Raw genomic sequence first — 110,994 nt, 5'->3', positions numbered from 1 at the left:
CCGCAGGTGGTTCGAAGGGCTGGATCCCACTCGAATCCCGCCTCAGAACGCCCGCAGGCAGTCGCTCAACGACCGGAAATCCGCTCCCATGCTCGGCTTCCAGGTTCCCCCCGGCGCTTCGCCGGCGCGGGATGCCGCGCGCAGGTCGCTCGGCGTCACGCCGAACTCCCGGCGGAAGGTGCGGCTGAACGTCGACGGCTCGTAGAAGCCGCAGGCTTCCGCCAGCAGCGAGATCGGCCGTTCCTCCGCGGGGTTGGACAGCGCGGCATGGACCGCGCGCAGCCGGTGGCGCTGGATGTAGCGGATCACGCCACCCTCGCCTTCCAGCAGCCGGTAGAGCTGGGACCGCGACATGCCCACTTCGCGGCACAGGGCGGCAGGGGTCAGGGTGGCGGAATGCAGGCGCCGGCGGATCACCTGGCGGACACGCTCCAGCCGGGTCAGGTCGATCTGGCCGCCGGTATCGGACAGGCGCTCAGCGGTGGGGGCGACGCAGGCAGCGACCATGGCCTGGATGGCGGTGCCAAGCTTGTTGCGCTCGGGCGCCGCGAGGCCGGGCAGGGCGTCACCCAGCATGCGGAGGTAGTCGGCGAGGAGTTGGCCGAGCGGGCCATCGACCATCTCGCCCCGCACCCGGTCGAGTTCCGGGGCGAGCGCGCCGAAACGGTCGCGCGGCAGATAGAGGTGCAGGCGGTCGTCGGCCTCGCGCTCACTCTCGATCGGGTCCGCGAGGGAGACGACGAAGCTGCGACCGGCGGGCACCAGCACGCCGCCCTCGGACAGGGTCAGGCGCGTCTCGCGGCGGCCGACGACGATCACCCAATGGTCGGTGGGGTCGCGGCGGATGCGCCGGGTGTCACGCACCGAATGCAGCTTGGGTGCCCGCACGTGCCCGAAGATGGCGCCGCCGGCCGCCCAGGTGGTGCTCTCCGCCTCGAAGCCCCTGGTCGGCCCGTCACCGCTCGGGCACAGGTCGAAAACCGGCCTGAAATAGGTGCGCCACGCCTCATACTGCTCCGCCTCGGGCAGCGACAGGGTGGAGAAGACGAGCGGTGAAATCGGCATCCGCGATGCGTTCCTGCTTCGCGGCCGCACCCCGTCGCTGGCGCTCGCTCGCTGGGATCGGCCCGGGGGCGCCTGAGCATGCTGCGTTCGCTTGCGCGCGCGCCGCCCGCTCCAGCCTTCTGTTTGAGAGCATTCTCGCACGTCCGGATGAATCCACCGGAACGTGAACGCGCTCTAGATCACCGGGTTCGGCGGCGTGTCAAGGGCGGAATGACCGGCTCATCCCTGCCGGCGCCGACGGGCGCGCCGAAAGGCGAAGATCAGGTGCGCCGCGTAGCCGCCTACTGCCACGCCCACCACGACCCAGGCGAGTGGTTCAACCCAGCCCTCGACCTTGTCGTAGTGTTCCTCGAGAAAGTAGCCGGCGAGGGCGAGGAAGGTCAGCCAGACCGCCGAACCGAGGGCAGTCCAGAGGTAGAAGACACCACGGCGGATCCCGACCATGCCGGCCGGCACGGAAATCAGCGTCCGCACGCCGGGGAACATGCGCCCGATGCAGATGGCGAAAGGCCCCCAGCGGCGCAACAGGCCCGTGGCGCGGTCGAGGTCTTCCTCCTCCACCGCGAACCACTTGCCGTAACGGGCGACCAGGGGGCGGAAGCGTTCGACCCCGAGCCAGCGGCCGAGCTCGTACCAGACGATATTGCCGACGACCGTTCCGGCCACGGCGAAGACGATGAGCCAGGGAAGCGACATCTGGCCGCGCGCGGCGGCGAAGCCGGAGGCCGCCATGATGAGCTCGGACGGAATGGGCGGGAACAGGTTCTCCAGCACCATCAGGGCGAAAACGCCCCACAGGCCGCCCGCGGCGACCATCTCCGTGACCCACTGGAACATCTATTCGACCTTGAAGAGGGACATGGCGACCTGGCGGCCGCGGACGTAGTTCAGGCCGCTGACGATGCCGAGTTCCCGCACCGCGAGCCCGCGATCCGTCGCGGCGCGCCGGAAGGCGGCTTCCTGCCGGTCGTTCACGGCGACAATGCGGCCGGGCGCGCCGGCGAGGAACTCCGCCGCCGCCGCGCCATCGCGCAGCAGGCGAATATCGCCCCCCATGGCGAATTGCAGGGATGGCTCGTGGTGGCCGACCACGCCGAAATCCCGCGCCGGCAGGCCGGGGGCCATGGCGGCGACCTGCGCGGCGAGGCGCGGCGAGAGCCACACCGCCTGCAGCCGGGGGATCACGCCTTCCAGCACCGAGGCAAAGAGCGGCACCACCAAGATGGAGGCGGCAAGCGCCGCCCGCCCCCATTGCGCGCGGCGGCCCATGCGGACCAGCGCCCAGGTCATGAAGACGCCTGCCGCGAGGCCAGTGATCGCGAAGGGCTCGACCCGCCCTTCCACATGCAGCACCGCATAGCCCGCCACCAGCGGCAGGCCGATTGCCACGCCGCCGAGGGCGAGCCCCGCCAGCCAGTCCAACCACCGCGGCGGCGCCTGCCGCAGCGGGTCCATCGCCCAGCGCGCGCCGAGCAGCATCAGCGCGGGGAAGGCCGGCAGGGTGTAGTGCGGCAGCTTGGTCGCCACCGCCTCGAACAGCAGCCAGGTGGGCACGGCCCAGGCGAGCAGGAAGCGCACCGGCGCCTGCATCCGGTCGGCCCAGGAGCCCGGCAGCGCGCGCAGCACGATCCAGGCCGAGGGAAAGGCGGTGATGCCGAAGATCGCGGCGTACATGCCGGGCGGGCCCCAATGAGCTTCCTCACCCGAGCCGACCTTGTCGAGCATGTCGCCGCCGATCGCCTCGGCGAAGAAGCGGCCCTCGGTGGCGATGCCGATGGCGACGAACCACGGGGCGGCGAACAGCACCATCAGCGGAATGCCCCAGCCGACCTGCAACGCCCGCAGCCAGGGGGCCGAGAGGCGCCACCAGGGCGCGCCGGTGGGGCGGTCCATGACCGCCAGCGTCAACCCCGCCAGCAAGGGGATCATGGGCGCTATCGGGCCCTTGAGCAGCACGCCAATGCCGAGCACCGCCCAGAATGCCGCCGCCTGGCCCGTGGTGAAGGCCTGCGGCGTCAGATAGGCGCGGCCCATCAGCCCCATGGCGATGGTGATGGTCGCCAGCAGCGCCGCATCGGTCTTGGCGATATGGGTTTCGACCAGCAGCACCATGCAGGGCGCGAGCATCGCCGCCGCGACGAAGGCGGCGCGCCGCCCGACGAGCGTCCGGCCGAGCAAGCAGGTTGCCAGCACCGCAATGAGCGCCCCGATCAACGATGGCAGGCGATAGGCCCAGATCCGGTCCCGCGCCGGGACGCCCACGGCTTCCAGCGCATGGACCGTCGCCGCCTGCGCCCAGTGGATGCCGGCGGGCTTCTTGTTGCGCTCGACCTCCCCCAGCCGGATGCGGACATAGTCGCCGGAGTCGACCATCTGGCGGCTGGCCTGGGCGAAGCGGGATTCGTCCCGGTCCCCCGCGGGGATGGTGAAGAAGCCCGGCAGCCAGAGCAGCAGGCACAGCAGCACGAGCCACGGCACCGGCCGTCGCGTCTCGGTTAGCCGGTCGAGGAAGGCAGCGGCGCGCATCGCGCGCGGCGTCTAGCATGCAAACGGGCGCGGTGCCATGAAGCCTCGGCATCCCCGGACCCCGCGAGAACCTTGGCACCGATTTCTGGACTTCCCACCCGCAAAGCCGCGCGCGACCTGCTCGATGCGACGCTGGAACATCGCCGGCCGCTCGAGGAAGCGCTTGAACAATTGCCGAAGCGGCTCGACCCGCGGGATCGGGCGGCGGCGCACCGCATCGCGGCGGCGGTACTGCGGCGGCTGGGCAGCATCGACGAGGTGCTGAGTCCCTTCCTGCGGCGCGACCCGCCGCCCCCGGCGCGCCATGCGCTGCGGATCGGCGCGGCGGAGCTGCTGCTGTTGGACACGCCGCCGCATGCCGCCGTGGCCACCGCGGTCGCCCTGGCGCCCAAGGCCTTCGCGGGCCTGGTGAATGCGGTGCTGCGCAAGGTCGCGGCCGAAGGGCCGGCGGCGCTTGAGGGCCTGGATGCCCCCCGGCTGGATACGCCCGCTTGGCTGTGGTCGGCCTGGCACGCGGCCTATGGCCCCGCGGTGCGGGCGATTGCGGAGGCGCATCGCGGTCCCGCGCCGCTCGACCTGACGCCTGCACCCGGCGCGACACCGCCGGAAGGTGCGGAGGTCCTGCCAACCGGGTCCTGGCGCTTCGCCGCCGGCACACGGGTGACGGATCTGCCCGGCTTCGCCGAGGGGCAGTTCTGGGTGCAGGACGCGGCCGCCGCGCTACCGGCGCTGTTGCTGAAGCCGCAGGTGGGGGAACGCGTCGCGGACCTTTGCGCGGCGCCCGGCGGGAAGACAGCGCAGCTCGCCGCCGCCGGGGCAGAAGTGACAGCGGTGGAACGCGATGCCGGGCGCGTGGCGCGGCTGGCCGAGAACCTCGCGCGGCTGCGGCTGCCGGCGACCATCGTGCAGGCAGATGCGGCAGCCTGGGCGGCGCCGGAACCCTTCGACGCCATCCTGTTGGATGCACCTTGCACGGCGACCGGCACGATCCGCCGGCATCCCGACGTCGCGCACGGGAAGCGCCCGCGCGACGTTCCGGCGGCGGCGGAAGCTCAGTCGCGGCTGCTCGGCGCGGCGGCAGCGATGCTGAAGCCAGGGGGGCGGATCGTCTTCGCGACCTGTTCCCTGCAGCCGGAGGAAGGGGAGGCGCATCTGGCGCGCGCGGCGACGCTCGGCCTGGCGCACGATCCGTTCGGGACGGAGGAACTGGCGGGGCTGACGGAGGCGATCACGCCATCAGGATGCCTGCGGACGCGGCCGGATTTCTGGGGGACGCGAGGCGGGATGGACGGATTCTTCGCCGCACGGTTCCGGCGGGTAGGATAGCGAGGGGCTTTGCCCCTTCGGCACGGGTGCCCATTTACATTGCCTCGGCAATGCGAAAGGGGCCCGCAAAGGCCGAAGGGCGTTTGCAAACCTTGACCTGGCGCGGTGCCCGCAGGGTCGGAGCATGGTCGTCGCAGGCCCTGCGCACGAAAGGGCTTTCGGACCAGAAGAATGAGCTTCGCGCCCGGCGCCAAATCATGGCGGTCCAGGCCATCCATGGCCTGGCGGGGTGAGGCTCGGAGAGGGGCAGGGCCCCTCTCCGATCCAACCTTCGCGCAAGGCCCCTCCAACTCCGGCAGCGGCGTGAGCCCGCCTGTCAGAGAATGAACCGCGACAGATCCGCGCTGCCCGCCAGCGGCGCCACCTTGCCGAGCACCATGGCGCTGTCCACCCGCACGGTCTCGCCCCCGCGGTCGGAAGCGGTGAAGGACACCTCCTCCAGCAGCCGCTCCAGCACCGTCGCCAATCGCCGCGCACCGATGTTCTCGACGCTCGCATTGATCTCCGCCGCGAGGTCCGCCAGCGCATCCACCGCATCGTCGGCGAAGTCGAGCGACACGCCTTCGGTGCCGAGCAGCGCGGTGTACTGCTTCAGCAAGGAATGCTCGGGCTCACGCAGGATGCGCCGGAAATCGTCGCGGGTCAGCGCGGCGAGTTCCACACGGATCGGCAGGCGGCCCTGCAATTCCGGCAGCAGGTCGGACGGCTTCGCAAGGTGGAAAGCGCCGGAGGCGATGAACAGGATGTGGTCCGTCTTTACCGGCCCATGCTTCGTTGTGACGGTGGTGCCTTCGATGAGAGGCAGCAGGTCGCGCTGCACGCCCTCACGCGAGACATCACCGCCGCGGAAACCGCCCTCGCCGGTGCGGGCGCAGACCTTGTCGATCTCGTCGAGGAAGACGATGCCGCTGTTCTCGGCGTTGTGGACGGCGTCGCGTACCAGCGCGTCCTGGTCCAGCAGCTTGTCCGCCTCCTCCCGCGTCAGGGCGGTGCGGGCCTCGGCCACCGTCATCTTGCGCGGCTTCTGGCGGTTGCCGAACATCTTGCCGAGCATTTCCTGCATGTTCTGGAACTGCACGCCCTGCTGGCCCGGCAGGTCCACCATGCCGATCGGCATGCCGCCGCCGGCATCGGCAAGCTGCACCTCCACCTCGCGATCCTCGATCTCGCCGGCGCGCAGCATGCGGCGGAACTTCATCTTGGTCTCGCCCGAGGCAGCCTCGCCCACCAGGGCAGCGATCAGCCGCTCCTCGGCGTTCAGTTCGGCCTTGGCCTGCACAGTCCGGCGGGCCTGTTCGCGACCCATGGTGATCGCGGCTTCGACCAGGTCGCGCACGATCGATTCGACGTCGCGGCCGACATAGCCGACCTCGGTGAACTTCGTCGCCTCGACCTTCAGGAACGGCGCATTGGCAAGCTTGGCGAGCCGCCGAGCGATCTCGGTCTTGCCGACGCCGGTCGGGCCGATCATCAGGATGTTCTTCGGCACCACTTCCTCGCGCAGCCCTTCCGGAAGCTGCTGGCGCCGCCAGCGGTTGCGCAGCGCGATGGCAACGGCGCGCTTCGCGTCCTGCTGGCCGACGATGTGGCGGTCGAGTTCGCTGACGATCTCGCGCGGGCTGAGGTTGACGGCTTCAGACATGGTTTTGGCCCTCGGACGGCAGGCGGGCAGCACTCGCCGGCTTCGCGCTAGGCGCGTAGGCGCCGGCGGCTGCGGATGGGTTGGGCGCGGTCGCGCCTTGGGCTTCCGGATCGCGGCGGGCCGCGATGCGCAAGGCGCGCTTCTGGATCAGCATCACGCTTGCGGGTCCAGGCTCTCGAGAACGATGTTGCCGTTCGTGTACACGCAGATGTCGGCGGCGATCTTCATCGCGCGGCGGCAGACCTCCTCCGCATCGATGCCTTCCACCGGCAGCAGCGCGCGCGCGGCCGACAACGCGTAGTTGCCGCCCGACCCGATACCGATGATGGCATCTTCCGGTTCAAGCACGTCGCCCTGGCCGGTCAGCAGCAGGGAACGTTTGCCATCGGCGACGGCGAGAAGGGCTTCGAGCCGGCGGAGATAACGGTCGGTCCGCCAATCCTTCGCCAGTTCGACGCAGGCGCGTTCAAGCTGGTCCGGGAAGCGTTCGAGCTTCGCTTCCAGGCGTTCCAGAAGGGTGAAGGCATCGGCCGTCGCGCCCGCGAAGCCGGCGAGGACACGGCCATTGGCGATGCGGCGCACCTTGCGCGCATTGCCCTTGACGACAGTCTGGCCGAGCGAGACCTGCCCGTCACCGGCCATGGCGACGCGGCCATCCTTGCGCACGCACAGGATGGTGGTGCCGTGCCACCCGAGAGGATCGTTTTGTGAGGAGCTCATGATGCGCCGAAGATGGGCGCGGGGCGGGCCGGACTCAACCGGGGGTGCGCGTCGCGTTGGAGGCGGCCTGCACCGCGAGCCTACGCTCGCCGCCGCCGCAGCATGCCGAGCACCTCCCGCAGGTTGAACGCACGCAACGCCACCCCGGCTCCCACATACGCCGCGGCGCCAGCCACGATCAGCAGCACGGCCTGCAGCACGCGGCCGCCGGACGTTTCCGTGCCCGGCAGCAGCGCTGCAATGCCGACCACCACGGCCCCCATCACCACGCTTGCCGCCACAATGCGCGGCAGGACGCGCCGTGCTCGGCGATCGGCGACGAAGTGCCCCCGCCGCGCCAGGACAAATGCCAGCAGCCCGGCATTCACCCAGGCCGCGCAGGCGGTGGCGAGCGCGATGCCCACATGCGCCAGCCAGTTCATGAACAGCAGGTTCAGCGCGAGATTCAACGCGACGGCCGTGACGCCGATCTTCACCGGCGCGGAGGTATCGCCACGCGCGAAGAAGCCGGGGGCGAAAACCTTCACCAGCACGAAGGCCGGCAGGCCGAACGCGTAGGCGACCAGGGCCGCCGCACTCGCCGCCGCGGCCTCGGCGCCGAAGGCCCCGCGCTGGAACAGGGCGGCGACGATCGGATCCGCGGCGGCGGCCAGCCCCACGGCGGAGGGCAGGGTCAGCAGCAGCGCGAGTTCCGTGCCGCGGTTCATCGAACGGTGCGCCGCCAGAGTATGACCGGCGCGGAGCTGGCGCGACAGCAACGGCAGCATCGCCGTGCCGAGTGCGGCGCCCACGACGCCAAGCGGAAGCTGCGCCACGCGGTCCGCATAATAGAGGAAGGACACGGCACCGGACGGCAGCAGGGAGGCGATGATAACATCGACAGCAAGGTTGATCTGCGTGACGCCGGCACCCAGCAGCCCCGGCCCCATCCGCCGCAGAACGTTTCGCACCGGCGGCGTCAGCGCCGGCGGGCGCAGCAGGTTCAGCATCATGCCGGCCTGCCGGGCCGCCACCCACACCATGGCGAGTTGGACGACGCCTGAAGCGAGAACACCCCACGCGAGTGCATGGCCGGGCGTCGCGACGTAAGGCGTCAGGCCGACGAGCGCAGCCATCAGCAGCAGGTTGAAGAATACCGGTGCGGCCGCGGCCGCGGCGAAGCGGTCGAGCCCGTTCAGCACGCCCGAGACCAGCGCCGTCAGGCAGATCAGCGGCAGGTAGCCCATGGTGATGCGGGTGAGCTCGACGGCCAGTTCGAACTTCGCCGGATCGGCCTGGAAGCCCGGAGCCAGTACCACCAGCAGCTGCGGCATGAAGATCAGCCCCAGCACCGTCAGCAGCCCGAGCCAGATGCCGAGCAGCGCGCCCATGCGCTCCGCCAGGTCCTGCGCTGCCTCACGGCTCTCCTTCACCAGGGATCCGGCGAAGGCGGGAATGAAGGCGGCGTTGAAGGCGCCCTCGCCGAACAGGCGGCGGAAAAGGTTGGGCAGCTTCAGGGCGACGAAGAAGGCGTCGGCCACCGGCCCCGCCCCGAGCCGCGCCGCGATCAGCATGTCGCGCGCAAAGCCGAGGACCCGGCTCGCCATGGTCCAGCCGCCGACGGTAAGGACGGATCGCAGCATGACGAAGCTGTGCCTGCGGCGCCGGCGGGGCGCAAGGCGGCGAAACCATCCGGCAACCCGCCGGGACCACGGTCGTTGGGGTTACGAGGGTGCCGCGGTGGGCGGGGCCTCGTGCCGGACCGCTTCCATCACGGGAGCTGTCCTGCTTTGTCTGCATCCGTGGGATGCTGGCGCACTGCCGGGGGTTGGCGCAAAATCGCGCGTTGACCGCAGTGCTGGGGAGATTGGCTGCGAATGTCGGGGATTGCGCGCCGCGCCGTCATGGCAGGGGCCCTCGCCCTGTCCGCAACCGTGGCCAGGGCCCGCGCCGCCTGGGCGCCGGCCGGACCGGTTACGTTGATTGTGCCGTTCGCCGCGGGCGGCACCAATGACGATGTCGTGCGCGTGCTCGCCCTGGGCATGTCGGCCCGGCTCGGGCAGGCGGTGACCATCCATAACAAGCCCAGCGCCGCGGGGGTGCGCGCCATCGCGGGGTTGGCGAGCGCGCGGCCGGATGGCCGGCTGCTGGCGCAGTTGCCGGTGCAGGTGATCCGCTCGGCGCTGCTCGGCAATCTCGGCTTCGATGCCTCACGCGACACGACGCCCATCATCGGCGTGGCCGGGAGCGCCTATGGCAGCATCGCCAAGACCGGACGCTTCCCCAATGGCTGGCGAAGCTTCATTCAGGAGGCCCGGGAGAAGCCAGGAACATTATCCTACGGCTCCTCTGGCATGAACTCGACGGCGCATCTCACCATGGCGCGGCTGTTGCTGCGCGAGCAGGTCGACGTCGCGCATGTGCCGTTCCGCGGCGCCATGCACGGCGCTCGCGCTTTGGCCGACGGCGATATCGACGTGCTGGCCGGGCCCGTGCGCATCGGGGAGGCCGTCACCGCCGGAGAGGCGGTATGGCTGAACGTATGGAGCGCGCAGCGCCTCCGCCGCTGGCCTGAGGTGCCGACCCTGCGCGACCTCGGCTATCGGCTCGTGGTGACAACGCCCTTCGGCATCGTCGGCCCGCCGGGCCTGCCGGACGAGATTACCACGGCGATCCGCGAGGCGATCCTCGCGACCATGCACACCGAGAACTTCCGCAGCCTGCTCGAACGGCTGGACATGACCGAGGATTATCGCGACGGCGCGGCCTTTGGCGCCTTCCTGGCGGAATCGACAAGGATGGAGGAGATGCTGATCGGCCGGCTCGGGTTGCAGCCTTGATGCCGCCGGACGTGCTGTCGCTCGAACGGGCGACGCTGACCGCCGTTCCCGCGCCGCGCAACGGCTTCGACGGGCCCTTCGTATTGCGCGCGTTCGTCGGCGGCACGGGGCGCGCCAATGCGGCTTCCTCGCTGGATCCGGCTCCCGATGCGGCGCTCCCGGAGCGGGTTGCGCGGATCGAGGCGCGCTATGCCGCGCTCGGCTTGCCGGTGCGCTTCCGGTCGACACCGCTCGATCCGCCCGGGCTCGTCGAGCTGCTGGCGTCACGGGGCTATGTCGCGAAAGATGAAACGGCGGTGCTCGTCGCGCCGATCGGCACCATCGCCGTGCCGGACGCGGCGGCCGAATCGCGTTCCGCGCCGGATGCCGACTGGATGGCGGTCACTGCGACCGCTGAGCACCAGGGGCCTCGGCGCCGCGAGGAGAAGCAGGGAACGGCACCGTTGCTAACCGTGCCGGGTGCCTGGATCACGCTGCGCGAGAATGGTGCGGCGATGGCTGTCGCTTCCGTCGTCGCGGCGGGACCGCTGGCCGGCTACTTCGACCTGGCGGTGCGGCCTGAGTTTCGACGACGGGGGCTTGCGGCGCGAGCCGTTCGCGCAGCGGCCGACTGGGCGCGCGGGCAGGGCGCCGAGTGGCTGTTCTGCCAGGTGGCGGCGGCCAACATTGCATCGCTTGCGCTGAATGCAGGGCTCGGGATGCGCGAAGCCTATCGCTACACCTACTGGGTGCGGCCGCAGGATGGGACGGCACCGCTGAAATTCGGCTGAGAGCCTTGCGCCGGCAGGCCCGACGCGGCTTCCTGCGTCCATGCGACTTCTTTCTGGTCATGCTCGTCTCGCCGGCGTCCTCGGCTGGCCTGTCTCCCACTCGCGCTCGCCGCGGCTCCATGGCTATTGGCTGGAGTCGCTCGGCATCGATGGCGCCTACTTGCCGTTGCCGGTGCAACCCGGCGGCTTCGCCGCGGCGGTGAAGGCGCTGGCCTCGCTCGGCTTCCGCGGTGCCAACGTCACCATCCCGCACAAGGAGGCGGCCTTCGCGGTCTGCGATGCGGTGGATGCCTCGGCCCGCCGCGCCGGCGCGGTCAACACGCTGGTGTTCCGGGACGGACGGATTGAGGGATCGAATACCGACGGCTACGGCTTCATCGAGAACGTCCGCGACCATGTCCCGGAATGGGCGCCTTCGTCGGGGGCCGCTGTCCTTCTCGGCGCCGGCGGCGCGGCGCGGGCCATCGCGGCGGCCTTGCTCGATGCCGGTTGCCCGCGGGTGACGCTGGTGAACCGGTCGCGGGAGAGGGCGGAGGCCCTGGCGCGCGACCTCGGCGGTCCGGTTGATGTGGCGGATGCTCCACCGCTCCGCGAGGCCGCGCTGCTGGTCAATACGACATCACTCGGCATGCAGGGGCACCCGTCGCTCGATATCGACCTCGCGCCGCTGCCCCCATCGGCCGTGGTGGCGGACATCGTGTATGTGCCGCTGGAGACGCCGCTGCTGGCGGCCGCGCGGGCGCGGGGGCTGCGCACGGCAGAAGGGCTTGGCATGCTGCTGCACCAGGCACGGCCGGGCTTCGAGGCCTGGTTCGGCGGCGCCCCCCGCGTGGACGCCGCTCTGCGGGAATTGGTCGCCGCGGACATCCCGCCGCGATGATCATCATCGGCCTGACCGGAAGTATCGGGATGGGCAAGTCGACCGCCACCAACAGTTTCCGGCGGCTGAGCATCCCCGTGTTCGACGCCGATGCCGCGGTGCATCGGCTGCAGGCGCGCCGCGGCAGGGCGGTCGGACCGATCCGCGCGGCCTTTCCCGGCAGCGTCGTCGATGGCCGCGTGGACCGGGAGGCTCTGCGTCGCGCAGTACTGGGCGACCCCGGCGCACTGAAACGGCTCGAGGGCATCGTCCACCCGCTGGTGCGGGACGAGGAGCGCCGCTTCCTGGCGCGCGCGCGCCGGGAGGGGCGGCGGCTGGTGGTGCTGGACGTGCCACTGCTGCTGGAAACCGGCGGGGAGGCGCGCGTCGACCGCGTCGTCGTTGTTTCCGCGCCCGCGGCCGTGCAACGGACCCGCGTTCTGCGCCGGCGGGGCATGACGGAGGAACGCCTGACCTCGATCCGGGCGCGACAGATGCCGGACGCGGAGAAGCGGCGCCGGGCCCACCACGTCATCCCGACAGGCTTGAGCCGCCGCTTCGCCCAGGCACGCATCAAGCGCCTCGTCCGGCAACTCACGCCATAGGCGCGGTACGCGGTGCGCCTATACTGCGCGCATGCGCCAGATTGTGTTGGATACAGAAACCACCGGCCTTGAGCCCGGGCAGGGCGACCGCGTCATCGAGGTCGCCGCCGTGGAACTCGTGAACCTGCTGCCGACCGGGCTGGTCTTCCACAAGCTGGTCGATCCGGAACGCGACATCCCGGCCGAAGCGACGCGCGTCCACGGCTTCACCAGCGCCGATTTGGCCGGCAAGCCGCGCTTCGCCGAGATTGCCGCGGAAATGCTCGAGTTCCTGGGCGATGCGCCGATCATCGCCCATAACGCGCCCTTCGATTTCGGCTTCCTGGACGCGGAGCTGCACCGCTGCGGCCATCCGCGCCTCGACCGCGGTCGGATGGTCGACAGCCTGATGCTCGCAAAGGATCGGTATCCGGGAATGCCGAACAGCCTGGATGCGCTCTGCCGTCGGCTCAGCGTCGATAATTCCATGCGGTCATCGCACAACGCGATCCTCGACTGCCGGCTGCTCGCGCAGGTCTATCTGGAACTGATGGGCGGCAAGCAGCCGGGCTTGGAACTGGCATCGGCCGGCCTGAGCGGCGGACCCATTCTGGCGGTGGTCGAGAGCGTCGAATGGGTGTCGCAGCCGATCATCGTACCGGTGGACCGGATGGCGGCGCACACGGCCTTCGTCACGGCGAAGGTGAAGGATGCGCTGTGGCTGAAGGCGCCCTTCGGGGACGGCATATGATCCGCATCGCGGTCGGGGTTCTGCTTGGCTTCGTGCTGGGTTGGGTCGCGACCAGCGCGGCGGCGCTCGCCTATGGGGAGGTCGCGCGGGTCAGTCAGGCGGAGGGCGCCTATGCGATGGGCGCCGTCTTCCTGATGGGGCCGGCGGGCGGTGTGATCGGGGCGGTGATCGGCGGCCTGATCGGCGCGCGGTCGAGGCGCTGAGCGAACCTCAGGGCAGCAGGACGGTGCTGCCGGTGGTCTGCCGCGCTTCCAGCGCGCGATGCGCATCGGCGGCGTCCTTCAGCGCGAAGGTCTGGTTCACCCGGATCTGGACGGCACCGGAACCCACCACCTCAAAGAGGTCGTTGGCGCGGGCGATCAGGTCGTCCCGCTTCGCGGTGTAGGTCGCAAGCGTCGGGCGCGTCAGGTAGAGCGAGCCCTTGGCGGCCAGGATACCGAGATCGGGAACTGCCACCGGGCCTGAGGCATTGCCGTAGGAGACTAGCATGCCGAAGGGTGCGAGGCAGTCGAGCGAGGTGTTGAAGCTGTCGCGCCCGACGCTGTCGAACACCACTGGCAGCATCGCGCCGCCCGTAATGTCCTTCACGCGCGCGGGCACGTCATCCTTTGTCAGCAGGACATGGGCGGCGCCGTGCGCGCGGGCGAGCGCGGCCTTTTCCTCGGTGCTGACCACGCCGATGACGGTGGCCCCGAGGTGCTTCAGCCACTGGCACATGATGAGCCCGACGCCGCCCGCGGCCGCGTGCACCAGCACGGTCTGGCCGGACTGCACCGGGTAGCATTTCTTAATGAGGAACGCGGCCGTCATGCCCTGGAGCATCATGGCCGCGGCCTGCTCGAAGCCGATGCCCTCGGGCATCTTCACGAGGCGGTCGGCCTTGATGCAGCGCGCTTCGGCGTAGGCACCGATCGGCGCGGTGGCGTAGGCGACCCGGTCGCCGACGGCGACCTCCGTCACGCCGTCGCCCACCGCCTCCACGATGCCGGAGCCCTCCATGCCGATGATCGCGGGCAGCGACGGCGCCTTGTATAGGCCGGTGCGGAAGTAGACGTCGATGAAGTTCAGGCCGACCGCTTTGTGACGGACCAGCGCTTCACCGGGCTTCGGCGCGGGGAGGGGGATGTCCTCCCAGATCATCTTCTCCGGCCCGCCGGTCTCGTGGATGCGGATGGCGTGGGTCATGATCAACGGCTCCGTCGCTGGGCCGGCGTCGCGGCCGTGAAGAGAGTGTCGCCCCCGGCGGCGTTGCGCTCGAGGTCGAGAAGGTAGCGCTTGGTAGCCGCTCCCTCGCCGCCCGAATAGCCGCCGAGGGAACCGTCCGCTGCCACGACGCGGTGGCAGGGAATGAGGATCGGGATCGGGTTGGCGCCATTGGCCTGACCGATCGCGCGCGGGGCGCGGCAGCCAACCTGTCGCGCAATATCGACGTAGGAACGGGTCTGCCCCGGCGGGATGGCGCATAGCGCAGCCCACACCTTTTGCCGGAAAGGCGTCCCGTGGGGAGCAAGCGGCAGGTCGAAGGCGGTCCGGCTACCGTCGAAGTAATCCTGGAGCTGGTCGCGGGCCCGGAGCAGGAGCGGCGTCGGTTCCTGATCGCGCCCGCGGCCCCAATCCAGGGCGACGATGGCGCCATCCTCCTCGGACAGCGTGAGGTCACCGAGCGGGGTGTGCAGGGAGAGCTGCGGCATGGTTCTGCGACAGACACCCTACGCTTAGGCGCGTCAAGCGTGGGGCGAGGGCCGTTGGAGAGGCGGGCGGAGGCGGGTAGATGCTTGCGCCGTCGATGCCCGGGAAAGGTGCCTCGCGAGTGTTCCACGTGAAACATCCGTCGGCGTGACGTGAGCGCCACCGATACGATCTTCGCCCTGGCGAGCGGTGCCGGCCGAGGTGCCGTTGCCATCCTGCGCGTGTCCGGCTCTTCGAGCGGGGCGATCCTCGCGGCCATGGCGGGCCGATTGCCCGCGCCGCGGGTGGCCGGCCTGCGGCGACTACGTGACCCTGGCACCCGCGAGACCCTGGATCAGGCGCTGGTCCTGTGGTTCCCAGGGCCGCGATCGTATACTGGCGAGGACAGCGTCGAGCTTCACCTGCATGGCGGCCCGGCGGTGATCGCTGCGGTAGCCGGGGCTTTGACGGCCCTGGGTGCGCGGCCGGCCGAAGCCGGTGAGTTCACCCGCCGCGCCTTTCTGAATGGTCGAATGGACCTGACAGCGGCGGAAGGTGTCGCCGATCTGATCGCCGCGGAAACGGAGGCCCAGCGTCGGCAGGCGTTGCGGCAGGCCAATGGTGCCCTGGCGGCACTGTATGGCGGCTGGGCTGCGCGGCTGACACGGTTGCTTGCCCATCAGGAAGCAGCCATCGAGTTCGCGGAGGACGATCTGCCGACCGATCTGTGCGACCGGGCGAGGACCGGGGCGGCAGGGCTCCGCGGTGAGATCGAGGCGCATCTGGCAGATGGTGGACGCGGCGAAAGGCTGCGGGAGGGGTTGCTCGTGGCGATCCTGGGCGCCCCGAATGCCGGCAAGTCGTCATTGCTGAACGCCCTCGTGGGAAGGGAGGTGGCCATCGTCTCGGCCCGCGCGGGAACGACGCGTGATGTCGTGGAGGTGCGGCTCGCCCTCGCCGGCGTCCCGATAACGCTCGCGGATACCGCCGGGCTGCGAGAGGCCGGCGACGAAATCGAGCAGGAGGGCATCCGCCGCGCACGCAGCCGGGCGGAGGAGGCCGACCTGGTGCTGACGGTCTTCGCTGCGGACGCCACGCCCGACGCTGAGACCCTGCGATGGGTCGGTCCCGATGCGATGGTGCTGGCCAACAAGGCGGATCTGGTCCCGGCGCCGGCGATGATCGGTGGCGTCGAGGCGCTGGCAGTGTCGGCACTGACTGGCGCCGGACTGGATGCGCTACGTGCTCGCCTGACCGAGAGTGCCGCGCGGCTTGCTGGCGCCTCCGATGCTGCCCTGTTGACGAGACCGCGGCACCGCGCCGCGCTGACCGAGGTCGTCGCCTGGCTTGGCGATGCAGAGACCGCTGTCATGCCTGAACTGGCGTCCGAGGCGTTCCGTGCCGCCCTGCGGGCCCTCGGCCGTCTGACTGGCAGGGTGGGCGTGGAGGACATTCTGGACGTCGTCTTCGCCGACTTCTGCATCGGGAAGTGATCGCCGCGGACTGGCACAGTGAAAGAAAGGGGGAGGTTCTCTCCCCCGACCTTCCTGCCATGGCGTATACGCCCCCCATGGATAAGAACTTCGATGTCATCGTCGTCGGCGGCGGGCATGCCGGCTGCGAGGCAGCGGCTTCTGCGGCCCGCTGCGGTGCGCGCACGCTGCTGCTGACCCACCGGCTCGAAACGCTCGGCGAGATGTCCTGCAACCCTGCCATTGGCGGGGTGGGGAAGGGGCATCTCGTCCGGGAGGTGGACGCGCTCGACGGGCTGATGGCGCGCGCAGCGGATGCTGCGGCTATCCATGTGAAAATGCTCAACCGGTCAAAAGGGCCGGCGGTGCGCGGCCCCCGGGCGCAGGCCGACCGGAAGCTGTACCGGCGCGCGGTGCGCGAGTTGCTGGCAGGCCAGCCCGGCCTCACGATCATCGCCACGGCGGCGGAAGGGATTGAGATTGCGGCGGATGGCGGCATCGCCGCGGTCCTCACGGGCGACGGGGGGCGGTTCGGCTGCGGTGCGCTGGTCGTGACCACCGGAACCTTCCTGCGCGGTGAGATCCGTATCGGCGAACAGCGCATTCCGGCGGGGCGGGCTGGCGATGAACCGGCCGTCGGCTTGGCGCTGGCCTTTGAGAGGCTAGGGCTGCCGCTGGCGCGACTGAAGACCGGGACACCACCGCGGCTGGACGGGCGGACCATCGATTGGCAGGCGCTTGAAGCCCAGCCCGGCGATGATCCGCCGGAGCCGCTGTCCTGGATGACGGATCGCATCACCAATCGCCAGATCGTCTGCGGCATCACCGCGACGACCCCCGCGACGCATGCCGTGATCCGCGCCAACCTGCACCAGAGCGCAGTCTATGGCGGGCGCATCCAGGGCGTCGGCCCGCGCTACTGCCCCTCGATCGAGGACAAGGTCGTGCGCTTCGCCGAGCGGGAGCGGCATCAGATCTTCTTGGAGCCGGAAGGGCTGGACGACGACACGGTCTATCCGAACGGCATTTCCACGAGCCTGCCGGAAGGCGTGCAGGCCGCGATGATCGCATCGATCCCGGGGCTCGGGCGCGCCCGGATCGTCCGGCCTGGCTACGCCATCGAGTACGATCATGTCGACCCGCGCGCACTGACGCCGGCACTGGAGGTGCGGTCCGTGCCACGGCTGTTCCTGGCGGGGCAGATCAACGGTACGACCGGTTATGAGGAGGCGGCAGCCCAGGGCCTGATGGCCGGCCTGAACGCCGCGCAGCGCGCTTCCGGCGGATTGCCCGACCGAGTGCTGACGCGGAGCGAGGCCTATGCGGGCGTGCTGGTGGACGACCTCGTGCTTCAGGGTGTGTCCGAGCCCTACCGCATGCTGACAGCACGGGCCGAGCACCGGCTGGTACTGCGGTCCGACAATGCCGGACTTCGGCTGACCGAAAGGGGCATCGCCTGGGGCTGCGTGGGGAATGAGCGCGCGGCGCGGCACCGGGCCTTCGCGGCCGCCACGGCCGACGCACTGGCTCGGGCGCAGGCCGATGGCGCTACACCGGCAGCGCTCGCCACGGGTGGCATTGCGGTCAACCAGGACGGCAAGCGCCGATCAGTCCTGGAGGTCCTCGCGCTGCCAGGCGTCGATGCTGCAGCCGTCGACCAGGCCTTCCCCTGGCTGCGTGACCTTTCCCCCGCACTGCGGGCGCAGCTGGAAGCGGAGGCGCTCTATGCCCCCTATCTGCGCCGCCAGGAGGCCGAAATGCGCCTGCTGGAACGCGAGGAACGCACGCGCATCCCTGATGGGCTGGATTTCAGCTCCATTCCGGGACTTTCCACGGAGATGCGGCAGCGTCTTTCTGCCGCCCGGCCCGCGACGCTCGGTTCCGCCGGCCGCCTTGCAGGGATTACGCCTGCGGCCATCGCGGCCTTGGCGGTCGCGCTTCGCCGGGATGAGGTTCGTTCCACGTGAAACAGCCTAGCCCAGCGGTTCCGGCAGATGCTGCGCGCGACGCCCGGCTCGCCGCGTATCGTGACCTGTTGCTGCGGTGGAACGCGACGATCAACCTAGTCTCGAGCCGAACGTCGGCGGATATCGAGACCCGCCACATCGCCGACAGCCTGCAACTGGTGCCGCTCCTACCCGCGGATGGTCCGATCGCCGACCTCGGATCCGGCGGCGGATTGCCCGGCATTGTCATCGCGGCCGCCCTCCCGCAGCGGGACGTGCACCTAATCGAATCCGACCGCCGCAAGGCGGCGTTCCTGATAGAAGCCGCCGGCACGTTGAGACTTCCCCACGTGAAGGTTCATCCACGGAGGATCGAGCAGGTCCGGCTGCCGCCGGTCGCCGCCATCACGGCACGTGCGCTCGCCTCGATCGACGTGCTGCTCGGATTCGCCGCGCGATTCCTCGCCCCGGGCGGCGTTGCGATCCTGCCGAAAGGCCGCACTGCGGAGCAGGAGTTGACGACCGCTGCCGCGGACTGGCACTTCACCGCGGAGCGGTTCGAAAGCCGCACGGACCCCGAGGCCACCATCCTCCGCCTGAGCGAGATACGCCGTGTCCGCGACGACTGACCGCGCGCCCCCCCGCATCATTGCCCTCGCCAACCAGAAGGGTGGCGTCGGGAAGACGACAACCGCCATCAATCTCGCCACCGCGCTTGCCGCAAAGCGCCGGGTGCTGCTGATCGACATGGACCCGCAAGGCAACGCCTCGACCGGCGTCGGCATCGCACGCCAGGATCGCGGCGCGGGTTCCTACGCTCTGCTGACCGGCGAACGCCCGCTGCGCGACCTGCTGCGGCCGACGAAGATCCCGAATCTCACCCTGCTGCCGGCCGACCCGGAACTCGCGGGCGCGGAGATCGAACTCGTCGGGCTGGAGAACCGCGAGCGTCGCCTGCGCGATGCGCTGGAATCACAGCGGGAGGCGCTGGCCGGTACCGAGGTGATCCTGATCGATTGCCCGCCCTCCCTCGGTCTGCTCACCTTGAATGCGCTGGTGGCATCCACCTCGGTCCTGGTGCCGTTGCAGACCGAGTTCTTCGCCCTCGAAGGCGTCTCCCAGATCACGAGAACCGTGGATCGGGTGAAGCGCGCCTTGAATCCGGCGCTGGAGCTCGAAGGTATCGTTCTGACTATGTTTGATAAGCGCAACAATCTATCGGAGCTCGTCGCAGCCGATGTCCGCGCCTTCTTCGGCGCCAAGGTCTATTCCACCGTCATCCCGCGCAACGTCCGCATCAGCGAGGCGCCGTCGCACGGTCTGCCGGTCATCCTTTACGACCACCGCTCCGCCGGTGCGCAGGCCTATGTGGACCTCGCAGCGGAACTGCTGAAGCGCGAGCGCCGCGCCAGGAAATCGGCCGCATGAAGAAGCCTACGCGCCTCGGGATGGGGTTGTCGGCCCTGATGGGCGACAGCACGCCAGCCCCCACCGCCGCTTCCCCCGGCGCCGCCCCGCGCACACTGCCGATCGAGGTGTTGGAGCCAAGCCCATTCCAGGCTCGCGCCACGCCTGATCCGGCAGCGCTCGCCGAACTTGCGGCCTCCATCCAGGAACACGGGATCCTGCAGCCGATCCTCGTACGCCCGAAACCCGGTGCGGCCGGCAAGTTCCAGATTCTCGGCGGGGAACGCCGCTGGCGGGCGGCGCAGCAGGCGAAGCTGCACGACGTGCCGGTCGTGATTCGGGACCTCGATGACCGCGCGGCCATGGCTGCCGGCCTGGTCGAGAACCTGCAGCGCGAAGACCTGAACGCGCTCGAGGAGGCAGAAGGCTACGCACGCCTGCTCAGCGAGTTCGGCCTGAAGCAGGAAGGGCTCGGCCAGGCGGTCGGCAAGTCTCGCAGCCACGTCGCGAACACGCTGCGCCTGCTGAACCTGCCGGCGCGAGTGCGGGACATGCTGCGCGGCGGCGCGCTATCCGCCGGCCACGCCCGCGCTCTGCTCGGCGCCGAGGACCCGGAGCGGCTCGCCGGGCTGGTCGTGGTGCGCGGGCTGTCGGTGCGCCAGACCGAAGCGTTGGCGGCGGCGGCGCCGCGTGACCCGGCCGCACGGCGGGGAGCCAACCAGGACGCGAACGTGGCCGCGCTTGAACGCCGACTGACCGAACGGCTCGGACTGAAGGTCGGCATCAAGACGAGCGGCAAGGGCGGGCAGGTCATGATCAACTACCGCGACCTTGATCAGCTCGAAGGCGTATTGCGGCTGCTCGATCCGGACATGTGAGCGGCAGGGGGCCGCTGCCGCGGCGCGGCTCGGATTGCCCTGCTGCTGCCGCTGCAATCGTTGAAGGCGCTACGTCTTCCTGGTTTTACGGCTGTAGATGGGGCAAGGCCCGTCCACCGCGATCAGCGCAACTGCGGATTGTCGAACACCGGCTGCTTCGCCCGCGCCAGCGCCGCCGACAGCGCCTCATGGAGCGACACCTTCTCGTCCCCCCCCAGGTGCTGTCCGATTTCCGCGCCGCGTCCTCGGCTTTCCAGCCGCAGCACGCCGGCATGGGCAGGGCGCGGTATGTAGATGCTGCGGGCCCAGTACGGGTCGAGCATGACCTCCTCCCGCCTGCCTCGCGCGTCGGTGCGGGTCACGGTCAGCCGGTCGGCGGTCAGCAGGATGATCTCCGAGATGCGGGCGGTGCGGCGGGCGTGGAATACCACCATGCCGAGCGCGAAGCAGACCTCGAGCCCGAGGAAGGGCAGCACCGGCCACGCCCCGATGATGAGGAAGACAGTTGCCGTCAGCGTCGCCAGAACGGCGAGCAGCCCGGCCAGCACCCGGAACAGCCCCCTGCTGAAGGAGCGCGGCGGCGTGCAGATGGCCTGGAACAGCACGGGGTCGGCGGGGGGTGCCATACTGGGGCAAGATAAGCCAGGATCGGCGCGACACCAGACATGCCCGCTCTGTTCCCCCGCCCCAAGCGACCCGATCATGGCTCCGCCGCCGCCCCGCGCCGCGCGCGGCTGATGCCGCCTGCCCAGGCGGAAGCCTTCATCCGCGCGCTGGCCACGGCCAACCCGGCGCCGGAAACGGAGCTGCTCTATCACGACACATTCAGCCTACTGGTCGCGGTGGTGCTCTCGGCCCAGGCGACCGATGCGGCGGTGAACCGCTGCACCCCGGCGCTGTTCGCCGCCGCACCGACGCCGGCCGCGATGGCAGCGCTCGGCGCCGAGGGGATCGGCCCCTACATCCGCACAATCGGGCTATGGCAATCGAAGGCGAAGAATGTCGCCGCGCTGTCGCGTGACCTGGTCGAGAAGCATGGCGGCGCCGTCCCTTCGACGCGGGAGGCGCTGGAAGCGCTGCCCGGCGTGGGGCGCAAGACGGCGAATGTCGTGCTCAACGCCGCCTTCGGGCAGAACACCATGGCGGTGGACACGCACATCTTCCGGCTGGGCAACCGCTGCGGCCTGGCTCCCGGCCGGACGCCGCTGGAGGTCGAGGAGAGGCTGGTGAAACGCATTCCCGCCGATCTGCTGCGGGATGCGCATCACTGGCTGATCCTGCACGGCCGCTATGTCTGCAAGGCGCGGGCCCCTGAATGCTGGCGTTGCGTGGCGCGCGCCTTCTGCAACTACCGCGACAAGGTGCTGGCGCCGCCGGTATGACGGCGTGGCGAAACAGGAGACGACGATGACGATTCGCCTCAATGCCCTCGCCCTGGCTGGGTTGCTGGGCCTCGCCGGCTGCGCCACGGGCGGCGTCTGGGCCAATGTACCCGACCAATCCGGCCCGGACGCGTCCGCCTGCCGCCGAGAGGCGGAGAACAATCCTCGCTACAAGCTGTATGGCGAGATGGGCGGCGGCAATGCCGCGAACATGGAGGAGATGCGGCAGGAACTGCTGGTGCTCCTGCCGCAGCTCTATCACGCCTGCATGATCCGCCGCGGCGCGATTCCGCCCGGCACGCCGCTGCCCCCGCCGCGCGTAACCTTCTGACGCGCCGCGCGTCAGCCGTGCAGGCCGGGCGCTTCCTGCCCGGTCCGCGCCACGTACTCGGTGTAACCGCCGCCATATTGGTGAATGCCTTCAGGCGTCAGCTCCAGCACACGGTTCGACAACGCGGCGAGGAAGTGGCGGTCGTGCGACACGAACAGCATGGTGCCTTCATAGGACGCCAACGCCGCGATCAGCATCTCCTTCGTCGCCATGTCCAAATGGTTGGTCGGCTCGTCGAGCACCAGGAAGTTCGGCGGGTCGTAGAGCATCCGCGCCATGGCGAGCCGTGCCTTCTCGCCGCCTGACAGCACACGGCACTTCTTCTCGACGTCGTCGCCGGAAAATCCGAAGCAGCCCGCCAGCGCCCGCAGAGACCCCTGATTGGCCTGCGGGAAGGCGTCCTCCAGCGATTGGAAAATGGTGCGGTCGCCGTCCAGCAGCTCCATGGCGTGCTGTGCGAAGTATCCCGTCTTCACGCTGCCGCCGACGGCGACGCTGCCCTCGTCGGGCTCGGTCGAGCCCGTCACCAGCTTCAGCAGCGTGGATTTTCCTGCGCCGTTTACGCCGAGCACGCAGCAGCGTTCGCGCCGGCGGATCAGCAGGTCCAGCCCTTCATAGATCACGCGGCTGCCGTAGCGCTTGTGGACGTTCCGGAGATTGACCACGTCCTCGCCTGAGCGTGGGGCCGCGGGAAAGTCGAACGCCACGGTCTGTCGGCGCCGCGGCGGCTCGACGCGGTCGATCTTGTCGAGCTTCTTCACCCGCGACTGCACCTGCGCGGCGTGGGACGCGCGGGCCTTGAAGCGCTCGATGAACTTGATCTCCTTCGCCAGCATCGCCTGCTGGCGCTCGAACTGCGCCTGCTGCTGCTGCTCGTTCATGGCGCGCTGCTGTTCGTAGAAATCGTAATTGCCGGAGAAGCTCGTCAGCGTGCCGCCATCGATCTCGATGACCTTGTTAACGATGCGGTTCATGAACTCCCGATCGTGGGACGTCATCAGCAGCGCGCCGTCGTAGCCGGTGAGGAACTGCTCCAGCCAGATCAGGCTCTCGAGGTCCAGGTGGTTCGAAGGCTCGTCGAGCAGCATCACGTCGGGGCGCATCAGCAGGATGCGCGCCAGCGCCACGCGCATCTTCCATCCGCCCGACAGCGCGCCGACATCGCCGTCCATCATCTCCTGGCTGAAGCCGAGGCCGTCGAGCACCTCGCGCGCCTTGCTCTCCAGCGCATAGCCACCCAGCTCCTCGAAGCGGGCCTGCACCTCGCCGAAGCGTTCCAGGATCGTATCCATCTCATCGGCGCGGTCGGGGTCGGACAGCGCGGCTTCCAGCTCCGCCAGTTCGGCCGCGACCTCGCTGACATTGCCGGCGCCGTCCATCACCTCGGCCACCGCGGAACGGCCCGACATCTCCCCAACGTCCTGGCTGAAGAAGCCGATGGTCACGCCGCGATCGACCAGCACCTGGCCCTCATCCGGTTGGTCCTGGCCGATGACCATGCGGAACAGGGTGGATTTGCCGGCACCGTTCGGCCCGACCAGGCCGATGCGCTCGCCCTTCTGGAGCGCGGCCGATGCCTCGATGAAAAGAAGTTGGCGGCCGTTCTGCTTGCTGATGTTGTCGAGGCGGATCATGGGGTCCCGGTAAGGCGGAGGAGGCCGCCCGAGACCACGGCCGGGGCTGCGCCGTCAACCGCCGCGCGGCATTCGGCCGGTGCGCAACGCGTGGGCCCAGTCGGGACGCGAGGCGGCCTCCGCCTGCGCGGCGGCACCAGCGTGGTCATAAGGCAGCGCGATCATCTCGCAGCCGGTCAGGACGGCGCCCTCGATCTCCACGATCGCATAGCGGGCGAAGGGCGCGCCGGCCTCCGAGACATGCGCCGGCGGCGTCGGGTCGTCATAGGCCGGGCACCCGACGCTGCCGGGATTGACCAGCACGCGTCCGTCGTCGAGCCGCATCAGCCCCGCCAGATGGCTGTGCCCGCACAGCAGCACGCGCGCGGCCGTTGCGCCGAGCCGCGCCGCGACGGTGTCGCCGGCGGCGGGCAGTAGCCGGCCGCCGGCTACCTCCTCCATCAGATAGGTGTTGTCGTCGTCGGGTCGCGCATGGAAGGCGAGCACCCCCGGCGCGGGCTCCAGCAGCGGCGGCAAGGCGCCGAGCCACGCTGCCTGTGCGGGGTCGAGCCGTTCCAGCGCGAAGGCGTCCGACTTGCCTGCACCGCCCTCGGCGACCCAGCGGTCATGGTTGCCGCGCACCGTAGGGATGCGGCGCGCGACGATGCGCTCCGCGCAATCGCGCGGCCGCAACGGGCCGGAGACCACGTCGCCCAGGTTGAGGATGTCCCGCACGCCGCGGCGGTCGATATTTGCGAGGACCGCGTCAAGGGCGAGGATGTTGCCATGGATGTCGGCGATGACGGCAAGACGCATGGCCGCAGCCTAGCACGATCGGCGGCCACGATTCTTAGTTGCGAATGACTCGCAACATCAGCTAGGATCGCCGCATCGACAGCCCCGCAGGAACAGCCTGCCGGGCGTTGCCTGCACCGAAAGGGATCGACCCGTGGCCAGTTGGATCGAAGTCGGCATCGCGGCGATGTCCGTCGCCTGTCTCCATCTGGGATGGCGTGCCCCGCGCACGGCCGCCTCTGGCCGGGTAGCCGCGCGGTGATCGGCGCGACGCAGCCCGCGCCGGCCCCGGCGCGCGAACCCGTCCTCCGCGAACCCGCGGTGCTCGAAAGCCGGGCGCTGCTCGGCAATTCGCGCGAGATCGCGATCCGCCATGGCACCGAGACCTATCGCCTCAAGCTCACGCGGCACGGCAAGCTCATCCTCACGAAGTAGTCTGCCGGCGCCGCCGCGCCCACTTGGCCGATTCCTGTCTCGCCGCAGCGTGGCGGCCGGAGGTCGGAGCCGACGCCTTCGGACGTCCGGCGGTGACGTGTCGGGCGCGGCTCCGAGCGATCCGCCCGCATCGTTCGAAATCATAATCGTGCCGTGCCGGCCGTCGCGCACGCCCGCCGGCCCCGCCGCGATGTGCGGCGGGGACCGTCGCGTCCGCTCACCGTCCTGCAAACTGAAGGGGACACGCCCATGTCCGATCTCGTCGAACGCCACGCCGCTTTGATCCGCGACGCCGGCAAGCCGGTCCGCGCCCGCGACGCCGCGCAGCGCCTAGGTACTACCGAAGCCGCGCTGGTCGCCTCTGGTGCGACCGGCACCGCCACGCCGCTCCGCCCGGATTGGACGGCCCTGATCGGCGCCATGCCGGAGGCCGGCCGCATCATGGCGCTGACGCGCAACGAGCATGCGGTGCATGAGCGCAAAGGATGCTTCGACAAGGTCTCCTCCGGCCCCGGGCACATCCTCGTGCTCGGCGCCGACATCGACCTGCGGCTGTTCCCGGGCCGATGGGCGCATGCCTATGCGCTGGGCGGGGAACGGCCTTCGATCCAGATCTTCGACACGGACGGCGTCGCCGCGCACAAGATCTACGCGACCGATGCGACCGACCGGGACGGCTGGTCGCGCATCGTTGCCGGCTTCGCGGTGGAACAGGCCGATGCGCCGCCCGCCACCCCCCCTGCGATCGCCACGCCGAAGGCCGAAGACCCGGTCGACGGCCGCGCCCTGCGGGAGGACTGGCTGGCCCTGCGCGACACCCACGACTTCTTCCCCATGCTGCGCCGCCACCGGGCGACGCGCCGCCAGGCATTCGGCCTGGCGGGTGGGGACCTCGCCATGCGGCTCGACCCGCAGGCGGGTTCGGAGGCGCTGCGCCTCGCCTCGGCGCAGGCGGTGCCCGTCATGGTCTTCGTGGGCAACCGCTCGGCCATCCAGATCCATACCGGCACGGTGGACCGGCTGCTCGACATACCAGGCTGGTTCAATGTGCTCGACTCGGACTTCAACCTGCATCTGCGCGAGGCCGGCGTCGCGGCCGCCTGGCGCGTCGTGAAGCCGACGGCGGATGGCGCGGTGACCTCGATCGAGCTGCTCGACGCCGATGGCGAGGTCATCGCCCTGCTGTTCGGTGCCCGCAAGCCGGGACAGGCGGAGCGCGAGGACTGGCGCGCCATCGCCTCGACCGTCGCCGAACGCCACGCCTTCCTGGCAGAGAGCGCGGCATGATCGGCCGCCGGGTCCTGCTCGCCGGCGGCGCGGCCGTGCTGGCCGCGCCGGCGCGCGCCGAGACGCCGCATCGCATCGTGGCCGTCGGCGGCGCGGTGACGGAATGCGTCTTCGCGCTGGGCGTCGGCGATCGCGTCGTGGCGGTTGACAGCACCAGCCGCTTCCCGGCGGCCGTCCGCGGGCTGCCGCAGATCGGCTACATGCGCGCCCTGGCGCCGGAGGGGCTGATCTCGCTCAACGCCGACATGATGCTGCTTTCGGCAGATGCGGGGCCGGCGCAGGCGCTCGCTGTGCTGCGCGCGGCCGGCGCGCCGATCCGATCCATTCCCGAGGTGCCGACCGGCGACGGCATCGCCGCCAAGATCCGCGCCGTCGCCGATGCGCTGGAGGTGGATGGCAGGCCGGTCGCCGACACCGTGCTGGCGGACTGGCAATCGCTCGATGCGCCGATCGCGGCGCTGCGGCCGGTGCGGACGATCTTCGTCCTGTCCGCGTCGCGCGGGGCGCCGCTCGTCTCGGGCGCCGGAACGCTGGCGGCTGCGATGCTCGCCGCCGGCGGGGCGCAGAACGTGGTGTCCGGCTATAACGGCTATCGCCCGCTCTCGGCGGAAGCCGCGGCGCAGATCGCGCCGGAGGCGGTCGTGATCATGGACCATGTCCTGCAGGAGATCGGCGGCATCGACGCGCTGCTCGCCGTGCCGGCGCTGGCCGTGACGCCCGTGGTCCGGACGCGGCGCGTGCTGGCGATCGACGGGTCCTACGTGCTCAGCTTCGGGCCGCGCGCTGCGCATGCGCGGCGGGACCTGGCCATGCTGCTGCATCCCGGCGCGCCGCTGCCCGCGCTGCCGGCGCGTGCCTGGACGTGAGCCTCGCCCTGGCGACTGCCTCCCCCCGCGCGCGGGGCCGCGTGGCCATGCTGCCGCTCGGCGCGGCGCTGCTGGCCGCTGCCATGCTGGCAGGCGTGCTGCTTGGCCCAGCGCCGGTCACGATGGGCGGCCTGACCGCGACGGTGCTGGATGTCCTCGGCATCGCGCCACTACCGGCGGAATATGTGCGCGACGCGGCCGTGCTCGGCGTGATCCGGGCGCCGCGCGTGCTGATGGCGGCGCTGGTCGGGGCCGGGCTCGGCGCGGCGGGCGCGGCGATGCAGGGGCTGTTCCGCAACCCGCTCGCCGATCCCGGGCTGATCGGCGTGTCCGGCGGCGCGGCCCTGGCTGCGGTCACGGCGATCGTGCTCGGCTCCAGCATCTTCGGCGCCGCTGCCGGCGTGATGGGGTTGTGGCTGCTGCCGGTCGCGGCGTTCGTCGGCGGGCTGCTCGCCACGCTGATGATGGCGCGGCTGGGCACCGTGCAGGGCGTGGCCGGGGTGGCGACACTGCTGCTCGCGGGTGTCGCGGTGAATGCGCTCGCCGGTGCGCTGACCGGCGTGATGATCTTCATGGCCGATGACCGTCAGGTGCGGGACATCACCTTCTGGACGCTCGGCAGCCTCGCCGGGTCGCGCTGGGCACATCTGCCCGTCGTCGCGGTGCTGGTCGGGCTGCCCACCCTCGCGCTCTGCGCGCTGGCCCGCCCGTTCAACGCCCTGCTGCTGGGGGAGGCGGAGGCCTTCCATCTCGGCGTGCGTGTCGAGTCCGTGAAGCGCCTCGCCCTGACGCTCGCCGCGGTGGCGGTGGCGGCGGGGGTCGCCTTCACCGGGCTGATCGGTTTCGTCGGGCTGGTGGTGCCGCATCTCGTGCGGCTGGGGTTCGGGGCGGATCACCGGCTGGTGCTGCCCGGGGCGGCGCTCCTGGGCGGCACGCTGCTGGTACTGGCGGATCTGCTGGCGCGCAGCCTGGCCGCGCCGGCCGAGTTGCCCGTCGGCGTCGTCACCGCCCTGCTCGGCGCGCCGTTCTTCCTGTGGCTGCTGCGCCGACGGGGGATGGGCGCATGATTGGCGCCGATTCCGTCACCGTGCGCGCCGGCGGGCGGGCGCTGCTCGCGGATGTGTCGCTGACGCTGAACCCCGGCGAGGTTCTCGCCGTGGTTGGCCCGAACGGGGCGGGCAAGTCCACGTTGCTGCGCGCCCTGGCCGGTGACCTGGCGGTCGCGGCAGGACAGGTCCGCGTGGAAGGACGGGCGCTGCGCGACTGGCGGCCGATCGACCTTGCCCGCCGGCGCGCAGTGGTCAGCCAGCACGTCGCGCTGGGCTTTCCGATGCGCGCGGCGGAGGTGATCGCGCTCGGCCGGCTGCCCTGGCATGCGACGGCGCAGATGGCCCGTGACGAGGCCGCGGTGACACTGGCGATGGAACAGGCCGGCGTGGCGCATCTCGCCGAGCGTGCCTACGCCACGCTTTCTGGCGGGGAACGGCAGCGCGTGCAGGTGGCGCGGGCCCTCGCGCAGCTCGATGGCGCGGCGGCACCCGCGGCGCTGCTGCTGGACGAACCCACAGCGAGCCTCGATGCCGGGCATCGCGGACAATTGCTGCGCCTGCTGCGGCGCCTGGCGCGGCAGGGCACCGCGGTGCTCGCGGTGCTGCACGACCTCAACGAGGCTGATTTCGTCGCGGACCGTGTGGCCATGCTGATCGACGGGCGGCTCGCCGCCTGTGGCGGCGTGGCGGAGGCGCTCGATCCGACGCTGCTGCAGCGGGCTTATGGGCTGCCTTTCCGCATGGTCGCCGGCGGCGGACTACTGCCGGACTTCGCCGCGGGCGGGCGTTGACCGACGCATGAAACAGCGTGAGTCTGCGGCGACAATCCTGATCGGGTCACCGTCCATGCATCGTCGCGCGTTCTGCTCGGCCGCCGCCTTCGGCGGCCTGTCCGCCCTGGCTGGCTGCTCCGCCGTGCCTCCTGTTCCCACCGAACGCAGCATCGCCGGTCGTCGGCCGGTCGGCACCGTCACCCTTGCGGAGGAGTTCATCGCCGGCGCCGGGGCGGGGAACGGGACGCTGAGCTTCCGCGGCCGGTCCTACCCATTCCGCATGGCCGGCACAGTGGTCGGCCCGGGCGGTGCGGCGCGCATCCAGGCCAGCGGCGACGTCTACGGGCTGACGCGCATCGAGGATTTCGCGGGGATCTACACGCAGGGAACGGGCGATCGGGGCCTCGACACGCGCCGCACGGACGAGCTGTGGCTGCAGAACGCCGCCGGGGTGATCATGCACTTGCGAGGCACGCAGATGGGTGTGGTGCTGAGCTTGGGACGCGACGAGCTGCTGATCGAGATGACGGGGCGGTGACGAGTTGGAGAGGGGCGCTGCCCCCTCTCCAAACCTCACCCCGCCAAAGGCCGAAAGGCCTCTGGACACCTCGACCTGGCGCCGAGCGCCGCTGTGGAGCCCGGATGGGAAACGTGGCCTGAGCACCGTAGCCGGGATTCCTGGCGGCGCGTGCGACGCGAGCAGATCATCGGCCCTGCCCAACACGTATCGGTTTCCAAAGGCCCTTCGGCCTTTGGTGGGATGAGGTCCGGAGATGGGCAAAGCCCTTCTCCGGGGCCCCCCAATCACCGCAGCATCACCTTGATCAGCAACCCCACCACGCCCAGCGCCAGCACGCTCGCCGCCCAGATCAGCACGAACCAGCCGATCCGTGCCGCCAGCGGCTTGGTGCCGGGCATCAGTGGTAACCCCCTGACGCGTTCACCTTCCCCCTGAATACCCAGTAGGCGTAGGCCGTGTAGGCCAGGATCATCGGTACCAGCACCGCCGCGCCGACCAGCAGGAACGCCAGGCTGTTGTCCGGCGCGGCGGCGTCCCGGATGGTGACGGAATGGGGCACCATGTAGGGGAAGAAGCTGATCCCCAGCCCGACGAAGCACAGCACGAACAGCCCGAGCGAGGCGAGGAAGGGGGCGGCCTCCCGCCGAGCCTGCAGGCTCAGCATCAGCAGCAGCCCCATGCCGAGCACCGCGAGCGGTACCGGCACGACCAGCGCGACCTGCGGCCAAGCGAACCAGCGGTCCGCGTAGACCGGGCTGAGAAACGGCGTCCACAGGCTGACGGCGCCGATCAGCAGCAGCGTCGCCGGCGCCGCCAGGAAGGCGATCGCGTAGGCGCGGCGTTGCACCTCACCCTCGGCCTTGTAGATCAGCCAGGTGGCGCCAAGCAGCGCATAGCCGATCACCAGCGCGACGCCGGTCAGCAGGCTGAAAGGCGTCAGCCAGTCCCACCAGCCGCCGGCATAGGCGCGGTTGGCGACCGGGATGCCCTGCACGAGCGCGCCGAGGGCGACCCCCTGCGCGAAGCCCGCCATGGTCGAGCCGAACGCGAAGGCCCAGTCCCACAGGAACTGGCCGCGCTTCGTCCGCCAGCGGAATTCGAACGCGACGCCGCGAAACACCAGCGCCAGCAGCATGACGATGATCGGCGCGTAGAGCGCCGACATGATGATGGAGTAGGCCAGCGGGAAGACGGCCAGCAGCCCGCCGCCGCCCAGCACCAGCCAGGTTTCGTTGCCGTCCCAGACCGGCGCGACGGAGTTCATCGCCTCGTCGCGTTCGGCCTCCTTGCGCATGAAGGGAAACAGGATGCCGACGCCGAGGTCGAAGCCGTCGAGCACCACATAAGCCAGCACCGCGAAGGCGATCAGCGCCGCCCAGATCATCGGAAGGTCGAGCGTCATGGCTTGCTTCCCTGTTCGCTGGCCGAGGGGGCGTTCTCCATCACCGGGGCCGGGACGATGCCGCCCGCGCGGATCGGCTCGTCGGGCGGCAGGCCATGCTCGCCACGTTCCGGCGCCTTGTTCATCAGCCGCAGGATGTAGAAGGTGCCGGACCCGAACATCGCGAAATAGACGACGATGAAGGCGATCAGCGAGGTGCCGACCGCCGCGGCGTCGAGCGGCGAGACGGAATCCGCCGTGCGCAGCAGGCCGTAGACCGTCCAGGGCTGGCGCCCGACCTCGGTGGTGACCCAGCCGGCGAGCACCGCCGCGAAGCCGGATGGTCCCATCAGCAGCGCGGCCTTGTGCTGCAGCGTCGAATCGTAGAGCCGGCCGCGCCAGCGCAGCCACAGGCTCCACATGCCGAGCAGGAACATCAGGATCCCGATCCCCACCATGATCCGGAAGCTCCAGAAGATGATGCCGACGGGCGGGCGGTCCTCGGGCGGCCAAGTGTTCAGGCCGCGGATGGTGCCGTCCAGCGAATGGGTCAGGATGAGCGAGCCGAGATACGGGATCTCGACCCGGTAATCGATGCGGGAATTCGCGGCGTCCGGGATGCCGAACAGGATCAGCCCGGCGCCGGACACCGTCTCGAAATGGCCTTCGATGGCGGCGATCTTGGCTGGCTGGTGTTCCAGCGTGTTCAGCCCGTGCTGGTCGCCGGCGAACATCTGGATGGGCGCGACGATCGCAGCCATCCACATCGCCATCGAGAACATGATGCGCGTCGCCTCGTTCCTGCGGTCGCGCAGCAAATGCAGCGCCCCGACAGCGCCGACGACGAAGGCCGTGGTGAGATAGGCGGCGAGCACCATGTGCACGAGCCGATAGGGGAAGGACGGGTTGAAGATCACCGCCCACCAGTCGAGCACGATGAACTGCCCGGCCTCGTTCATGCCGTGGCCCGCCGGCGTCTGCATCCAGCTGTTAACCGACAGGATCCAGAAGGCCGACATGAAGGTGCCGAGCGCGACCATCAGCGTCGCGACGAAATGCAGCTTCGGCCCGACCCGCTCGCGTCCGAACAGCATCACGCCGAGGAAGCCGGCCTCGAGGAAGAAGGCCGACAGTACCTCGTAGCCCATCAGCGGGCCGATCACCGGCCCGGCCTTGTCCGAGAAGACCGACCAGTTGGTGCCGAACTGGTAGCTCATCACGATGCCGGAGACGACGCCCATGCCGAAGGTCACGGCGAAGATCTTCTTCCAGTAGTTGAACAGATCGAAGAAGACCTGCCGCCCTGTCCACAGCCCCAGCCCGTTCAGCACCGCGAGGTAACTCGCCAAGCCGATCGAGAAGGAGGGGAAGATGATGTGCGCGCTGACCGTGAATGCGAATTGGAGCCGCGCCAGGGTGAGGGCGTCGAAGGCGTCCATGAGCTGACCTCGCAAGCGGCGTTCGGGCCGTTTGAAGGGCATTGCGGGCGGCGGGTCAAATCAAGAGCGTGCCTCGCCGGGCCCACCGCTGCGCGGTGGAGGGCAACCGTGCGGCGACGTTCGCCGTTGCCGTGGCAACCGCCCGGGCCGCATCCGCCGGCGGATGCCGTGGAGGAACGCCCGATGACAGCCAGCCGCCATCCTGCCGGAGCCGCGGCGACACCGGAGGTGACGGGCTTCTTTCACGAAGCGACCAACACGATCAGCTACGTCGTCCGGGACCCCGGCTCGGATTGCTGCGCGGTGATCGATCCCGTGACGGACCTCGACTACGCAGCCGGGCGGATCGCGCACGGCTCCGCCGATGCGATCATCGACCACATCGCGGCGCGCGGCCTGCGCCTCGAATGGCTGATCGAGACGCATGTGCACGCCGACCATCTGTCCGCCGCGCCCTACATCCAGGATCGCCTCGGCGGCCGCATCGGCATCGGCGAGAAGATCACCGTGGTGCAGGAGATCTTCGGCGACGTGTTCGACGAAGGGCCCGACTTCCGTCGCGACGGCAGCCAGTTCGACCGGCTGTTCAGGGATGGCGACACCTACTCCATCGGTGGGCTCACGGCCCGCGCGCTGTACACGCCCGGCCATACGCCGGCGTGCATGACGCACGTCATCGGCGACGCTGCCTTCGTGGGCGACACGCTTTTCATGCCCGATGGCGGCAGCGCGCGCGCCGACTTCCGTGGCGGGGATGCCCGCACCCTGTACCGGTCCATCCGCCGAGTGCTGGGCCTGCCGCCGGAGACGCGGCTGTTCATGTGTCATGACTACGGGCCCAACGGCCGGGCCATACGCTGGGAGTCGACCGTCGCCGAGCAGCGCGCCCACAACATCCATGTCAGGGACGGCATCACCGAGGACGAGTTCGTGGCGACCCGCGAGGCTCGCGACCGGACGCTCGACGTGCCGAAGCTGATCCTGCCATCACTGCAGGTGAACATGCGCGCGGGCGCCCTGCCGGCGGCCCGCCCGGATGGGCGCGTGTTCCTGAAGGTGCCGCTGAACGCGCTATAGGCACCTTGCTGCAATGCAGCATAGCAGGCAGAAACGCGCGGCATCAGGTGGGAGCAGGACGATGGCGGAACGGAAACTGTGGTTCGTCTGGGGCGGGATCTTCACGGATTCCACGTGGCGGGATCTTGAGGCGGGCACCGAGGAACTGCACGGCCCGTTCCACGACCTGCCGACCGCCGAGCGCGTTTGGCGGGATGAGATGCGGCGCCGCGTCGATACCGCGCAGCACCGCCTGTTCGTGATCGAAGCACCGCGCCCTCGCGGCTGAGCCGGCCTAGTCGGGGAGGAACGGCGCGTCACGGCTCTCGGCGAGGGCGACCCAGGCTGCGCGTACCGCCGTGGCGCCATAGGTGCGTTCCAGCCGCCGTAGCGTGAAATGCGCCCGCGCGATGCTGCGGAAATGGGCGAGGAAAGCGAGGTTCACCGCCGCCCCCGCTGCCGCGCCGATGATCGGCGCCGCCTGGGCTGACAGCTTCAGCCCCACCGTGCCGCTGAACCGCGCGGCTACCGCCGCGACGAAGCGCGGCATCGCCGCCTGGCCGATCGTGCCTTTCAGCGCCTCGGCCAGAGCCAGCCGGACCGCGAAATAGCCGCTTTCCGCCGCGTCGTCCGACGGGGTGGTGCCGCCCAGCGCGAAGACTTTCAGGCATTCCGCCGCAGCGCCGGGGGCATCGAGATCCTCCCCCTCCTCCGCCGCGACGGCTGCCACCTGGCGCAGCAGGATGGTCGTCGAGACCGGCAGTTCCACCACCGTGCCGGGCAGGCCAAAGGCACCACCGACAGCGCCGCTTGCCGCGGCGAGGCCGCGATGGAACCACTGCGAGGATACCGGCAGCGGCGTCATTTTCGGACCGGAGCGCAGCGCGGCATTCATCGCCGTTGAGAGCGCCGTCCGCACCGCGCTGTCCAACCCGCCTTGGACGAATGACGGCAGGCGAGCGCGCAACGCTTCCACCGGCATGCCGGCCGCACTGGCAAGGCGCGCCGCGAGGGAAGGATTTTCCAGCGTCTGCCGCGCGTCGCGAAGTTCGCGCTCAGCAGCGGGCGGCAGCAGGCCGGGCGTCGTGGTGGCGAGGCTCATGCCCGTTCAGGTGGCGCGGCAGCGGTGTGGCGGCAAGGGGAACAGTCCGCCCTCGCAAGCGCGTGTGGGAGCCTGAGGGGGCAAAATCCGAGGCAAGTCTGGTGTGTTGGATCAGGGAGGGGCTCTGCCCCTCCCCGAACCCCACCCCGGCAAAGGCCGAAAGGCCTTTGCAAACCTCAGCCTGGCGCTGGGCAGCGCGGGCAGGATGACTGCCGAAACCCGCGCTTGCGCTCGAAAGGCACCTGGTGAGGCAAAGCGCCCTTCGGCCTGAGGCCAGATGCCGGCGAGGTGCGACCCCTCCCCAACTCCGTCAGAACGTCGTTCGCCGCACCGGCTCAACCCCGCCGCGGATCGCTCCGCGGCGCTGCATGCAGGCGCGGTAGAGCCGCGGCAGCAACGCGAGCAGTTCCTGCCGCACCACCTCATCATGCGCGGCGTTCCCCGACGTCATGGTGGAAGCGATCCGCTTCGCTTCCGGGTCGTTCTCCGCCTCCACCCGGCAGGCCAGCCCGTCGGGGGAATTGTCCGCCGGCACGTTTGCCCACACACCGCCCGTCTCGCAGGCGCCAAGGGTCAGCATCGCCGCGACCAGTGCAGCAGGGGTCCAGGCCGCCCTCATACGGTCATCCAATCCTCGATCAGGCGGCGCGCGATGGAATCGGCGCGCGGAAGGGCGAAGCCGAGTGCCTGATGGTTGCGGATCTCGTCCCGCGAGAACCAGCGCGCATCCTTCAGCTCCTCGGGGTCGATGCGGATCTCGTCCGACAGGCCCTCGGCATGGAAGCCCAGCATGATCGACGACGGGAAGGGCCAGGGCTGGGAGGAATGGTAGAGTACCTGCCCCACATCGACGCCAGCTTCCTCCTTCACCTCGCGGCGGACCGCTTCCTCGAGGCTTTCGCCCGGTTCCACGAAGCCGGCCAGCGTCGAATACATCGTCACGTTGGGAAAGCGATGCGAATGGCCGAGCAGGCAGGAATCGCCGCGCACCACGAGCATGATCACGGCCGGGTCGGTGCGCGGGAAATGCTGCGCGCCACAGCCCTGGCAGACCATGACGTGACCGGCGGAGCGCGCCTCGCACCGATTGCCGCAGATGCCGCAGAAGCGGTGCTTGGTGCGCCAATGCATCAGCCCGCGGGCATGGGCGAGCACGCTCGCCTCACCCGGCGGCAACAGGCCGGCGACCTGGCGGAGATCGGTGAAGGCGCCCATGCCGTCGGGCAGCAGCGGCAGCGGGTCGTCGGCGTGGGAACAATCCACGGCGAAGGCCGGCCGGCCTTCCCACAGGCCCAGGAAGGCCCAGGGGCCATCGGCCATGCGCACGGCCTCAGCCGCGGCGCCGGTCAGCAGCACCGCCTCCGGGTGGCCGTCGGCGACGCCCTTCATCAGGCTCCGCGCGCGCCAGACCGGCGCGAACAGCGTGTCCGGATGGGTCAGGGCGGCGGCAATGAAGTCCGCGTCGTCGCGCTTCTCACCGGCGCGGTCGAGCGGGCTGCCGGTATAGGCATTGGGGCGGCTGGCTGGGATGGAGAGCATGCAGCCCGGAACGTGCCATGCGCCCCTGCCTCCGTCCATCCAGGAGGCGAGCGTCAGGCGGCCACCGCGGCACCCGGCCGGCGGCGCGACTTGATGCCCGTTCCGACGCTGGCATCCGCGGAGCGCCTCGGCCCGAAAAGGCCTTCCTTCCGCGCCAGACGAAGCGCCATCGCAGTCGGCTCGGCGGTCGAGACGGGCTCGATGGCCTCGGCGATGCCGGCTTCCCAGAGCGCACGACTTGTCCCGCGCCCATGCCGTCGGTACGCCTGCCGGACAACACGGCGGATTCCAGGCGTCGCTCCCGGGTCAGCTGTCGAGCAATCTGGGCCGGCGCCTGGCGGAAGCGACCGGCGACGTGCCGGCATAGGGGCCGGACGCGGAACGCTCGGACCCCCCATTGGCGTCTGACCCCTGCGACATGATATGGTGCCCTCGGAAGGTCGGCGGCGGACGGGCTCCCCGCCAACCCGGTCAGGTCCGGAAGGAAGCAGCCGTAACGGGTTCTCGCCCGGGTCGCTTGCCGGCCTTCCACCGTTTCACCGGCCCTGCGCGGCCGCGCCGCATCCAGGGAACGCATGGCTTCGGACCTCCTCGGCCACCCCTCCGCACAGGATCAGGACGCCGCGGCGGTCGAGGAAAGCCTGCCCGAGCCACCCGCGCCCGAAGGGCCGGGGCTGTTCGGCGATCCGGCGCCTCCGCCGGCCGCGGCGGCTCCTTTACCGGTTGTCCCCTCGCCGCCCGCTTCGGCTCCCTATCGCGTCCTGGCGCGCAAATATCGCCCGACCACCTTCGATGACCTGATAGGCCAGGAAGCCCTGGTTCGCACCCTGCGCAACGCCTTCGCCCAGGGGCGGGTGCACCACGCCTTCCTGCTGACCGGGGTGCGCGGCGTGGGCAAGACCACCACGGCCCGCATCATCGCCCGCGCGTTGAACTGCATCGGGCCGGACGGGAAGGGTGGCCCGACCGTCGACCCCTGCGGCGTCTGCCCGGAATGCCGCGCCATCCTCGCCGACCGTCACCCCGATGTGACCGAGATGGACGCCGCCTCGAACAACAGCGTCGACGATGTGCGGGAACTGCGGGAGGCGCTGCGCTTCCGCCCCGCCCAGGCGCGGCAGAAGGTCTTCATCCTCGACGAGTGCCACATGCTCTCGGGCGCCGCCTTCAACGCGCTCCTGAAGACGCTCGAGGAGCCGCCAACCTCCGTCACCTTCGTCCTGGCGACGACCGAGCTGCGCAAGGTGCCGGTCACCATCCGCAGCCGCTGCCAGACCTTCTCCCTGCGCCGCGTGCCGATGGACGTGCTGCGCGACCATTTCGGCCGCATCGCCCAGAAGGAAGCCGTCCAGGCCGAGGCCGAGGCACTCGGCATGGTCGCCCGCGCCGCCGACGGGTCCGTACGCGACGGCCTGTCGCTGCTCGACCAAGCCATCGGCCTGGCGGGCGGCGGCCCTGTGACGGGCGAGAGCGTGCGCGACATGCTCGGCCTCGCCGACCGCTTCATGGTCTTCGACCTGATGGAAGCAGTGATGGGCGGGGATGTCGCCGGCGCGCTCGCCATCCTGGACCGCACGCATGAAGTCGGCGCCGATCCGCTGGCCGTGCTGCAGGACCTCGCGGAGCTGACGCATCTGCTGACGCGCTTCCGCGCCGCGCCCGCGCTGAAGGATGACCAGACCCTGCCGGAGGCGGAGCGCACACGGGGTTCCGCGCTGGCGCTGCGCCTGTCCGTGCCGACCCTGGCCCGCGCCTGGCAGATGCTGCTGAAGGGCATCGCGGAGGTGCAGCAGGAGGGCATCGACCGCCGCGCCGCGGCCGAGATGGTGCTGATCCGCCTCGCCCATGTCGCTGACCTGCCGACGCCGGGCGAACTCGTGAAGCGCCTGACGGAAGCCGGTGCCGATGCCGCGCCGCGCCCGACGCCGGGCGGGGGCGGGTCCGGCGGCTTGCGCGCCATGGCCGGCGGCGGACCCGTGGCGGCCGTGATGCCGCTTCCGACGCCCGAACTGCCGCAGCCGCGCGAATGGCGGGAGGTCGTCGCGCTGGCCTCCGGCGTCCAGCCGATGCTGCACGCGAACCTGCTGCATTACGTCCACCCTGTCCGCATCGCGCCCGGCCGCGTCGAGATCCGTCCCGAACCCTCCGCCCCGCGCGACCTCGCGGCGCAGCTGACCACGCTGCTCGCCGACCGCACCGGCACGCGCTGGACCGTCACCATCAGCAATGAGGAAGGCGAGCCCACCCTCGCCGCCCAGGGCCGCAGCGCGGAGAGCGACCGCCTCGAAGCCGCGCGCACCCACCCGCTGGTGCAGGCCATCCTCGCCGCCTTCCCCGGCACCACCATCGAAGCCGTGCGCGACGCCGCCGCCGATGATTATGGCCTGCTGCCCACGCCCGCCGCCCTCACCGCCGAACCGGACGACGACGCCATGGAAGGCCGAGATTTCGCGCCACCCGAGGCTGAGACCGCCTGGTCCGACGACGAACCCCTCAACGACGACTGAACCATGAGGCACGCCACGCCATGAAGAACCTCGGCAACATGCTGAAGCAGGCCCAGCAGATGCAGTCCCGCATGCAGGAAATGCAGGCGAAGTTGGAAGCGACCGAAGTGGACGGCTCGTCGGGCGGCGGCATGGTCAAGGTGCGCCTGAGCGGCAAGGGCGAACTCCGCCGCGTCACCATCGACCCGTCGCTGATGATCGCCGACGAACGCGAGGTGCTGGAAGACCTGCTGGTCGCCGCCCATGCCGACGCCAAGCAGAAGGTGGAAGCCACCATGGCCGAGGAAATGCAGAAGGCGACCGCCGGCATCAACCTGCCGCCCGGCATGAAGCTGCCCTTCTGATGATCTACGCCACCACCTCGACCATCCAGGGGCGCGAGGTCGATGCCTATCTCGGCATCGTCTTCGGCGACGCCGTGCTCGGCATCAACGTGGTCAAGGACTTCATGGCCTCGATCCGCGACGTGGTGGGCGGTCGGTCCGGCACCTATGAGCGCGAGCTCGCCGGTGCGCGCGACGCCGCCATGACCAACCTGACCGCGCAGGCCCAGGCGCTCGGCGCCGACGCCGTCATCGGCATCGATGTCGACTACGAAGTGCTGGGCAATGGCGGCATGCTGATGGTCGCTGCCTCCGGCACCGCTGTGCGCCTGAAGTCGGCCGGGGCCTGGGCGCAACCGGGCGGGTGATGCAGAACGACCCCATCGAGCATCTGATCTCGCTGCTCTCCCGCCTGCCCGGCCTCGGCCGACGCAGCGCGCGGCGCGCCGTGCTGAAGATGCTGATGGACCCCGCCGACAAGATGCTACCCCTGGCCGATGCCCTTCGCGCCGCCGCGGATTCCGTCCGCCCATGCGAGGTCTGCGGCAATCTCGACGCCGCCTCCCCATGCCACATCTGCGACGACCCGCACCGCGACCGCCGGCTGGTATGCGTGGTGGAAGGCGTCGCCGATCTCTGGGCGCTGGAACGCGCACATGCCCATCGCGGGACGTATCACGTGCTCGGCGGGCTGCTCTCCGCCCTCGGCGGCACCGGGCCGGAAGACCTGTCCGTCACACCACTGCTTCGGCGCATCGAGGCCAATGGCATCGAGGAGGTCATCCTCGCCCTGCCCGCCACCGTCGATGGCGCGACCACCAACCACTACCTCACCGACCGACTGAAACCGACCGGCGCGGCGATCACCCGGCTGGCGCAGGGTGTGCCGATCGGGGGTGCGCTCGACGTACTGGATGACGGGACGCTCGCGGCAGCGTTCAAGGCGCGGCGGGCGTTGTGACGCGGCGGGCCGGAACCGAGGAGGGGCTTTGCCCCTCCCCGGGCCCCACCCCACCAAAGGCCGAAGGGCCTTTGGAAACCTCGATTTGGAGTTGGGCCCGTAAGGCGCGTCGCAATATCGTCGCCACCGCGGCGCCCAACGCCACGCATCCCTCTGGCACTTTGCCCAGCGGGCTGCCACCCATGCTTGCCGAACCGCTGCGCCCAACGCCAAGTCAAGGTTTCCAAAGGCCCTTCGGCCTTTGGCGGGGTGAGGCTTGGAGAGGGGCAGCGCCCCTCTCCAACACCCGCCGCGCTATCCTGACCGCCGCGCTGGCGACCCTCGCGACTCCCGCCCTCGCCACCGAGGTCCAGCGCTGGTTCACCACCTCGGACGGCGTCCGCCTCCGCTACCTCGACGCTGGCACCGGCCGCACGGTTGTCTTCGTCCCGGGCTGGTGCATGCCGGCAAGCATTTTCGAGCCACAGATCGTCGCGCTGTCCCGTCGCTGGCGGGTTGTGTCGCTCGACCCACGCGGCCAGGGGGAAAGCGAGGTGCCACGGAGCGGGTATGACCCGGCGCGGCGTGGGCAGGACATTCGCGATCTTCTCCAGCATGTCGGTCCCGGGCGGGTGGTCCTGGCAGGGTGGTCGCTCGGCGTGCTCGATGCGCTGTCCTATGCGGACATGGCGGGGGATCAGCGGCTGGCGGGGCTGGTGCTGATCGACAATTCGGTGGGCGAGGGACGCGCCCCGCCGCCGCGTTCCACGCCGTCGCGCTTCTTCATCAACCTGCGGCAGCGGCGGGATGCGACGGTGCGGGGCTTCGTCGCCAGCATGTACAGGACGCCGCAGGATCCGGCGTATCTCGCCGCCATCGCCCGGCAGGCGCAGCGGATGCCGGTAGAGGCCTCGATCCGGCTGCTGTCCTATCCGCGGCCGCGGGAGTTCTGGAAGCAGTCGCTCTATGCCGTGCGACGGCCCGTCTACTACGCGGTGACGCCGCGGCTGCGGGACCAGGCGGCGGAGGTGGCGCAGAACCATCCGCAGCCGATGGTGGAGGTCTTCGACGGCGCCGGCCATGCGCTGTTCGTCGATGAGGCGGCGCGCTTCAATGCGTCGATGGAAGAATTCCTCTCCCGCAGGGCGGCCTGGGGCTGATGCAGTCGCTGATTCCGCTGTTTCTCATCGCTGGCGCGGCCGTCGGCGTGGAGATCGCGCTCACCCGCTTCTTCGCGGTCGCGAGCTGGTCCGAGTACGGGTACTGGGTGATTTCCATCGCCATGACAGGCTTTGCCGTGTCGGGCGTGGTGATGGTGCTGGGGCGGCAGGTGTTTCTGCGCCACGCGCGATGGCTGTTGCCGGCGCTGCCTGTCGCGATGCTGGCGGCGGGCGGTGCAGGCTGGATCGGCGCGACGCTGAACGGGTTCAACCCGCTGGAGCTGCAGAACCCGGTCTCGGCAAGTGCGCAGCTTTGGAACATCGCGCTCTACTACGCCGCGCTGTTCCCCTTCTTCTTCCTCGCGGGCCTCGCCGTCTCGCTGAACTTCGTCGTGCATTCGAACGAGGTCGGCCGCGTCTATGGCTACGACCTTCTCGGCGCGGGCACGGGTGCGGTGCTCGCGCTGGTTCTGATGTTCGTGCTGCACCCCTTCGTGCTGGTGCCGGCGCTGCTGCCGCTGCTGGCCATCGCAGCGATGATCTCGGGCGGAACGCGCTGGCGCATCGCGGCGCTGGTCGTATTGGGCGCGACTGAGGCGGCGGTGTTCGGCATCGCCGCGCCGCGGGTGAACGAGTTCAAGGCGATCTACGCGCCGATGAACGTGCCCGACAGCCGTGTGGTGGCGGAGGTGCTGTCGCCGCGCGGCGTCTATCTGCTGCTCGACAACTTCACCGAGCGGCTGGACACGGATGTGTCGAACAATGCCGGCGTGCTCGGCGTGCCGGCGCCGCCGCGATCCTTCGGCCTGTATCGGGACGGATCGCGCATCGCCGCCCTGCCGAACGGCCAACCGGCGGCGGCGCATGCGCCCTCCGCGCTGGACGGCGCGCCCTATGCGCTACTGGACGCGCCGAACGTGCTCGCGCTCGGCGCCGCGGGCGGCTTCCGGCCAGCGGAGGCGCTGGCCCTCGGCGCGTCGCATGTCACGGTGATCGAGCCGGAACCGGTGCTGCGACACGCGTTGCTGCACGGGCTGGGACCGTCGTCACCGCCGGCTGTCGATCCGCGCGTGGCGGTCTCCGCCGCGCATCCGCTCACCGCCGCGGGCACCTATGACCTTGTGGACATCGCGGGCGACTTTCTCGGCGCCGATGACCAGAACCGCAACGTCTACACGGCCGAGGCGCTGGCCGGCTTCCTCGCCCGGCTAGAGCCGGACGGCATGATCTCGGTGCCGGTCGGTATCCGCGAGATGCCGGCCTATGCCGTGCGGGTGCTGGCGACGGCGCGGGAGGCACTGCGCCTCGCGGGCGTGGCCGAGCCCGCGCGGCATGTCGCCGTCATTCGCTCGGCCTGGAACTTGCGCGTGCTGATCGCCCGGCAGCCCTTCGACGAGGCGCGTGTGCAACGCCTCGCCGCGTTCGCCGACGAACGGTCCTTCGACCTCTCCTATGCGCCCGGCCTGCCTGCCGAAGGCCGTGAGATCTGGAACGACCTGCCGCCGATCGCGCTCGAAAGCACCAGCGTCGAGCAAACCGGGGAGGCGCAGGATGCCGTGGCGCGGGAAGCCGAGCAGGTCCTCGCCGGCATCCCGCCGCAGGATGCCTTCGACCGGTCTCCCGTCACCGCCGACCGTCCATGGCTGTCCCCGCTGGTGAGGCTGCCGGCACTCGGCGCCGCCCTCAATCGCATCGAGATCCTGCCGCAGCAGGAGATCGGCCTGCTGGTGAATGTCGCCGTGCTGGCGCAGGCGATCATCCTGGCGATGGTCGTCTCCGTGCTGCCGCTCGCCGCCCGCGGGTCTTTGCGCGTGCCGGGGCCGGTGCTGGGCCGGGCACTGATCTACTTCCCGGCCCTCGGCCTCGGCTTCCTGCTGATCGAGATCGCTTTCATCGAGCATGCCGCCCTGCTCCTGGGCGACCGCACCTCCGGCTTCGCGCTGGTGCTGACGACGATGCTGGTGTTCTCGGGCATCGGCGCGATGTGGGCCGGTCGCGTCGCGGCGCCGGGGCGGGCGCTGCGCGTGGCGGTGCTGGTGGCGGTGGGGTGCTCGCTGCTGGCGCTGGTCGGCGTTAGGCCGGCGGTCCTCGCCGCGCTGGACCTGCCCTGGGCGCTGCGCGCGGCCCTGCTGGTCGTCAGCCTGGCGCCGATTTCGCTGGCCCTCGGCTTCCCCTTTCCGCTCGGGCTCGACCGCTTCCAGCATGAAGGCCCGGCGCTGCTGCCCTGGGCCTGGGCGCTGAACGGCGCCTTCTCCGTGGTCGCCACGCCACTCGCCAACCTTCTCGGCCATGGCATGGGCCTGTCCTGGCTTCTGGTCGCCGGGATGATTTGTTACATTGCCGCATCACTCTCCTGGCCGAGGAATCGCGCATGACCGTTGCCCGCCGTTCGCTCCTGCTTGGCGCTTTCGGCGCCTTGGCGGCCCCGTCGCTCCTCCGCGCCCAGGGCAGCGCCGGCTGGACGCGGGACGCCTACCTGACGGCGATGCGCGCTTCCGGCCGCGAAACCGCCATCAGCGAGCAGGCCTTCAACGCCATCCAGGCCCGCAAGCCGGCGGCGATGCGGCGCATCGAGAGCTATCTGAAATCCCGTTTCAACGGCGAGGCCGACCCCGCCGTGCTGCGCGCCTTCGAGACGCTGCCGCGCGAGTACTTCCACTGGAACTACGAAGGCCGCGCCAACGGCGCCGTCAACGCCTATGAAACCGACCCCAAGCCCTGGGGCTTAGGCTTCGGTTCGGCGCTGTCGGACTATCTCGGCCAAGCCTACATGACGCAGGTCTGCGCGCCGAAACCCGAGCATGTGGTGCTCGAAATCGGCACCGGCTCCGGCTTCCAGGCGGCGCTGCTGTCGCGCATCGTCGCCCGGCAGTATTCGATCGAGATCATCAATCCGCTCGGCAGCGCCGTGCAGCGCATCTTCGCGCCGATCGGCTACACCAACCTGGAAACCCGTGTCGGCGACGGCTTCTTCGGGTGGCCGGAGGTACAGGGTGGCTTCGATACCATCATCGTCACCTGCGCAGCGCAGTACGTGCCGCCCGCGCTGCTGCAGCAGCTGAAGCCGGGCGGGCGGCTGGTGATCCCGATCGGGCAGCCGTTCCGGCGCGGGCAATTCCTCTACATCTATACGAAGGACGAAGACGGCCGCGTCCGCAGTCGCAAGGACGTCGGCGTGTACTTCATCCCGATGACCGGCACGATGATGAACCAGCCACGGCCGGCCGGGACCCCGACGCCAGCCGCGACACCGGCTGCGCCGGCCGGGTGAAGACAGGACCGAGAGGGGCCTTGCCCCTCTCGGGCTCACCCCAGCAAAGGCCGAAGGGCCTTTGCAATCCTCCACTTGGCGCCGGCCGACAACGGCAGAATGCGCGCCGATACGCAGCCTTGCGCGCAACTTGTCCCAACGGAGCAGCGTGCCTGCTGTGTCGGGTGCCAACAGAATGCGGTCCAGGTGCTCCAAGCACCTGGCGGGGTGGCTCGGAGGGGCAGCGCGCCTCCGATCTCCGTGGCATTCACTCCGCCGGCTGCGCCACTACTCGCCGTTCCTCCTCGAACTCCGGCGCCTGCGCCCAGAGTTCCGGCTTGAGCTCCTCCTGCCGGTCCGGGAAGGCGAAGGCGCAGATCAGCGTCACCGTCGCCACCGCTGCCAGCACCAGCATCGCCACCGCGAGCGACCCCGTCGCCTCATGCAGGAAGCCGACGAGTGGCGACGCCACGGCCGCACCCAGGAAGCCGACGGTGAACCGGATGGAGTACAGCTTCGCCCGCATCTCCGGCGCGACGTAGCGCGCGGTCATGGTCTCGTTCACCGTCACCTGGCCGAAGACGCAGGCGGCGACGAGGCCGGCCACCGGCAGCACGGCCCAGCCCTGCAGGAAGGACAGTGCCAGCAGCCCCGGCACGAGAGCGAGGCCGAGTGGCATGAACACGCTTTTCAACGTGCGCTTGTCGATCATCCGCCCCACGGTGAACTGCGTGACGCCGCCGCAGATGGTCGCGAGGAAGGCGAGCAGGCCCACCACCGGCAGCAGGTCCGGGCTGTTGGCGAGCCTTTCCTGCATCAGCTTCGGGATCAGCAAGGTGTAGGCGTTGAACACCAGCCCCGAGACGGCCGCGATCGACATCAGGATCAGCACGGCGCGACGGACGATCGAGCGCGGGATCGGGGCGAAGGGGCGGGCGCCGCCGCCGGCCTTCACCGCATCGAAGTCGGGTTCGCGCATGTAGAGCAGTCCAACCAGGAAGCAGGCGACCCCCGGGATGATGAAGGCCCAGCGCCAGCCGAGCGTGAACGCGACCAGGGCCGTGACGACCGGCGCGGTGGCCACGCCCAGGTTGCCGAACACGCCGTTGATGCCCATGGCGCGGCCGACCCTGTCGCCGGCCGCCTCCACCAGCATGGCGGTGCCGATCGGGTGGTAGACCGCAGCGAAGGCGCCCATCAGCCCGAGGGAAATGCCCACCCCGACGGGGCCGTCCATCAGCCCGGTCGCGGCCATGAAGAATCCGGTGCCGAGAAAGAAGGACACCATCATCGCCCGTCGTCCGAAGCGCGCGGCGAGCCAGCCCATCGGCAGCGCTCCGAGACCGTAGGTGACGAACATCGTGGTGCCGAGAGCGAGGATCGGGCCGAAATCGCCGCCGAAATTCGCGCTGTCCTGCTGGACCATGGCGAGCACCGCCGTGGCCAGGATCAGCAGGCAATAATGGGTGAAGCTGTGGGCGGCGTTGATGAACACCACCTGGCGCCGTGCCGGTGTCATGGTTCTTCCTCTCGCCGAGGCTTTGCCCCGGACGTTTGCCAAGGCTAGTCTCGGCCGCATGGCAACGTCTGGCCAAATCCTGTCGCAGAACGGCCAATCCGCCGCACCACGCCGGGACCTGCCGCATGACCGGGTGAACCGGCCGCTGGCTGCCTATGCCCGCGACTACCCCGAGGGCGAGGCTGTCCCTCGCCACAGCCATGACCGTGCGCAGCTGCTCTACGCGACCGACGGGATCATGCGCGTGACCACGGACACCGAGCGCTACACGGTGCCGCCCGCCCGGGCCCTGTGGCTGCCGGCCCGGCTACCACACGCGGTCGCCATGCCCCGGGGCCTCGCGATGCGCGCGTTGTTCCTGCGGGCGGATGTGACGCGGGACCTGCCGGCCCATCCTGCCGCTCTCTCAGTCTCGCCGCTGCTGCGGGAGCTGATCCTTGCGGCCTGCGCCGAGCCCCTGGAGTGGGATGAGCGCGGCCGCGGCGGGCTGCTCGCTGCGCTGATGCTGGATGAGATCCGGCGTGCACCGCGCCTGCCGATCGCCGTGCCGCAGCCCCGCGACGCCCGCCTGCAACGCCTGGCTGCAGCGCTTGCGGCCGACCCGGCGAGCCCGCTGACCCTCGATGGCTGGGCCACGCGCAGCGGCGCCAGCCCACGCACGCTTCGCCGCCTGTTCCAGGCCGAGACCGGCATGGGCTTTGCCCGCTGGCGGCAGGCATTGCGGCTCGCAGAGGCGGCGGCGCTGCTGGCTGCCGGTGCCACGCCGGCGCGCGCGGCTTCGGCCGTGGGCTATGCCAGCGCGCCGGCCTTCGGCGCTGCCTTCCGCGCAGCCTTCGGTACCACGCCCGGCGGCAAGGCAGCGATCATGCCGGGGTGACGCCGGCCGGTGGTGTTCCCATTCCACCCCTGACCCCGCACCATGGCGGCCGTGTCCGCTTTCCTTCCTGGCCTTCGCGAGGCCTTCGGTGCAGCAGGCGTCGCCATGGCCGCCGCATCGCTCGCCTTCGTGCTGCCTTCCGGCATGGCGCTGCTCATCGCGGGGCTGGTCGGCGGGACCGTGGCTTTCCTGATGGGGCGGCGGCGTGCCGCCGGCTGACCTTGCGTTGCTTGGCCTGTCTGGCGCTGCGCCTGACCGGCGTCTGGCTGGCCGGCGGCCTGTCCCGGACCATCCCGCCATCGCCTGGGCAACGGCGGTCGCACAGACGACGCTGGCAGCCTTCGTCGCCAGGGCCATCGTGGCGCTGGCAGGCACGCTGGCAGAGGTGCCGCTGGCGGCCCGGTTGGTCGGGTTGGTCGTGGGAGTGATGATCTGCCTGACGGACCGGCGGCGATTATTGCCCGGACTGATGGCCGGGCTCGCCGCGATGTTGGTGGTGCGGTCGGTGATGTAGGAGACGGGGCTTGCCCTGGCCGCAACGTGGCGGAGCACGGTCATGGGACGCGAGGCGGCGTCAGCCGGCGGGCGTCCAGACCGATTGTGGACATGCAATTGGACCTGCGATGCCGCGGGGTGGTCATCCTGCGGGACGTTCTCCACAACCCGGCAGTCGTTCCGTCACATTTGCTCGAAGGACGGAAGCGAGGAATTGGCGAAAGCGTTCAGGCCGAGTTGCAAGAGCGCCATCTCGGCATACCGCATCCTCGTGAAGCTGCCTTTGAGTTGGACCATCCGAAGGCCGCCTGCGACTACGGCGTTCTTGCGAGGATCGCAGCGCAGGCCCCCTGCAAGGAGACGAGACCATGCCCAGGTTCATCACAATCGGATACGGCGACCCGGCCGACTACGACCGCACTCCCCGCCGCGTCAGGGACGCCGCCCATGCCGAGGATGCGAAGCTGCGGTCCGAAGGCGCGGCAATCGGGATCGCCGGCGCACCTGTGCAGGTCCGCAATCCAGAGGCCCGCGGCGTGGAAACCCGCGACGGGCCGTTCATGTCGTCCGCCTTGCCGATTGCCGGATTCGCCATCATTGAGGCCGCTGACTTGGCCGAAGCTATCGCAAAGGTTTCCCATGTGCCCTGTGCGGTGGCGCATGGCGTCGTTGAAGTCTGGCCAATGAAAGAGACACCCTGATCTGAGCCGCAGCTTGTTGCCGTCGTTGGTGTCCGCTTCCTGCGCGGCCTGAGGGCCGAAGTCTCTCCGTTTTCCGTTGGCGGAAGTCGTCAGCCAATCCGGAGGCCCTCGACCGTTGCCGGCGCATGGTTTGCAGCGGAGTTTGCCCTGGCCATCCGCCCTCATGCCGACCGCAGGATCCGCATCAACGCCGTCACGTTCTCCGGCGGTGTCTGCGGCACGATGCCGTGTCCGAGGTTGAACACATACGGCCGCCCTCGCATGGCCGCGAGGATCGATCGTGCTTCCGCTTCCAGCGCCGCGCCCCCGGCAACCAGTGCAAGCGGATCGAGATTCCCCTGCAGCGCCATCGTCGGCGGAACGGCCTGCGCGGCCCACCGTGGATCCATCGCCGTATCGATGGCACAGCAGTCGACTCCCGCTCTCCCCGCGTAATCAGCCAACAATGGTCCGGCCAGGCGCGGGAAGCCGATCAGGGGCACCCCCGGGCAGCGGCGGCGCAGCGTACGCGTAATGGCGGCGGTCGGTTCGATCACCCAGCGACGGAACTGGCCCGGGGAAAGCATGCCTGCCCACGAATCGAACAGCATGAGCGCCTCGGCACCCGCTTCGACCTGTGCGACGAGGTATTCCACCGTCGCATCCTGCAACGTGCGGATCAGCCGGCCGAACAAGGCCGGATCGGCATAGGCGAGCCCGCGTGCCGCGGCGAATTCCTTGCTGCCGCGTCCTTCCAGCATGTAGCAGGCGACGGTGAAGCAGCCGCCGGCGAAACCGATCAGCGTCGTGCGCGGCGCTTCAGCGGCAAGGCCCCGGCGAACCCGGGCAACGGTTTCGAGGATCGGCGCGACGCGTTCCACCACGGTGCCAGGATGCAGCGCCGCGATCGCCTCCGCGCTCCGCAGCGGCTCGAGCAGCGGGCCTTCGCCTTCCGCGAAGCGCAACGGCTGTCCGAGCGCCCAGGGCACCATCAGGATGTCGGAGAACAGGATCGCGCCTTCCATGCCGAAGCGGCGGATCGGCTGGAGCGTGACCTCCGCGGCGAGCTGGGGCGTCGTGCAGAGCGAAATGAAGTCGCCCGCCTTGGCGCGGAGTTCCCGGTATTCCGGCAGGTAGCGGCCAGCCTGGCGCATCAGCCAAGCGGGCGGTGGCCACACGGCCTCACCGCCCAAGGCGCGAAGAAGGGGTTTGGCCGATACCGGCGAGACACTGCGTTCCATGTCCCTCCCTTAAACAAGGAACAAGGAATCTTAGAAAGGTTGGGTAAGTGATGGAGCCTGTGGATGACGGGGATGCAGCGCGTCCCGAAGCTGTCCACAGGGCCGCCCACAGAGCGCAATCCCGCCGAGGTCCCGGATTGGCTGGGCCTCAGCCGGTTGTCCGCAGGGTGTCACATCGTGTCACTGATTCCATGCCATGTCCCGGCTGTCGGGCACGGCGGCGGGACTTGTCCCCGGAGCCCGGCCGGGAGGATGATTCCATCCCCGCCATCCACAGTGATTCACGCTATCCTCCCGACGATGCACCACCGCCAGATCAACCTCCATCTCGTCTCGGATTCGACCGGGGAGACGCTGAACTCGATCGCCCGCGCCACACTGGCGCGGTTCGATGACCATCACGTTACCCATCACCGCTGGTCGCTGGTGCGCTCCCGGCTGCAGCTCGATCGCGTCCTCGAAGGGATCGAGCATGAGCCGGGCCCGGTGCTCTACACGCTGGTCGATTCGAGCTTGCGCCTGGCGCTCGAGCAGACCTGCGGCCGGCTCGGTGTCACCTGCGTGGCGCCGCTCGATCCGGTGATGGAGATGCTGCAGGGCACGATCGGCGCCCGGGCGAAGGAGAAGCGCGCCGCGCAGCATGTGATGGATGCGGACTACTTCCGCCGCATCGACGCCATGCACTATGTGCTGTCGCATGATGACGGGCAGGGCACGCAGGGCATCCGCGATGCCGATGTCGTGCTGGTCGGCGTGTCGCGGTCGTCGAAGACACCGACATGCTTCTACCTCGCCAACCGGGGCATCAAGGCGGCGAACATTCCGCTGGTGCCGGGTGCGGCGCTGCCCGAAGCGCTGGACAGTTCGCCTTGTCCGGTCATCGGGCTGCACATCGAGGTCAATGCGCTGATCGACATCCGTCGCCACCGGCTGAAGATCATCGGCGCATCCGGCGTGCGGCAGGATGCGACCGACTACATCGACCCCGAGGCAGTGAAGGCGGAGATCGTTGCCGCGCGGCGGCTCTGCACGTCCCGTGGTTGGCCGGTGATCGACGTGACCCGGCGCAGCATCGAGGAGACGGCGGCAACGATCCTTCAGCTCATGGAATCCTGGCATGCGCGCCGGAAGGATGCGGCCGCCGCGGCGGCACCGCAGGACCCGGCCGCGGCGGTGCTTGGCCAGGCGCCGGACCCTGGGCGGTGAAGGCCATTCAGGCGGCGGAGCCTCGCCTCGTCCTCGCTTCAGCGTCCTCCGCCCGCCGGGCGGTGCTGGCAGCAGCAGGTCTGAACTTCGAGGCGACCGCCGCCGCGGTGGACGAAGCCGCGATCAAGGAATCCGCGCAGGCCGAGGCCATTCCACCCGAGGATGCGGCACTGATGCTGGCCGACGCCAAGGCCGCGGCCATCGCACGCCGCGACCCCGACGCCCTGGTGATCGGCTGCGACCAGTTGCTGGTCTGCGAAGGGCGTTGGTTCGACAAGCCAGCCGATGCCGCCGCAGCCCGCGCGCATCTACAGGCATTGCGCGGACGCAAGCACCTTCTGGTCACCGCCATTGTCTGTCATCGACATGGCCGGCGCATCTGGCAGCACGTCGCTTCGCCCCGGCTGACGATGCGGGCGGTGTCGGATGAATTCCTCGATGCCTATCTCGACGCCGAGGCCGCGCATGTGACCCACTCGGTCGGCGCCTATCGCATCGAGGGGCCGGGCGCACAGCTGTTCAGCAAGGTCGAGGGCGAGCACGCCGCCATTCTCGGCATTCCGCTGCTGCCGCTGCTGGACTTCCTCCGGCAGCACAGGGTGCTGCTGGGTTAGAAGTCGCGTCGGTCGTCGGGCCTCTCCCAACGAGGATCTCGGATAGATCAGGCAAAGCGCGGATCAGAGGGGCTCTGCCCCTCCGAACCACCCCGCCAGGGGGTTGGACCCCCTGGACCGCAAGCTGTTGGTGCTGGGCGAAACGGGCGAGCGGGGTGCGCAGGGGCGGATCCCGCATCTATGCCGCCAGCAGTGCCGGCTCCAGGTGGAGGGCTGCAGAGGTCTTTCGGCCTCTGCCTGGACTGTCTTCGGGCGCTGTTCCGTATGCACGAAGATTTGGCGGCAAAGGTTGGATCAGGAAGGGGCCCTGCCCCTTCCCGAACCCTACCCCGGCAAAGGCCGAAAGGCCTTTGCAAACCTCGATCTGGCGCGATGCGCGCAGGGTCGGAACACGGTCGTCATACGACTCCGCGCACCGAAGCCTTCTGAGATCAGGGAATGGGCTTTTGCGCCCGGCGCCAAATGATGGCGGTCCAGGCCATCCATGGCCTGGCGGGGTGAGGTTCGGAGAGGGGCAGAGCCCCTCTCTGATCCAACCTTCGCGCTAATGGGCGGATAGTCGCGACACCGCGCCGTCAGGCCCCGCGCGGCGTCCCTGCCAGCCGGCGGATCGCTGTGAGGAATTGGGGTGCATCCCAGGCTGCATCGCCTTCCAACCGTGCCGTCTCTCGCCCCTCGCGGTCGACGATCACGGTGGTGGGCAGGCCACGGGCGCCGAGCGCGCGCGCCGCTGCCCCGCGCGGGTCGAGCCAGATGCGGAGATGGCGGATTCCGGTCCGTTCGTAGAAGCCCTGCACCGCGTTCAGTCCGCCGCGATCGGAGGACAGCGGCAGGATCAGGATGTCCTCTGCCGCCAGCGCGGCGGCGGCGCGGTCCAGCGCCGGCATCTCCGCCACGCAGGGCGGGCACCAAGTGGCCCAGAGGTTGATCACCAGGCCCTTGCCTGCAAAGTCGGCGGGCGTCATCGCCTTGCCATCAGCGTCGTTGAAGGTGATGGAGGGCAGCGCCGCCTCGTTTTCGCGAAGCCGGCCCAGCCCGGCCGGTGTGGCGGCCAAGCCTTGCCCGGCCGGAAGGGCGGCGAGTAGGGTCCCGCCCGTCGCCAGCGCCGGGGCGGTCCTCAGAACGGTACGGCGCGTCGGAACCAGCACGAAAGACACCCCCCAAGGTGACAAGCAAGTGAGCAGCAACGCCAATCGTCAATGGGGCGGACGCTTCGCGGAAGGCCCCTCCGCCATCATGGAAGCGATCAATGCCTCGATCGGCTTCGACCGCAAGATGTGGCGCCAGGACATCCGCGGCTCGCTCGCCCATGCCGCGATGCTGAAGCATGTGGGGATCATCTCGGCGGATGACGAGGCGGCGATCCGCGGGGGCCTGACGACGATCTCGGAACGCATCGAGCGGGGGGACTTCCCCTGGGACGAGGCGCTCGAGGACATCCACATGAACATCGAGGCGCGGCTGTCCGCGACCATCGGCGATGCGGGCAAGCGGCTGCACACCGGCCGCAGCCGCAACGACCAAGTCGCGCTGGATGTCCGGCTCTGGGTCCGGGACGCGATCGACGGGCTGTCGGAACAACTGCGCGACGTGATGCGCGCCCTGGTGGTTCGAGCGGAGGAACATGCCGGCACGGTGATGCCGGGCTTCACGCATCTGCAGCCGGCGCAGCCGGTGACGCTCGGCCATCACTTCCTGGCCTATGTGGAGATGCTGTCGCGTGACCTGTCGCGGCTGCAGGATTGCCGGGCGCGGCTGAACGAATGCCCGCTGGGGGCGGCGGCACTGGCCGGCACGGGCTTTCCGATCGACAGGCACATGACGGCGAAGGCGCTCGGCTTCGACGGGCCGACGCGCAACAGCCTGGATTCCGTGGCTTCGCGCGATTTCGCGGCCGAGTTCCTGTTCTGCTGTTCGATGTGCGCGACGCATCTGTCGCGCCTCGCGGAGGAGATCGTTATCTGGACGAACCCCTATTTCGGGTTCGTGAAGCTGAGCGATTCCTTCACCACCGGCTCCTCCATCATGCCGCAGAAGCGCAACCCCGATGCCGCCGAGCTGGTGCGGGGCAAGACGGGACGTGTGCTGGGCGCGCTGGTCGGGCTGCTGACCGTGATGAAGGGCCTCGCGCTGACCTATTTCAAGGACATGCAGGAGGACAAGGAAGGCGTCTTCGACGCCGCCGAGACCATGACGCTGGTCTTTGCCGCCGTGGCGGGCATGGTGCGGGACCTGAAGCCCGATGTCGGCCGGTTGGCCTCGGCCGCCGGCGCAGGCTTCTCGACCGCGACCGACCTTGCCGACTGGCTGGTGCGCGAACTGAAGATGCCGTTCCGCGATGCTCACCACGTCACCGGCGCATTGGTGGCGAAGGCCGAGGGGCTTGGCGTGGACCTGTCCGGTCTGACCATCGAGGAGATGCGCGAGGCCGAGCCGCGCATCCATGACGGCGTCTATGACGTGCTTTCGGTCTCCGCCTCCGTGCGGTCGCGCACCTCCTATGGGGGCACGGCGCCAGCGAATGTCGCGACCATGGCCGCGGAATGGAAGGCGAAGCTCGCATGACCCGGGCAGTGCTGGGTGTTCTGGGCCTGACCCTGCTGTTGGCCGCCTGCGGCAAGGTCGGGCCGGTGCGTGCGCCCGGGCCGCCCAATGAGATCACCTATCCGCGCCAATATCCGGCCCCCGAGCGTCCTGCGCCCGCTTCGGAGCCACCTCACTGAATGATGCAGCCGGAACGGCAGTTTTTTCATACGGATGACTTCCCTGGTTGATCGGCTTCGTGGCATCACGCGCCGGCAACCCGCAGGGTCCGTATGAAATACGAGATTGAGCGCAAGTTCCTGGTGGCCGACGGCAGCTGGGCCGAGGCCGTCGCCGAGACGATGCACCTTCGGGACGGTCTGGTCGCCACGTTCGGCGGCGGCAAGGTCCGGGTGCGGGTCGCAACGGGCGCCATCGCGCCGGCCCGCGCCTATGTCACGATCAAGGGGCCCCGCAGCGGCATCGCGCGACCGGAATTCGAGTACGAGATCCCGGTTGCCGAGGCCGAGATCATGCTGGCGCAGCTTTGTGGGGACCAGGTTGTCGAGAAGACGCGGCACTTTGTGCCCTTTGCCGGGCACGTCTGGGTGGTTGATGTCTATGAGGGCATGCTGGCCGGCGTGACCTATGCCGAGGTCGAACTGGACCATGCCTCGCAGGACGTCGCGATCCCGTGCTGGGCGGGCCCCGAAGTGACCGGGCAGCCGCAGCACAGCAAGCGCACGCTGGTGCTGGGCCGCGCCGCGGCGGCGCGTGAGGCGGCAGGTCGGCGGGGGCTCTGACCCGAGGGGCTGCTGGCGCCGACACTGGAGCGGCACCGGCCCGCACCTCCCGGATCGGGGCGCGGGCCAGTGCCGTCTGATCGAAAAACGCCCTAATCGCCCCCGGCTTCCGGCGTTCCGGCCGACCATTCCTCGATCCGCGCCAGATGGTCGTAATCGCCCCCGGCGGCACTCCGCGCGGGATGCGGGCGGGAGGCGAAGGGCGCCTGGCCCAGGAGCCATTTGTCGGCGAGATCCATCAGCCGATCCCGCGCGAGCGTCGCGAAGGGCGTGCCGTCCTCGGCCGCGGCGCCGAGGGGCTGGACCTCGCCCGGCTGCTCCCCGCCGGTCAGCTTCCAGTACAGCAAGTTGGTGACGATGCCGCCCTCGCTGCCGGCGAAGGCCCCGTGCTCGAGAAGCCACGCTTCGATCGGCAATTGCGGCGCGCCGCCGGCGGCAAGGTCCTTGGCCTTCGGCACCGTGCCGGTCTTGTAGTCCACCACGCGCCAGCCGCCGTCCGGCAATTGGTCCAGCCGATCGGCGCGGGCCTCGATCTCGATCTCGCCGCCCGGCAACCGCAGCGGCGCGCGGCCCGCGACCTCGACCAGACAGGCCCGGAGGGGCCCGGAACTGCGTAGCTCTGCTTCCTGGTCCAGCACGAAGCCGCCGATATTCGCCAGGCGCGGTGTCCAGAAGGCGAGAATGCCGGGCCTGTCCCGATAGGCATCCAGGGCCGCGTCGCTGGCGCGGGTCCAGGCGTCGCGGGCGGCTTCCGGCCCCGGCCAGCCGGTGCCGATGGCCCGCAGGAAGCCGGCCATCGCCGCATGCACCAGCATGCCGTAGTCGATGGCGCCGACCTCCTCCTCGAGATCCTTGAGCGGGTTCAGGCGCAGGATGCGCTTCGCGTAGAAGGCGTAGGGATCGGCAATGAGCAGCGCGGCATCGGAGACGGTCAGCCGCCGCGGCCGCAGGGCCGGCGGCGGGGCCGGGGCCGGGCGCGGCACAGGGCTGACGACCTCCGGCGCATCCAGCGCAGCGGCCCAGGCGGCGGCGGGGGAGATCGGAAGCGCCAGATTGCCCTGCCCGGCGAGGAACGTATCGAGCCGCACCAGCCAGCGCGCCGGCACGGTGGGCGACCCGCCCCGCCGCGCGGCGGTTGACAGCACCGCTTGCGGCGCCGCCGCCGCGGCGAACAGGAAATCCGCCGCGACCCGGCCGATCCGCGCTTCCGGCTCCGGCAGTCCGAAAGCGGCGCGCATGGGGCGCGACATCCAGGGGCCGGGATCGGTCGCCTGCGGCCAGGCGGTTTCCTCCAGCGCGCCGAGCAGCACCCGATCGAAGGATTGCAGCCGCGCTTCCAGCAGGCCGAGGATGGCGATACGCGGATGCGCCGCATCGCCTCGTCCGCGCGTGGCGCGCAGGGAGGGCGCGACGGGCCCCGCGAGCGCTGCCTCGAACAGGTCCGGCCAGTCGGCGGGGGCGATCGGCGGCAGGTGGGGCAGCGCCTCGGTCAGATCGTGCAGGTGGCGGGCGAGGGGTTCGCCTTCCTCGCCGGCATAGAGCCGAAGGCCGCCGGGCAGTTCAGGCGTCGCCGCCAAGGCCTCCGCCGCGGCGAGATGCACGCGCAGCAGGTCCGCGGCCGGGACCGCAGGCGCGTCCGGCAGGGTGGTGAAGCCGTCGAGAGCGGATTCCAGCGCATCGAGCAGGCGCGTCACCTCCGTTGACGCACCCGCCTTCGATGCGGCGACCGAGGTGCGCAGGCCGGCGAGGCCCGGCGCCGGGCGCGGGCCGCGCAGCGCCGCGCGCTCCATCCGCCGCGCGGCGACCACCCAATCGGTGCGGTCCATGCCGCCGGTGCAGAGCGGGTGTTTCAGCACCGCGAGCAGCGGCACCGGCGCAAAGCCTTCCGCCACCATCCGGCCGACCAGTCGCAGGAACGACGCGGCCGGGGTCTCGGCCAGGGGCTCGCCTGCGGAATCGTCGGCGGTGATGCCATGGCGGGCGAGCTCCGCCGAAACACGCCGTGCCAGGTCGCGGTCCGGGGTGATCAGCGCGGCGCGTTCGCCCGGCGTCTCGATGCTCTCACGCAGCAGCAGCGCGGTGGCCGCCGCTTCCTGCTGCGCGTCGGCGGCGACCAGCCGCGACAGGCCTGACAGCGCGGCCGACCAGCGCGGCCGGTCACGCTGCGTCCAGGCGGGCAGGCCCTCGGCCGGGGTCAGCGCACGGCCCAGCAGCACGGCGCGATCAGGCGCCGCGCCGGTCGGTGCGGGTGCGTGCCAAGGCCGCAGGTCTGCCGGCGTTGCGTGCATCGCCGCCAGCAGACGGGCCTGACCGGCGAGCGGATGGGTCGGCGCGGTGCGCACGGCTTCCCACAGGCCGGCATCCATCGGTTCCGGCAGGCCCTGCAGCACGACGGCGCCCCGTGGCGTGCCGGCCAGCCTGCGCAGCAGCGCCGCGGCGGCGGGAATGGTGCCGCCCGCACCGATGCCGGCCGCGATGGTGGGGTGTTCGGGCGGCGCATCCCGCCACGCCGCGACCTGCGCGGCGAGCGCCTTCACACGCCGGACGCCGATGTCGAGCAACCCCCGGTCGGTCAGCCAGCCCGTCCAGTCCTGCGCCGCGGCGCGCAGCACCGCCGTGGTGATCTGCCAATGCGTCGCGTGGCGATCCGGCACCAGCCCGTCGAGCCGCGCGAGCCATGCCTCGGCGAAATCCTCGGCCGAGGCGTGTTCCAGCATGTCGAGGTCGCGTTCCTCGAGCGCGATCTCGTCGAACAGCCGTGCCAGCTCGCCGGCCAGCAGCCAGGCCTGCTCGGGTGTCGCGGGGCCGCCGTGGCGGCGCGGGATGCGCTGGGCCATCGCCGCCAGCACGGCCTGCCGCGTCAGCGGTTCCACCGCCGGCGGCAGGTCGAGCAGGTCCGGCAGCGCCAGTTCGTCCGCTTCCTCGGTGGACAGGCCGGCCAGTGCGCGCATGCGCGGCAGCAGCAGGGCGCGGCCGCCGGCGGCCCGCAGGAAGGCCTCCCGCAGGCCGCGCGCGGCGCGGCGGGTGGGTAGCAGCAGCGTGACGCGGGCGAGCGCCGCCGGGTCGTCGGCAGGCAGGCGCGTGAGGAGCCCGGCGGCGAGGGTTTCGAGGAACGGCGCGGCGGGAGGGATGGCGTAGAGGTTCATCGGGTGGCGATGATCTCCGTCCGAACTATGCCGTCCACCTGACGTCGCGGGCATTTCCGCTGTGGGATTGGAGGGGCTTTGCCCCTCCAAGCCACCCCAGCAAAGGCCGAAGGGCCTTTGCAAACCTCCACTTGGCATTGAGCGCCGTTGCGCGCACAGCGCGGTGAGAAGGCGCGGCGGATGCCTGGCGCCGGGCGCCGAGAGATTGCGGTCCAGCTGCTCCAAGCATCTGGCGGGGTCGTCCGGAGGGGCGCCGCCTCTCCGTTCTCCATCACCGCGCGCCCGCGGCTCATCAGAACAGCGCCCGCGCCAGCCCCGCGCGCATCGTGGCCTCGGCCTGGTACAGGTCCTGCGGCGTGGACAGATGGAACCACACGCCGTCATGCACCAGCCCGTACAGCCGTCCGTTCTCGATCGCACGGTCGTACAGCCGGTTCAGGCTGAAGGGGCCGTCCGGCGCGCCCTCGAACAGCGCGGGGGAGAGGATCTGCACGCCCGCGTAGATGTAGGGCGCGATCTCCCGTTCCTTCGGGCGGCGCATCCGGCCGATCGGGTCGAGCAGGAAGTCGCCCTTGTCCACTCTGCCCTCGACCTGGGTGGTGCGCACCATCAGCAGCAGGGCGTCCATCTCGGCGGGGTCGAAGGCGCCGGCCAGGCGACGCAGGGCCGGGCTCGGGCCGTCCAGCCAGAAGGCGTCGCCATTCACCACGGCGAAGGGGGCATCGCCGAGGGCCGGAAGCGCCATCCGCACGCTACCGCCGGTCTCGAGCAGCGCCGGTTCGTGTTGCAGGGTGATCCGCGGCGCGGTGCGACGGGCCATGGCGGCCTCGATCTGCTCGCCGCGCCAATGGGCGTTCACCACTGCGTCGGTCACGCCCGCTGCCTGGAGCCGGTCCAGCGCGTGGTCGAGCAGGGACCGGCCCTCCAGTTCCAGCAGCGGCTTCGGCCGATCGTCGGTGAGCGGCCGCATGCGCGTGCCGAGGCCGGCGGCGAGGACCATGGCGTGGGTCAGGGCGATCATGCGGGTTCCGTCAGGGCCACGGGGTTGCCGCGCAGCGCCGGCGGCACGCGCGCATCGAGGAAGTCGCGCAGCAGGCGCGTCGCGGGGTGTTGCAGGGCCTGGCCGAGAAGCCGCCAGCAGCGCGGGCCGTGGGCCAGGTAGTGCGGCTTGCCGTCGCGCCGGTCGAGCCGCACCCATAGCGCGGCGACGCGCAGGTGCCGCTGCGCGGCGCAGGTGGCCATGGCCGCGGCGAAGGCGTCGCGGTCGACATCGCCGCGGGCATCGAGGTAGCGCGCGATGGCGGCGGTGCGGATCGCGGGTTCAACGTCCCGCCGCGCATCCTCGACCAGCGAGACGAGATCATAGGCAGGGTGGCCGATCGCGGCGTCCTGGAAATCCAGCAGCCCGGTGCGCCGCGCGCCGTCACGTCCGTCCAGGCGCATCAGGTTCGCCGGGAAGTAGTCCCGGTGGACGAAGCCCCCGGCATCGGCAAAGGGGGCCAGCATCGCGCGGATCGCGGCATCCAAGGCGGTGCGCGTCCCGGCATCCGCCGTAGAGCCCATCGCGGCCGGCCACCACCAGTCGAGGAAGGTCGCCGCCGCGGTTTCGACCATCCGTGTCGCGTCCCAGGGCGGCAGGCCGGTGGGCGGCGGGGCGGCATGGAGGGCGGCGAGAGCCTCGGCGGCTTCGAGGTACAGTGGCAGCGCATCCGCGCCGGCATCGAGCAGCGCTGCATGGGTCGCGTCCCCGAAATCCTCCAGGACCAGGAAGCCCTGCGCCTCGTTCGCGGCGATGATGTCCGGGGCGGAGAGGCCTATCCCCGCGATGTGGCGGGCAATGGCGAGGAACGGGCGCACATCCTCGGGCGGCGGCGCGTCCATCAGCAGCGCCGGGCGCGGCCCGCCATGGAGCCGGGCATAGCGGCGGAAGGAGGCATCCGCCGTCAGCGGTTCGAGCCGCGCGGCGCCGAAGCCCGCGCCGTGGAGGAAATCGCGGGCGTCCCTCATGCCGCCAGGCGCCCCAGCCGGTCGTCCCAGCCGCTCAGCCGGGCGTGGCGGGTGTCTTCCGCCTGCCCCGGTTCCAGGGCGATGCGGAGCGCCCCGGCGGGCGCGAGGGAACCTAGCCGATCCGGCCATTCCACCAGCACGATGCCGTCCAGCGCTTCCTCCCAGCCGAGTTCGTCAAGTCCCGCCGGCCCGTCGAGCCGGTACAGGTCGAAGTGGTGCGCCGGCCCCGCCGGCAGGTCGTAGGACTGCACCAGGGTGAAGGTCGGGCTTGGCACTTCCAGCGCCGGGTCGCCGGCGGCGGCGCGGAGCACGGCGCGGGCAAGCTCGCTTTTCCCGGCGCCGAGCGGGCCTTCCAGCAGCACCGCATCGCCCGGCCGCAGCAGCCGGGCCAGGCGTGCGGCGAAGGCATGGGTGGCGGGCAGGTCGGGAAAATCCAGCGTCACGGTCCGGAGCATGGCAGGGGCGCCGGGGACGGCGCGGCTTTGATCCTTGAGCGCACTCCGTCTATCACGCGAGGCTCGATTTGGGGGAGTGCCCATGGCGGCCGTCATCGAAACGGATGTCGCGATCATCGGAGCGGGGCCGGTCGGCCTGTTCGCGGTATTCGAATGTGGCATGCTGCGCATGAAGTGCGTGGTGATCGACGCGCTGGAAGCCGTGGGCGGGCAGTGCACGGCGCTGTATCCGGAAAAGCCCATCTACGACATCCCGGCGCTTCCCGCGATCGCGGCCGCCGACCTGATCGGGCAGCTGGAGAAGCAGATCGAGCCCTTCGCGCCGGTCACATTGCTCGGCCGGCGGGTCGAAGCGCTGCTGCGCGAGGGGGAGATGATCGTCCTCGGCACCTCGGCCGGCGAAACGATCCGCTGCAAGGCCGTGATCATCGCAGCGGGAGCGGGCGCCTTCGGGCCGAACCGGCCGCCGCTTGACGGGCTGGCTGGCTACGAGGCGGGCGGCGCGGTGCGCTACATGGTCTCGCGGCGGGAGGAGATGCGCGGCAAGCGCGTGGTCATCGCCGGCGGCGGCGATTCCGCGGTCGATTGGGCGCTGTCGCTGAAGGGTGTCGCGGCGAAGGTGACGGTCGTGCACCGCCGGCCGAAGTTCCGCGCGGCGCCGGAAACCGCCGCGCAGCTCGATGCCGCCGCGGCGAAGGGCGAGGTCGACATGGTCATCCCGTACCAGCTCCATGGGCTGAAGGGGGATGGATCGACGCTGGAAGCCGTGACCGTCGCAACGCTGAAGGGTGAGGAGCGCGACATCCCCGCCGACCACCTGCTGGCCTTCTTCGGCCTGTCGATGGAGCTGGGGCCGATCGCGGAATGGGGGCTGGGGCTGGACCGCCACCACATCGCGGTCGAGCCTTCGACCTGCGCGACCAATGTCGATGGCGTCTTCGCGATCGGCGATATCGCGACCTATCCGGGGAAGCTGAAGCTGATCCTGCAGGGATTCAGCGAGGCGGCGATGGCGGCGCATGCCATCCATCCGCGCGTGTTTCCGGGAGAGGCGCTGCATTTCGAGTATTCGACGTCGAAGGGCGTGCCGGGGTCGTAGCGAGCCAGTCCCGCGCCGCGACCAGGTCGGCGCGGAAACGGCGCGTTTCGTCCTCCGCGGCGCGCGGGTCGGGCAGGCGCAGCAGATAGGCGGGGTGGACCGTCACCAGCAGCGCGCTGCCGTCATCGAACGGCTGCACGCTGCCGCGATGGTCCGCCAGCCTGCCCTTCTCACCTGTCAAAGCGAACATCGCGGTGGCGCCCGTCGCGACGATCAGCTTCGGCTTTACCAGCGTGATCTCGTGCCGCAGCCACCAGCGGCAATGGTCGATCTCGCCGGCATTCGGTGTGCGGTGAAGGCGGCGCTTGCCGCGCGGTTCGTGCTTGAAGTGCTTCACGGCGTTGGTGACGTAGGTCGCCGCTCGGTCGATACCGGCCTCGCCGAGCGTGCGGTCGAACAGCCGCCCGGCCGGGCCGACGAACGGGCGGCCGGCCAAATCCTCATGATCGCCGGGCTGCTCGCCGACGATCATCAGTTCGGCGGTGTCGGGGCCTTCGCCGAAGACGGTCTGCGTCGCCTGGCAATGGAGCGGGCAGCGAGTGCAGGTTCGGGCAGCGTCGCGCAGCGCGGCGAGCGTGCCGGATGGCGCGGGTGGCTCCGCATCCACGTCCTGCCGGCGCGCCTGGATACGCGCGTGGAAAACTGGCGGCGCCTGCGCAGCCTGGTACGCCATGGCGGCGAGGCGCGATGGCACCTGTTCGATCAGCGTCGGGATCAGCGCGGCTTCGGGCAGGTTCTTCCAGTACTTCTTCGGCATTTCCGATTGCATCGCCTTCACCTTCAGCCGCGCGGGGTTGAAGATCGAGGCGTAGTAGGTGAGCCACAGCGCATCGGTCGGGTCCGCGAGGTCGGGCTTCACGGCGGGCGCGTCGGAGACGGTCAGATCGCCGGCCTGGAACGCGGCCGATCCCTTTGGCGTCAGGATCATCCAGTCCATGTCGGCGAAGCGGCGCACGAAGAAGGGCGCCATGCGCCGCACGATGTGGTGGTCCGGTTCGAACCAGGCGACGAAGCGGCGGCGGACGCTGCCTTCATCACCCGGCACTTCGCGGAACCGGACGAAGGCCGTCATCTTGTGGCAGTCGCGGCGCACGGATTTCTCCATGCGGTGCGCTGCGGCAATATCTGCATCCGCGGCGACCGACAGCAACGCGGCATCGTCCTGAAGCCGCAGCAGGATGCGATACAGAAGCGCGAAGCGGCCGGCATCGGCATGGCAGATGACCGCCTCTGCCAAATCGAGGAAGGCTCGCGGCACGCGCAGCGACGCGACCTCCGCGCTCGGCGAGGGCAAGGGCTGAGCGGCAAAGAGCGACGCTTCCTCCCCCTCGCGCCAGTCGATCTCCTCAGGGCGCGTGCCGGCGAGCGCCAAGGACCGCGCGACGTTGCGCCATTCGGCGACATCACCCGCGCCGTGCAGCATGACGGTCTGCATCACAGCAGCGACAATTGCTGCGGCTGGGGCGCGATGAGCGTCGCCAGATCCGACCGGTCGATCAGCCGCAGCGGGGTCCAGCCCTCGGCAATGATGTAGGGCCGCGCCTTGCGCAGCGGCACGCGAAGCCGAGCCAGGTCATCGAGGCGCAGGCGACGATGGCGGCGGGACGCGATGATCGCATCCGCCGCCTTGATACCGAGCCCCGGCACGCGCAGCAGCATCTCTCGCGCGGCCTTGTTCACATCGACCGGAAAGCGATCGCGATGGGTCAGCGCCCAGGCGAGCTTCGGATCCATGTCGAGATCGAGCATCCCGTCCGCGCGCGTCGCGGTGACTTCCTCGATGCCGAAGCCATAGAAGCGATACAGCCAATCCGCCTGGTACAGCCGGTGCTCGCGCATCAGCGGCGGCTTGGTCGGCGGCAGGCGGGATGATGCATCCGGGATCGGGCTGAAGGCGGAGTAGTAGACCCGCTTCAGCCCGTAGCTGCCGTAGAGCCGCGCGCTGGTGGCGAGGATGGTCGCATCGCTCGCGCCATCGGCGCCGACGATCATCTGGGTGGATTGGCCGGCCGGCGCGAAGCGCCGCGTCGTCTTCGTCCGCAGCGTCGGTTCGCCGGCATCCTCGATCTGCAACCGGACATCGGCCATCGCGCGGCGGATGCCGTCCGGCCGCTTTTCCGGCGCGAAGGCGGCGATGCCGGTGTCAGTCGGCAGCTCGATGTTGATCGACAGGCGATCCGCGTAGAGCCCCGCTTCTTCGATCAGCGCCGGCGCCGCCTCGGGGATGGTCTTGAGATGGATGTAGCCCTTGAAGCCGTGCTGCGTTCGCAGATCCCGCGCGACGCGCACCATCTGCTCCATCGTGTGGTCCGACGACTTCACGATGCCGGAGGAGAGGAACAACCCCTCGATGTAGTTCCGCCGATAGAATTCCAGCGTCAGCCAGACGACTTCCTCTGGTGTGAAGCGCGCGCGCTCGACATTGCTGGACGATCGATTGATGCAATAGGCGCAGTCGTAGACGCAGAAGTTGGTCAGCAGGATCTTGAGCAGAGAGATGCACCGCCCGTCGGGTGCATAGGCGTGGCAGATGCCCGACCCTTCGGTCGAACCGAGCCCACCATTCGATGAGTCACGGCGCGTCGTCCCGCTCGACGCGCAGGAGGCGTCGTATTTGGCGGCGTCCGACAGGATGGCGAGCCGCTCGCGAAGGGATTTGCGCATGGCTCGTGTTCACTATACGTTCTCCATCGGCCACGCAATCAGCAGTGCCGCTGAGACGTGCAATGTGATGGAGACGTGAAGAGTGCGCCTAGGCCCGGCCCGCCACCGCCCGCGTCGCCATGCCGCCGCCGCCCGGTGCCTCGGCGGGCTCCAGGGAGGCCTCCAGCGCCCGGCGCAGCGTGGCGAGCTTGCGCTCGTTCTCGATCTTCAGGCCGAAAACATCCTTCACGTAGAAGACGTCGACCGCCCGCACGCCGTAGGTCGTGATATGCGCGGAGCCGATCTGCAATCCCTGGTCGCTGATCGCGGCCGTGACATCGTGCAGCAGGCCCGGCCGGTCGCGGCCATTCACTTCGATCACGGTGTGGGTGTTGCTCGCATGGTTGTCGATCACCACGCGCGGCGGCACCGTCACCGCGCGCAGCCGCGCCGGTTCCCGCTTCAGCTTGCGGATTTCGTCGCGCAGCCTCAGGCGGCCGGACAGCGACTGCTCCACCAGCACGGCGAGCCGCGCCAAGCGGTGCGGCGCCTCGAAGGCGCCGCCCTGCGCGTCCTGCACCCAGAAGGTGTCGAGCGCCATGCCATCCGTCATGGTGTGGATGCGGGCATCGACGATGGTCGCGCCGGCAACGGCCAGCGCGCCGGCAATCTTGCTGAACAGGCCGGGATGGTCGGTGCAGTAGACCGTCACCTCCGTCACCGCGCGGCTTTCCAGCACGCGCGTCCGCACGGTCAGCGGCGCCTTCGCCTCCTTCGCTTCCTGGATCATCCCCGCGTGGCGCGCATGGGTCTCCGGGTCGAAGGAAAGCCAGTAGCCGGGGTAGCCGAGCTCGAGGAACGCGTCGATCTCCGCCTTGGGCCGGCCCGACAGCAGCAGGGCGGCGGCTTCCTTCGCGCGGGCGACGCGCACGTCGCGTTCCGGCACGGACAGGCCGCCGGCCAGCACTTCCGCCACGCGCCAGTACAGTTCCCGCAGCAGCGTCGCTTTCCAGCCGTTCCAGACCTTCGGTCCGACCGCACGCATGTCAGCGACCGTCAGCACCAGCAGCAGGCGCAGGCGTTCGGGCGATTGCACCACCTCCGCGATGTCGAGGATCGTCTTCGGATCCTCGATGTCGCGCTTGAAGGCCGTCTGGCTGATCATCAGGTGGTGCAGCACGAGCCAGGACACGGTCTCCGTCTCCTCCGGCGTCATGCCGAGCATCGGGCAGACGGTCTGCGCCAGCTCCGCCCCCAGTTCGGAATGGTCCCCGCCGCGCCCCTTCGCGATGTCGTGCAGCAGTACGGCAACGTAGAGCGCGCGGCGCGACTGCAACTGGCCGACCAGCTCGCTCGCGACCGGCGCGATCTCGTGCAGCTCCCCCCGTTCGAGGGAGGCAAGGACGCCCACCGCCTCGATGGTGTGCTCGTCCACCGTGAAGACGTGGTAGGTGTCGAACTGCATCAGCCCGACGATGCGCGACCAGTCCGGCAGCAGGCGGGAGATCAGCCCGGCCTCGTTCAGCAGCCGGAGCCAGTATGCCGGGTCGCGGCCGGTCAGCAGGTTCAGGAATTCGTTGCTCGCTTCCTTCTCGCCGCGCAGGCGCGCCACGTGGCGCGCGTGGCGGACGATGGCGCGGAAGGCCAGCGGATGGATGTCGAGTCCGCGATCGCGCGCCATGCGGAAGATGCGCAGCATCAGCACGGGGTCGATGGTGAAGTCGTGGCCCGGGGCGGCGATGATCTTGCCGTCCGCCAGCGCGAAGCCGGCCTCGGTCAGCGCCTTGTCGGAGGCCGGCACCACCGCGGGCGGGCCGAGCGAGGCGCGCTCAATCGCCGGTTCGACGATGCGGCTGAACCGCGCGACGTCCCGCACCATCAAGAAGAAGTGCTTCATGAAGCGTTCCACTCCGTCCTGAAGCCCGTGACGGGTGTAGCCCATGCGGGCGCCCACGACGGGCTGGAGGTCGAAGGTCAGGCGCTCCTCGGCGCGGCCGGTGACGATGTGCAGGTGGAAGCGGACCGTCCAGAAGAAGTCCCAGGCGCGGCGGATGGCACGCGCTTCCTCGGGCAGCAGCAGGCCGCCGCCGGGGCTGTCGGGGCCGACGAGTTCCGGCATGCGCTGCACGTTGAAGGCGTAGCGGGCGAGCCAGTAGAGCGTCTGCAGGTCGCGCAGCCCGCCGCGGCCTTCCTTCACATGCGGCTCGACCAGGAAGGGGCTTTCGCCATAGCGCGCATGGCGCTGCTGGCGCTCGGCGCGCTTCGCCACCAGGAAGGGCGTCAGCCCCCATTCGGCGCGCGCCTTGCGGAAGGCTTCGGCGAAACGGAGGAACACGGCTTCCTCCCCGGCGATGTGCCGGGCATCGAGCAGCGCCGTCAGCACCGTCGCGTCGCCCTTGGCGTCCACCAGGCAATCGGCGCGCGACCGTGTGGCGTGCCCCACCTTCAGGCCGAGATCCCAGAGCAGGTAGAGCATGAACTCGACCGATTGCCGCCCGCGCGGGCCCATGCCGGCGTCGGTCAGGAACAGCAGGTCGATATCGGAATAGGGGGCGAGGACCCCGCGGCCGTAGCCGCCCGTCGCCACCAGCGCCCACGGCTTGTCGCCCGCCGCGGGCGGCAGGGATGCGTCGGCATAGGCGCGGATGCCGATCATCACGACATCGGTCAGGGAGGCCAGCCAGCGCGCCGCCGGCAGGCCAGACACCTCATGCGCCTCGAACACCTGCTGGACGCGGTTCTGGATGCGGCCGAGATGCCGCCGCAGCAGCGCCACCGCCTCGTCGCGCGGAACGGGCCGGCCGTCGGGGATCAGGTCCGCGAGCAGGCCGGAGAGAAGGACAGGTGGTTCACCCGCCACCGGAGCCGGCCGCCGTGCCGGGCCCTCGGAGGGTCCGGTGTCGGGTCCGGCGTGGTCCAGGGATGTCATCGCACGGAACACTAGCTAGTCCTTGTGCGGTGCGACAGGCCCCAGCAGCGATTTGAGGTGGTAGAGAATGTCAAGGGCCTCTCGCGGACTGAGGGAATCGGCATCGAGTTCCGCCAGCGCCGTAACGGCGGGGTGATCCGCGGCGGCGGCGGGCGTTGGCGCGGCAGGGGTCGCGCGAGCGAAGAGCGGCAGCTCGTCCGACAGCGGGTCGAGCCCGCGCGCCCGGGCTTCCAGGGCCTTCAGGACCTCCTGCGCGCGGGCCAGGACCGGGCGCGGCACGCCGGCCAGGCGGGCGACGTGCACACCCCAGGATTTCTCGGCGGCACCGGGGCCCACGCGGTGCTCGAACACCACCTCCCCGCGCCACTCGCGGACCTGCATGGTGGCGGGGGCGAGTTCCGGCAGCTTGCCGGCGAGCGCCGTCAGCTCATGGAAATGCGTGGCGAAGATGGTGCGGCAGCGGATGCGGTCGTGCAGCGCTTCGAGCACCGCCCACGCGATCGCAAGCCCATCCCACGTCGCCGTCCCGCGGCCGACCTCGTCGAGCACGACAATGGATCTGGCGGTCGCCTGGTTCAGGATCGCGGCCGTCTCGGCCATCTCGACCATGAAGGTGGAACGTCCCCCAGCGATATCGTCCGCCGCCCCGACGCGGGAGAACAGGCGGTCGGTCAGGCCGATCCGCGCGCTTTCGGCCGGCACGAACAGCCCGGCCTGCGCGAGGATGACCAGCAGCGCGTTCTGCCGCAGGAAGGTCGATTTGCCGGCCATGTTCGGGCCGGTCAGCAGGCAGAGCCGCCGGCCGGCCGACAGATCGCAGTCATTCGGCACGAAGGCCGGGCCGCGGGCGCGGGCCAGTGCCGCCTCCACCACCGGATGGCGCGCGGCGACCACGGCAAAGTCGCCCCGGTCGGTCATGTCCGGCCGGCACCAGCGGCCGTCGGCGGCCAGCTCGGCCGCGGCCCCATGGACGTCCAGCTCCGCCATCGCGGCCGCGGCGGTGGCGATATCGCTGGCCGCAGCGAGACACAGCCGGCGCAGATGCTGCGCGATCACGCGTTCGCGTTTTCCCGCCTGCTCACCGGCCTCCGCGACACGGCGATCGAGCTCGGCGAGCGCGGTGCAGGTGAAGCGCATGGCATTCGCCATGGTCTGGCGATGCACCGGCGCCTGCGGGCCGTCCTTCATGCCTTCGCGCAGCAGCTTCTCGCCGGCGGCGGAAGGCACTTCAGCGAGGAAGCCGAACTGCTGGTGATGGCGGATCTTCAGGCTCGCCACCCCCCAGGCCTGGGCGAGATCCATCTGCAGCGCGGCGATCGCCTCCCGCGCGCCGTCGCGCAGGCGGCGCAGTGCGTCGAGTTCGCCGTCATAGCCGGCGGCGACGAGGCCACCATCGTCCAAACGCGCCGGCAGCGGGTCGGCCAGGGCGCGCAGCAGCTCGGCACGCGGGCTGTCCGCCGGGCGCAGCGCGGCGCGGGCGCCGGCGATCAGGGCCGGAATGGGCGGCACACCGGCGGCGGCGGCAAGCGCCGCCTCCATGGCCTCGGCGCGCGTGAGCCCGTCGCGGATGGCGCCGAGATCACGCGGGGCGAAGCGGTCAAGCGACAACCGCGCCAGGGCGCGCGCCATGTCCGGCGCCCCTTTCAGCGCCGCGCGCAAGGCGTCGCGTACTGCCCCGGCCGCCAGGAGGAAGGCAACGGCATCGTGGCGGGCCGCGATCGGTTCCGCCTCGGCCAGCGGGGAGGCGAGGCGCGCCGCCAGTTCCCGCGCGCCGGCCGGCGTCACCGTGCGGTCCACCGCGCCGAGCAGCGCGTGGCGCGGGTCGCCGCGCTCGGAGCGCAGGATCTCGAGGCTGCGGCGCGTGGCGCCGTCCATCTGCAGCACGCCGCGCCCGCCGGCCGGCACCGGCGGCGAGAGGCGTGGCAGCCCGCCGGCCTGGGTCAGCCGGACGTAGTCCAGCGCCATGGCGGCGGCGGCGATCTCCTCGGCGCCGAAGCTGCCGAAACCGTCGAGCGTGGCGACGGCGAAGGCCTCGGCCAGCCGGCGCGCACCGTCCCGCGGCACGGCGAGGTGCGCGATGCGCTCCGTCAGCATCAGCAGGGCCGGGTCGCGGGCGAAATCCTCGGGGCACAGGATCTCGGCCGGTTCCAGCCGCGCGAGCAGCGCCGACAGATCGACCGCGGACAGACCTTCCGTCGCGAAGGCGCCGGTCGTCACATCAAGCCAGGCGGCGCCGAGCACATCCCCGTGCGGCGCCAGCGCCAGCAGCCAGGCGGGGCGGGCGGCTTCGAGCAGCGCCTCCTCCGTCACCGTGCCGGGCGTGACGATGCGCGTCACCTCGCGCCGGATCGTCGGCGCCTTGCGGCGTTTCTGCTCCTCCGGCGTCTCGGTCTGGTCGCAGATGGCGACGCGGAAGCCCTGGCGGATCAGCCGCGCGAGATAGGCATCGACGGCCTGAGCCGGCACGCCGCAGAGCTTCACCTTCTCGCCCTGGTGCTCGCCGCGGTTGGACAGCGCGATGTCGAGCGCCGCGGAGGCGACCTCGGCATCCTCGAACAGCATCTCGAAGAAATCGCCCATCCGGAAGAAGATCAGGGCGTCCGGATGGGCGGCCTTGGCGGCGAACCATTGCGCGATGGCGGGGGTCGCCCCTTCTGCGGAACGAAGGGGCTTGCGGTTCTGCGTCGGCGCGCCTGTCATGCTCGGCCTCTAGACCGGAAACCGGCACAAGGGGAGGGAGCGATGCGACCCGAAGGGCTCGACCACGCCAATCTGCGCCTGCGGCCTCAGGACCTGCCAGCGGCGCTCGCCTTCTACCGCGACCTGCTGGGGCTCGAGGAAGGGCCGCGGCCGAACTTCGATTTCCCCGGCGCTTGGCTCTATGCCGGCGGGCGGCCGATCGTGCATCTCGCCTGCCGCGACACGGTGGAGGCGCCGGCGGGCCCCTCCCCCAGCGTATCCTTCGAACATATCGCCTTTCGCGTGCGCGGCTTGCCGGAGGTGCGGAAGAAGCTGGCCGCCGAGGGCGTGCCCTATGCCGAGGCTCCGCTGCCCGGCTTCCCGCTGCATCAGCTGTTTCTCACCGATCCTTTCGGATTGCGGGTGGAGCTGACCTTCGACATGACGGATGCGGCGAACGCGGTTTGAAGCGAACCCGAACTGATCTAGCGTGATCGATCGGCGCAGCAAGACGCCGCAGGAGGTAAAGTCCGATGATCCGTCGCCGCCATCTCCTCGCCGCCGGTGCCGCCGGCCTCGCCGCCGCACCCGCCATCGCGCAGAACACCCGCGCCGCCACGCTGCGCTTCGTGCCGCAGGCCAATCTCTCGGTGCTCGACCCGGTCTTCACGACGGCCACCGTCACCGGCAACCATGGCTACTACGTGTTCGACACGCTGTATGGCGTCGATGCGCAGCTCCGTCCGCAGCCGCAGATGGTCGAAGGGCATGATACCTCGGCCGATGGCCTCACCTGGTCCTTCCGGCTTCGCGAAGGCCTGCGCTTCCATGACGGCACCCCGGTGCGATCCGCCGACTGCATCGCGTCCATCAAGCGCTGGTGCGCGCGGGAGCCCTTCGGCCAGTTGCTCGCCCGCGTCGTCGATGAATGGACCGCCGCCGACGATCGCAACTTCCGTGTCCGGCTGAAGCGCCCCTTCCCGCTGATCCTCGGCGCCTTCGCGAAGCCGGATTCCTCGACGCTGTTCATCATGCCGGAGCGCCTGGCCGCCACCGACCCGGGGCGCGCGGTGACGGAAATGGTGGGTTCCGGTCCGTTCCGCTTCGTGGCGGCGGAATACAATTCCGGCAGCCGCGTCGTGTACGAGAAGTTTGGCGACTATGTGCCGCGATCCGAGGCGCCGTCCTGGACCTCCGGCGGCAAGGTCGCGCATTTCAACCGTATCGAGTGGCACATCCTGCCCGACGCCGCGACCGCGGCTGCCGCCTTGCAGAGCGGTGAGATGGATTGGTGGGAACGCCCGCATCCCGACCTGCAGCCATTGCTGGCGCGGTCCCGCGACGTGAAGCGGGAGATCACCGACACGCTTGGCCGCATGGCGGTGATGCGCATGAACTGCCTCCATCCCCCGTTCGACAATGTCGCCGTGCGCCGCGCCGTGCGGCTGTCGGTCGCGCAGGAGGAATACATGCGCGCCTCCCGCGGGGACGACCGGTCGGAATGGTCAGTCAACCGCAGCCTCTGGCCGCGCGGGACGCCCTACAACCGCGACGAGGGCGAGGCGATGATGCCCGGCAGCCTGGATCGCGCCCGCGCCGCGCTGCGCGAGGCCGGGTATGGCAACGAGCGCATCGTCGTCATCAACCCGACCGACTTTCCCGACATCGGCCCGCTCGGCCAGGTCACCGCCGACCGGCTTAAGCGCATCGGCATGAACATCGACCTCGCGGAAAGCGACTGGGGCACGGTGGTCCAGCGCCGCAGCAACCGGGAGACGGTGGACAAGGGCGGCTGGTCCATCCTGCACACTACCGGCGGCGCCACGGCCTGGGCCAACCCCGCGCTGTCCTTCCTCGTGCGCGGCCAGGGCGCGAATGGCTGGTTCGGCTGGTGGAAGAACGACCGGGCGGAGGAACTTGCCGAAGCCTGGCTGGTCGCCCCAGACCCGGAGCGGCAGCAGGCGCTGGCGATGGAACTCGGGCACCTGGCGCTGGACGACGTGTCCTTCGTGCCGCTGGGGCAGTTTGTGATCCGCACAGCATTCCGGCGGGACATTACCGGGATACTCGAAGGGCAGGCACCGTATCCCTGGAATGTCCGGCGGGGGTGAGGCCGGGGCGCCGGAAAGGGGCTTCGCCCCTCTCCGGACCTCACCCCACCAAAGGCCGAAGGGCCTTTGGAAACCTCAATCTGGTGCGGTGCGCCGCTGGTGGAATTGGCGCCGCAACCCTTGCCGGTGCGCACGAAGCGCGTCTGAAGCCGCAGCAACGCCCGCCGCGCTGGACACCACCAGATTGCGGTCCAGGGGGTCCAACCCCCTGGCGGAGGGGCGGCGCCCCTCCCGTCAACGGCGCCTACAAGATCCTCGCGCCTACGGGCGCCCCGGCCCCCGTCGCACCAGGCACCACCGTTCCTCCTCGACCGCCGGCCCGCAGCCGGGCCACCAGTCCGCGCGGCAATAGCGGTTCGCCTGGGTGAACCACTCCGCGCTGGTCGTGCAGCTCCGCCAGTGCGTCGGGTGTGTTCCATCGCGGGACAGGTGCAGGACTTCCAGCCAGATGTCGCCGATGTCCTCCAGCGTCGGCATCAGGTCGGAGAACCATTCCCAGCGGGCCGGCCGCGCCGGGCGGGCCACGGCGATGGCGCCGCGGCTGACGGCGCGCTGGTAGCCCTTCAGGAAGTGTGATTCGAGCCGCACGATGAAGGGCCCGGGCGGGGCGCCGATGACCACCTCGGCGACCGTCATCTCGCAGCCGTCCGGCAGCACGAGGGCGGTGGGGAACGCGAAGGCGGTGCCGAGGAAGGTGCCGCCGCGCGCGAAGAGGTCGATCTCGAAGAAGTAGCCGACGACACGCATGCGGGACGCGACGGCGCTCAGATAGGCGTCCTCGCCGCCGGGCGGCACGGTGGCCCATTGCGCGGCGATGGCGTTCCAGACCTCGGTCACGGTCGCGGTGCTGTCGGGATCGGTTTCGGCCCAATGGCGTTCGTGCGCGGCGGGGAAGCCACGGCCGCGGCCTTCGCGCTGCATGATGATGGCGCGTGCCAGCGTCTCCCGCGCGCCGCTCGCGCCCCAGGAGACGACATGGACCAACTGGTGCGGAGCGGCGCGCTGGTCGAGATAGGCCTGCAGCAGCGCCCCCACCCCCTGCGCGGCGAGGCCGCCCTGGCTCTGGCCGGTGATGAATACCTCGCCGCCGTTGCGCGCGTCGCTGGCGTAGTCTGCGGCGTCGCGGATCATCCGCAGCGCGGCGTTGGAGACGTATTGCGCGCGGCCCATGGTCAGGCCGGACGCCCAGCTTCGCAGGTCCGTGCGCGTGAAGACATGCGTACCGGCGACCGCATAGATCCGGTGCGGCGGTCTTGCCGCCGAACCGCGTGCTTCCAGCACCATGGCGGCGAAGCCGGTGTAGCGGTCGGTGTACAGGCCGATGAGGGCGTAGTCCTCGAGCCCTTCGTCGGATTCACCGGGTTCGAGCCGGGGCGGCGTGCCCGGGCCGGCGTCCCGCACGTCATAGGCGCGATTGGCGGCGGCGACGGTGGCGGTGTCCACGCGCCACAGCGCCGGATGACGGGACCGGCGGTCCTGCAAGATCGCCGCGCCGTCGAGGTCGGTGCGATAGGTCGTGGCGGGGTGCCCGTCCGGCAGCTCCAGGTCGCGCACGTCGCGCAACCGCAGCTCAAGCCGCGCGATAGTGTCGCGCCCTTCGATCGTGGCAGAGACGCGATGATGCGCGAGAATGTCACGGGCGAAGGGTAGCGCGCGGGCGAATTGGAGCTGGATGTCGCGGAGCGGCTCACCCGCCGCGGCGTCGCAGCCGGCGTGCGGCTGCGCCATCGCCGGCATGACGCCGACCAGGACCAGCCAGATCATGGCGACCAGCCTAGTCAGGAACCATGCGGCCCGCCCGCGCCAGCACCAGCGGTGCCGCATCACCTTCTCCCGATCGCCTGCTGCGGAGCATACCCCCAGCCGCAACGCCACACACGCCGAGGCGTTGCCGGCATTCAGCGCGGCCTGGGGGTGACACATGAAGCTCTACCGCGAGTGCGAAGCCGGGGGGTCGCCGTGCGCCGCGCGGGGCTGCACAATGCCACCACAGCAATCAACGAAACCCCGTGACGGGAATATGTCCATGGACGACCTGAAGCTGCCGCCGGCCGAAGACACGCGCACCGCCCGCGTGACGGGCGAGGAGGCGCTGGCGATGCATGCCGAGGGCCGTCCCGGCAAGTTGGAGATCCGGCTCACCAAGCCGCTGATCACCGCACGCGATCTCTCGCTTGCCTATTCGCCCGGCGTCGCGGAGCCCTGCCTGCACATCCATCGCGATGCGAAGCTTGCCTACGACTACACGGCGAAGGGGAATTTCGTCGCCGTGGTGTCGAACGGGACCGCGGTGCTGGGGCTCGGCAATCTCGGTGCGCTGGCGTCGAAGCCGGTGATGGAAGGCAAGGCGGCGCTGTTCAAGCGCTTCGCCGATGTCGATTCGATCGACCTCTGCGTCGATACCGAGGACGTGGACGCCTTCGTCAATTCGGTGCGCTACCTCGGGCCGTCCTTCGGTGGCATCAACCTCGAGGACATCAAGGCGCCGGAATGCTTCGTCATCGAGCAGCGCCTGCGCGAGCTGATGGACATTCCCGTCTTCCATGACGACCAGCACGGCACGGCGATCGTGGCGGCGGCGGGGCTGATCAACGCGATCCACCTGACCGGGCGCGACGTGAAGACGACGAAGCTCGTCATCAACGGCGCCGGTGCCGCTTCCATCGCCTGCGCCGAACTGGTCAAGGCGATGGGCATGCGGCCCGAGAACGTCATCCTCTGTGACACCAAGGGCGTGATCTATCGCGGTCGCACCGAAGGCATGAACCAGTGGAAGTCGGCCCATGCCACGGCGACCGAGGCGCGGACGCTGTCCCAGGCGCTGGATGGTGCGGACGTATTCTTCGGCCTGTCGGTGAAGGGCGCGCTGACGCAGGACATGGTCCGCGCCATGGCGCCGAAGCCGATCATCTTCGCCATGGCGAACCCCGACCCGGAGATCACGCCGGACGAGGCGCGTGCCGCGCGGCCGGATGCGATCATCGCGACGGGGCGGTCGGACTACCCGAACCAGGTGAACAACGTCCTGGGCTTCCCGTTCATCTTCCGCGGCGCGCTCGATGTGCGCGCCAGCACGATCAATGATTCAATGAAGATTGCCGCCGCCGAGGCGCTGGCGATGCTGGCGCGGGAGGACGTGCCGGAGGAAGTGGCGGGTGCCGGCGCCGGCCTCGCCCTGCGGTTCGGGCCTGACTACATCATCCCGAACGCCTTCGATCCGCGGCTGATCTCCCGCGTATCCCCCGCCGTCGCCAAGGCGGCGATGGAATCCGGCGTGGCACGCAAGCCGATCATCGACCTGCAGCGCTACGCCCGCGACCTGGCCAACCGGCTGGATGCGACGGTCGGCGCGCTGGAGGCGATCGCGGAATCCGTGCGCAACAACCCGAAGCGCGTCGTCTTCGCCGAGGGCGAGGAGGAGAAGGTGATCCGCGCCGCGATCGCGTTCCGCAACGCCGGCTACGGCACGCCGATCCTGGTGGGTCGGGAGGAACGGATCAACGCCGTCGCCGCCGCGCTTGGGATCCCGCTGCCGGACGGCATCGAGATCCACAATGCCCGGCTGTCGGATTCCAACCGGCGCTATGCCGAGTTCCTCTATGCCAAGCGTCAGCGCGAGGGCTTCCTGCTGCGCGACTGCCAGCGCCTGGTGAACCAGGACCGCAACGTGTTCGGCGCCTGCATGGTGGCGATGGGCGATGCGGACGCGATCGTGACGGGTTCGACGCGCTCCTACTCGGTCGCGCTCGAAGGCATCAACATGGCGATCGACCCGATCCCGGGCCGCGTCGTCTTCGGCGTGTCGGTCATCGTGTCCCGTCGCGCGGGCACGGTGCTGGTGGCCGACACCGCCATGCACGAACGCCCGGATGCCGAGACGCTGGCGGGCATCGCGCGCGGCTCGGCCGCCGCCGCGCGACGACTGGGGCTGGAACCGCGCGTGGCGTTCCTGTCCTTCTCGACCTTCGGGGATCCGCGCGGAACCATCCCGGGGTCGATCCGCGAAGCGGTGAAGCTGCTGACCGAAAAGGGGGCCGATTTCGAGTTCGACGGTGAGATGTCGGCCGACGTGGCGCTCGACCCGGGGCTGCGGAACTCGCTGTATCCGTTCTGCCGGCTGACCGGGCCGGCGAATGTGCTGATCATGCCTGGGCTGCACGCCGCACACATCCTGACGCGGTCGATCCCGCGCCTGACCAGTGCGAACGTCATCGGGCCGCTGCTGACCGGCCTGTCGCATTCGGCCCAGATCGTGCCGATGCAGGCGGGCGTGAACCAGATGCTCGACGTCGCCTGCCTCGCGGCGCACGCCTCGACGCAGAAATGACGGTCTTCACCGTCGGTTATGAAGGCACGACGCCGGACGCGCTGATGTCGGTGCTCAAGGCGTCGGGCGTGCGGGTGCTGGTGGATGTCCGGGCACTCGCGAATAGCCGGCGGCCGGGCTTTGCGAAGACAGCGCTGTCAACGTCGCTGGAACACGCCGGGATCGGGTACCTGCATCTGCGTGCCCTGGGCACGCCGGCCGAGGGGCGAGCGGCGGTGCGCGCCGGACGCCCGGCGGAGATGCGGCGCATCTTTGCGAAGCACATGGCCGGAACCGAAGCGCAGGCGGCGCTCGCCAACCTTTCCGACTTGGCGCGCCAGCAGCCGGTCTGCCTGCTGTGCCTGGAGGCCGATCCAATGCAATGCCACCGGACGCTGGTGGCGGAGGCGGTGGGGCTGCCGATCACGCATCTTCGGCCCGGGGTGTAGCGGCGAGCGGGTTCGGATGACGTTGGAGGGGCTTTGCCCCCTTTTGCGCGAGGGTAGGATCAGAGAGGGGCTCTGCCCCTCTCCGAACCTCACCCCGCCAGGCCATGGATGGCCTGGACCGCCATCAATTGGCGCCCGGCGCGAAGCTCATTCTTTTGCTCTGAAAACCTTCCGGGCGCAGAGCCGTACGACGACTATGGTCCGACCCTGCGCGCACCGCGCCAGGTGGAGGTTTGCAAAGGCCCTTCGGCCTTTGCCGGGGTAGGGTTCGGGAAGGGGCAGAGCCCCTTCCTGATCCACTCGCTACCGCCAACCTTCGCGCGAACAAGGCCCTTTCAGCAGGCCCTATCGCTTCTTCCCACCCACGCGCAGGATCTGTGAAATCAACAGCGCCGGCTTTCCGGACGCCTTGGCGATCTCGTTGTCCTGTTCCTGGATCACCTTCCGCGCTGGCTCATCGCCGTCGAGGCCGCCGAGGATTTCGGCCGGCACCTTGCGGTTGGAGCGGCGGCTGCCGTCCTCATAGATCACGTCGAACAGGACGAAGTTGGTCTTGCTGGCTGGCTTGGCCATCGCTGCTTCCTCGTCGCGCCGCGCCGCCGAGCCGCTCCGGGCGGGGAGCGGCTCGGCGGTATGGCGAGCAGGGGTTAAGTGTGTCGGGGAAGGACCGCAGATATCAGTCGCGGTCGACCTCTGCCGCTTCCGCCGGGTCGGACTCGTGGCCCTCCTGCCCCGCGGCCTTGCGCTTCGCGGCCGCTTCCTCGCGTTCGCGCTGCTTGGCTTCTTTCTTTGCCTGCTTCGCGCGGTTCACATCCGCGCGCTGCTGGCCATAGTTCGGCTTGCGCGCCATGAGCGTGCTCCACGTCCCAGGAAGAGGAAGGGCGGCCGAGAGGCCGCCCCCGGCAACATCAGGCGAGGCGGAGGTTGCCCGCCGAGATCTTGCCCTGCTGGCCGCGCTGCAGCTCGAACTCCACGCGATCGCCCTCGTTCAGGCCGTTCAGGCCGGAACGCTGTACGTCGCTGATGTGGACGAACACGTCCTTGCTGCCGTCTTCCGGCTGGATGAAGCCATAACCCTTGGTTGCATTGAACCACTTAACGGTACCGGTGCTCATGCCGAGGTCTCCTGGTTGAGCGTTGCCGCCGCACGACATGCGCGGTGGAAATGCCGGCGCGCTGTTGCGCGACGGGCCAGCCATCGCTGCGGCTCAACCATAGGTTAGGCACGGAGAGCAGGTCCGCACGGGCGGACCGGACGAGGTGACGAAGCGCATATGCGCGCTCCGCCCCCCGATTGCAATTGCCAAGGCTGTCACCCGGCACGGGCGCCGGTCGCCCGCAGGATCGGCAGCCAGCGGTCCATCTCGGCCTTCAGGAAGCTGCGCAGCGCCTCGGCGTCCCCAGTCCGGGGCTCGACGCCGCGTTCGGCATAGCGCTGCCGCACCGTGGGGTCGGCGAGCACGGCAAGCGCAGCCTCCGACAGCGTCCGTACAATGGCCGGAGGCGTCCCGGCCGGAGCGTAAAGCGCCTGCCAGGAGGAGGATTCATATCCGGCAATGCCGGCTTCCTGCAGCGTCGGCAGGTTGGGCACCATCGCCGAGCGGCGGGCCGTCGTCACCGCCAGGCCGCGCGCGCGGCCATCCTGGATCAACGGTTCGAGCAGCGTCTGGCTGTCGATCATGAACTCAACACGACCGGCGACGAAATCGGTCACCGCCGCCGGCGTCCCGCGATACTGGACGACCGTGAAGTCGACGCCCGCGAGCTGCTTCAGCAGTTCCCCCGCCAGGTGGGAGGCAGCGCCGATGCCCGTGGTGGCGAAGGTCGCCTCACCGCGCTTCGACCGGAGCCAGGCGAGCAGCGACGGCACGTCGGTCGCCGGCACGGAAGGATGCACCGCGACGATGAAGGGCTGTTCGCCGAGCAGCGCGATCGGCGCGAAATCCGCAACCGGGTCGATGCCGGCGTCGGGATACAGCGCGGGGATCACGCTGTGTGCCGCGCCGTTCAGCAGCAGCGTGTAGCCGTCCGGCGCCGCGCGCATGACATTGCGCACGCCGATGGTGCTGCCGGCACCAGGCGTGTTCTCGATGACAAGGGTCTGGCCGAGACGGCGGGACAGCGGCTCGGACACGATGCGCGCGACGACGTCGATGATGCCGCCGGCCGCGAAGGGCACGACGACGCGGATGGGGCGGGCCGGATAAGCGCCCTGCGCGCGGGCGACGGCTGGGGCGGCGAGAAGGGTTGCGGCAAGCAGGGCGCGGCGGTCGAGCATGTTGGGGATTCCCGGTGTTATGGGGCCACCGTAGCAGGCACGCGCCATGCCAGAAGACCGTCTGCTTGACGACGCGCGTGTCCTCGCGGCCAAATCCGCGCTGGCGGGTGTCTCGTCCGCGCGGTCCCGGTTCGGGACCGGCCAGCGGTGTAGGGCTCCGTCCTTGGCGCTTGAACGCGTCGGTTCGATTCCGACCTGGCCAACCCCCCGGCGCCGGCCTTCGGGCAGCGCCCCGGCCGCTCTGCGGGCTTCGGGCCCCCGCGGACGGGTCGCGGCGCCGGGGGCGCGGTGCTATCGGTGCCGGTATGACTGAGACGCTGACGACGACACAGATACTGACCGTGGCGTTCATGTTCCTCATCGCGACCGTCGCGGTGGCGATCATGAACAAGTGGTACCTCCGCCTCCGCGAGACGATCTGGCCGTGGGAAGTCGGTCTGCTCTATCGCAATGGGCGCTTCGTGCGGGAACTGCCGCCAGGCCGGCATTGGGCCGGCTTTGCCGCGCGGGAGGTCCGGCGCGTCGCCACCACGCGCCAGCTTGCCGTGGTGCCGGCGCAGGAAGTGCTGACGGCCGACGGCTTCCAAGTGAAGCTCAGCGTCGTCGTGGAGTATCGCATCGCCGATGCGCGGCGCATGCAGGAGGAGACGGGCGGGCATTGGACGCCGCTGCTGCACACCGCGATCCAGCTCGCGCTGCGCGCACCGGTGCAGGCGCGCGGCCTCGATGCATTGCTGGCGGATCGCGGCGCGCTGGAGGGGGCGTTTGCCGAACCCATCGCCGCGGCGGCCGCGGCGATCGGCCTGGCGGTCGATAAGGTCGCGCTGCGTGACCTGATCCTGCCGGCCGAGGTGCGGCGCATGGTCACCGATGTGGAGCGGGCAAAGCGCGAGGGCATGGCAGCGCTGGAGCGCGCGCGCGGAGAACACGCCGCGCTGCGATCCCTGGCCAATGCGGCGCGGCTGATGAAAGGCAATCCGGAACTGCATGCGCTGCGTGTGCTGCAGGCGCTCGCGGCACAGCCGGGGAAGAACGTGCCGACGCTCGTGCTGGGCGCCGGGGCGCTGCTGCCGGTCTCGGCCACGGCGGGAGAAGCGGCGTCCGACGCCGAGGGGTAGCGACCCAGCGATACGGGCGGAAGTTGGAGGGGCGCCGCCCCTCCAAACCACCCCGCCAAATGATTGTATCATTTGGAAAGCCGTCACTTGGCGCCGGGCGCAATGGCGTCCCCGACCTTCTCAGCGCGCTTTGTGCGCAGCGGCGGGTTTCGGCGCTAATCCAGGCCGTATGCCCGGCGCCAGATGACGGTTTCCAAAGGCCCTTCGGCCTTTGGTGGGGAGAGCCCGAGAGGGGCAAGGCCCCTCTCGGTCCACGAAGATAATCAATCCAGCCGGATGTTCGCGTTCCGCACCACCTCGGCGTAGCGATCCGCATCGGTGGTGAGCATGCGCTGCGCATCCTGCTGCGAGCCGCCGCCGATCATGAATCCCGCATCACGGATGCGCCTGCGGAGGTCCTGGTTCTCGTAGGCCTTGTTCACTGCGGCCGCCCAGCGTTCGGCGATGGGCTGCGGCAAGGCGGGCGGAGCGATCAGCATGTACCACACGACCGCGTCGAAACCCGGGAAGCCGAGTTCCGCGACCGTCGGCGTCTCGGGCAGCCACTCCACGCGCTGCGGCGTCGTCACCGCCAGGGCGCGCACGCGCCCCTCGCGGATATGCGGCAGGTAGGTGGGGAAGGTGTCGATGCCGAGGTCGATACGGCCGGCCAGGATCTCGTTCACCACCTGGCCCGTGCCGCGGAACGGCACATGCGTCATCCGCACGCCGGCCGCGTTGGCAAGAAGCTCCGCGGCCAGATGCTGTTGCGTCGCGACGCCCGAGGAGGAGTAGTTAAGCGCCCCAGGATTCTCCTTCGCCCGCTCCAGAAGCTCCGGCAGGGTGCGGGACGGTGAATTGGCAGGCACCACGCAGACCATCGGCACCGTCGCGGCATGCACCACCGGCGTCTGGTCCCGGCGGATGTCGAAGGGCGGCGGCACCATCAGCGGCGGCACCACGGCCGAGGCGCTGATCGTCGTCATCCCCATCGTGTAGCCATCCGGCCGCGCGCGGGACAACGCCAGCACTGCGAGCGTGCCGGAGGCGCCGGGCCTGTTCTCGACCGCAATGGTCTGGCCGAATTCCTCCTGCAGCACGGGGGCTAGGAAGCGGGAGATGATGTCGGTCCCGCCGCCCGGCGCGAAGCCGACCAGCATGGTGATGGTGCGCGACGGATAGGCCTGCGCGAATGCGGGCGTCGGCAGCAGCGGCGCCAGTGCCGCCGCGCTGAGGGCGCGGCGGGTGATGCGGACGGTCATTGTGGTTCGTTTCCTTCCCGGCGGCGGCGTGCCGCCGTTACTTGCCCTTGAAGTTGGGGGCGCGCTTGTTGAGGAAAGCGTCAACGCCTTCCTGGAAATCGCCCGAGGTGAAGCACATCGTCACCAGGTCGTCGCCTTCCACCTCGCCCATCGCGTGGCGCAGGCGGCGGAGCGCGATCTTCGTGGCCTTCAGCGTCAGCGGCGCGAGCGTCGACATGGTCGTGGCCAGTTCCATCGCACGCGCGGCCACCGCATCCGGCGTATCCAGCACTTCCGACACCAGGCCGAGATGCTTGGCCTCGGCCGAGGAGAACAGGCGGGACGTCATGATCATCTCGGCGATCGCCGCCGGGCCGACCAGCGCATAGAACCGCGCGAAATTGTTCATGTTGAGGATGTTGCCGAGGGTCTTCGCGATCGGCAGGCCGAAGCGGGCACCCTGGTCGCAGATGCGGATGTCGCAGCAGCCGGCGATGCCGAGCCCGCCGCCCGTGCAGGCGCCGGCGATCGCCGCGATGATCGGCGTGTTGCAGCGTTCCAGCGCGCCCAGCACCTTGTCGATCCGCGCCTCATAGCCCAGCGCGTCCTCGGCGGTCTTGAACTCGCGGAACTGGGAGATGTCGGTGCCCGAGGCGAAGGCCTTGCCGCCGGCGCCGGTCAGCACCCAGACGCGGATGTTCGGGTCTTCGCTGATCTGGTCCGCCAGTTCCTGGATGCGCTGATACATCGGGAACAGCATGGCGTTGCGCGCCTGCGGCCGATTGAAGGTGGTCCAGGCGATGCCGCCCTCGCGGACCTCATGCAGAATGTCGTCGCTCATGGCGCGCTCCGTCCCCGGGTTGGTGCGAAGGCCAAGGCGTAGCGGGATGGCGGGCCGCGTCAAGCCGGTGCCTTGCCGTTCCGGCCGCACGGTGCGAACACGGGCGCCTCTGGAGGGCCCGAAGACCATGATGCCATTGTCCCGCTTCACCGTTCTCGACCTGACCCGCGTGCGGTCCGGCCCGACCTGCGTGCGTCAGCTCGCCGACTGGGGTGCCAACGTCATCAAGATCGAGGCGACGGACGAGGTCGATACCGGAAAGGGGCTGGGCGGCGAGCGGGATGGGCCGGACTTCCAGCATGTCCAGCGCAACAAGCGCGGCATGACGCTGAATCTGAAGTCCCCCGAAGGCCTGGCTGCCTTCCGCCGCATGGTCGCCAAGGCCGATGTGGTGGTGGAGAACTATCGCCCTGACGTTAAGACGCGCCTGGGCATCGACTATGACGCGCTGGCCGCCATCAACCCGCGTATCGTGCTCGGCTCGATCTCCGGCTTCGGCCAGGACGGGCCCTACGCTCGCCGCCCGGGCTTCGACCAGATTGCGCAGGGCATGGGCGGGCTGATGTCCGTGACCGGCCTGCCGGGGCAGGGGCCGGTGCGAGCCGGCATCCCGGTGGCCGACCTGACCGCGGGGCTGTATTGCGCGCTCGGCATCATGGTTGCGCTGCTGGAACGCGAGGTCACCGGCAAGGGCCGCTGGGTGCATGTCTCGCTGCTCGAAGCCATGATCGCCATGATGGACTTCCAGGCGACGCGCTGGACCATGAAGCACGATGTGCCGAAGCAGGCCGGCAACGACCACCCGACCACGATCCCGACCGGGTTGTTCAAGACCTCGGACGGCGTCATCAACATCGCAGGTGGTGGCCAGGTGATGTGGGACCGGATCGTGAAGGTGCTGGGTATCGGGGAGGAGGCGAAGGACCCCGACATCGCCACCGACAAGCTGCGCAGCCAGAACCGCGTGAAGGTGAACGCGCTGCTGGAGAAGGTGACGCTGACCGATACCGCCGCCAACTGGGTCGCGAAGTTCAACAAGGAAGGCGTGCCCTGCGGGCCGGTCTACGCCATGGATCAGGTCTTCGCCGATGAACAGGTGAAGCACCTCGGGCTGGAGATGGCCTTGCAGCACCCGCGGCTCGGCACGCTGAACGTGGTGCGGGCGCCGATGCAGATCAGCGGTGTCGATTGCGCGAGGAACCCGACGCCGGAGCGGGGGCAGCATACGGATGAAGTGCTGGCGGAGTTCGGGTTCACCGCGGAGGAGATCGCGGGGCTGAGGGCGGCGAAGGCGGTGTAGGGCGACCGAAGAGGGGCTTTGCCCCTCTCCGACGCCCCATGAACAGGGCAGACTTTCGATGGACGAACTCATCGCCGGCTATCGCCGCTTCCGGGCCGAAACCTGGCCACAGCAGCGCGCGCGCTTCGAGGAACTGGCCGCGCAGGGCCAGCGCCCGCACACCATGATCATCGCCTGTTCCGACAGCCGGGTCGATCCGCAGAGCATCTTCTCGGCCGGGCCGGGTGAGCTGTTCGTGCTGCGCAACGTGGCAAACCTGGTTCCGCCCTACATGCCGGACCAGCTGTTCCACGGCACCAGCGCGGCGGTGGAATTCGCGGTGCGGGTGCTGAAGGTGGATCGCATCGTGGTGATGGGCCATGCGCTGTGCGGCGGGATCAGCGCGCTGCTGCACGGCGCGCCGCCGGAGGTGCAGGATTTCGTCGCGGGCTGGATCGGGATCGCGGAACGCGCGCGAACCGTGGCGCTGCGTTGCGACGTGCCGGAGCAGCGGCAGGAGGTCGCGGAGCATGAGGCGGTGCGCATCTCCCTCGACAACCTGATGACCTTCCCCTGGGTGGCATCGGCCGTGGCAGAGGGTCGGCTGTCCCTGCACGGCGCGCATTTCGGCGTGGCGACGGGACGGCTGGTGCTCGTGCCCGCAAAAGGAGAGCCGACCATCCCCTGAGCAGCCTCGCGCCCACAGGGCGGTGATGCGAAACTTCCCGGGTCGAGTCGGGGGGAAGTGGGATGGCGCCTGAGACAATCGCGATCCTGGGTGGATTGGTGCTGGTGGCCGTGCTGCAGCTTGCGCTGCTGCTGCGGCGGCCATCGGCTGATCCGGTGCTGGCGCAGCGGCTGACCGACCTGCAATCGATGCTCGACCGCCAGGGCGAACGGCTGGGCGCCCTCGCTGGAGAGGTGAAGGCCGGGCTCGCCACGAGTGAGGCCGCGCTGGGCGGAACGATCCAGGGCTTCGCGATCGAGCAGGCGAAGCTGCTGAACGACTGGATGCTGAAGCAGGCGACCACCTCGGCGTCCGCCGAGAAGGCGATGCTGGAGGCGCTGACGACCGAATCCGCGCGCTCGCGGGATGTGACGGCCGAGCAGACCAAGGCGCTCAATGCCGGCATGCTGAAGCAGATCGAGGCCCTCGCCGCCATGGAGAAGGCGGTGCTGGAACGCCTCGCCACCGATGCCGCAGCGCTGACCGATCGGCTGGCGCTGGATGCGAAGGCGACGCGCGAGGCGATCGCCGAGCAGCGCCAGGCGGTGACCAAGGCGCTGGCGGAGCACAAGGACGACACGGCGTTGCTGCGGCGCGACGTGACGCAGGGGATCGCGGAAATTCGGCTCGCCTTCGCCGAGGGTCTGGCGAAGCTGCAGCAGACGCTGTCCGCGGAGAACACGCGCGGCCGCGATTTGCTGGACACGAAGCTGAAGGAGCTGCGGGAAGGCAACGAAGCGCGGCTGGCCGCGATCCAGAAGACGGTGGACGAGCAGCTGCAATCCGCCGTCGAGAAGCAGATGAAGGAGAGCTTCGCCCGCGTCACGGACCAGTTCGCGCAGGTGCTGAAGGCGATGACGGATGTGCAGGCGGTGACGACGCAGATCGTCGACATCAAGCGCCTGTTCTCCAACGTGAAGACGCGCGGCGGCTGGGGCGAGGCGCAGCTCCGGGCCTTAATCGAGGATATCCTTCCGCTCGGCTCCTATGAGGCGAACAAGAAGCTCTCGGATGACAGCGCGGAGCTCGTAGAGTTCGCAGTTCGTATGCCTGCTGAAGCAGGCCGCGAAATCTTCCTACCCATCGACGCGAAATTTCCGACGGAAGATTGGGAGCGGCTAGTTATTGCCACCGAAGCTGGTGATGCGGAAGGCGAGAAGTCTGCACGTCGTGCCCTAGAGGCTCGGGTTCGCGGTGAGGCCCAGAAGATTTCCGCCAAGTATATCCACCCGCCGCTGACCGTCGAGTTCGCCGTTCTTTTTCTCCCAACCGAGGGTCTCTACGCCGAGATCGCCCGCATACCTGGCGCCATTGAGGAGATTCGACGAAAGCATCGAGTCTTCGTCATGGGACCAAGCATCCTGCCGGCAATGCTGCAAAGCATTCGGATGGGCCACATGACTATCACCCTCGGGGAGAAAGCCGAGGCGGTTCGAGAGTTACTGGGTGCGACAAAGTTCGAAATGCGCCAGATGGACGAGTTTCTGCGCCTGCTGGGCAAGCAGGTTCGGACGATGGGCAATACCATCGATCGGGCGCAGGTACGCACTCGGGCCGTTGAACGCAAGCTCAGGAGCATCGACGCGATGGATGGGTCTCGCGCCGCCGCGTTGCTCGACATTGAAGCCGCGGAACTCATGGGCGAGGGCGACGAGGCGTGAGCCTGCTGCAGGTCCAATCCGGCATTGGGCTGCTGCTGCTGGCGGGCCTTGCCTGGGCGCTGGGCGGCTTCCGCGGCGGGGTGAAGCCGCGCGTGATCGTCGCGGGACTGCTGCTGCAACTGGCGCTCGCCGCCCTGCTGCTGAACGTCCCGCCCATTCGCGCAACCTTCTTCCTGCTGGGCGACGCCGTCGATGCGCTGGCGACGGCGACGCGCGCCGGGACGTCGCTGGTCTTCGGCTATCTCGGCGGCGGGCCGCTGCCCTTCGCCGAGACCCGCCAGGGTGCCTCCTTCATCCTGTTCTTCCAGGCGCTGCCCCTGGTGCTCGTGGTCGGTGCGCTCTCGGCCGTGCTGTATCATTGGGGCGTGCTGCCCGCGATCGTGCGTGGCATGGCCGGCGTGCTGACGCGCCTCTTCGGCATCGGCGGTGCGACGGGCTTCTCCGTCGCCGCCAACGTCTTCGTTGGCATGGTCGAAGCGCCGCTGATGATCCGTGCCTGGCTCGCCAAGCTGACGCGGTCCGAGATGTTCGTGGTGATGACCGCGGGCCTCGCGACGATCAGCGGCAATACGCTGGTGGTCTACGCGCTGATCATCTCCCCGGTGGTGCCGGACGCCGCCGGGCAGCTCATGACCGCGAGCCTGATCGCCGCGCCGGCGTCGATCCTCGCCGCGCTGCTGATGATGCCCCCGGCGCCGGGCGAAGCCGTCACGGAGGGCGGCACCGGCATCCCCGAGAAGCTCTATGACAGCAGCATGGATGCGCTGGTGCAGGGGACGCAGGATGGGCTGAACCTGCTGCTCGGCATCATGGCGTCGCTGATCGTGTTCGTCTCGCTGGTGGCGCTGGTGAATCTGGCGCTGGAACCGCTAACCGGGCTGACGCTGCAGCGCATCGCGGGCTGGGCGCTGTGGCCGGTCGCCTGGGCCATGGGCATCCCCGTCAGCGAGGCGGCGACCGTCGCCTCCTCCCTCGGCGTGAAGATGATCATCAACGAATTCGTCTCGTATCTGGACCTGGCAGCGTCAGGCGGGGCTGGGCTGTCGGACCGGTCGCGGCTCATCCTCACCTATGCGCTCTGCGGCTTCACCAATCTCGGCTCGGTCGGGATCATGGTGGGCGGCATGTCCGCCATGTGCCCGGAACGGCGGCCGGATATCGTCCGGCTGGGGCTGCCCTCGCTGATCTCCGGCACCATCGCCTGCTGCATGACGGGGGCGGTGGTGGGGGTGCTGACAGCGCCCTGAACCCGGCGCAGGATGCCCCGCCGCAAGGGAGCCTGCCGATGACCCATATCGTCCACCGCAACCTCCGCGAAGCCCCGCCGATCGCCGCTTCCGGCCGCGGCATCTGGCTGCGCGACGCCTCGGGGCATGAGGTGATCGACGGGTCCGGTGGCGCCGCGGTGGCCTGCCTCGGCCATGGTCATCCCCACGTCGTCCAGGCGATGAAGGACCAGATCGACCGGCTCTGCTACGCCCATACGGCGCTGTTCACGGCGGAATCGGCCGAGCGCCTCGCCGACATGCTGGTGGGCCATGCGCCGGGCGGACTGACCCACGCCTACTTCGTTTCCTCCGGTTCCGAAGGCATGGAGGCGGCGCTCAAGATCGCCCGGCAATGGGCGCTTGAATCCGGCCAGCCGCAGCGGACGAAGTTCATCGCGCGGCGGCAATCCTATCATGGCAATACCTTGGGTGCGCTCGCCGCCGGCGGCAATGCCATGCGCCGCGCGCCCTATGCGCCGATCCTGTCGGATGCGTTCAGCCACGTCTCGCCCTGCTTCGCCTATCGCGACCGCCACGACGATGAATCCGAGGCCGACTACGTCGCGCGCCTTGCTGCCGAGCTCGAGGCCGAGTTCCAGCGCCTCGGGCCGCAGAACGTCATCGCCTTCTGCGCCGAAACCGTCGTCGGCGCGACGCTCGGCTGCGCCACGGCGCTGCCCGGCTACTTCCCCGCCATGAAGGCGGTGTGCGAGCGGCACGGCGCGCTGCTGATCCTTGATGAGGTGATGTCCGGCATGGGCCGCACCGGCACGCTGCACGCCTGGGAACAGGAGGGCATCACGCCGGACATCCAGGTGATCGCGAAGGGCCTCGGCGGCGGCTACCAGCCGATCGGCGGCATCCTGGTCCATGGGCGCGTGATCGAGGCGCTGACCAAGGGCTCCGGCACCTTCAAGCACGGGCATACCTACCAGGCGCATCCGGTCGCCTGCGCAGCGGCGCTCGCGGTGCAGGAAGTGATCCGGGACGAGAAGCTGCTCGACAACGCGAAGGCGATGGGCGCGCTGCTGGAACAGGGGCTGACCGAGCGCCTCGGCAATCACGCGAAGATCGGCGACATCCGCGGCCGCGGCCTGTTCTGGGCGGTGGAGCTGGTGCAGGACCGCGCCTCCAAGGCGGTATTCGACCCGGCGCTCGCGATGAACGAACGGGTGAAGAAGGAAGCCTTCGAGCGCGGCCTCGCCTGCTATCCGATGGGCGGGACGATCGACGGCAAGCATGGCGACCACGTCATCCTTGCGCCGCCCTACGTCTGCACCGCGGAGGAAATCGCGATGATCGTCGAACGTTTCGGCGACGCCGTCGAAGCCGCCATTGCCAGCGCCTGACGCCAGCGCTGGAGCCTTGCGTCTGCCTCCGACGCCTGCAGTCCGGACGGTCGCGCCTCGCGGGCGGTCCGATGTAGGACACCCCGGCCGAAGGTCATTCGCCAGCGTCGTTGGTATGAACCCCTGTCCACAGGACGAAACCAGTGCCGATCTTCAACCGCATCGCTGATTTCCACGCGGACCTGACCGCCACGCGCCGCGACATCCACGCGCATCCGGAACTGGGCTTCCAGGAACAGCGCACCTCGGACATCGTCGCGCAGCAGCTCGAATCCTGGGGGATCGAGGTGCATCGCGGCATCGCCGGCACGGGCCTCGTGGGCGTGCTCCGCAACGGCAGTTCCGGCCGCTCCATCGGCTTCCGCGCCGACATGGACTGCCTGCCGATGACCGAGACGAACGATTTCGGGCATCGTTCCAGCACGCCCGGCAAGATGCATGCCTGCGGGCATGACGGGCACACCACCATGCTTCTCGGCGCCGCGCGTTATCTGGCCGAGACGAAGAACTTCGACGGCACCGTCCATTTCATCTTCCAGCCGGCGGAGGAAGGCGGCGGCGGCGGTCGCGTGATGGTCGAGGAAGGGCTGTTCGACCGCTTCCCCTGCGATGCCGTCTACGCCATGCACAATTCGCCCGAGCTGCCGTTGGGCGAGGCGCGCGTCATGCCCGGCCCGGTCCTGGCCGCAGCGGACCGCATCACCATCACCATCCACGGCAAGGGGGGCCACGCCTCCCGCCCGTACCAATGCATCGATCCGGTGCTGGTGGGTTCGCAGATCGTGGTGGCGGCGCAGTCGATCGTGTCGCGCTCGATGGACGCACTGGACGCGGCGGTGATCAGCATCTGCATGTTCAATGCCGGTGAAGCGTCCAACGTCATCCCCGAGACCGCGGAGCTGCGTGGCACCGTCCGCACCTTCAAGCCTGCGATCCAAGACAAGGTGGAGGAACGGCTCGGCCAGATCGTGCGAGCCACCGCCGAGGCCTACGGCGCCACGGCCGAACTATCCTACCAGCGCGGCTACCCGCCCACGGTCAACCACGCCGCGCAGGCCGAACGTGCCGCGGTTGCCGCGGATGCCGTGCTGGGTTCGAACAAGGTCCATCGCACCGGATCGCCGCGCATGGGGGCGGAGGATTTCTCCTACATGCTGCTGGCGCGTCCCGGTGCATTCATCAACATCGGCCAGGGCGACGGCGGACGGCATTCGGTCTCCGTGCACAATCCGCGCTACGACTTCAACGACGACGTGATTCCGATGGGATCGTCACTGTTCGCGAAGCTGGCGGAGCAGGAGATGCCGCGCTGAGGGTGAGTCGGCGTTTGAGTTGAGCGACGGCTGGACGCGGCCTGCGTCCACTTGGCCGAAGGACCGCAGATCGGAGGGGCGCTGCCCCTCCGAACCTCCCCGCCAGGTGCTTGGAGCACCTGGACCGCAATTCATTGGCACCGGGCGCGACAGGCATGCCGGACCATCCATCGGCGCTTTGCGCGCAAGAGTCAGCTTCTGCCACCGCTCATCTACATTGGCGCCCGGCGCCAGGTAGAGGTTTGCAAAGGCCCTTCGGCCTTTGCTGGGGAGGGGTTCGGGGAGGGGCAAGGCCCCTCTCCGAGGGCCATCACCCCCCGCCGCACGGCCTGCGCCTCACCCCGCGCGGCGCCGCACCGGCTGGCGCCTGCACCAGCGTCAGCACGCAGGGCCCGAGCGCGCGGGTAAACCGCCAGTCATTGACCCCGCTGTGGCCGCGGATCGGCGGTTCGGGAAACAATGCCAGGGTTGGCGCGCTGCGCCGCGTGGCGGCCTCGGCCACCAGCGCCGCGCGGGCGGCCGGATCGGGGTCGAAGGGGTCGTCGGCAAAGACCGCGACGGCCAGGCGGGGCCCGGCGGGTGGCAACCCCGCCAGCAAGCGACGGAAATCCTCCGATGCCGCCGCCAGGTTGTTGGGGCGCGCCGCCTCGCCATGTGCCGCGGGGGCGAAGGCCAGCACGGCGTGTACCGCCTCGGGCTGTTCCGCGGCGAGCATGACGGATTGCCAGCCGCCGCGCGACTGGCCGGCGAGCACGATGCGGCGATAGCCGGCCTCGCGCAGCAGCGGCAGGCCGCGGCGCAGCCCGGCGAGGGCGACCGGCAGGTCGTCCTCCGCCGGATCGCGGTCGAAGCGCATCACGTCCCAGCCGGCATCGTTCAGCAGCGCCAGCACGCCCGGCGCGCTGCGCTGGCGGTGGTCCGACGCCCGGCCGCCATAGCCATGCGACCAGACGACGACGCCCTCGGCCGACTGCGGGCCGTGGCGGAACATCAGCGGCGCGGCGCGAAAAGGACCGATCGCAGCCTCGATCGTCCGGAAGGCCGGGCGGCCCAGCGTCTCGACCGTGCCGTCCGCGGCTATGACGCGGCAGCCATGCCCCGCACCCAGCAGCCTGGCGGCGTCGCGGTTGCAGGCGAGCTGCACCGCCTCGCGCGCCGCGGCGACGTCGGGCTGACCCGTGACGAAGCGCCAGACCGACCGGCCATCCGGCAACGCGGCCAGCCCGAAGGCAGCGTGCGACGTCGCGCCGCGATAGTGCAGGGTGTAGCCGGTCACCGCAGCCGGACCGCGCGCCGGCCCCAGCGCCGCGACGGAGAACAGCGCGCGATAGGCGCCGAAGTCGGTATTCGGGTCCTGCGCATGGGCTTTGGCAGACCAGCCGGCCAGCAGAAGTGCCAACCCTAGGAATCCGGCGCGCCAGCGCTTATGCATCCCTCTCCCTTTCCGCTCCGCATGGTACGAGACGCGCGCGCTCAATGAACGACAGCATCGCATCCCCCGACAAGGCGGCCCAGGAACCGGCTGCGCCGCGCTACAACTTCCGCGCCGCCGAGCCGCGCTGGCAGAAGGCCTGGGACGACAAGGCCTGCTTCGCGGTGCCGGACGTGCCGCCGGCCGGGGCGGCGAAGTACTACGTACTCGAAATGTTCCCATACCCCAGCGGCAAGATCCATATGGGGCATGTGCGTAACTATACGCTGGGCGACGTGGTCGCGCGGTACAAGCGGGCGCGCGGGCACCTGGTGATGCACCCGATGGGATGGGACGCCTTCGGCCTGCCGGCGGAGAATGCGGCGCGCGAACGCGGCGTGCACCCGGCCGCCTGGACGTACCAGAACATCGCGAACATGCGGGACGAGTTGAAGCGCATGGGGCTGTCCCTGGAATGGGCGCGGGAGTTCGCGACCTGCGACCCGGAATACTACGGCCAGCAGCAGAAGCTCTTCCTCGACTTCTGGAAGGCCGGGCTGGTCGAACGCAAGGAATCCTGGGTGAACTGGGACCCGGTGGACGGCACCGTGCTGGCGAATGAGCAGGTGATCGACGGGCGCGGCTGGCGGTCGGGCGCGCTGGTCGAGAAGAAGAAGCTTTCCCAGTGGTTCCTGGCCATCACGAAGTATGCGCCGGAGCTGCTGGAAGCGCTGGGCGGGCTCGATCGCTGGCCCGAGCGCGTGAAGCTGATGCAGTCCAACTGGATCGGCCGCAGTGAGGGCGCGCGGGTGCGCTTTGCGCTGACCGCGCCGGTCGAGGGCGTGGGCGAGGTGGAGGTCTTCACGACCCGGCCGGACACGCTCTTCGGGATGTCCTTCCTGGCTGTCGCCGCCGAGCACCCGCTGGCCGCCGCTGCCGCGGCCCGTGATGCGAAGGCCGCCGATTTCGTCGCCGAATGCCGCAGCATGGGTACGTCCGAGGCGGTGATCGAGCAGGCCGAGAAGAAAGGTTACGACACCGGCTTTCGCGTGAAGCATCCTTTCACCGGGGAGGAGTACCCGGTGTGGATCGCGAATTTCGTGCTGATGGAATACGGCACCGGCGCGATCTTCGGCTGCCCGGCGCACGATCAGCGCGACCTGGATTTCGCGCGGAAGTATCACCTGTCGGTGACGCCGGTCGTGCTGCCGAAGGGCGCGGATGCGGCGACCTTCGCCGTCGCGAATGAGGCTTTTACCGAGGACGGCGTTGCCTTCAACTCCGGCTTCCTCGATGGGCTGGACGTCGCCGCATCCAAGCGGCGTGCGATCGATGAGCTGGAGAAGCTGGGCGCCGGCAATGGCGTGGTGAACTGGCGCCTGCGCGACTGGGGCGTATCCCGCCAGCGCTACTGGGGCTGCCCGATCCCGTTCATCCATTGCGACGATTGCGGCGTGCAGCCGGTGCCGGACGATCAGCTTCCGGTGCGGCTGCCGGAGGATGTGGATTTCTCGAAGCCGGGGAATCCGCTCGACAACCATCCCACCTGGAAGCACGTGGCCTGCCCGTCCTGCGGGAAGCCCGCTCGGCGCGAGACGGATACCTGCGACACCTTCGTGGATTCGTCCTGGTACTTCGCGCGCTTCTGCTCGCCGCGGGCGGAGGTGCCGGTCACGACGGCGGCCGTCGATGGCTGGCTGCCGGTGGACCAGTATATCGGCGGCATCGAGCACGCGATCCTTCACCTGTTGTACTCGCGCTTCTTCTCCCGCGCGATGAAGGCGACCGGGCACCTGACCGTCGAGGAGCCCTTCGCCGGGTTGTTCACCCAGGGGATGGTCCAGCACGAATCCTACAAGGGCGCCGATGGTCGCTGGCTCTATCCGGAGGAGATCGACTTCTCCCTCGCGCCGGACGGCGCGCGCACGGCAACGGTGAAGGGTGGCAACGAGCCCGTCACCATCGGCCGTGTCGAGGCGATGTCGAAGTCGAAGCGCAACACCGTCGATCCCGGCGCGATCATCGCGAAGTACGGAGCGGATACCGCGCGCTGGTTCATCCTCTCCGACAACCCGCCCGACCGCGACATGGAGTGGACCGAAAGCGGCGTCGCCGGTGCCTACCGCTTCACGCAGCGCGTCTTCCGCATGGTGGAGAATGCGCTGCCCACGCTGCCGCCTGCCGGCACTGCGCCGGAGGCCGAGGGCAAGGCGCTGCGGCGCGCGACGCACCGTTGCATCGCGACCGTGACCGAGGCGCTGGAGACCTTCGCTTTCAACGTCGCCGTCGCGCGGCTGTACGAATTCGCGAATGCGATCGAGGCCGCGAAGGATGCGCCGGGCGGCGCGAAGCGCGAGGCGCTGGAAATGCTGGCGCGGCTGTCCTCCCCCATGATGCCGCATCTGGCGGAGGAAGCCTGGTCCCTGCTGCGTCCGGGAACGGACGAGATGATCGCGCAGATGGCGTGGCCCGAAGCCGACCCCTCGCTGCTGGTCGCCGAGAGCGTCACCCTCGCCGTGCAGGTGCTCGGCAAGCTTCGCGCGACCATCGAGGTTCCGGTGGGCGCGAGCGAGGACGCGATCTTCGCCGCGGCCGAGTCCGAGGAGAACGTGCAGCGCGCGATCGCGGGCAAGCCCATCCGCAAGCGCATCCACGTTCCGGGAAGGGTGGTGAACCTTGTGGTCTAGGCGCCGTCTGATCGCTGCCGTCGCCGGGCCGGCTCTCCTCGCCGGTTGCGGCTTCCGCCCGATGTATGGTCCGCAGCCGGATTCCGTCGTCGCGGGGCTGCAAACGGTTAGCGTCGGCCTGATTCCGGAGCGTAACGGGCAGCTGATGCGGCGGCAGCTCGAACAGCGGCTGGGCCGCAGCGGCGCACCGGCGCGCTACGATCTGCGCGTCGGTCTCGGCTATGGCGTTGAGCTCCAGGGCTTCGAGGAGGATGGCGCGCCGTCCCGCGTGCGGATCACGGCGACGGCGAACTGGTTCCTCTATGAGACCGGCGCATCGCCGCGACTGGTCGCACAGGGCACGGACCGCGCCTTCGATGCCTACAATGTGCCGGAGAACCAGTTCTTCGCCTCGGACGCGTCGCGATACGCCGCGGAACAGCGGTTGGTGGACCAGTTGGCCAGCGACATCGTCCAGCGGCTGGCCATCCGCTTCGAGGCCGGGCCGCCGCGGGCGGGCTGAAGCAGCATGGCGAAGCTCGACGCGCGCCGTGTCACCGCCTTCCTGGCCGACCCCGGCGCCGCGCGGCTCGTATTGATCTTCGGCGAGGACACCGGCCTGGTGCGCGAGCGCGGCGAGGTGCTGAGCCGCGCCGTTGCCGGCGACGATCCGTTCCGCCTGGTGGAGGTGCCACGCGAGGTCGCCGCTAAGGATGCCGGGCTGCTCGCTGCGGAGGCCGCGACGCCGGCTCTGACGGGCGGCCGGCGGTTGGTGCGTGTACGGGATGCGACGGATGGCCTCGCCAACGCCGCGAAGGCGGTCCTGGCGGGCTTGGGTCCTGGCGTGGTGCTGCTCGAGGCCGGGTCGCTCGACGGCCGGAAGGGGCTGCGCGCTGCGCTGGAGAAGGCCGGTCCGGAAGCGGCGGTGATTGCCTGCTACCCTGAGAGCGGCGCGGCGCTGGAAGGGTCGATCGCGTCGGTGCTGCGCGAATATGGCGTCTCCGCCGAGCCCGCAGCACTCGCGTGGATGGCGCAGCGGCTGGGGGAGGACCGGCTGATCATGCGCCGGGAATGCGAGAAGGTCGCCCTGTATGTCGGCGCCGGTGGCCAGGTGACGGAGGAGGATGCGCTCGCCTCGCTGTCCGAGGGGTCGACGCTCGACCTCGACGCCGCGCTTCTGGCGGCGACGGAGGGCGACGCACCGCGGGCCGACCGGGCCTTGGATGCGGCCTTCGCCGAAGGCGCGGCAGCGGTTCAGGTGGTGCGGCTCGCGATGCGGCATGTCCAGCGACTGGAGGCCGCGTCCCGGGCGGTGGCGCGTGGCGCCGCGCCAAGGGACGCGCTGGACGGGCTGCGGCCGCCGATCTTCTTCAAGTCCAGGCCGTCCTTCGAGCGAGCGCTGCGGCTGTGGGGTCCGGAGGCGCTCGCCGCTGCAGGCGCGGCACTTCTGGACGCGGAGCGCGCGACCAAGACCACCGGGACACCGGACACCGCCGTGGCGCGGGCGGCAGTGATGGGGCTGGCGCGGGAGGCAGTGCGGGCGAAGCGGGGGCGGTAGCGGCGAAGGCGGAGGGGCGCTGAGCCCGTGAACCTTTCCCGGTGATCGCTGATTGCCGGCGTCACCCGGTTCGACATCGCCGGACCCGCCGCTGCGTCCTTCCCGCCATAACAGCGGCAGAACGCGGTAGATTCGCAGCTCTTTGCCTCTCTCCACCCGTGGCCGCGCCGGGCCATGCCGGGCTCCCCTTCGCTCCCGTGGCCTTCGCCCGGCCTGCGCGGTAAGAAGGCACCCATGATGCGTTGGATCGTCTTTCTCCCCTTCGCCGCGCTCGTGGTGCTGTTCGCGCTGTCCAACCGCCAGGCGGTGGAACTGCGCCTCTGGCCCTTCGACCTGGTCTGGCAGGCGCCGCTGTCGGTCGCGGTCCTGGGCGCTGCCGCGCTCGCCTTCCTGATCGGGGCGGGGATCGTCTGGGTGTCGGGCATGCCTCAGCGGGGCCGAGCGCGCAGCGCGGCTCGGCGGGCGGAAGCGCTGCAGCGGGAACTGGAAGCGATCCATGCGCGGGAACGCGCCGCGGCGGCCGATCGGCTGGCGGGGACGGCCTCGTGATCCGGCGTCCCGCCGGCGGTGCCGCGCGGCTCATCCCGGCGCTCGATACCGGGGATGCCGCGCGGGCCGAAGCCCTGGCCGCGGCCCTCGCGCCCCATTGCGGGCTGCTCAAGGTCGGGCTGGAGCTGTTCTGTGCCGCCGGCGGGGCGGCCGTGGCCGCGACGGCGCGGCATCGCCCGGTCTTCCTCGATCTGAAGCTGCACGACATTCCGAACACGGTCGCCGGCGCCCTGCGGTCGCTGCTGCCGCTGAAGCCGGCCATGGTGACGCTGCATGCCGGCGGCGGGCCGGCGATGATTGCCGCGGCGCGCGCCGCAGCCGAGAAGGCCGGTGCCGATCGCCCGGTCCTGCTCGCCGTCACGGTGCTCACCAGCATGGATGCGGCGGCGCTGGCCGCGACCGGGGTTGCCGACAACCCCGCCGACCAGGTCCGGCGGCTGGCGCGCATGGCGGTGGCGGCCGGCGCGGATGGGCTGGTGTGCAGCCCGCAGGAAGCGGCAATGCTGCGGGCCGATCTCGGCGCCGCGCCGATGCTGGTGGTGCCCGGCGTGCGGCCCGCCGGCAGCGATGCCGGCGACCAGGCACGCACCGCCACCCCGGCTGAGACGGTGGCGGCCGGCGCGGATTGGATCGTCGTGGGCCGCCCGATCACCGCTGCGCCGGACCCGGCGGCGGCGGCGGCGGCCATCGCTGCTTCCCTGCCCGGCTGACACCATGCCGGTCGAGGTGAAGATCTGCGGCATCCGTGACGCCGGCGCGATGGACGCCGCCGTCGCGGCCGGAGCGGATTTCGTGGGCTTCGTGTTCTTCCCGCCCTCCCCGCGCGCCGTCGCGCCGGGCGATGCGGCGGCATTGTCCGCGCGGCATGCGGGTGGGCCGGTGCGGGTCGGGCTATTCGTGGACCCGACCGATGATGCGCTGGCCGCCATTCTGGCCGAGGTGCCGCTCGGACTGATCCAGCTTCATGGCGAGGAGACGCCGGCCCGCGCCGCCGCCATCCGCGCTCGCTTCGGCCTGCCGGTGATGAAGGCCCTCGGCATTGCCGCGCCCGAGGATCTCGCGGCCGTGGACGACTTCGCTCCCGTGGTCGACCGCTTCCTGTTCGACGCCAAGCCACCGCCTGGCGGGCCGCTGCCCGGGGGCAACGCCCAGTCTTTCGAGTGGCAGTTGATGGCCGGCCGCACCATCCCGAAGCCCTGGTTGCTCGCCGGCGGGCTCACCCCGGCGAATGTGGCCGAGGCCATCCGCACCGCTAGGGCGCCGGGCGTGGATGTTTCCTCGGGCGTCGAGCGCGCACGCGGTGTCAAGGACCCGGGCCTGATTCGTGACTTCATAGTGTCAGCCAGGGGGCGTTGACGGCACCGGGCACTCGCCCCAGCGTTGCGTGTCCCGAAGGAGAAAACGCCGGATGCGCGCCCTGCCCCTGTTCCTTGCCCTGCTGCTGGCGGCCTGCGGCGGCGGCGGGCCCCGCCCCGATCCGCTGCAATTCGCGGGCGCCGCCGGCCACCCGGTGGTCGCGGAACTGCACATGCCGCCGGGCACCGAGCGCGTGCCGGTGATCGTGCTGTCCCACGACAATCGCGGCAAGCGGGACGCGCAGCTCCAGGCGTATGTCGACGCGCTGAAAGGCGCGGGGGCGGCGGTGATCGTGGTCGACAGCTACGGCCCACGCAGCATCGACCCGTCGCAGCCGGCGAATCAGCGCGCGTGGTTCAACGCGCTCGACTTCGCGATGGATGCCTACGGCGCCCTGGACAAGGCGGCGGAGAACCCGCGCATCGACGTGCGTCGTGCCGGCCTGGTCGGCTTCGGCGTGGGCGGCGGCGGCGGCTCGATCCTGGCGATGCACCAATGGGTCGTGCAGATGCGCCCGGCGAATGCGGCGCGCTTCCTGGCGGCGGCGGCCGTGCAGCCGGATTGCTCCTACCGAGTCGGCAACCGCGACACCGGGCGGCGGCCGATCCGCATCATCGTCGGCGACCGGGACAACGTGACGGGCAAGCCGGCCTGCGACGATCTCGGTTCCTATCTGCGCGCCGCGGGCGGAAACGTGACGGTCAGCACCTACCAGAACGCCCGGCACGGCTTCGACGGACCGCCGGGCCCGGTGGTGAACAATCCGCAGGGCGACAACATCACCCGCTGCGTCTGGCAGCAGGGGCCGGACGGGTTGTGGCGGGAACGCGCCTCGGGCGTTTCGGGCGTTTCGCTGTTCCGCATCGGCGCCAATCCGCAGACCCTCGAGGCATTCCAGCGAAGCTGGGCGGGCTGCCGCACCGCGGGTACGGAAACCCAGGGTGACGCCGCGCTGCGCGGTCGCGCCGTGGGCGAGGTCGCTGGCCACATGCAGCAGCATGTGATCAGCGTGCGGCCGCGCTGATCACCCGGGCAGGTGGCACACGGCCTCGATGTTGTAGCCATCGGGGTCGAGGATGAAGGCGGCGTAGTAGTCGGGGTGGTACTTCTCCCGCAGCCCCGGTCCGCCATTGTCCCGCCCTCCGGCCGCGAGGGCGGCCTTGTGGAAGTCGTCGACGGCGCCGCGCGTCATGGCGCTGAAGGCCACATGCACCAGGGGCGGCTGGGGGTTGCCTTTGGCGATCCAGAATTCGCCCGCCGGATCCGATGACTTCTTCTCCCCGTCCGGCACGCCGAAACCCGCGGCTTCCCCCATGTCCTTGGTCATGACGTAGCCGAGTGGCCCCAGCACGGCGGCGTAGAACCGCTTGCTGCCGTCGATATCCGATACGTCGATGCCGATATGGTCCAGCATGGCCGGCCTCCCTGACTGCATCCAGCCTAACCCTGTTCGCGCCACCGCGGTTGCCGGCGGAGCCCCTGGCCGCAGCGACGCCGTTCCTTTAAATGACACGCTCCGCCGGATGGTCCGAGAAAGCCCTTGAACACGCCGCTGTCCAACTCCCTGCGCCAGGGCCCCGATGCCCGTGGCCGCTTTGGCCCCTTCGGCGGCCGCTTCGTCGCCGAGACGCTGATGCCGCTGATCCTCGAGGTCGAGCGCGCCTATGAATCGGCCAAGACTGATGTGGCGTTCCAGGTGGAGTGGCGGCGGCTGCTGACGCATTACGTCGGCCGTCCGTCACCGCTGTGGCTGGCCGAGCGGATGACGGAGCATCTTCGCGCGGGGAGCGCGGGGTCGGAACTCGGCGCGAAGGTCTATTTCAAGCGCGAGGAGCTGAACCACACCGGCGCGCACAAGATCAACGCGGTGCTGGGGCAGATCCTGCTCGCGAAGAAGATGGGCAAGACCCGCATCATCGCGGAGACCGGCGCGGGCCAGCACGGTGTGGCGACGGCCACCGCCTGCGCGCTGTTCAACCTGCCCTGCACGGTCTTCATGGGCGCGACCGATGTCGCCCGGCAGCAGCCCAACGTGTTCCGCATGAAGCTGCTGGGCGCGGAAGTGGAATCCGTCACCTCCGGCGCCGCGACGCTGAAGGATGCGATGAACGAGGCGCTGCGCCACTGGGTCGCGAACGTCCACGATACCTACTACTGCATCGGTACCGTCGCGGGTCCGCACCCCTATCCGCAGATGGTGCGTGACTTCCAGTGCGTGATCGGGGACGAGACGCGTGACCAAATCCTCGCCGCCGAGGGACGGCTGCCGGATGCGCTGGTCTGCGCCGTCGGCGGCGGTTCCTCCGCCATGGGGCTGTTCCACCCGTTCCTCGATGACGCGGGGGTGGCGATGTACGGCGTCGAGGCCGCCGGCCGGGGCGTGGACACCAAGGAACATGCGGCCTCCATCACCAAGGGCCGCCCCGGCGTGCTCCACGGCAACCGGACCTATCTGCTTCAGGACCGCGACGGCCAGATCATCGAGGCGCATTCGATCAGCGCCGGCCTCGACTATCCGGGCATCGGCCCGGAGCATTCCTGGCTGCATGAGCAGGGCCGCGTGAACTTCGTCACCGCGACCGACGACGAGGCGCTGGAGGCCTTCCAGCTCTGTTCGAAGCTCGAAGGCATCATCCCCGCGCTGGAATCCGCGCATGGCCTGGCGCATGTGATCAAGCTGGCGCCGACCCTGCCGAAGGACGCGATCGTCGTGCTGAACCTGTCGGGTCGCGGCGACAAGGACATCTTCACGGTGGCGCATCATCTCGGGGTGAAGCTGTGAGCCGCATCGCCGCGCGGTTTGCCGCGCTGAAGAAGGAAGGGCGCGGGGCGTTCATTCCCTTCCTGGAAGCCTATGATCCGGACCCGGCCACCTCGCTCGCGCTGCTGCGCGGCTTTCCCCGGGCGGGGGCGGACCTGATCGAGATTGGCGTGCCCTTCACCGACCCGATGGCGGACGGCCCGACCGTTCAGCGTGCCGGGCAGCGGGGGCTGAAGGCGGGTGCGACGCTGCCGGGCGCGCTCGCCATGGTGCGCGACTTCCGCAAGGAGGATGACGCCACCCCGGTCATCCTGATGGGCTACTACAACCCGATCCTTGCCTATGGCAGCGAGCGGTTCTGCATGGATGCCGCGGCGTCGGGCGTGGACGGGCTCATCATCGTCGACGTCCCGCCCGAGGAAGCCGACGAGATCGAGCCGGCGGCGAAGGCGAATGGCCTCGACCTGATTCGGCTGGTGGCGCCGACGACGGATGATGCGCGGCTGCCGCGCGTGCTCGCGGCGACGTCGGGATTCGTCTACTACGTCGCGATCGCCGGCGTTACCGGTACGCGAAGCGCGACCCGTGAGGCGCTGGAAGCGAACATCCCGCGCATCCGCAAGCACACGGACCTGCCGATCGCGATCGGCTTCGGCGTGCGCACCCCGGAGCAGGCGGCCGAGGCCGCACGTATCTCGGACGGCGCGGTGGTCGCGTCGGCGCTGATCGACACGCTGGCGGAAAGCCTCGACGAGCAGGGCCGCGCGCGGCCGGATACGGTGCGGAAGGTGCTGGACCAGGTACGGGCGCTGTCGGAAGCGGTACGGAAGGCGGGCTGAAGGCGAATTGGAGAAGGGGCTGCCCCTCTCCAAACCTTACCCCGCCAAAGGCCGAAGGGCCTTTGGAAACCTCGATCTGGCGTTGGGCAAGGCGGGCGACGCTAGGTGCCGAAGGTTGCGTCGTGCCATGGATTGATTCCTGGCGCTGCGCCCAGCGCGCGCTTTCCATCCGTCCGACACCCACGCCCGGCACCAACTCAAGGTTTCCAAAGGCCCTTCGGCCTTTGGTGGGGTGGGGCCCGGGGAGGGGCAAAGCCCCTCCCCGTCCCACTTTCTCAGCCCTGCATCCGACGCGTGTAGTCCTCCCGCAACCGCAGCCAGCTATCCCAGAACGGTGCGGGCTGCTCGCCGGCCGTGCGGGCGGCCAGGACGTCGAGATGCGCGTGCCAGCCAGCACTGACCTTCAGCAGCAGGGCGGGATCAGCCACGCGGTGGTGCGTGACGGTCAGCAGCACGCGGCTGCCGGCCGGCGCCAGGTCGAAGGTCACACCGCCGGTGCTGCCCCAGGTGATGGAGAGCCGGCGCGGCGGGTCGCATTCCGTGATCGTGCCGTCCAGGCTGTGCTCGGCGTCGAAGCCTTCGGGGCGGTGGCCTGGGGGGTCGCTCAACTCGTCGTTGCGCCAAGTCAGGGTGAAGGGCGCGCCGACCTTCGTCTCCATCGCCCCGGCGGCGAGCCATTGGCGGCGCAGCTCTCCGTCCGTGATGTAGGCCCAGATGCGTTCGATCGGGCCGGGCAGGTGGCGCTGGATGGTCAGCGTGGCAGGCTCGGTGATGACGCCGTAGGCGCCGGGGGCGGCGATGTCGTTCATGTCTTGTCTCCTTCGGGGGTGGGGCTCCGGCGCGAATCCTCCTCGCGGAGGAGGCGTTCGAGCACGTCCAGGCGACCGGTCCAGAAGCGCTCGTAGAAGCTCAGCCATTCGTGCGCGGTGGCGAGCGGCCCGGGATCGAGCCGGCAGAGATGCGTACGGCCGCGCACCTCGCGGCGGATCAGCCCGGCCTGTTCCAGCGTCCTGATGTGCTTGGAAGCCGCGGCGAGGGAGATCGCGAAGGGCTCGGCGAGCTGGCCGACGCTGCGCTCGCCGCCGGCGAGGTCGGCCAGCATGTGCCGGCGGGTGGCGTCGCCGAGGGCGTGGAAGATGGCGTCCAGGCGCGGTGTCGATAATTCAACCATGAGGTTGAGTATCAGGGCGTGCCGCGTGATTGTCAACCGAAAGGTTGAATGTCTGCAGCAGCGGGATCAGGACGTCGGTCGATTGAATCGCATGGGCGCGCAACCCGTCCGGTCATCCGGTTCGGAATGCTGATGGTAGAGATTTGGGAACCTTGGCGCGTACCGCTGGAGGGTCGCGTCAGGGCGCCAGTACCGCGTAGTCCTCGGTCTGTGCCGGCGTGGTGCGTGCCGCCTGACGCAGCGCGGCTTCGATGCGCTCAGCGATAGCGTCGCGATAATGCATCGGGTCCCAGTAATGCGTTGGTTCCCGCGTGATCGGGCTGGGGCGCCAGAAATCCAGCACGACGGTCCCGGCCCGCGCCTGCGCAATGGCGACGACCTGGCGCTTGCAGTCCTCCGCCTGGGCTGCGCCGCCGCTGCCGGGCGCGCCCTGCGAACCGAGCCAGAGCGGCATGAACACCAGGATCGTGCGCGCCTCGGCGGGTGTTTCCGCGACCATGCGCTGCAACAGGGCGAGGGGTGGGAAATCGGTCTCGACGGGCGGTGTCGGCACAGTCCAATCGACGCCCGCTGCGATCGGCGGCAGGTTCGCCGCGGCGCGCGCGGCATCGTAGCGGTCCTCGGGTGGCAGGAAGCGCGTGTAGCCGTCGCGCCCGTAGCGCGGCCGCATCAGCCCGGTCATCACGGCGAATTGCCGCACGGCTTCCTGCACCGCGTAGAAGGACAGCATCTCTCGATAGGCCGGCCAGGGGCTGGCCTCGTAGAACGTCTCGGGGAAGGCGCGTGGCGTGTAGCGCTGCAGGGGGCCCGCGTCGCACCACACGTGGTCCAGGCCGATGACGACCGCACGCGGCCGCGGATGCGCGCGCAGGAATACGTCGAACAGGCGCGACTGCTCATAGGCTGTCGCGGCGTTCATCGCGAGATTGGCGAAGCGCGCGTCGAACGCCTGGTTCAGCTCGGCCGGCCGCAGCATCCGCATGGTCGAAGTGCCGAAGATCGCCGCATCGAAGCGGTCGGACCGCGCCAGCCCCGCGAAGGCGTAGCGCGCGTTGGTCGAGATAGGCGGGCGTTCCGCGGGAATGTGGAACGGCAGCACGCCCCAGGGGTCGACCAGCGCGACGAAGGCATAGACCGCCGCGACGCCGATCATCGTCGTCGCGACGGCGCGCGTGACGAAGCGTCGCCAGACGCCGGGGTCAGAACTGGAAGTAGATGAACTCACTGGGCGTCCTGGAACCGGCTTGCAGGAGAAGGAGCAGCAGCACGACGCCGACCGGCACGGCGAGCCAATGCAGAGGCCGCAGCCGCAGCAGCGCCACCTGCTGGCTGATCGGGCCCAACAGCGCGACGGCGCCGCCGATGACGAAGGCGGCGGCGTGGTCGACCTTCACTTGGCCGATGCCGTCCAGCCCCGCCATGCCGCGCAGCACCGTCCAGGCCGTGGCGAAGTCCGGTGCGCGGAACAGCACCCAGCCCGCCATGACGAACAGCAGCGTCAGCGCCCAGCCCAGCAGCGCGGGCATGCGCAGCCCGGCCCGCGCCCAGGCGCCGTTGATGGCCAGCGCGACACCGTGCAGCCCGCCCCAGACGACATAGGTCCAGTTGGCACCGTGCCACAGCCCGGCCAGCAGCATCGTCAGGATGGCGTTGCGCGCCTGGACGAGGCCGCCGCCACGGTTGCCGCCCATCGGGATGTAGAGGTAGTCGCGCAGGAAGCGCGACAGCGTCATGTGCCAACGCCGCCAGAAGTCGCGGATCGACGTCGCGCGATACGGCGCATCGAAGTTGAATGGCATCCGAAGCCCGAACATGAGCGCAAGCCCGATCGCCATGTCGGAATAGCCGGAGAAGTCGAAATAGATCTGGAGCGTGAAGGCCACCGCCGCCGCCCAGCCTTCGGCGAGTGACGACGGACCGGATGCCGCCGCGGCGAAAAGCCGGTCCGCGACCTCGGACACGTGGTCCGCGATGCCGAGCTTCTTCGCCGCCCCGATCACGAACAGCACGAGGCCGCGAGACAGGTTCTCCCACATCTCGGGCCGCCGCGGATCGGCGGCGAACTGGGCGATGATCTCGTTGTGGCGGACGATCGGCCCGGCGATGAGCTGGGGGAAGAAGGTGACGAACATGAAGAAGTCGAGCAGCGGATAGGCATGCGCCTGCCCCCGCCGAAGGTCGACGAGATAGGAGATCTTCTGGAAGACGAAGAAGCTGATGCCCAGAGGTAGGATGATGTCCCAGGGCGTGTATTCCATGCCCAGCAGCGCGGTGAAGGAGCCGGCGAAGAAGTTGGTGAACTTGCACACGCCGAGCACGGCGAGGTTCAACACCACGCCGATCACCGGCCAGTCGCGCGGCCGGTCGGCCTCGTGCAGCCAGCCGATCACCCAGTTCAGCAGCGTCAGCCCGACCAGCAGCGGCACGAAGCGGACATCCCAGGCGGCGTAGAAAATGAGCGAGGCCACCACCGCGACGATCTGCCGCAGCGTCCGGCTGCCGGCCGTCGCGTAGTACAGCGCGAGCGTCACCGGCAGGAACAGCAGGATGAAGATCTGGCTCTGGAACAGCACGGCGCGGGCCTAGCACAGCGCCCCTGCCCCTCCTAGGCCAGCGCGTCGGCCTTGCGCGGGGTGACCGGCACCAGCAGATATCGCACGCCGTTGCTCTCGGCCGGCGGGAAGCGGCCTGCGCGGATGTTCACCTGGATCGAGGGCAGCAGCAGCAGTGGCGCCGCCAGGCCGGCGTCGCGCTTCGTGCGGAAAGCGACGAACTCATCCTCCGTCACCCCGTCCTTCACATGGGGGTTGTGGGCGCGCTGCTCGGCCACGCTCGACTGCCAGGCGAAGGCGTCGCGCCCCGGTGCCTTGTAGTCGTGGCACATCCACAGCCGCGTCTCCGCCGGCAGCGCCAGCAGCTTCTTCATCGACCGGAACAGCACCCGCGCATCGCCACCCGGGAAATCCGCCCGCGCGGTGCCGTAGTCGTGCATGAACAGCGTGTCGCCCACGAAGACGTCGTCGCCGATGCGATAGGATACGCAGGCCGGGGTATGGCCCGGCGTGTGGATCACCTCCACCTCCAGCGAGCCGATGGCGAAGCGCTCGCCATCCTTGAACAGGTGGTCGAAGTCGCCACCGGCGGGCTTCACGTCATCCGCGCGGAACATCGGGCGGAAGATCGCCTGCACCTCGCGGATATGCTCGCCGATGCCGATCGGCGCGCCTGTCTTCGCCTTGATGTAGGGTGCGGCCGTCAGGTGGTCGGCATGGGCGTGTGTTTCCAGCACCTGGTCGATCGTGACGCCGGCCTCGGCGGCCGCGGCCAGGATGCGGTCGGCAAAGGCGACGTCGGCGGTGCCGGACCGGTTGTCCCAATCGAGCACCGGGTCGATCACCGCGCCGTGCATGGTCGCCGGATCCCATAGCAGGTAGCTGACGGTGTTGGTCGGTTCGTCGAAAAAGGCGCGGATCGCGGCGGCATTCGGCATGGGCTGTCCTCTCCGCGGGCAGGATGGCAGAATCGATCGGCCACGGGGAACTTCCAGGATGTCGGCGCCCGAATTGCCGGGTGTTCGATCGACGGTTACATGCCGCCGAAACGATGGGAACGCCGAACCATGCGCCGCCAGGCCGTCCTCCTTGCCTTCGTTCTCCTGGCGTTTGCCGGCGCCGCCCGGGCGCAGCAGGCCATGCTGGTGCTGGATGGGTCGGCGTCGATGTGGGGGCGGCTGGACGGGCGGGCAAAGATCGATGTGGCGCGTGAGGCGGTGGCGGCGTTGATGGTCCGCTGGCCAGCGGAACGGCCGATCGGCCTCATGACCTATGGTCACCGCCGCACCCAGGATTGCGCGGATGTGGAATTGCTGCGTGCCCCCGCCGCCGATGCCGGCGGCATGGCGGCTCTGGCACGGGGCATCGTTCCGCGCGGCCGCACACCACTGGCCGAGGCCGTCCGCCAGGCCGCCGCCGCGCTCGGGGCGGCGGGCGGCAGCATCATTCTCGTCACCGACGGTATCGAGACCTGCCATCCCGATCCCTGCGCCGTGGCGCAGGACATCGCGCGGTCCGGCGTGCGGCTGGTGGTGCATACGGTGGCCTTCGCGCTGACCGACCCCGCGGCGCTTGCCCAACTGCGCTGCATGGCGGAGGCAACCGGCGGGCGGGCCATGACGGCACGCGACGCCGCGGAGCTGGCCGCCGGCCTCGACCGCGCCGCCGAGGCGCCCGTGCCGGGGCCGCGCCATGCGGCCCCGCGAGCGGAACCGGTGCCGCAGCCGAGCCTCATCGTCACGCTGCGGCTTTGCCCATCCTGCGACCCCATGACGGGGGATGCCTCCATCGTGGTCCGCCGTGGCGAGGAGGTGGTGGCAACCGGCGGCGATCCCTTCGGCCGTTTCTTCGACCTGCCTGCCGCCGACTACACGGTCACCGTCGAGGCGGGCCTGTTCACGCGCGGTCCCGTGCCGGTCACCCTCCAGGCGGGCAGGCCGGGCAGGGCGGAGATCGTGCTCGATGCTGGCTGGTTGGTTGGCGAGGTGCGCAGCGAGCCCTCGGATGAAGACGTGACCGGTCGCGTGCGGCTCGAGTGGCATGCCGGCGCAGCCGCACCGGAGGGTCAGCCACGCGCGGCCCACGCGCAGGGGACCGGTCCATCCTTCCTGGTACCGGCCGGCACGCATCGGATGGTCGCCGGCATCGGCAATGCGACGGGTGCGGCGGAGGCGGATGTCGCCGCGGGCGAGGTGGTGATGCTGCGCGTGCCGATCCGTTTCGGTGCGCTGGCCTTGCGCCGGGAGGGCTTCGGCTCGGACACCGCCCATGTCGCCGTCACCACCGCCGATGAGGCGTCGACCCCCATCTATGACGATCGGCCGACCGGCGAGCGCGTCGAGATCCCGCTGGCGCCCGGGAGCTATCGCGTGATGGTTGACCAGGAGGAGCGGCGGGCCTCGACCGTCGTGACCATCGCCGCGGAGGGGACCACCGAGGCCACGCTGCAGCCACAGGAGTAGCGCGGCGGCCTATCCCCGCCACATCCGCCCCAGCACCCGGCCGCCGCTCCTGTGATGGTTCAGCGCCATCGCCGCATGGCCGGCGGCGAGCGTCACCAGGGCCCAGGCCGCCACCTGGTGAACGCGCCGGAGTACCATGAAGGATGCCTCGTCCGGCCCCAGCACGTGCGGCACGGGGATCAGCAGGAACAGCGTGGTCTCGATCTGCCCAGGCGCCGTGCTGGCGGACAGGTATCCGAGCATCGGAACCACCATCAGGAGCAGGTACAACGCCCCATGGCCCAGCGCCGCGGCGCGGCGCTGCCACGGCGGAATCCCCGCATCGTCGGGTGGACGGGGCCGCCGCGCGCGCAGCAGCAGCCGCCAGAGCACCAGCGGGGGCACCAGCAGCCCGACCGTCTTATGTGCCTGATAGGCCAGGATCTTCGCCAGCAGCTGCGACAGCGGGAGCGCGACCATCACCAGGCCGATGCCGAAGGCCAGCACCACCAGCCCCGCCACCGCCCAGTGCAGGCGGCGCTGCGCCGGGCTCCAGCCGTCAGGCGATGCGGAGGCGGACACGGACGGAGAGGCGGATGACGTCGGAAATCGACGAGGCTTCCGCCGTCATGCCGAATTCCGATCGCCTCATGTCGCCCTCGGCCGAGAAATCCGCGATGTCGGCGCCGAGCGCCGCGTCGCGCCGCCGGCCGAGCAGCCGGGCTTGCATCGCATAGGGGCGGGTGATGCCGCGGATGGTGAGATTGCCGGCGAGGTTGAAGCGGTCGAGCGTGCCCTGCCCGGTGGCCCCGCCAGCGAAACGCGCCTCAGGGTAGCGCTCCACATCGAAGAACTCCGGCGAGCGCAGCAGTTCGAGGGCCCCCGGATAGGAAATGGCGATCGCCGCGGTCCGCACGGTGACGGTCACGGTCGTCGTCAGGGGGCTATCCGGCTCGATCAGCAACTCGGCGGTAAAATCCTCGAACCGGCCGGTGGACGACAGGACGCCGAGATGCCGCGCGGTAAACTCCAGCCGGCCGCCCGCCTGATCGAAGACATAGCGGGCCGGGGCGGCGACGGCGGGCCGCGCCGACAGGGCGGCGAAACCGCCCTGTGCCGCCGCGGCGGCGGCGCCGCCGGCCAGAATGCGGCGCCCGATCAGCGGTGGGTGCGGCATCGTCCGGCTCCTTTCGGCCGGGAATGTTGCGTTCCCCGCCCAAACTGCAAGCCTGCTTGCATAGTCTTCACCGACGCGCCATAACTCATCCAGACATTCCATCCGGACCGACGGGGGGTGGCCTTGAAAGGGGCCGCCTTTTTTGTTGCTTGAACGACACCGACGACCTGCCGCACCACGAAGGGCTTGAGGCCCGCATTGCCGAGGCGATTCTGCCGACGCTAGGCCATCTGGGCTATGAGCTCGTGCGCGTGCAAGTGTCCGGCAAGGAGACGCCGACGGTGCAGGTCATGGCCGACCGGGCGGATGGCGCCGTCTTCACCGTCGAAGACTGCGAGGCGATCAGCCACGCGGTCGGCGCCGTGCTCGACGTGGCGGACCCGATCAAGAGCGAATGGAACCTCGAGGTTTCATCCGCCGGCATCGACCGGCCGCTGACCCGGGCGAAGGACTGGAACCGCTTCGCCGGGCACGTCGCGACGCTGGAACTGTCCATCCCCCAGGACGGCCGGAAGCGGTTCCGCGGCATCGCTCTGGGCGCTGACGCGGATGTGGCGCGCCTGCGCCTCGACGATGGCGTGGAGATTGCCTTCCCGCGGAGCAACATCCGCAAGGCGAAGCTTGTGCTGACCGACGAGTTGATCGCCGCCACCGCGGCACCCCGTACCGAAAACTAGGAGACAGGCTCCATGGCCATCGAGATCGCCATTGCCCGCCCTGAGCTGCTGCAGGTCGCCGACGCCGTCGCGCGCGAAAAGATGATCGAGCGCGACGAGGTGCTGGAGGCGATGGAGCAGGCCATCCAGAAGGCCGGCCGCGCCAAGTACGGCCACGAGAAGGACATCCGCGCGATCATCGACCGCAAGAACGGCGAGGTCCGCCTGTCCCGCTGGACCGAGGTGGTCGAGGCCGAGCCGGTCGAGAACGAAGCGACGCAGATCCCGCACCGCATCGCCCTGCGGATCAAGCCGGGCATCCAGGTGGGCGAGTTCATCGTCGATCCGCTGCCGCCGATTGATTTCGGCCGCATCGCCGCGCAGACCGCCAAGCAGGTGATCGTGCAGCGGGTGCGCGAGGTCGAGCGCGGCAAGCAGTTCAACGAGTACAAGGATCGCGTCGGCGAGATCATCAACGGCATCGTCAAGCGGACCGAATACGGGAACCTGATGGTCGATCTCGGCCGTGCCGAGGCGCTGCTGCGCCGCGACGAGACCATCCCGCGCGAGGCCTTCCGCAACGGCGACCGCGTCCGCGCCTATATCTATGACGTGCGCGAGGAACCGCGCGGGCCGCAGATCTTCCTCTCCCGCACGCATCCCGGCTTCCTCGCGAAGCTGTTCGCCCAGGAAGTGCCCGAGATCTACGATGGGATCATCGAGATCAAGGCGGTGGCCCGCGACCCGGGTTCGCGCGCCAAGATGGCGGTGATCAGCCGCGACAGCAGCATCGACCCAGTTGGCGCCTGCGTCGGCATGCGCGGGTCGCGCGTGCAGGCGGTGGTGGCGGAACTCCAGGGCGAGAAGATCGACATCATCCCCTGGTCGCCGGATTTCGCGACCTTCATCGTGAACGCCCTGGCCCCCGCCGAAGTCAGCAAGGTCGTGCTGGATGAAGACGGCAAGCGCTGCGAGGTGGTGGTTCCCGACGACCAGCTCTCGCTCGCCATCGGTCGCCGCGGCCAGAATGTGCGTCTTGCATCGCAGCTTACCCGCTACGATATCGACATCCTGACCGAGGCCGAGGAAAGCGAGCGTCGGCAGGAGGAATTCCGCAAGCGCACCGGCCTGTTCGTCGAGGCGCTGGACGTTGACGACGTCATCGCCGGCCTGCTCGTGCAGGAAGGGTTTTCGAGCATCGAGGACGTCGTCACGGTCGAGGACGAAGAACTCGCCGGGATCGAAGGCTTTGACGAAAGCGTCGCCGTGGAGCTGAAGCGCCGTGGCCAGGCGTTCATTGACAAGCGCGATGGCGAGCTGGACGACAAGCGCCGCGAACTCGGCGTGGACGACGTCCTGTCCGAGATCGGCGGCTTCTCGCCGCAAATGATGGTCGCGCTGGGTGAGAAGGGCGTGAAGGGCCTCGAGGATCTGGCCGATCTCGCGGGCGACGAGCTGATCGAGATTCTCGGCACCGAGGTGCTCGACGAGGAAACGGCGAACGCCATCGTCATGGAGGCGCGTCGTCGCGCCGGCTGGCTCGGCGAGGAAGAGGGCGCCGCTGAAAGTGACGGCAACGAGTGACGTCGATGCCCCGGTGGAGGACGATCCCGAAAAGGGCCCCCTCCGCCGGTGCATCGCAACGCGCGAGGTTCTGCCGAAGGAGCGGATGATCCGCTTCGTGCTGGGCCCCGGGCGGGAAGTCGTTCCGGATCTCGCAGGAAAACTGCCGGGTCGGGGAATGTGGTTGAGCGCGCGAAGCGATGTGCTAGAAACCGCCCTGAGCCGCGGGGCCTTCATACGGGCCGCGCGTGGGCAGGTGATACTTCCCTCCGACCTTCGCGCGCGGATCGAGGACGGTCTTCGCGGTCGAGTCCGCGACCTTCTGGGCTTGGCCCGGCGGGCGGGACAGGCCGTTTCGGGCTGGCAGGCGGCGCGCGAATGGCTTCAGGCCGGCCGCGCGGGACTGCTGGTTCAGGCCGCGGACGGCAGTCTGGCCGAGCGGGCGCGCTTCGGCGGGCGGGATCTCCCGGCCGTTACGGCGCTGTCGGCGGCGGAGTTGGGTATTGTTTTCGGGCGTGACCACGCCGTGCATATCGTGGTGGCGCCGGGCCGGTTGGCGGAAGCCATCCGGATCGAGGCGGAGAGGCTGGCCGGTATCGCCGGCGCTCCGCCGGAGTAAAAGGCCGCAACGTTCGTGGCGGCTTTGGATGATTTGTAGGATCGGGTTCGGATCGGCGAATGAGCGACCAGAACGAGCAGGACGCGGGCAAGAGCAGGCTGAGCCTTCGGCCCGGCGGACGGCTTGAACTCGGCAAGACGGTGGATGCCGGCAGCGTGCGGCAATCCTTTAGCCATGGTCGCAGCAAGACCGTGCAGGTCGAGGTTGTGAAGAAGCGTGCCGCCGCGCCGCCGCCGAAGCCTGGCGTCGCGGCGCCGGGCGCGCGCGGTTCGGCGCCGTCGGGCGGCCAGGGGCAGCAGTCGCGCGGGTCCGGACCGTCCGGCGGTGGCTCTCGCCCCGCTGCGCCCGGCCGTCCGCTGACGCAGGCCGAGATTGCGGTCCGCCAGCGCGTGCTGGAGGAGAACCGCCGCGCCGAGGCGCAGCGCCAGCGTGAGGAGCGCGAGCGCCAGGCGCTGATGGTGCGTTCCGCCGCCGAGGAAGCCGCCCGCAAGGCGGAGGAAGATCGCAAGGCCGCCGAAGAGGCAGCGCTGCGCGCCGAGGAGGAGGCCCGCGAAGCCGCCCAGGCCGCCGCGCGCGCCAAGGTCGAGGAAGAGGCGCGCAAGACGGCCCCGCCTGCGCCGGCTGCCGCAGCCGCGGCGCCGCGCCCTGTGGCGCGTCC

The 110,994-nt window shown here is 69.9% G+C and carries 107 protein-coding genes, 1 other RNA gene and 1 pseudogene; 65 read left to right on the top strand and 44 right to left on the bottom strand.

What is annotated here, in order from left to right; all coding sequences use genetic code 11:
* Positions 1-42 precede the first annotated feature (42 nt).
* The 3 genes from GXW78_RS05695 to GXW78_RS05685 form a co-directional block, all read right to left on the bottom strand.
* Complete coding sequence (locus GXW78_RS05695) at positions 43-1,065, bottom strand: helix-turn-helix domain-containing protein (RefSeq protein WP_211866869.1); 1,023 nt, start codon at positions 1,063-1,065, stop codon at positions 43-45.
* Between the two features lie 219 nt (positions 1,066-1,284).
* Complete coding sequence (locus tag GXW78_RS05690) at positions 1,285-1,902, bottom strand: DedA family protein (protein WP_211866867.1); 618 nt, start codon at positions 1,900-1,902, stop codon at positions 1,285-1,287.
* The gene (locus GXW78_RS05685; protein ID WP_211866865.1) at positions 1,903-3,591 is read right to left on the bottom strand and encodes a glycosyltransferase family 39 protein; all 1,689 of its coding nucleotides are present in this window, start codon (positions 3,589-3,591) and stop codon (positions 1,903-1,905) included.
* A gap of 72 nt (positions 3,592-3,663) precedes the next feature.
* Here GXW78_RS05685 and GXW78_RS05680 point away from each other — a divergent pair, with 72 nt between their 5' ends.
* Positions 3,664-4,917, top strand: a complete 1,254-nt coding sequence (locus GXW78_RS05680) for an RsmB/NOP family class I SAM-dependent RNA methyltransferase (protein ID WP_246521900.1) — start codon at positions 3,664-3,666, stop codon at positions 4,915-4,917.
* Between the two features lie 316 nt (positions 4,918-5,233).
* Here GXW78_RS05680 and hslU read toward each other — a convergent pair whose 3' ends face one another.
* From hslU to murJ, 3 genes are all read right to left on the bottom strand, one after another.
* Positions 5,234-6,559, bottom strand: a complete 1,326-nt coding sequence (gene hslU, locus GXW78_RS05675) for an ATP-dependent protease ATPase subunit HslU (protein ID WP_211866863.1) — start codon at positions 6,557-6,559, stop codon at positions 5,234-5,236.
* A gap of 153 nt (positions 6,560-6,712) precedes the next feature.
* Complete coding sequence (gene hslV, locus GXW78_RS05670; protein ID WP_211866861.1) at positions 6,713-7,279, bottom strand: ATP-dependent protease subunit HslV; 567 nt, start codon at positions 7,277-7,279, stop codon at positions 6,713-6,715.
* A gap of 80 nt (positions 7,280-7,359) precedes the next feature.
* Complete coding sequence (gene murJ / locus GXW78_RS05665) at positions 7,360-8,901, bottom strand: murein biosynthesis integral membrane protein MurJ (RefSeq protein WP_211866859.1); 1,542 nt, start codon at positions 8,899-8,901, stop codon at positions 7,360-7,362.
* 261 nt (positions 8,902-9,162) lie between these two features.
* On the opposite strand from murJ, the gene GXW78_RS05660 reads away from it, so the two are divergent.
* Genes GXW78_RS05660 through GXW78_RS05635 form a run of 6 tightly spaced genes read left to right on the top strand, consistent with a single transcriptional unit; the run spans position 9,163 to position 13,265 of the window.
* Entirely contained in the window at positions 9,163-10,098 is a 936-nt protein-coding gene (locus GXW78_RS05660) for a Bug family tripartite tricarboxylate transporter substrate binding protein (RefSeq protein WP_211866857.1), read from the top strand.
* Positions 10,098-10,868, top strand: a complete 771-nt coding sequence (locus GXW78_RS05655) for a GNAT family N-acetyltransferase (RefSeq protein ID WP_211867104.1) — start codon at positions 10,098-10,100, stop codon at positions 10,866-10,868. The genes GXW78_RS05660 and GXW78_RS05655 overlap by 1 nt, the downstream gene beginning before the upstream one ends.
* Before the next feature lie 40 nt (positions 10,869-10,908).
* The gene (locus tag GXW78_RS05650; RefSeq protein WP_211866855.1) at positions 10,909-11,748 is read left to right on the top strand and encodes a shikimate dehydrogenase; all 840 of its coding nucleotides are present in this window, start codon (positions 10,909-10,911) and stop codon (positions 11,746-11,748) included.
* On the top strand, positions 11,745-12,332 hold the full coding sequence (gene coaE, locus GXW78_RS05645; RefSeq protein ID WP_211866853.1) for a dephospho-CoA kinase: 588 nt from the start codon (positions 11,745-11,747) through the stop codon (positions 12,330-12,332). The genes GXW78_RS05650 and coaE overlap by 4 nt, the downstream gene beginning before the upstream one ends.
* A gap of 31 nt (positions 12,333-12,363) precedes the next feature.
* Positions 12,364-13,062 (top strand): DNA polymerase III subunit epsilon, encoded by a 699-nt coding sequence (dnaQ, locus tag GXW78_RS05640; protein ID WP_211866851.1) that lies wholly within the window; start codon positions 12,364-12,366, stop codon positions 13,060-13,062.
* Positions 13,059-13,265: a hypothetical protein gene (locus GXW78_RS05635; protein WP_211866849.1), complete on the top strand. Its 207-nt coding sequence runs from the start codon at positions 13,059-13,061 to the stop codon at positions 13,263-13,265. The genes dnaQ and GXW78_RS05635 overlap by 4 nt, the downstream gene beginning before the upstream one ends.
* 7 nt (positions 13,266-13,272) lie before the next feature.
* On the opposite strand, the gene GXW78_RS05630 is transcribed toward GXW78_RS05635, so the two are convergent.
* A complete protein-coding gene (locus GXW78_RS05630; RefSeq protein ID WP_211866847.1) occupies positions 13,273-14,247 on the bottom strand; it encodes a quinone oxidoreductase family protein in 975 nt (324 codons plus the stop codon).
* Positions 14,248-14,249: 2 nt separating this feature from the next.
* Entirely contained in the window at positions 14,250-14,753 is a 504-nt protein-coding gene (locus tag GXW78_RS05625) for a methylated-DNA--[protein]-cysteine S-methyltransferase (RefSeq protein ID WP_211866845.1), read from the bottom strand.
* A 150-nt stretch (positions 14,754-14,903) separates the two neighbouring features.
* Here GXW78_RS05625 and mnmE point away from each other — a divergent pair, with 150 nt between their 5' ends.
* The 5 genes from mnmE (at position 14,904) to GXW78_RS05600 (ending at position 20,433) form a co-directional block, all read left to right on the top strand.
* On the top strand, positions 14,904-16,223 hold the full coding sequence (mnmE, locus tag GXW78_RS05620; RefSeq protein ID WP_211866843.1) for a tRNA uridine-5-carboxymethylaminomethyl(34) synthesis GTPase MnmE: 1,320 nt from the start codon (positions 14,904-14,906) through the stop codon (positions 16,221-16,223).
* A gap of 77 nt (positions 16,224-16,300) precedes the next feature.
* Positions 16,301-18,169 carry a tRNA uridine-5-carboxymethylaminomethyl(34) synthesis enzyme MnmG gene (gene mnmG, locus GXW78_RS05615; RefSeq protein WP_211866841.1) on the top strand — a complete coding sequence of 623 codons (1,869 nt, stop codon included), beginning with the start codon at positions 16,301-16,303 and terminating at the stop codon, positions 18,167-18,169.
* A complete protein-coding gene (rsmG, locus tag GXW78_RS05610; protein ID WP_211866840.1) occupies positions 18,166-18,777 on the top strand; it encodes a 16S rRNA (guanine(527)-N(7))-methyltransferase RsmG in 612 nt (203 codons plus the stop codon). Before mnmG ends, rsmG begins: the two co-directional genes overlap by 4 nt.
* Positions 18,761-19,576: a ParA family protein gene (locus GXW78_RS05605; protein ID WP_211866839.1), complete on the top strand. Its 816-nt coding sequence runs from the start codon at positions 18,761-18,763 to the stop codon at positions 19,574-19,576. Before rsmG ends, GXW78_RS05605 begins: the two co-directional genes overlap by 17 nt.
* Positions 19,573-20,433 (top strand): ParB/RepB/Spo0J family partition protein, encoded by an 861-nt coding sequence (locus GXW78_RS05600; RefSeq protein WP_246521899.1) that lies wholly within the window; start codon positions 19,573-19,575, stop codon positions 20,431-20,433. The genes GXW78_RS05605 and GXW78_RS05600 overlap by 4 nt, the downstream gene beginning before the upstream one ends.
* 122 nt (positions 20,434-20,555) lie before the next feature.
* Here GXW78_RS05600 and GXW78_RS05595 read toward each other — a convergent pair whose 3' ends face one another.
* Positions 20,556-21,059 carry a DUF2244 domain-containing protein gene (locus tag GXW78_RS05595; protein ID WP_211866838.1) on the bottom strand — a complete coding sequence of 168 codons (504 nt, stop codon included), beginning with the start codon at positions 21,057-21,059 and terminating at the stop codon, positions 20,556-20,558.
* Between the two features lie 111 nt (positions 21,060-21,170).
* Here GXW78_RS05595 and nth point away from each other — a divergent pair, with 111 nt between their 5' ends.
* Together nth and GXW78_RS05585 are read left to right on the top strand one after the other, a co-directional pair.
* Positions 21,171-21,815 carry an endonuclease III gene (nth, locus tag GXW78_RS05590; protein WP_246521916.1) on the top strand — a complete coding sequence of 215 codons (645 nt, stop codon included), beginning with the start codon at positions 21,171-21,173 and terminating at the stop codon, positions 21,813-21,815.
* A gap of 25 nt (positions 21,816-21,840) precedes the next feature.
* Positions 21,841-22,146, top strand: coding sequence for a hypothetical protein (locus GXW78_RS05585; RefSeq protein WP_211866836.1), 306 nt, complete (start codon positions 21,841-21,843; stop codon positions 22,144-22,146).
* An 11-nt stretch (positions 22,147-22,157) separates the two neighbouring features.
* Here the strand turns inward: GXW78_RS05585 and GXW78_RS05580 are convergent, their stop codons facing one another.
* Both GXW78_RS05580 and GXW78_RS05575 read right to left on the bottom strand, forming a co-directional pair.
* Complete coding sequence (locus GXW78_RS05580; RefSeq protein ID WP_211866835.1) at positions 22,158-23,780, bottom strand: ABC-F family ATP-binding cassette domain-containing protein; 1,623 nt, start codon at positions 23,778-23,780, stop codon at positions 22,158-22,160.
* Between the two features lie 54 nt (positions 23,781-23,834).
* The gene (locus tag GXW78_RS05575; protein ID WP_211866834.1) at positions 23,835-24,575 is read right to left on the bottom strand and encodes a metallophosphoesterase family protein; all 741 of its coding nucleotides are present in this window, start codon (positions 24,573-24,575) and stop codon (positions 23,835-23,837) included.
* Positions 24,576-24,812: 237 nt separating this feature from the next.
* Here GXW78_RS05575 and hemP point away from each other — a divergent pair, with 237 nt between their 5' ends.
* From hemP to GXW78_RS05545, 6 genes and pseudogenes are all read left to right on the top strand, one after another.
* Positions 24,813-24,989 (top strand): hemin uptake protein HemP, encoded by a 177-nt coding sequence (hemP, locus tag GXW78_RS05570; protein WP_338147695.1) that lies wholly within the window; start codon positions 24,813-24,815, stop codon positions 24,987-24,989.
* A gap of 249 nt (positions 24,990-25,238) precedes the next feature.
* Positions 25,239-26,276, top strand: a complete 1,038-nt coding sequence (locus GXW78_RS05565; protein WP_211866830.1) for a hemin-degrading factor — start codon at positions 25,239-25,241, stop codon at positions 26,274-26,276.
* Positions 26,273-27,142 (top strand): heme/hemin ABC transporter substrate-binding protein, encoded by an 870-nt coding sequence (locus tag GXW78_RS05560; RefSeq protein WP_211866828.1) that lies wholly within the window; start codon positions 26,273-26,275, stop codon positions 27,140-27,142. The genes GXW78_RS05565 and GXW78_RS05560 overlap by 4 nt, the downstream gene beginning before the upstream one ends.
* A complete protein-coding gene (locus GXW78_RS05555; protein WP_338147694.1) occupies positions 27,139-28,209 on the top strand; it encodes a FecCD family ABC transporter permease in 1,071 nt (356 codons plus the stop codon). Before GXW78_RS05560 ends, GXW78_RS05555 begins: the two co-directional genes overlap by 4 nt.
* Before the next feature lie 5 nt (positions 28,210-28,214).
* Positions 28,215-28,982, top strand: a pseudogene (locus GXW78_RS05550) (heme ABC transporter ATP-binding protein); the annotation flags it as partial.
* A 55-nt stretch (positions 28,983-29,037) separates the two neighbouring features.
* On the top strand, positions 29,038-29,502 hold the full coding sequence (locus tag GXW78_RS05545; protein ID WP_211866824.1) for a hypothetical protein: 465 nt from the start codon (positions 29,038-29,040) through the stop codon (positions 29,500-29,502).
* A gap of 266 nt (positions 29,503-29,768) precedes the next feature.
* Here the strand turns inward: GXW78_RS05545 and GXW78_RS05540 are convergent, their stop codons facing one another.
* The 3 genes from GXW78_RS05540 to GXW78_RS05530 are packed head-to-tail and all read right to left on the bottom strand — an operon-like array spanning position 29,769 to position 32,304.
* Entirely contained in the window at positions 29,769-29,882 is a 114-nt protein-coding gene (locus GXW78_RS05540) for a DUF2474 family protein (RefSeq protein ID WP_211866822.1), read from the bottom strand.
* Positions 29,882-30,886, bottom strand: coding sequence for a cytochrome d ubiquinol oxidase subunit II (gene cydB / locus GXW78_RS05535; protein WP_211866820.1), 1,005 nt, complete (start codon positions 30,884-30,886; stop codon positions 29,882-29,884). Before cydB ends, GXW78_RS05540 begins: the two co-directional genes overlap by 1 nt.
* Positions 30,883-32,304 (bottom strand): cytochrome ubiquinol oxidase subunit I, encoded by a 1,422-nt coding sequence (locus GXW78_RS05530; RefSeq protein ID WP_211866818.1) that lies wholly within the window; start codon positions 32,302-32,304, stop codon positions 30,883-30,885. The genes cydB and GXW78_RS05530 overlap by 4 nt, the downstream gene beginning before the upstream one ends.
* 183 nt (positions 32,305-32,487) lie before the next feature.
* Between GXW78_RS05530 and GXW78_RS05525 the strand changes: the two genes are divergently transcribed.
* Both GXW78_RS05525 and GXW78_RS05520 read left to right on the top strand, forming a co-directional pair.
* The gene (locus GXW78_RS05525) at positions 32,488-33,381 is read left to right on the top strand and encodes an MBL fold metallo-hydrolase (RefSeq protein ID WP_211866816.1); all 894 of its coding nucleotides are present in this window, start codon (positions 32,488-32,490) and stop codon (positions 33,379-33,381) included.
* Between the two features lie 61 nt (positions 33,382-33,442).
* Positions 33,443-33,649, top strand: a complete 207-nt coding sequence (locus GXW78_RS05520) for a DUF4170 domain-containing protein (protein WP_211866814.1) — start codon at positions 33,443-33,445, stop codon at positions 33,647-33,649.
* Between the two features lie 6 nt (positions 33,650-33,655).
* Here the strand turns inward: GXW78_RS05520 and GXW78_RS05515 are convergent, their stop codons facing one another.
* The 3 genes from GXW78_RS05515 to nudC all read right to left on the bottom strand — a co-directional run bounded on the left by GXW78_RS05515 (position 33,656) and on the right by nudC (position 36,001).
* A complete protein-coding gene (locus GXW78_RS05515; protein ID WP_211866812.1) occupies positions 33,656-34,462 on the bottom strand; it encodes an EcsC family protein in 807 nt (268 codons plus the stop codon).
* Positions 34,463-34,772: 310 nt separating this feature from the next.
* Positions 34,773-35,081: a hypothetical protein gene (locus GXW78_RS05510; protein WP_211866810.1), complete on the bottom strand. Its 309-nt coding sequence runs from the start codon at positions 35,079-35,081 to the stop codon at positions 34,773-34,775.
* Positions 35,078-36,001 carry an NAD(+) diphosphatase gene (gene nudC / locus GXW78_RS05505; protein WP_211866809.1) on the bottom strand — a complete coding sequence of 308 codons (924 nt, stop codon included), beginning with the start codon at positions 35,999-36,001 and terminating at the stop codon, positions 35,078-35,080. Before nudC ends, GXW78_RS05510 begins: the two co-directional genes overlap by 4 nt.
* Positions 36,002-36,438: 437 nt before the next feature.
* On the opposite strand from nudC, the gene ffs reads away from it, so the two are divergent.
* The 8 genes from ffs to GXW78_RS05465 all read left to right on the top strand — a co-directional run bounded on the left by ffs (position 36,439) and on the right by GXW78_RS05465 (position 44,202).
* An RNA gene (gene ffs, locus GXW78_RS05500) (signal recognition particle sRNA small type) lies at positions 36,439-36,531 on the top strand.
* 45 nt (positions 36,532-36,576) lie between these two features.
* Positions 36,577-38,508 (top strand): DNA polymerase III subunit gamma/tau, encoded by a 1,932-nt coding sequence (locus GXW78_RS05495; RefSeq protein ID WP_211866808.1) that lies wholly within the window; start codon positions 36,577-36,579, stop codon positions 38,506-38,508.
* Between the two features lie 20 nt (positions 38,509-38,528).
* Entirely contained in the window at positions 38,529-38,852 is a 324-nt protein-coding gene (locus GXW78_RS05490) for a YbaB/EbfC family nucleoid-associated protein (protein ID WP_211866807.1), read from the top strand.
* Entirely contained in the window at positions 38,852-39,199 is a 348-nt protein-coding gene (locus GXW78_RS05485) for a YbjQ family protein (protein WP_211866806.1), read from the top strand. Before GXW78_RS05490 ends, GXW78_RS05485 begins: the two co-directional genes overlap by 1 nt.
* Positions 39,199-39,792: a recombination mediator RecR gene (recR, locus tag GXW78_RS05480; protein WP_211866805.1), complete on the top strand. Its 594-nt coding sequence runs from the start codon at positions 39,199-39,201 to the stop codon at positions 39,790-39,792. Before GXW78_RS05485 ends, recR begins: the two co-directional genes overlap by 1 nt.
* A 182-nt stretch (positions 39,793-39,974) precedes the next feature.
* Positions 39,975-40,931: an alpha/beta fold hydrolase gene (locus GXW78_RS05475; RefSeq protein WP_211866803.1), complete on the top strand. Its 957-nt coding sequence runs from the start codon at positions 39,975-39,977 to the stop codon at positions 40,929-40,931.
* Positions 40,931-43,306, top strand: a complete 2,376-nt coding sequence (locus GXW78_RS05470) for a spermidine synthase family protein (RefSeq protein WP_211866800.1) — start codon at positions 40,931-40,933, stop codon at positions 43,304-43,306. The genes GXW78_RS05475 and GXW78_RS05470 overlap by 1 nt, the downstream gene beginning before the upstream one ends.
* Positions 43,303-44,202: a protein-L-isoaspartate O-methyltransferase family protein gene (locus GXW78_RS05465; protein WP_211866798.1), complete on the top strand. Its 900-nt coding sequence runs from the start codon at positions 43,303-43,305 to the stop codon at positions 44,200-44,202. Before GXW78_RS05470 ends, GXW78_RS05465 begins: the two co-directional genes overlap by 4 nt.
* A 247-nt stretch (positions 44,203-44,449) precedes the next feature.
* Here the strand turns inward: GXW78_RS05465 and GXW78_RS05460 are convergent, their stop codons facing one another.
* Positions 44,450-45,700, bottom strand: a complete 1,251-nt coding sequence (locus tag GXW78_RS05460; protein ID WP_211866796.1) for an MFS transporter — start codon at positions 45,698-45,700, stop codon at positions 44,450-44,452.
* Between the two features lie 58 nt (positions 45,701-45,758).
* Here GXW78_RS05460 and GXW78_RS05455 point away from each other — a divergent pair, with 58 nt between their 5' ends.
* The 4 genes from GXW78_RS05455 (at position 45,759) to GXW78_RS05440 (ending at position 47,773) form a co-directional block, all read left to right on the top strand.
* On the top strand, positions 45,759-46,577 hold the full coding sequence (locus tag GXW78_RS05455; protein ID WP_211866794.1) for a helix-turn-helix domain-containing protein: 819 nt from the start codon (positions 45,759-45,761) through the stop codon (positions 46,575-46,577).
* A gap of 51 nt (positions 46,578-46,628) precedes the next feature.
* Complete coding sequence (locus tag GXW78_RS05450; protein ID WP_211866792.1) at positions 46,629-46,796, top strand: hypothetical protein; 168 nt, start codon at positions 46,629-46,631, stop codon at positions 46,794-46,796.
* Positions 46,783-47,091: a hypothetical protein gene (locus GXW78_RS05445; RefSeq protein ID WP_211866790.1), complete on the top strand. Its 309-nt coding sequence runs from the start codon at positions 46,783-46,785 to the stop codon at positions 47,089-47,091. The genes GXW78_RS05450 and GXW78_RS05445 overlap by 14 nt, the downstream gene beginning before the upstream one ends.
* 349 nt (positions 47,092-47,440) lie before the next feature.
* Positions 47,441-47,773: a YciI family protein gene (locus GXW78_RS05440; RefSeq protein WP_211866788.1), complete on the top strand. Its 333-nt coding sequence runs from the start codon at positions 47,441-47,443 to the stop codon at positions 47,771-47,773.
* A gap of 161 nt (positions 47,774-47,934) precedes the next feature.
* Here the strand turns inward: GXW78_RS05440 and hemE are convergent, their stop codons facing one another.
* Positions 47,935-48,993: a uroporphyrinogen decarboxylase gene (gene hemE / locus GXW78_RS05435; protein ID WP_211866786.1), complete on the bottom strand. Its 1,059-nt coding sequence runs from the start codon at positions 48,991-48,993 to the stop codon at positions 47,935-47,937.
* A 300-nt stretch (positions 48,994-49,293) separates the two neighbouring features.
* On the opposite strand from hemE, the gene GXW78_RS05430 reads away from it, so the two are divergent.
* Positions 49,294-50,199, top strand: a complete 906-nt coding sequence (locus tag GXW78_RS05430) for a pyruvate, water dikinase regulatory protein (RefSeq protein ID WP_211866784.1) — start codon at positions 49,294-49,296, stop codon at positions 50,197-50,199.
* On the top strand, positions 50,196-50,813 hold the full coding sequence (locus GXW78_RS05425) for a Maf family protein (RefSeq protein ID WP_338147693.1): 618 nt from the start codon (positions 50,196-50,198) through the stop codon (positions 50,811-50,813). The genes GXW78_RS05430 and GXW78_RS05425 overlap by 4 nt, the downstream gene beginning before the upstream one ends.
* A 575-nt stretch (positions 50,814-51,388) precedes the next feature.
* On the opposite strand, the gene GXW78_RS05420 is transcribed toward GXW78_RS05425, so the two are convergent.
* Positions 51,389-51,961, bottom strand: coding sequence for a TlpA family protein disulfide reductase (locus GXW78_RS05420; RefSeq protein ID WP_338147692.1), 573 nt, complete (start codon positions 51,959-51,961; stop codon positions 51,389-51,391).
* Positions 51,962-51,989: 28 nt separating this feature from the next.
* On the opposite strand from GXW78_RS05420, the gene argH reads away from it, so the two are divergent.
* The 3 genes from argH to GXW78_RS05405 all read left to right on the top strand — a co-directional run bounded on the left by argH (position 51,990) and on the right by GXW78_RS05405 (position 54,139).
* Positions 51,990-53,378: an argininosuccinate lyase gene (argH, locus tag GXW78_RS05415; protein WP_338147691.1), complete on the top strand. Its 1,389-nt coding sequence runs from the start codon at positions 51,990-51,992 to the stop codon at positions 53,376-53,378.
* The gene (locus tag GXW78_RS05410; RefSeq protein WP_211866780.1) at positions 53,375-53,536 is read left to right on the top strand and encodes a hypothetical protein; all 162 of its coding nucleotides are present in this window, start codon (positions 53,375-53,377) and stop codon (positions 53,534-53,536) included. Before argH ends, GXW78_RS05410 begins: the two co-directional genes overlap by 4 nt.
* A 93-nt stretch (positions 53,537-53,629) precedes the next feature.
* A complete protein-coding gene (locus GXW78_RS05405; protein WP_211866778.1) occupies positions 53,630-54,139 on the top strand; it encodes a CYTH domain-containing protein in 510 nt (169 codons plus the stop codon).
* A gap of 92 nt (positions 54,140-54,231) precedes the next feature.
* Here GXW78_RS05405 and addB read toward each other — a convergent pair whose 3' ends face one another.
* The 4 genes from addB to tsaE form a co-directional block, all read right to left on the bottom strand.
* Positions 54,232-57,285, bottom strand: coding sequence for a double-strand break repair protein AddB (gene addB / locus GXW78_RS05400; protein WP_211866776.1), 3,054 nt, complete (start codon positions 57,283-57,285; stop codon positions 54,232-54,234).
* Positions 57,286-57,577: 292 nt separating this feature from the next.
* A complete protein-coding gene (locus tag GXW78_RS05395) occupies positions 57,578-58,306 on the bottom strand; it encodes a nucleotidyltransferase family protein (RefSeq protein ID WP_211866774.1) in 729 nt (242 codons plus the stop codon).
* Positions 58,303-59,292, bottom strand: coding sequence for an aminoglycoside phosphotransferase family protein (locus tag GXW78_RS05390; RefSeq protein ID WP_211866772.1), 990 nt, complete (start codon positions 59,290-59,292; stop codon positions 58,303-58,305). The genes GXW78_RS05395 and GXW78_RS05390 overlap by 4 nt, the downstream gene beginning before the upstream one ends.
* On the bottom strand, positions 59,289-59,747 hold the full coding sequence (gene tsaE / locus GXW78_RS05385; protein WP_211866770.1) for a tRNA (adenosine(37)-N6)-threonylcarbamoyltransferase complex ATPase subunit type 1 TsaE: 459 nt from the start codon (positions 59,745-59,747) through the stop codon (positions 59,289-59,291). The genes GXW78_RS05390 and tsaE overlap by 4 nt, the downstream gene beginning before the upstream one ends.
* A gap of 82 nt (positions 59,748-59,829) precedes the next feature.
* Here tsaE and GXW78_RS05380 point away from each other — a divergent pair, with 82 nt between their 5' ends.
* Positions 59,830-60,846 (top strand): NAD(P)/FAD-dependent oxidoreductase, encoded by a 1,017-nt coding sequence (locus GXW78_RS05380; RefSeq protein WP_211866768.1) that lies wholly within the window; start codon positions 59,830-59,832, stop codon positions 60,844-60,846.
* Here GXW78_RS05380 and GXW78_RS05375 read toward each other — a convergent pair.
* The 4 genes from GXW78_RS05375 to mutS form a co-directional block, all read right to left on the bottom strand.
* Positions 60,743-62,281 (bottom strand): UdgX family uracil-DNA binding protein, encoded by a 1,539-nt coding sequence (locus GXW78_RS05375; RefSeq protein ID WP_246521912.1) that lies wholly within the window; start codon positions 62,279-62,281, stop codon positions 60,743-60,745. The two genes, GXW78_RS05380 and GXW78_RS05375, sit on opposite strands and share 104 nt — an antisense overlap.
* The gene (locus GXW78_RS05370; protein WP_211866764.1) at positions 62,281-63,510 is read right to left on the bottom strand and encodes a putative DNA modification/repair radical SAM protein; all 1,230 of its coding nucleotides are present in this window, start codon (positions 63,508-63,510) and stop codon (positions 62,281-62,283) included. The genes GXW78_RS05375 and GXW78_RS05370 overlap by 1 nt, the downstream gene beginning before the upstream one ends.
* An 88-nt stretch (positions 63,511-63,598) precedes the next feature.
* Entirely contained in the window at positions 63,599-66,418 is a 2,820-nt protein-coding gene (locus GXW78_RS05365) for a [protein-PII] uridylyltransferase (RefSeq protein ID WP_211866762.1), read from the bottom strand.
* A 15-nt stretch (positions 66,419-66,433) separates the two neighbouring features.
* The gene (mutS, locus tag GXW78_RS05360) at positions 66,434-69,118 is read right to left on the bottom strand and encodes a DNA mismatch repair protein MutS (protein WP_211866760.1); all 2,685 of its coding nucleotides are present in this window, start codon (positions 69,116-69,118) and stop codon (positions 66,434-66,436) included.
* Between the two features lie 42 nt (positions 69,119-69,160).
* Here mutS and GXW78_RS05355 point away from each other — a divergent pair, with 42 nt between their 5' ends.
* Positions 69,161-69,565, top strand: a complete 405-nt coding sequence (locus tag GXW78_RS05355; RefSeq protein WP_211866759.1) for a VOC family protein — start codon at positions 69,161-69,163, stop codon at positions 69,563-69,565.
* Between the two features lie 65 nt (positions 69,566-69,630).
* On the top strand, positions 69,631-71,208 hold the full coding sequence (locus GXW78_RS05350; protein ID WP_211866758.1) for an ABC transporter substrate-binding protein: 1,578 nt from the start codon (positions 69,631-69,633) through the stop codon (positions 71,206-71,208).
* A 261-nt stretch (positions 71,209-71,469) separates the two neighbouring features.
* Here the strand turns inward: GXW78_RS05350 and GXW78_RS05345 are convergent, their stop codons facing one another.
* Positions 71,470-72,972, bottom strand: a complete 1,503-nt coding sequence (locus tag GXW78_RS05345; protein ID WP_211866757.1) for a hypothetical protein — start codon at positions 72,970-72,972, stop codon at positions 71,470-71,472.
* 262 nt (positions 72,973-73,234) lie between these two features.
* On the opposite strand from GXW78_RS05345, the gene GXW78_RS05340 reads away from it, so the two are divergent.
* Positions 73,235-75,535, top strand: a complete 2,301-nt coding sequence (locus GXW78_RS05340) for an NADP-dependent malic enzyme (protein ID WP_211866756.1) — start codon at positions 73,235-73,237, stop codon at positions 75,533-75,535.
* Positions 75,532-75,963 (top strand): DUF488 domain-containing protein, encoded by a 432-nt coding sequence (locus tag GXW78_RS05335; protein WP_211866755.1) that lies wholly within the window; start codon positions 75,532-75,534, stop codon positions 75,961-75,963. Before GXW78_RS05340 ends, GXW78_RS05335 begins: the two co-directional genes overlap by 4 nt.
* A 345-nt stretch (positions 75,964-76,308) precedes the next feature.
* On the opposite strand, the gene GXW78_RS05330 is transcribed toward GXW78_RS05335, so the two are convergent.
* The 4 genes from GXW78_RS05330 to GXW78_RS05315 form a co-directional block, all read right to left on the bottom strand.
* Positions 76,309-76,536 carry a hypothetical protein gene (locus GXW78_RS05330; protein ID WP_211866754.1) on the bottom strand — a complete coding sequence of 76 codons (228 nt, stop codon included), beginning with the start codon at positions 76,534-76,536 and terminating at the stop codon, positions 76,309-76,311.
* 103 nt (positions 76,537-76,639) lie between these two features.
* Positions 76,640-76,813: a hypothetical protein gene (locus GXW78_RS05325; RefSeq protein WP_211866753.1), complete on the bottom strand. Its 174-nt coding sequence runs from the start codon at positions 76,811-76,813 to the stop codon at positions 76,640-76,642.
* A gap of 58 nt (positions 76,814-76,871) precedes the next feature.
* Positions 76,872-77,078, bottom strand: a complete 207-nt coding sequence (locus GXW78_RS05320) for a cold-shock protein (protein WP_211866752.1) — start codon at positions 77,076-77,078, stop codon at positions 76,872-76,874.
* A 197-nt stretch (positions 77,079-77,275) separates the two neighbouring features.
* Positions 77,276-78,241 (bottom strand): Bug family tripartite tricarboxylate transporter substrate binding protein, encoded by a 966-nt coding sequence (locus GXW78_RS05315; protein ID WP_211866750.1) that lies wholly within the window; start codon positions 78,239-78,241, stop codon positions 77,276-77,278.
* A gap of 305 nt (positions 78,242-78,546) precedes the next feature.
* On the opposite strand from GXW78_RS05315, the gene GXW78_RS05310 reads away from it, so the two are divergent.
* On the top strand, positions 78,547-79,359 hold the full coding sequence (locus GXW78_RS05310) for a slipin family protein (protein ID WP_211866748.1): 813 nt from the start codon (positions 78,547-78,549) through the stop codon (positions 79,357-79,359).
* Between the two features lie 263 nt (positions 79,360-79,622).
* Here GXW78_RS05310 and GXW78_RS05305 read toward each other — a convergent pair whose 3' ends face one another.
* Both GXW78_RS05305 and GXW78_RS05300 read right to left on the bottom strand, forming a co-directional pair.
* Positions 79,623-80,600: a Bug family tripartite tricarboxylate transporter substrate binding protein gene (locus tag GXW78_RS05305; protein WP_211866746.1), complete on the bottom strand. Its 978-nt coding sequence runs from the start codon at positions 80,598-80,600 to the stop codon at positions 79,623-79,625.
* A gap of 37 nt (positions 80,601-80,637) precedes the next feature.
* A complete protein-coding gene (locus GXW78_RS05300; protein WP_211866744.1) occupies positions 80,638-81,420 on the bottom strand; it encodes an enoyl-CoA hydratase/isomerase family protein in 783 nt (260 codons plus the stop codon).
* Between the two features lie 127 nt (positions 81,421-81,547).
* On the opposite strand from GXW78_RS05300, the gene GXW78_RS05295 reads away from it, so the two are divergent.
* The 6 genes from GXW78_RS05295 to GXW78_RS05270 all read left to right on the top strand — a co-directional run bounded on the left by GXW78_RS05295 (position 81,548) and on the right by GXW78_RS05270 (position 89,017).
* Entirely contained in the window at positions 81,548-82,720 is a 1,173-nt protein-coding gene (locus GXW78_RS05295; RefSeq protein WP_211866742.1) for a CaiB/BaiF CoA transferase family protein, read from the top strand.
* 58 nt (positions 82,721-82,778) lie between these two features.
* Positions 82,779-83,387, top strand: coding sequence for a carbonic anhydrase (locus GXW78_RS05290; protein ID WP_211866740.1), 609 nt, complete (start codon positions 82,779-82,781; stop codon positions 83,385-83,387).
* 155 nt (positions 83,388-83,542) lie between these two features.
* A complete protein-coding gene (gene rmuC, locus GXW78_RS05285; RefSeq protein WP_338147690.1) occupies positions 83,543-85,087 on the top strand; it encodes a DNA recombination protein RmuC in 1,545 nt (514 codons plus the stop codon).
* The gene (locus tag GXW78_RS05280) at positions 85,084-86,334 is read left to right on the top strand and encodes a NupC/NupG family nucleoside CNT transporter (protein ID WP_211866738.1); all 1,251 of its coding nucleotides are present in this window, start codon (positions 85,084-85,086) and stop codon (positions 86,332-86,334) included. Before rmuC ends, GXW78_RS05280 begins: the two co-directional genes overlap by 4 nt.
* A gap of 38 nt (positions 86,335-86,372) precedes the next feature.
* On the top strand, positions 86,373-87,704 hold the full coding sequence (locus tag GXW78_RS05275) for an aspartate aminotransferase family protein (RefSeq protein WP_211866736.1): 1,332 nt from the start codon (positions 86,373-86,375) through the stop codon (positions 87,702-87,704).
* Between the two features lie 143 nt (positions 87,705-87,847).
* Positions 87,848-89,017: a M20 aminoacylase family protein gene (locus GXW78_RS05270; protein ID WP_211866734.1), complete on the top strand. Its 1,170-nt coding sequence runs from the start codon at positions 87,848-87,850 to the stop codon at positions 89,015-89,017.
* Positions 89,018-89,327: 310 nt separating this feature from the next.
* Here the strand turns inward: GXW78_RS05270 and GXW78_RS05265 are convergent, their stop codons facing one another.
* Complete coding sequence (locus GXW78_RS05265; protein WP_211866732.1) at positions 89,328-90,449, bottom strand: alpha/beta hydrolase family protein; 1,122 nt, start codon at positions 90,447-90,449, stop codon at positions 89,328-89,330.
* A gap of 44 nt (positions 90,450-90,493) precedes the next feature.
* Here GXW78_RS05265 and leuS point away from each other — a divergent pair, with 44 nt between their 5' ends.
* The 7 genes from leuS (at position 90,494) to GXW78_RS05230 (ending at position 97,581) form a co-directional block, all read left to right on the top strand.
* Positions 90,494-93,115 carry a leucine--tRNA ligase gene (leuS, locus tag GXW78_RS05260; RefSeq protein ID WP_211866730.1) on the top strand — a complete coding sequence of 874 codons (2,622 nt, stop codon included), beginning with the start codon at positions 90,494-90,496 and terminating at the stop codon, positions 93,113-93,115.
* Entirely contained in the window at positions 93,105-93,617 is a 513-nt protein-coding gene (lptE, locus tag GXW78_RS05255; protein WP_211866729.1) for an LPS assembly lipoprotein LptE, read from the top strand. The genes leuS and lptE overlap by 11 nt, the downstream gene beginning before the upstream one ends.
* Before the next feature lie 6 nt (positions 93,618-93,623).
* A complete protein-coding gene (holA, locus tag GXW78_RS05250; RefSeq protein WP_211866728.1) occupies positions 93,624-94,652 on the top strand; it encodes a DNA polymerase III subunit delta in 1,029 nt (342 codons plus the stop codon).
* A gap of 234 nt (positions 94,653-94,886) precedes the next feature.
* Positions 94,887-95,201, top strand: a complete 315-nt coding sequence (locus GXW78_RS05245) for a lipopolysaccharide assembly protein LapA domain-containing protein (protein WP_211866727.1) — start codon at positions 94,887-94,889, stop codon at positions 95,199-95,201.
* The gene (gene pyrF / locus GXW78_RS05240) at positions 95,198-95,911 is read left to right on the top strand and encodes an orotidine-5'-phosphate decarboxylase (protein WP_211866726.1); all 714 of its coding nucleotides are present in this window, start codon (positions 95,198-95,200) and stop codon (positions 95,909-95,911) included. The genes GXW78_RS05245 and pyrF overlap by 4 nt, the downstream gene beginning before the upstream one ends.
* A 4-nt stretch (positions 95,912-95,915) precedes the next feature.
* A complete protein-coding gene (locus GXW78_RS05235; protein WP_211866725.1) occupies positions 95,916-96,557 on the top strand; it encodes a phosphoribosylanthranilate isomerase in 642 nt (213 codons plus the stop codon).
* A 52-nt stretch (positions 96,558-96,609) separates the two neighbouring features.
* Positions 96,610-97,581: a dienelactone hydrolase family protein gene (locus GXW78_RS05230; protein WP_211866724.1), complete on the top strand. Its 972-nt coding sequence runs from the start codon at positions 96,610-96,612 to the stop codon at positions 97,579-97,581.
* On the opposite strand, the gene GXW78_RS05225 is transcribed toward GXW78_RS05230, so the two are convergent.
* Positions 97,582-97,971, bottom strand: coding sequence for a VOC family protein (locus GXW78_RS05225; RefSeq protein ID WP_211866722.1), 390 nt, complete (start codon positions 97,969-97,971; stop codon positions 97,582-97,584).
* 126 nt (positions 97,972-98,097) lie between these two features.
* Here GXW78_RS05225 and trpB point away from each other — a divergent pair, with 126 nt between their 5' ends.
* On the top strand, positions 98,098-99,339 hold the full coding sequence (gene trpB, locus GXW78_RS05220) for a tryptophan synthase subunit beta (RefSeq protein ID WP_211866720.1): 1,242 nt from the start codon (positions 98,098-98,100) through the stop codon (positions 99,337-99,339).
* A complete protein-coding gene (gene trpA, locus GXW78_RS05215) occupies positions 99,336-100,157 on the top strand; it encodes a tryptophan synthase subunit alpha (protein ID WP_211866718.1) in 822 nt (273 codons plus the stop codon). The genes trpB and trpA overlap by 4 nt, the downstream gene beginning before the upstream one ends.
* 275 nt (positions 100,158-100,432) lie before the next feature.
* Here the strand turns inward: trpA and GXW78_RS05210 are convergent, their stop codons facing one another.
* The 5 genes from GXW78_RS05210 to GXW78_RS05190 all read right to left on the bottom strand — a co-directional run bounded on the left by GXW78_RS05210 (position 100,433) and on the right by GXW78_RS05190 (position 104,818).
* A complete protein-coding gene (locus GXW78_RS05210) occupies positions 100,433-100,966 on the bottom strand; it encodes an SRPBCC family protein (RefSeq protein ID WP_211866716.1) in 534 nt (177 codons plus the stop codon).
* A complete protein-coding gene (locus tag GXW78_RS05205) occupies positions 100,963-101,328 on the bottom strand; it encodes an ArsR/SmtB family transcription factor (RefSeq protein ID WP_211866715.1) in 366 nt (121 codons plus the stop codon). The genes GXW78_RS05210 and GXW78_RS05205 overlap by 4 nt, the downstream gene beginning before the upstream one ends.
* A 178-nt stretch (positions 101,329-101,506) precedes the next feature.
* Positions 101,507-102,553, bottom strand: coding sequence for a hypothetical protein (locus GXW78_RS05200; RefSeq protein ID WP_211866714.1), 1,047 nt, complete (start codon positions 102,551-102,553; stop codon positions 101,507-101,509).
* Positions 102,528-103,901 (bottom strand): MBOAT family O-acyltransferase, encoded by a 1,374-nt coding sequence (locus tag GXW78_RS05195; protein ID WP_211866713.1) that lies wholly within the window; start codon positions 103,899-103,901, stop codon positions 102,528-102,530. Before GXW78_RS05195 ends, GXW78_RS05200 begins: the two co-directional genes overlap by 26 nt.
* Positions 103,902-103,933: 32 nt before the next feature.
* Positions 103,934-104,818, bottom strand: coding sequence for an MBL fold metallo-hydrolase (locus GXW78_RS05190; RefSeq protein WP_211866712.1), 885 nt, complete (start codon positions 104,816-104,818; stop codon positions 103,934-103,936).
* A 129-nt stretch (positions 104,819-104,947) separates the two neighbouring features.
* On the opposite strand from GXW78_RS05190, the gene GXW78_RS05185 reads away from it, so the two are divergent.
* Positions 104,948-106,342: a VWA domain-containing protein gene (locus tag GXW78_RS05185; protein ID WP_211866711.1), complete on the top strand. Its 1,395-nt coding sequence runs from the start codon at positions 104,948-104,950 to the stop codon at positions 106,340-106,342.
* A 9-nt stretch (positions 106,343-106,351) separates the two neighbouring features.
* Here GXW78_RS05185 and GXW78_RS05180 read toward each other — a convergent pair whose 3' ends face one another.
* On the bottom strand, positions 106,352-106,903 hold the full coding sequence (locus tag GXW78_RS05180; protein WP_211866710.1) for a cytochrome b: 552 nt from the start codon (positions 106,901-106,903) through the stop codon (positions 106,352-106,354).
* Entirely contained in the window at positions 106,881-107,498 is a 618-nt protein-coding gene (locus GXW78_RS05175; RefSeq protein WP_211866708.1) for a YceI family protein, read from the bottom strand. Before GXW78_RS05175 ends, GXW78_RS05180 begins: the two co-directional genes overlap by 23 nt.
* Positions 107,499-107,647: 149 nt before the next feature.
* On the opposite strand from GXW78_RS05175, the gene rimP reads away from it, so the two are divergent.
* The 4 genes from rimP to GXW78_RS05155 form a co-directional block, all read left to right on the top strand.
* Entirely contained in the window at positions 107,648-108,175 is a 528-nt protein-coding gene (gene rimP / locus GXW78_RS05170; RefSeq protein ID WP_246521898.1) for a ribosome maturation factor RimP, read from the top strand.
* Between the two features lie 12 nt (positions 108,176-108,187).
* The gene (gene nusA, locus GXW78_RS05165) at positions 108,188-109,738 is read left to right on the top strand and encodes a transcription termination factor NusA (protein WP_211866704.1); all 1,551 of its coding nucleotides are present in this window, start codon (positions 108,188-108,190) and stop codon (positions 109,736-109,738) included.
* Positions 109,739-109,751: 13 nt separating this feature from the next.
* On the top strand, positions 109,752-110,336 hold the full coding sequence (locus tag GXW78_RS05160) for an RNA-binding protein (RefSeq protein ID WP_211866702.1): 585 nt from the start codon (positions 109,752-109,754) through the stop codon (positions 110,334-110,336).
* A 59-nt stretch (positions 110,337-110,395) separates the two neighbouring features.
* The coding region (locus GXW78_RS05155; RefSeq protein WP_211866700.1) for a translation initiation factor IF-2 associated domain-containing protein at positions 110,396-110,994 on the top strand (599 nt) is incomplete at its 3' end.

This window comes from Neoroseomonas terrae (assembly GCF_018129025.1).
Lineage (GTDB): Bacteria > Pseudomonadota > Alphaproteobacteria > Acetobacterales > Acetobacteraceae > Neoroseomonas > Neoroseomonas terrae.
This window is presented reverse-complemented; position numbering and strand designations above follow the sequence as displayed.

What these genes read in the sequence shown, in the direction of transcription:
- leuS (WP_211866730.1), top strand. Translation starts at nt 90,494, where the DNA reads ATGAACGACAGCATCGCATCCCCCGACAAGGCGGCCCAGGAACCGGCT.
- cydB (WP_211866820.1), bottom strand. Translation starts at nt 30,886, where the DNA reads ATGACGCTCGACCTTCCGATGATCTGGGCGGCGCTGATCGCCTTCGCG.
- GXW78_RS05490 (WP_211866807.1), top strand. Translation starts at nt 38,529, where the DNA reads ATGAAGAACCTCGGCAACATGCTGAAGCAGGCCCAGCAGATGCAGTCC.
- GXW78_RS05320 (WP_211866752.1), bottom strand. Translation starts at nt 77,078, where the DNA reads ATGAGCACCGGTACCGTTAAGTGGTTCAATGCAACCAAGGGTTATGGC.
- hslV (WP_211866861.1), bottom strand. Translation starts at nt 7,279, where the DNA reads ATGAGCTCCTCACAAAACGATCCTCTCGGGTGGCACGGCACCACCATC.
- mnmG (WP_211866841.1), top strand. Translation starts at nt 16,301, where the DNA reads ATGGATAAGAACTTCGATGTCATCGTCGTCGGCGGCGGGCATGCCGGC.
- GXW78_RS05175 (WP_211866708.1), bottom strand. Translation starts at nt 107,498, where the DNA reads ATGCCGCACCCACCGCTGATCGGGCGCCGCATTCTGGCCGGCGGCGCC.
- GXW78_RS05335 (WP_211866755.1), top strand. Translation starts at nt 75,532, where the DNA reads ATGACGGTCTTCACCGTCGGTTATGAAGGCACGACGCCGGACGCGCTG.
- GXW78_RS05365 (WP_211866762.1), bottom strand. Translation starts at nt 66,418, where the DNA reads ATGACATCCCTGGACCACGCCGGACCCGACACCGGACCCTCCGAGGGC.
- GXW78_RS05520 (WP_211866814.1), top strand. Translation starts at nt 33,443, where the DNA reads ATGGCGGAACGGAAACTGTGGTTCGTCTGGGGCGGGATCTTCACGGAT.
- GXW78_RS05205 (WP_211866715.1), bottom strand. Translation starts at nt 101,328, where the DNA reads ATGGTTGAATTATCGACACCGCGCCTGGACGCCATCTTCCACGCCCTC.
- holA (WP_211866728.1), top strand. Translation starts at nt 93,624, where the DNA reads ATGGCGAAGCTCGACGCGCGCCGTGTCACCGCCTTCCTGGCCGACCCC.
- GXW78_RS05325 (WP_211866753.1), bottom strand. Translation starts at nt 76,813, where the DNA reads ATGGCGCGCAAGCCGAACTATGGCCAGCAGCGCGCGGATGTGAACCGC.
- GXW78_RS05630 (WP_211866847.1), bottom strand. Translation starts at nt 14,247, where the DNA reads ATGACCCACGCCATCCGCATCCACGAGACCGGCGGGCCGGAGAAGATG.
- GXW78_RS05545 (WP_211866824.1), top strand. Translation starts at nt 29,038, where the DNA reads ATGCATCGTCGCGCGTTCTGCTCGGCCGCCGCCTTCGGCGGCCTGTCC.
- GXW78_RS05310 (WP_211866748.1), top strand. Translation starts at nt 78,547, where the DNA reads ATGACTGAGACGCTGACGACGACACAGATACTGACCGTGGCGTTCATG.
- nusA (WP_211866704.1), top strand. Translation starts at nt 108,188, where the DNA reads ATGGCCATCGAGATCGCCATTGCCCGCCCTGAGCTGCTGCAGGTCGCC.
- GXW78_RS05405 (WP_211866778.1), top strand. Translation starts at nt 53,630, where the DNA reads ATGAAATACGAGATTGAGCGCAAGTTCCTGGTGGCCGACGGCAGCTGG.
- GXW78_RS05440 (WP_211866788.1), top strand. Translation starts at nt 47,441, where the DNA reads ATGCCCAGGTTCATCACAATCGGATACGGCGACCCGGCCGACTACGAC.
- GXW78_RS05275 (WP_211866736.1), top strand. Translation starts at nt 86,373, where the DNA reads ATGACCCATATCGTCCACCGCAACCTCCGCGAAGCCCCGCCGATCGCC.
- GXW78_RS05460 (WP_211866796.1), bottom strand. Translation starts at nt 45,700, where the DNA reads ATGACACCGGCACGGCGCCAGGTGGTGTTCATCAACGCCGCCCACAGC.
- hslU (WP_211866863.1), bottom strand. Translation starts at nt 6,559, where the DNA reads ATGTCTGAAGCCGTCAACCTCAGCCCGCGCGAGATCGTCAGCGAACTC.
- GXW78_RS05510 (WP_211866810.1), bottom strand. Translation starts at nt 35,081, where the DNA reads ATGAGGGCGGCCTGGACCCCTGCTGCACTGGTCGCGGCGATGCTGACC.
- GXW78_RS05380 (WP_211866768.1), top strand. Translation starts at nt 59,830, where the DNA reads ATGGCGGCCGTCATCGAAACGGATGTCGCGATCATCGGAGCGGGGCCG.
- GXW78_RS05300 (WP_211866744.1), bottom strand. Translation starts at nt 81,420, where the DNA reads ATGAGCGACGACATTCTGCATGAGGTCCGCGAGGGCGGCATCGCCTGG.
- GXW78_RS05190 (WP_211866712.1), bottom strand. Translation starts at nt 104,818, where the DNA reads ATGCCGAATGCCGCCGCGATCCGCGCCTTTTTCGACGAACCGACCAAC.
- GXW78_RS05580 (WP_211866835.1), bottom strand. Translation starts at nt 23,780, where the DNA reads ATGATCCGCCTCGACAACATCAGCAAGCAGAACGGCCGCCAACTTCTT.
- GXW78_RS05660 (WP_211866857.1), top strand. Translation starts at nt 9,163, where the DNA reads ATGGCAGGGGCCCTCGCCCTGTCCGCAACCGTGGCCAGGGCCCGCGCC.
- GXW78_RS05600 (WP_246521899.1), top strand. Translation starts at nt 19,573, where the DNA reads ATGAAGAAGCCTACGCGCCTCGGGATGGGGTTGTCGGCCCTGATGGGC.
- GXW78_RS05265 (WP_211866732.1), bottom strand. Translation starts at nt 90,449, where the DNA reads ATGCATAAGCGCTGGCGCGCCGGATTCCTAGGGTTGGCACTTCTGCTG.
- nudC (WP_211866809.1), bottom strand. Translation starts at nt 36,001, where the DNA reads ATGCTCTCCATCCCAGCCAGCCGCCCCAATGCCTATACCGGCAGCCCG.
- GXW78_RS05290 (WP_211866740.1), top strand. Translation starts at nt 82,779, where the DNA reads ATGGACGAACTCATCGCCGGCTATCGCCGCTTCCGGGCCGAAACCTGG.
- tsaE (WP_211866770.1), bottom strand. Translation starts at nt 59,747, where the DNA reads ATGCTCCGGACCGTGACGCTGGATTTTCCCGACCTGCCCGCCACCCAT.
- GXW78_RS05430 (WP_211866784.1), top strand. Translation starts at nt 49,294, where the DNA reads ATGCACCACCGCCAGATCAACCTCCATCTCGTCTCGGATTCGACCGGG.
- GXW78_RS05235 (WP_211866725.1), top strand. Translation starts at nt 95,916, where the DNA reads ATGCCGGTCGAGGTGAAGATCTGCGGCATCCGTGACGCCGGCGCGATG.
- GXW78_RS05685 (WP_211866865.1), bottom strand. Translation starts at nt 3,591, where the DNA reads ATGCGCGCCGCTGCCTTCCTCGACCGGCTAACCGAGACGCGACGGCCG.
- GXW78_RS05560 (WP_211866828.1), top strand. Translation starts at nt 26,273, where the DNA reads ATGATCGGCCGCCGGGTCCTGCTCGCCGGCGGCGCGGCCGTGCTGGCC.
- GXW78_RS05330 (WP_211866754.1), bottom strand. Translation starts at nt 76,536, where the DNA reads ATGGCCAAGCCAGCCAGCAAGACCAACTTCGTCCTGTTCGACGTGATC.
- murJ (WP_211866859.1), bottom strand. Translation starts at nt 8,901, where the DNA reads ATGCTGCGATCCGTCCTTACCGTCGGCGGCTGGACCATGGCGAGCCGG.
- GXW78_RS05210 (WP_211866716.1), bottom strand. Translation starts at nt 100,966, where the DNA reads ATGAACGACATCGCCGCCCCCGGCGCCTACGGCGTCATCACCGAGCCT.
- GXW78_RS05355 (WP_211866759.1), top strand. Translation starts at nt 69,161, where the DNA reads ATGCGACCCGAAGGGCTCGACCACGCCAATCTGCGCCTGCGGCCTCAG.
- GXW78_RS05690 (WP_211866867.1), bottom strand. Translation starts at nt 1,902, where the DNA reads ATGTTCCAGTGGGTCACGGAGATGGTCGCCGCGGGCGGCCTGTGGGGC.
- coaE (WP_211866853.1), top strand. Translation starts at nt 11,745, where the DNA reads ATGATCATCATCGGCCTGACCGGAAGTATCGGGATGGGCAAGTCGACC.
- GXW78_RS05515 (WP_211866812.1), bottom strand. Translation starts at nt 34,462, where the DNA reads ATGAGCCTCGCCACCACGACGCCCGGCCTGCTGCCGCCCGCTGCTGAG.
- GXW78_RS05635 (WP_211866849.1), top strand. Translation starts at nt 13,059, where the DNA reads ATGATCCGCATCGCGGTCGGGGTTCTGCTTGGCTTCGTGCTGGGTTGG.
- GXW78_RS05695 (WP_211866869.1), bottom strand. Translation starts at nt 1,065, where the DNA reads ATGCCGATTTCACCGCTCGTCTTCTCCACCCTGTCGCTGCCCGAGGCG.
- GXW78_RS05475 (WP_211866803.1), top strand. Translation starts at nt 39,975, where the DNA reads ATGCTTGCCGAACCGCTGCGCCCAACGCCAAGTCAAGGTTTCCAAAGG.
- GXW78_RS05390 (WP_211866772.1), bottom strand. Translation starts at nt 59,292, where the DNA reads ATGAGGGACGCCCGCGATTTCCTCCACGGCGCGGGCTTCGGCGCCGCG.
- dnaQ (WP_211866851.1), top strand. Translation starts at nt 12,364, where the DNA reads ATGCGCCAGATTGTGTTGGATACAGAAACCACCGGCCTTGAGCCCGGG.
- GXW78_RS05625 (WP_211866845.1), bottom strand. Translation starts at nt 14,753, where the DNA reads ATGCCGCAGCTCTCCCTGCACACCCCGCTCGGTGACCTCACGCTGTCC.
- mutS (WP_211866760.1), bottom strand. Translation starts at nt 69,118, where the DNA reads ATGACAGGCGCGCCGACGCAGAACCGCAAGCCCCTTCGTTCCGCAGAA.
- GXW78_RS05370 (WP_211866764.1), bottom strand. Translation starts at nt 63,510, where the DNA reads ATGCGCAAATCCCTTCGCGAGCGGCTCGCCATCCTGTCGGACGCCGCC.
- GXW78_RS05575 (WP_211866834.1), bottom strand. Translation starts at nt 24,575, where the DNA reads ATGCGTCTTGCCGTCATCGCCGACATCCATGGCAACATCCTCGCCCTT.
- GXW78_RS05495 (WP_211866808.1), top strand. Translation starts at nt 36,577, where the DNA reads ATGGCTTCGGACCTCCTCGGCCACCCCTCCGCACAGGATCAGGACGCC.
- recR (WP_211866805.1), top strand. Translation starts at nt 39,199, where the DNA reads ATGCAGAACGACCCCATCGAGCATCTGATCTCGCTGCTCTCCCGCCTG.
- GXW78_RS05315 (WP_211866750.1), bottom strand. Translation starts at nt 78,241, where the DNA reads ATGCTCGACCGCCGCGCCCTGCTTGCCGCAACCCTTCTCGCCGCCCCA.
- nth (WP_246521916.1), top strand. Translation starts at nt 21,171, where the DNA reads ATGCCGCCTGCCCAGGCGGAAGCCTTCATCCGCGCGCTGGCCACGGCC.
- GXW78_RS05650 (WP_211866855.1), top strand. Translation starts at nt 10,909, where the DNA reads ATGCGACTTCTTTCTGGTCATGCTCGTCTCGCCGGCGTCCTCGGCTGG.
- GXW78_RS05530 (WP_211866818.1), bottom strand. Translation starts at nt 32,304, where the DNA reads ATGGACGCCTTCGACGCCCTCACCCTGGCGCGGCTCCAATTCGCATTC.
- GXW78_RS05305 (WP_211866746.1), bottom strand. Translation starts at nt 80,600, where the DNA reads ATGACCGTCCGCATCACCCGCCGCGCCCTCAGCGCGGCGGCACTGGCG.
- GXW78_RS05465 (WP_211866798.1), top strand. Translation starts at nt 43,303, where the DNA reads ATGACCGTTGCCCGCCGTTCGCTCCTGCTTGGCGCTTTCGGCGCCTTG.
- GXW78_RS05595 (WP_211866838.1), bottom strand. Translation starts at nt 21,059, where the DNA reads ATGGCACCCCCCGCCGACCCCGTGCTGTTCCAGGCCATCTGCACGCCG.
- GXW78_RS05655 (WP_211867104.1), top strand. Translation starts at nt 10,098, where the DNA reads ATGCCGCCGGACGTGCTGTCGCTCGAACGGGCGACGCTGACCGCCGTT.
- GXW78_RS05395 (WP_211866774.1), bottom strand. Translation starts at nt 58,306, where the DNA reads ATGATCGCCCTGACCCACGCCATGGTCCTCGCCGCCGGCCTCGGCACG.
- GXW78_RS05295 (WP_211866742.1), top strand. Translation starts at nt 81,548, where the DNA reads ATGATGCCATTGTCCCGCTTCACCGTTCTCGACCTGACCCGCGTGCGG.
- GXW78_RS05585 (WP_211866836.1), top strand. Translation starts at nt 21,841, where the DNA reads ATGACGATTCGCCTCAATGCCCTCGCCCTGGCTGGGTTGCTGGGCCTC.
- GXW78_RS05540 (WP_211866822.1), bottom strand. Translation starts at nt 29,882, where the DNA reads ATGCCCGGCACCAAGCCGCTGGCGGCACGGATCGGCTGGTTCGTGCTG.
- hemE (WP_211866786.1), bottom strand. Translation starts at nt 48,993, where the DNA reads ATGGAACGCAGTGTCTCGCCGGTATCGGCCAAACCCCTTCTTCGCGCC.
- GXW78_RS05565 (WP_211866830.1), top strand. Translation starts at nt 25,239, where the DNA reads ATGTCCGATCTCGTCGAACGCCACGCCGCTTTGATCCGCGACGCCGGC.
- GXW78_RS05375 (WP_246521912.1), bottom strand. Translation starts at nt 62,281, where the DNA reads ATGCAGACCGTCATGCTGCACGGCGCGGGTGATGTCGCCGAATGGCGC.
- GXW78_RS05470 (WP_211866800.1), top strand. Translation starts at nt 40,931, where the DNA reads ATGCAGTCGCTGATTCCGCTGTTTCTCATCGCTGGCGCGGCCGTCGGC.
- GXW78_RS05410 (WP_211866780.1), top strand. Translation starts at nt 53,375, where the DNA reads ATGACCCGGGCAGTGCTGGGTGTTCTGGGCCTGACCCTGCTGTTGGCC.
- GXW78_RS05225 (WP_211866722.1), bottom strand. Translation starts at nt 97,971, where the DNA reads ATGCTGGACCATATCGGCATCGACGTATCGGATATCGACGGCAGCAAG.
- GXW78_RS05525 (WP_211866816.1), top strand. Translation starts at nt 32,488, where the DNA reads ATGACAGCCAGCCGCCATCCTGCCGGAGCCGCGGCGACACCGGAGGTG.
- GXW78_RS05345 (WP_211866757.1), bottom strand. Translation starts at nt 72,972, where the DNA reads ATGATCTGGCTGGTCCTGGTCGGCGTCATGCCGGCGATGGCGCAGCCG.
- GXW78_RS05350 (WP_211866758.1), top strand. Translation starts at nt 69,631, where the DNA reads ATGATCCGTCGCCGCCATCTCCTCGCCGCCGGTGCCGCCGGCCTCGCC.
- GXW78_RS05245 (WP_211866727.1), top strand. Translation starts at nt 94,887, where the DNA reads ATGATGCGTTGGATCGTCTTTCTCCCCTTCGCCGCGCTCGTGGTGCTG.
- GXW78_RS05340 (WP_211866756.1), top strand. Translation starts at nt 73,235, where the DNA reads ATGGACGACCTGAAGCTGCCGCCGGCCGAAGACACGCGCACCGCCCGC.
- GXW78_RS05185 (WP_211866711.1), top strand. Translation starts at nt 104,948, where the DNA reads ATGCGCCGCCAGGCCGTCCTCCTTGCCTTCGTTCTCCTGGCGTTTGCC.
- GXW78_RS05485 (WP_211866806.1), top strand. Translation starts at nt 38,852, where the DNA reads ATGATCTACGCCACCACCTCGACCATCCAGGGGCGCGAGGTCGATGCC.
- GXW78_RS05230 (WP_211866724.1), top strand. Translation starts at nt 96,610, where the DNA reads ATGCGCGCCCTGCCCCTGTTCCTTGCCCTGCTGCTGGCGGCCTGCGGC.
- GXW78_RS05455 (WP_211866794.1), top strand. Translation starts at nt 45,759, where the DNA reads ATGGCAACGTCTGGCCAAATCCTGTCGCAGAACGGCCAATCCGCCGCA.
- addB (WP_211866776.1), bottom strand. Translation starts at nt 57,285, where the DNA reads ATGAACCTCTACGCCATCCCTCCCGCCGCGCCGTTCCTCGAAACCCTC.